A 115343-nucleotide genomic window follows, 5' to 3' on the forward strand; every position below is an offset into this window, starting at 1 on the left:
AACCAAACAAAACTCGTTAAAGTAACCGTAACGTACGGTGAAATAACAAACCTAAGACCAGAGATACAACGCTATGTATCTTAGATAAGTAGCCCGCACCCGCAGGTGAACATCGAATTGGTTAAGCTAATAAGAGCGCAGGGTGGATGCCTTGGCACTAAGAGCCGATGAAAGACGTGATAAGCTGCGAAAAGCTTCGGGGAGGAGCAAATATCCTTTGATCCGGAGATATCTGAATGGGGAAACCCAACTGAGCAAACCTCAGTTGTCGTATGGTGAATACATAGCCATACGTCGGGAACCCGGGGAACTGAAACATCTAAGTACCCGGAGGAAAAGAAAGAAAACTCGATTTCCAAAGTAGCGGCGAGCGAAATGGAAGGAGCCTAAACCAGTATGCGTGCATACTGGGGTTATGGACTGCAATAAGTGAGACGATTTGTTACCAGAACGGTCCTGGAAAGACCGGCCATAGAAAGTGAAAGCCTTGTATGGGAAAACAATAGTCAGCGAGCAGGATCCAAAGTACCACGAGACACGAGAAACCTTGTGGGAATTCGGGGGGACCACCCCCCAAGGCTAAATACTACTTAGTGACCGATAGCGCATAGTACTGTGAAGGAAAGGTGAAAAGGACCCCGGGAGGGGAGTGAAAGAGAACCTGAAACCCTGTGTTTACAAGCTGTGGAACCACGTTAAAGGTGGAACCGCGTACTTTTTGTAGAACGGTCCGGCGAGTTACCGTTACTGGCAAGGTTAAGCACTTAAGGTGTGGAGCCGAAGGGAAACCAAGTCTTAATAGGGCGTAGAGTCAGTAAAGGTAGACCCGAAACCGGGTGATCTACCCATGTCCAGGTTGAAGTTTCCGTAAAAGGAAATGGAGGACCGAACGCACATCCGTTGAAAAGGGTGGCGATGAGGTGTGGGTAGGGGAGAAATTCCAATCGAACCCGGAGATAGCTGGTTCTCCTCGAAATAGCTTTAGGGCTAGCCTCGTATTAGTCTGCCGGAGGTAGAGCACTGAATTTCCTAGGGGGCGTCAAAGCTTACCAAAGAATATCAAACTCCGAATGCCGGCCAGATGATGTACGGGAGTCAGACTGCACGAGATAAGTTGGGTAGTCAAAAGGGAAAGAGCCCAGACCACCAGCTAAGGTCCCAAAGTGCGTGTTAAGTGGAAAAGGATGTGGGATTTCACAGACAACTAGGATGTTGGCTTAGAAGCAGCCACACATTCAAAGAGTGCGTAATAGCTCACTAGTCGAGAGGTCCTGCGCCGAAAATGTCCGGGGCTAAAACACGACACCGAAGCTGTGGAATGTATATTTATATACATTGGTAGAGGAGCATTCTTAACGCACAGAAGCATTACCGTAAGGAGATGTGGAGTGTTAAGAAGAGAGAATGCCGGAATGAGTAGCGAGATGGAGGTGAGAATCCTCCAGGCCGAATATCTAAGGTTTCCAGAGTAAAGCTGATCTGCTCTGGGTAAGTCGGGGCCTAAGGCGAGGTCGAAAGACGTAGTCGATGGACAACAGGTTGAAATTCCTGTACCGCATATTATCAGAACTGTGGGGACACAGAACCGAAGAAGAACCCGGGAATGAAAAGACCGGGGCAAGCACTGGACTGGCTGGAATGGCAAATCCACCCAGCAACAGGAAGGTGTGACGCGTACCGAACACAAGTAGGGAAGTCTTCGTAGGGGCTGTCAAGAAAAGCCGCTATTGTGTAATATGTGCCCGTACCGTAAACCGACACAGGTGGATGAGGAGAGAATCCTAAGGCCGGCGGGAGAAGCATTGTTAAGGAACTCGGCAAAATGACCCCGTAACTTCGGGATAAGGGGTGCCTGGGAAACCAGGCCGCAGAGAATAGGCTCAAGCAACTGTTTAGCAAAAACACAGGTCTATGCAAAACCGAAAGGTGAGGTATATGGGCTGACGCCTGCCCGGTGCTGGAAGGTTACGAGGAGGGGTTAGCGGCAACGCGAAGCTCTGAATTTAAGCCCCAGTAAACGGCGGCCGTAACTATAACGGTCCTAAGGTAGCGAAATTCCTTGTCGGGTAAGTTCCGACCCGCACGAAAGGCGTAATGATTTGAGCGCTGTCTCAACAATGCACCCGGTGAAATTGAAGTACCAGTGAAGATGCTGGTTACCTGCGCCAGGACGGAAAGACCCCATGGAGCTTTACTCCAGCTTGATACTGGGATTCGGTACTGCATGTACAGGATAGGTGGGAGGCAGTGAAGATAGGACGCCAGTCTTATCAGAGCCGATGTTGGGATACCACCCTTGCGGTATTGGATTTCTAACCTGCAGCCATGACCTGGCTGGGGGACAATGTCAGGCGGGGAGTTTGACTGGGGCGGTCGCCTCCGAAAGGGTATCGGAGGCGCTCAAAGGTTCCCTCAGAATGGACGGAAACCATTCGAAGAGTGCAAAGGCATAAGGGAGCTTGACTGCGACACCGACGGGTGGAGCAGGTAGGAAACTAGGACTTAGTGATCCGGTGGTATAAAGTGGGATTGCCATCGCTCAACGGATAAAAGCTACCCTGGGGATAACAGGCTTATCACTCCCAAGAGTTCACATCGACGGAGTGGTTTGGCACCTCGATGTCGGCTCATCGCATCCTGGGGCTGTAGTAGGTCCCAAGGGTTGGGCTGTTCGCCCATTAAAGCGGTACGCGAGCTGGGTTCAGAACGTCGTGAGACAGTTCGGTCCCTATCCGGCGTGGGCGTAGGATATTTGAGAGGAGCTGTCCTTAGTACGAGAGGACCGGGATGGACTGACCTCTGGTGTATCTGTTGGCTATCAAAGCCATGGCAGAGTAGCCAAGTCGGGAAGGGATAAACGCTGAAGGCATCTAAGCGTGAAGCCCCCCTCAAGATGAGATATCCCATCGCAAGAGTAAGACCCCTTGAAGACGACGAGGTAGATAGGGCAGAGGTGGAAGCATGGCAACATGTGCAGCTGACTGTCACTAATAGGTCGAGGGCTTAACCAGGTTGGTTTAGGTAAGAGGAAAGAACGGATGAAAATAGATATGTAGCAATGTGTGGTTTTGAGGGTATATGTCTCAAGAAAAAGTTAATAAGAGATATGCGCGAGTGGCTCAGTTGGTGGAGTACGACCTTGCCAAGGTCGGGGTCGCGGGTTCGAGTCCCGTCTCGCGCTCTTTTTATTTGTAGCGGAAGTCTTTATTTTAAAGGACTTCCGCTATTTTTTTGTCTGGCAGCTTGTATACAGTTCCGCTTCTCTTTCCTTAAGTGGATTGTAGATATATCCAAGAGCAGTATTTAGATTGAAAATCCCTTGATATTCATGAAACTTTTTGTTACGCTGATATGTGCACGGTACGATATTATGGTATTAGAAATTGATAAATAAGAAATATAAACGAAAGAGGTATCATTATGAGATTACAGGATAAATGTTTACCATGTGTTGTTAACCAAGTTATTAAAGTAGCAAATATCACCGGAATTAATACAAAGGAAGAGTTATTAAGAGAAGTTTTTACTTATCTTAGCAAAATGAATTTTGATGAAACTACTCCAGAAATCATAGGTGAAATCTTTGAAATGATAAAAAGACATACGAATAATCCAGACCCATATAAAGAAACCAGAAATTACTACAATACTTTGTTTATGGAATTGTTACCTGAATTTGAGAGTAAGATTGAGCAGGCTGAAAATTCGTTTATGTCAGCAATTCGATATGCTATTGTTGGTAATATCATAGACTTCAATCCTATACACAATACGTTATTAGAGGATATTTATGATTGCTTTGAAAAAATGGAACAATTGGAATTAGCAATTGATGATTCACATGCACTAATGAAAGATATTTCAAATGCAGGAACTTTGTTATATTTAGGTGATAATTGTGGAGAAATCTGTATGGATAAGATTTTTTTAAAAAAAATTAAAGAACTAAATCCTAATGTAAAATTGCTATTTGGAGTACGAGGGAAACCTGTGGTAAATGATTCTATATCTGAAGACGCATATTCTGTAGGGATTGATGAATATGCAGAGGTTATAGATAATGGGGATGGTTCTCTTGGGACTGTCCTTAATCGAACGAGTCCTGCATTCAAAGAAGTTTATAAAAAGGCTGATGTAGTAATTGCCAAAGGGCAAGCAAACTATGAATGCTTGAGTGAAGAAAATAAAAATATCTATTTCCTATTGATGACCAAATGTGATGTAATTGCAAAAGATATTGGTGTTGAGGAAAAGAAAATGATTTGTATGAAAAACAAAGCTTGGAAAAACTAATAAACCGCCAGGAAAAGCGATATAAAATGGAAGTGGATAGAACCCATTTCTTTTAAGTATCTTATGGGTTGACTTATATGGAGCCATTGATGCTCGACATAATTTACAGTACATAAACAATCTGCCTTGATATTCCGGTTTTTATAACGGCATGGATATTTATTTGTGTGATAAAATGATTGTATTTTTTTAAGTGGAGCGTAATTATAGCTAGAATTTTTTCTTAAGGTGGTTAAAGATATGGCAAGAGGGATTATTATTTTTGGTTCAGCAGGTTCCGGGAAAACAACATTGGGAAAAATGGTCGCTAATAAGCTTGGTTTTCCATATTTTGATATAGACGATTATATATGGAGAAAAGATACTGATAAACCTTTCACAGTTATGTATACTCGTGATGAAAAGATTAATAGGTTAATGACAGATATATCGAAAGGAAATTACTTTGTGATGGCAGGTTCCATGGATAGCTTTAATGTACCATTTGTTCCATTGTTCGATTTGGCAGCACATATCACAGCATCTGTCGAAACAAGAATTGATCGGATTAATAAGAGAGAATATGAAATATTCGGAGAAAGAATCATGAAAGGTGGAGATATGTATGAGGGGCATTGCCGTTTTCTTGATAACTCAGCCAGATATGATTTGGATGGTTCTCCGTGTATGAAGACACATATGCAGTGGGCTAATTCTTTACCTTGTAAAGTGCTGCAGCTGAGCGGACATGAGGACTTAAACAAGAATGCCGTTATAATAGTTCAAGAATATTTAAAACTAAGTAAACAAAATGAGTGTTCATGAAATATATATATCTTTTAACCGGAGTGCTCTTTTTATTTGTAGCGGAAGCCTAGGTTATATCAGGGTTTTCGCTATTTTTGATATTTAAAAATGTCTTTTCGGAGATAGACAGGGGGTAGACATTAGACCGTGCCTTGCAGTTAATGGTATGGTCCGTCTTTTGTTGTCACATTACGCTTGCCGACTACCCAATCTGAGTGCTTCTTGGTACTTCTTTATTGAGTGCCAGCTAAGTCAGCCCCTTTGTTCTGGCGCCAACCTAGCAGCTTTTTAAAAGTTATTTTCGTGTCAAATTATCTTATCAGGAGGCGCGGAGGAATTCCGAACTTCTTTTGAAACGCCTCCGAGAAATGGCTTACGTTTGTATAACCCACAGCAAAGGCCGATTCACTCACGTTATGTTTCCCTTGCTCTAACAACGCAAACGCTTTTTCAAGCCGCTGTTCCCGAATAAACTCATAAACGGTTTTCCCAAAATATTGTTTAAAAGAACGTTTTAGCTTACAATCATTCATATGGATTATCCGGGATAATTCCAGCAATGTTGGGGGTGACTCCAGCCGATTCAGAAGAATCTCACGTGCATAAGCCAAACTATCCATATCTGCTCTGGATAGCTGGCTTTCATATTCCCTGCTGCTATCTATGCAAATCAACCTTTCTATATTAATGGATAACAGCTCTAAAACATAGCTTTCTAACAGAAGTCTGTTTATCTGATTCGCTTCTTTTATAAAACACATATCCAATTTATTTATAATGCTTTCTTCCCGGGCATCGCTTTTAAAGCCACAGCAGGAATATGTATCCTTTTGGAAAGAGTGGAACCCAATATTGCTTTTACCATAAACCGCTTCACAAGAGCCATCGAACGTGTATGGGCTAACCCATATAGAGTATAGCTGAACTTCTTCGCCACTGCTGTATTCTGATTGTGAGCAAGCCTCTCCTAAAAAACCCAGCGACGAATATCCGGGACGAAGCTCTACGGGCACACGATTAACCTCGCCGTATATGAAATTTTTTCGAGTATAGCTTAGTTCAAACACAGGAGCTGTGGTGCCAGATTGTCTCTTTGTATTATTAGAAAATATACCAGAGGATACCATGATATGTACATCTGGACGTATTGCAATTATTTCTTTCGGAAATATGTTTGATGATTCAAATTTCAACGGTAAATATGACATTCTATCAGTCCTTTGTAATGTCCGTCTTCGAACAAAGAAAATCTGCCGAGGGGCAGTAAACATTTTATTAATCTATTATATTATAGTTAGTTTGACCTAACTAGTCAATGGTTACTTTCTGAAACAAATGTCCAGTGCGTACTGCAAGAATACGACTGCCCCATACAATTCCGCTAAGGGGCAGAAAAGCTCCGCCTAAGGGCAGAAGGTAAGCCGGACTTTTTGTATACTTATCAGGGTTAGCTATGTCTAACTAAAATGACTATTTATACGAGGAGGTTAAAAGTGAAGAAACGACTTATGATTCCAATTTGTCTTATGCTGATGACGGCACTGGCCGCATGCTCGCCAGCGGTAGATCACTCACAAACATCAGAATCAACACCTTCCGCCCAGACTGCAGAAGCAGCAGGTCAAACTGGCGATACCATAACGGTTGAAGACATGAAAGGTCAAGTTGAAATACCCGCTAATCCGCAGCGTATTGTGGACGTTTCCGGTCTAGCAGATGAACTAATCATTTTGGACATGCCATTTATTGCATCAGCCAACACCAGTATGTATGATGGCATAACCGTTCCGGACTATCTACAGGAGTATTTCACCAATAACAAGATTGAAATCGTTGGCAACTATTCCGGAGCCGCCGCATCGGGTGATTTGAACCTTGAAAAAATTGCTGAGATAAAACCGGATCTTATTATTATGAATATCCGGCATGACAAGGTATATGAACAGCTTAAGGGTATCGCCCCCACGGTGATGATTAACGATGACATCAGCTATGTCAACTGGCGGGGACGCTTTCAGCAGTTAGGACAGTGGTTTGGGAAAGAGGACACTGTGACACAGTGGCTTGCTGATTATGACGCAAAGGCCGCTGAGCTTTCCGCAAAGGTTAAGGAAACGGTTGGCGAGGAAACCTTTGCTGTTGTGGAAGCCAATTCAGTGCATTTCGGTTCCTACTATGTTTATCGGACCGGAGGCCCGGGGGAACTGATATACGATGAATTGAAGCTGGCACCTTCCTCGGGAGTTCCGGAGGAGGTCTGGGGAGAAGTAGTTGATGCGGAGTACTTTTCAAAAATTGATGCGGATCACATCTTCTTTTTCAGTGATGACGGCCAGATTGGAGATACAGGAAACAGCCCTGTTTGGCAGAATCTAAAAGCAGTAAAGGCTGGAAATGTATATTTCGGTAAGAATGAGGCGCAATATAATATGGCATATACAGCAAACGGCAAACTGCTGTACATGGAAAAACTGGCAAACGCTATCCTCAACCGCAGCAATGTTGAATAATCCCAGGGCCCTGGCAAGCCCTGCGCCTATGCTTGTGCGATGGCTTCGGACCAAAACAGGCTTTGTTTTCGCTCTTGTTTTGATGGGGTGTGCGTTGTTGCTCTCTCTCCTGTTCTCAGCCAGCGTCGGTGTGGCAGGTGGGAATATTTGTATTTTAATAGATACGCTTTTTCATCCTGCAGCATCTTCCGACATAGGAAGAATTATGCTGGAGATGCGTATGCCCAGAGCATTGGCCGCCTGCTTTACCGGGGCGGGCTTTGCCCTTGCAGGCGGCGTGATGCAGGGTGTGACAAGGAATCCTTTGGCAGATGCCGGGCTTTTAGGAGTCAATGCGGGGGCTGGATTTTTCGTCGCTCTAACCGCAGTCCTTTTGCCGTCCTTGTCAAGCCTTGTTACGATGCTTTTCGCCTTTATAGGAGCGGCACTAGCCGTGTTGCTGGTATATGGGATAGGAATCGGCAAGCATAAATCCGGATCTATTCGGCTCATCTTGGCAGGAAGTGCTGTTTCCGCCCTGTTAACTGCATTGAGTCAGGGGATTTCCATCACCTTCGGACTTTCAAAATCACTGTCGTTTTGGACGGCTGGGAGCTTATCGGGCATTACATGGCAGAGCCTACTCCTGACCGCTCCGTGGATCGCGGGTGCAGGGCTTATCAGCCAGATTCTTTCTGGAAGGTTATCGGTGCTTGCCCTGGGAGAGGAAAGTGCAGCGGGACTCGGTGTAAACATATGGGCTGTTCGTCTGACCGGCATCGGAGTGGTGTTGATTTTGGCGGGGGCCAGCGTATCCTTGGTTGGCGGAATCTCATTCCTGGGGCTGATCGTGCCGCACATTGCACGATTCCTTGCCGGTGAGGATTATCGTAGGCTTTTGCCGGTATCCGCCCTGTTGGGAGCAATACTGCTTGTGCTGGCGGATATCGCTGCACGTTCCATTAACGCTCCTTTTGACACGCCGGTAGGTGCGCCGGTATCGGCCATTGGCGTTCCGTTCTTTCTGGTGCTGACGTACCGGAAGAAAGGAGCAGTTTTATGAAAAAGAAACACAGGCAAAAGTTAGTACCATTGGTTCTCCTGTTAGCGGTAATCGGGGCCATCCTGCTATCAATCAACTGCGGCTATACAAATATCCCTTATTCAAACGTAACTGCAAGCCTGCTCCATCCGGGCGCCCCGGATGCATCCGTAACTCTATTGAAAATTCGCCTACCCCGCATTATTCTTGCCGTCTTATGTGGAATGGGATTGGCACTGTCCGGCAGCACATTGCAGGCGGTGACAGAAAATCCACTGGCTGATCCGGGGGTATTGGGAATCAATGCGGGAGCTGGATTTACAGTAATGCTGTTTTTGACTTTTTTTCCCACCCTGCATATTAGCACCATGGTTTATCAGCCGCTTTTTGCCATGGCGGGTGGGTTATTGGCAGCGGGCATGCTATACGGATTTTCCAAAAGAAAGGGGAAGATCATTCCGTCTTATCTCTTGCTTGGCGGCATTGGTATTTCGGCCGGTTTTTCGTCCCTGATGCTGATTATGGCTGCCGACATGGAAAACAGCAGTTATCAGCTGGTTGCCAGATGGCTGGCAGGCAATATCTGGGGCACCAGCTGGTATCAGGTGAAGGCACTGCTTCCTTATTTGCTAATTCTGATTCCGCTGCTTCTTGCGAAAGCTGGTATTTTGGACTTACTGCTTTTGGGAGAAGAAGCATCCCTTGCATTGGGGGTTCGCGTGGAGAGGGAACGAAGAATCTTATTGATGGTGGCAGTGGCATTGGCAGCCAGCTGCATTTCCGTCAGCGGCGGAATCGGCTTTATCGGGTTGGTTGCCCCCCATATAGCAAGAAAATTTGTAGGCGGAAGGCACCATGTGCTCTTGCCTGTATCCATGTTGCTTGGGGGATTACTCCTGCTTTTTGCGGATACCATAGGGCGTTCTCTTTTTGGAGTCATTGAAATACCGGTTGGAATCGTGATTTCCGTTCTGGCCGCCCCCTATTTTCTCATTCTGCTTCGCAGGCAGGCATAAGGAGGTGAAAAAATCGTGCAATCATGTATTACAGCGGATAAATTGTCCGCCGGATATAACGGCATTTCGGTTTTCCGCGATATGGATATTGACATACCCGCTGGGAAGATAACAACGTTAATTGGCTCCAATGGCTCTGGTAAATCAACCATTTTGAAAACCATGTCCCGCCTTATCGTGCCGTCCGGCGGAGCAGTCTATCTGGAAGGTCAGCCCATTCACAGTATGCCAACCAAGCTGGTGGCACAAAAGCTGGCGCTCCTTCCCCAGGGCGCCCAGACGCCTGCCGGTATCACTGTGAGCGACTTAGTGGAATACGGGCGGTTTCCTCACCGCACCAAACTGTCAGGACTTACATCAAAAGATCAGGAAATCATCCGATGGGCGCTGTCCAGTACAAGCATGACAGAGCTTGCCGACCGGGAAATGGATCAGCTTTCTGGCGGACAACGGCAGCGGGGGTGGATTGCCATGGCATTAGCGCAAAAAACAGATCTCCTGTTTTTGGATGAGCCAACTACATATCTGGATATTTCGCACCAGTTGGAAATCCTACAGCTTTTGCGGAAATTAAATGAGGAACAGAGTGTTACTGTGGTTATGGTTCTCCATGACCTGAATCACGCCATTATGTTTTCCGATTATTTAGTGGCAATCAAGGCTGGAAAAAAGCATAGCGCCGGTTCGCCGGAGAATGTGATTACACCTCAGACGCTCCGGGAGGTTTTCGATGTGGAGGCGGCGGTGATTCGTCATCCTGTTCTGGCTGTTCCCGTATGTCTGCCTTACGGTGTGGGAGGACAGGTATTTCAAAAACAGAATCAGAAAAAGGGAAACGGAGGAAATGAACAATGAAAAAAATGACTTTAGCGATAGCTGCAGCATTGTGTATACTGGCACTTCTCGCCGGATGCGGCGGTTCCACGGATACCTATAAAGCCGGAACTTATACGGCTGCCGCCGAAGGCTATGCCGGTGATGTGGAGGTGGATGTGGAATTTGATCAGGATTCCATCCTTTCTGTAAAAGTAACCGATCACAATGAAACCGTTGGCTTTGGCGACAGAGCGATTGAAGAATTGCCCGCCAAAATTGTGGAGGAGCTAACCTGGGAGGTAGATGCGGTTGCCTCTGCTACGGTGACCAGTGATGCAATCAAGACTGCGGTAAAGGACTGCATAGAACAGGCTAAGAGTAAATAGTTGATAAGAGGTGAGTGAGGTTGAATTCATAAACTGCTGCAAAACATTCCACTGCAGGGGGAATCATGACCTTTGGACAAGAGAAAAAAGTGGCATATGCTGATTTGCTTGGTCTTTAAGCTGCATAAAGAAATAGCGTAGTAGTTAAAACTACTACGCTATAAAGTCTTACTTTAAGGGGGCACATCAGTTCGAGTTCAGTCTCACGCTTTTTTATTTGTAGCGAAAGCCTTAATTTAATAAGGTTATCGCTTTTTGTAATTTCAGTCTTTATACAGCTTAAAACAGGAAGTAGTTACAAAGATTTTAAAATAAAATTTTGTACTTGTAATATTTTAAAGAGTATGTATAATATAATAAAGAAAGGCAATCGCCACAGGGTGGTTGGCTAATTAGAAAAGCAAAGACTTTCCCGACCGGCCAAAGTACAGGGAAGGTCTTTTGCATTTAGCGACATGTCATAATGACGAATGTCAGCAGTGCTAGAAGGAACATACCAAAAGACATTAAGTCCTTAAAGTCAAAATTCTTCATGTGCAACACCTCCATTCTATGTAGAATCGAGGCCTACCACCCTATACACGATTGCCAGCAGTTTGTACCTGCCAGTATAATTATATGATCCAACTTGTAAATATACCAATAAAAAATGAAAATATCTGAAAAATCCCTCTCGGACAAAGTCATTGTCTGAGAGGGATTCTTAGTTTTATGAATAAAATTATTGGGAAATGATGCTGCAAGTTTTGATAGCTCTTTGATTTGCTTTATCCGGCTTCTTTAAAAAACCTCTGATTTGTGAATGCTATGGCAATAGTAAACCAGACAGAGGAGCGTAATATAGTGCCAGTCTGCCTTCATTTTTTAGAAAGGGTACTATAAAATCCATTGACAATTCAAAGAATCACGATATAATAGTTATGTGTGCAATTGTTGCAAGTGCAATAATTGCTACAACAACTAATACGGGAGCCTGATATGAAAAATTTAATTCTCTATGCAAAAAAGTACAAAAAAGAATTCATTCTTGCGATCATCTGTATTGAGGCGGAAACCATTTTTGAATTAGTTATTCCCATGATTATGGCTGACATCATTGATGTGGGAGTTGCAAACGGTGATAGAAATTACATATTTCTAAAAGGATTTCAAATGGTATTCTTTGCTGTTATTTCTCTTTTTCTGGGGCATGCATGCGCCCGGTATACCGCGATCTGCGGAAATGGTGTGGGAGCTCAGATCCGAATGGCAGAGTTTCAAAAAATGCAGACTTATTCTTTTGCTAACACGGACCGGTTCAGTACTCCTTCTCTTGTAACAAGGCTTACCAGCGATGTTACCACAATCCAAAATTCCATTACAAACGGAATGCGTCCTGGTTTTCGTTCTCCAGTGATGATGATGACTGCATTGATCGTTTCATTCCGGTTGAATGCCGAACTGGCTGTGGTATTTTTAATTGCAGCCCCCGTGCTGGCTGTCATTTTATTTACAATCATTAAAAACGTAAGACCCTTATACACAAAAATGCAGGGAGCCGTTGATCTTGTGAACCGGATCATTCAGGAGAATTTAATAGCCATCCGCGTGGTAAAGGCTTATGTCCGGGGCGATTATGAGATAAATAAGTTTAAAGAGGGAAGCATGAATTTACAGAATTCCTCCGAAAGGTCCTTTTCTCTGGCAGCCTTAAATATGCCTGCCTTACAGTTTGTTATGTACGGGACCATAATAAGTATCCTGTGGTTTGGCGGAAACCTGGTTATGATCGGTAACATGAAGGTAGGTGCCCTGACCAGCTTTCTTAGCTACGTATTGCAGGTGCTTAATTCTCTTATGATGTTTTCCAATGTTTTTCTTTTGTTTACCCGGTCCTTAACCTCATGGAAGAGGATTTCAGAAGTCTTAGAGGAAGAACCGACCATCAATGATGACCGCGCAAAGAATATCACCATCAAAGAAGGAAGGATCCGGTTTGAACATGTATACTTTAAATATAAGGAAGATGCAAAGGAATATGTGCTTTCCGACATTTCCTTTGAGATTGGGCCCGGTGAGACCGTAGGAATCATTGGCCAGACAGGTGCTGCCAAAAGTACTCTGGTGCAGCTGATTCCAAGGCTCTATGAGGTGACAGCCGGTAATATTATCATAGACGGCCATCCCATATACGAATTTACCCAGGACCACCTTAGGGATTCCATTGCAATGGTGTTACAGAAGAACACCCTTTTTTCCGGCTCGGTGAAGGAAAATCTTTACTGGGGAAAAGAGGATGCAACGGATGAAGAAATAGAAAGAGCATGCAGCATTGCCTGTGTTAACGAATTTATCGGCCGACTGGATCATGGATTTGATACGGAGCTGGGGCAGGGAGGTGTTAACGTCTCAGGCGGACAGAAACAGCGGCTGTGCATTGCGAGAGCGATATTAAAAGCGCCAAAGGTACTTATTCTGGACGATTCTACAAGCGCCCTTGACACCGAGACAGAAGCAAAGATTAAAGAGGGCCTGGAAAAATCTCTTCCCGGCATGACAAAGATCATTATCAGCCAGCGGATCTCCTCTATCATGGATGCCGATCAGATCATGATCCTTGATGACGGAAAAATAAATGCCATTGGAACTCATGATCAACTGCTGGCTGACAATGAAATATACCAGGATATTTATTTTTCCCAGCAGAAAGGAGGTGTCCAGTCCTAATGAAGAATACCGGACATGTAAGACCCCAAAACACAAAAAAAGCTATGGTAAAGCTTTTTAAATACATCGGCCATTATAAGCTTTCCATGCTGGCCATAGCGATCCTGGTCAGCATCAGTGCATTTTCCGGAATCATGGGAACCTATCTGCTGAAACCGGTCATAAACGAATACATTCTGCCGGGTAATATACCCGGTCTTGTGAGAATGATTGTTATCATGGGACTTATCTATCTGGCGGGAGCTATTTCCTGTCTGATTTATAGCCGGATGATGGTCCACGTTTCCCAGCAGGTGGTCAGTGAGATAAGGATAGACTTATTTCGCCATACCCAGAAGCTTCCTTTAGAATTTTTTGATACCCATACACACGGGGATTTAATGAGTCATTTTACAAATGATGTCGACACCATCTCGGAAGCGCTCAACAACAGCTTTACATTGCTGATCCAGAGCTTTATCACTTCTACAGGTACCATTATCATGTTAATTCTCCTGGACTGGAAGCTGTCATTAATCGTTGTATTTTTTCTCTTTATTATGTTAATATATATTCGTCACAATGGGACGCTGAGCAAAAGATATTTTGTAGAACAGCAGAAGAATCTGGGAAATATTAATGGTTACGTTGAGGAAATGGTGGAAGGGCAGAAAGTAGAAAAGATTTTCCGCCATGAAAAACAGGATTTAAAAAAGTTTTGTGAGCTGAATGAGAAATTGAGGATCTCTTCGACAATGGCCGCAACTTATACAGGCATTACCGTTCCTACGATAGTTTCCCTTTCTTACATTAATTATGCCATTTCTGCCTGTGTAGGCGGATTGTTCGCTCTGTCCGGGCTGATTAATATGGGAACTCTGGCCTCTTATCTGGTTTATGTCAGGCAGAGTGCCATGCCTATGAACCAGTTTACCATGCAGATCAATTTTCTCATGGTAGCGCTGGCCAGCGCAGAAAAGATCTTTAATATGATGGAGGAAGAGCCTGAAAATGATGAAGGAACCGTCACTTTAAAGAGGGTGGAGCAGGAGGCAGATGGGAGCCTTAAGGAAACGGATATTTATACCGGTTCGTTTGCCTGGAAAGTTCCTGACAGAGATCACGGATATCTTCTGGTCCCTTTAAAGGGAGATGTCCGGTTTCACGATGTGGTTTTCGGTTATACAGGCGGAAACACTATTTTAAACAGCATCAGCCTGTATGCCAAGCCTGGTCAGAAGATCGCATTCGTTGGTTCTACCGGCGCGGGAAAAACGACTATCATCAACCTTATTAACCGATTTTACGAATTAAATGGGGGCACCATAACCTACGATGGAATCGATATCCGAAATATAAAAAAAGATGATTTAAGGCGTTCCATCTCTCTGGTCATACAGGATACCCACTTATTTACCGGAAGCATTGCAGATAATATCCGGTATGGAAGACTGAATGCTTCCCGTGAAGACATACTGGCTGCCGCAAAAATCGCAAATGCGGATTCCTTTATAAGACGTCTTCCCAATGGATACGATACTATGTTAGAAAGTGACGGCAGCAATTTATCGCAGGGCCAGAGGCAGCTGATTGCCATTGCCAGGGCTGCCATATCACAGCCGCCTGTTCTTGTCATGGATGAAGCCACCAGCTCCATTGATACACGAACAGAAAAACTCATAGAAAAAGGGATGGATGCCCTTATGAAAGACCGGACGGTATTCGTCATTGCCCACAGGCTTTCCACCGTAAGAAACTCAGATGCCATCTTGGTTCTTGAAAAAGGAGAGATTATTGAGCGGGGCAGTCATGACGAATTGCTGCAGGAAAAAGGTAAGTATTATCAACTGCATACAGGGCAGTTTGAATTAGAATGATGAGATGAAAGCGTAGAAGGGCACAACCGTTTCATGACTTATTTGTGCCCTTTGCGAAGGGAAAGGAGTGATAAAATATATGAAGCAACATAGTGTAAGAGAACTATTGGTTCGTGAAGAAAAGGCCAGGAAGCAGATTATTTCACCGCTTCTGTCAAATATCGGATTGACGCCTGGACAGGGACAGGCAAGGATTTTATATAATCTTTTACAAAAAGACCATATCACCCAAAAAGAGCTGGCAGACCGATGCCATTTCGATACGGCCACCTTGTCAAGAAATATAGACAAACTGCAGGATATGGGGTTTCTTCTCAGGGAAAATAATCCGGACTGCAGACGTTCCGTTCTAATCAGTCTTACAGAAAAAGGGGTTGCTGAAGCAGAAGAGGTAAGAAAAGTTTTTCAGCAGTTTGAAGAACTTATCTGCGACCATATACCAGAAGACGAAATAGCTGTATTCTGTAAAGTATTAATGAAAATGTGCGACAATCTGGAAGCATATTAAATTCCGGTAAGTATGTAAATAAAGAGTGTTCAGCACAATATCATGAAATCAGCGGCCATTTCGCGCAGAGACTGCCTTTTGGGATACCTCCATAGCAGTCTATGCCCTTTGAATGATTGGCCGCTGTTACATGCAATTATTATGCGTTTAACTCCTTTTCTAGGAATGCTTTGATATAAGGGGTGGTTTCTTCACTTAATGCAGGCATGAATGCCATGTAGCGGCATTTTCGATGATGTTCCTCATCTAACAGGAAGTCATATCCCTTGGGACACTTAGAGTTGCATTCCTCCGGATTTATTAACCGCTTACACACAGACGCTTTTTTGATTTCTTTTTTCATTATTTCTGGCAAAGTATTTAAAAAGGTTTCATAAGCTTTTACATGCTCCGGATATATTCGCAATCTCATTCCTGCTTTCCGAGACACAAAAGTTGCTAAGACTTTTTTTGTAGTCTCTGGTTTATAAGAAGCGATAAATCCATTTTTAGCAGGCTTGATTTCACATTTACAATTATTTTGTGTAAGATAATCATTTATTTGTACAACGAAATCTTTATAACGATCATCTACTGCTTTAAGAAAAACATTAAAGTTTTCATTTGTCCTATCCAAGATGCCCTCCTGATTATTTTTTAATTACGGGAATCCACACTTCAAATCTTGCATTTTGAGGGTCAGGGTTTAAATAGACCTCAATATCCGGTCCATTATCATATTCGTATCCAGAAGTGGGAAGCCATTCGGTGACAATTCGCTTTTCTAGTTCTTGTATCGCCTGGGGGCAATGGCCTTCTCCGGAGAATATGGCCCAGGTGAAAGAGGGAACCGTATATTCTTCCAAAGTATCATCAATTTCTTTTGTACTGGCTGCGGCTATAAAGTACTGCCATTCTTCCAGGTCATTGCAGATGCTGACTCCTAATATTCCGCTAGGGCATCCATTTGCCATGGAGGCTAATTTAGGAATCGTTCCGTCCATGGCTGCCTTGTTCCACATTTGAGGTACAATTTCAAAATTCTTTTCAATTTCCCGGTACAGGGATTGTGCAGTGCCTACAATCCGAAATGGATCCTTCTTTTCAATTCGATAATTCAATTCATCCACTCCTTTTATAATAATTTTGAAGCTGATAGGTGGATATGATTTTACGGTTGCACCGCTTTCTCTTAAACGAGATGGCGCTACTCCATGGATGCTTTGAAATGCCCGGTTAAAGGCAGTGGGAGAGTGATATCCATATTTAAGAGCAACATCAATAATTTTATTATCCCCGTTCTTCAGATCCACCGCTGCCAAGGACATACGCCTGCGCCGGATATATTCAGATAAAGGTACATTTGCCATATATGCGAACATTCTCTGAAAATGATAAACAGAACAACATGCGATTTTCCCCAACTGCTCATAGTCTATATTTTCCGTTAAATGTTCCTCAATATAGTTTATTGATTTGTTTAATCCCTCAATCCATTCCATAAAATCAATCCTTTCTTTTGCATTATATTTGTTATCGGTTTGTTCGTCCTCTCTTTTTATGCACAAATAAGAGAGGAGAGAGGAGTGAATGCCATGATTCTATTATAGTTTTTTAGGGACATATTAACAATCACCTTTTATATTACACGCGTGTAAATAAAAAAAGAGCGGGAAATCAAATGATTTCCCGCTCTTTTTCGATGCATTCATGAGACACCGGGGACTCGAACCCCGGACAACTTGATTAAAAGTCAAGTGCTCTACCACCTGAGCTAGTATCCCATACTGGGCTAGTTGGATTCGAACCAACGACTGCAGGAGTCAAAGTCCTGTGCCTTACCGCTTGGCGATAGCCCATTAAAACTTGTGATAAAAAAAAATTCCCTAAAAGGGAAAGGTGAGTACAGGGATTCGAACCCTGGGCCTCCAGAGCCACAATCTGGCGCGATAACCACCTTCGCCATACCCACCATAAATTTTCACACCTTGGTTAGAGATGTGAAACGAGCCTGAAGGGATTCGAACCCCCGACCCACGGCTTAGAAGGCCGTTGCTCTATCCAACTGAGCTACAGACTCAAAAGCGGGTGATGGGAATCGAACCCACGTATCCAGCTTGGAAGGCTGGTGTTCTACCATTGAACTACACCCGCAAAAGGTAAGAGAAACTAAAACTACCATTGACGGTTTTTCTCTTGAATCGGGGTGACAGGATTCGAACCTGCGACCCCCTGGTCCCAAACCAGGTACTCTAGCCAAACTGAGCCACACCCCGATAGTGAAAGTATTTTCTATCTTTCGCTTGGTTGCTTTTCCGCAACGCAAGAGTTATTATATATGATGGATATCATTTTGTCAACATTATTTTAGAAAAAAATTCAAATTCGTAATTAAGCCTGTATTTATGCGGTTTTTTAGGAAAAATGGCCCTGAAATGGGAGGAACCGGCAGGTACATAAAATGTTCCTGCCGGTTGAGTATGAAAAATAAAAAGTCAATGTTAAAAGGGTGGGGTTCCTTTACAATATTTAGTATACGCGGAAAATATGACCGAAGTTTGACTAAGCCATAAACATTTCATAAAAAGACTAAAAGAATTATGAGAAATATTTGAAAAAACAGATAGCTTACTACTTTCGGCCTTGGAACAATGAATGAAAGAAGAGGTCGTCTCCTAGCTTTGCATATGATATAATGTAATTAGATGAAAACATGGTACCGTTCATAAGAGAAAGAAGGAATTTTATATGAAGTACTGGGAAGTTTATGAAAGTAAAATAGGACCTCTTACCATTCTATGTGATGATGAAGCGCTTCTAAGAATTGATTTTGGGCGGACGGAGCCTTTGAATGCCGTAAGGGAGCGGACAGAACTGATCCGGAGAGCAGAAGGCCAATTGGAGGAATATATGGCTGGAAAGAGAACAGTGTTTGATCTGCCTCTTAAGCCGGAGGGAACGGAATTTCAAAGAAAGGTTTGGAATGCTTTGTTGCTGATTCCATACGGAGAGACGAAAAGCTATAAGGATATTGCGGTCATGATTGATAATCCCAAAGGCTGCCGTGCGGTTGGCATGGCAAATAACCGCAATCCCATACCTGTCATCATTCCCTGCCACCGGGTGATAGGGGCCACCGGAAGCCTCATAGGATATGGCGGAGGCCTGGATATTAAAGTGAAGTTACTGGATCTGGAGCGCACAGAAGCTTCCTAATATAATTATTAAGAATTTTTGGTGATTCTTTCAGTTCCTTTAATCCCCTATACATTTGATGCAGATAATGTTATAATCCTCATCGTCACCAGGAATGAGTTTGATGATAATGAGGAGTGATTAAAATGAGAAAAAACAAAATGTTGGCAGTAATAGCCATCGCCATGGCAGTTATGATGGCGGCTACGGGCTGTGGATCAAAAGATAATGGGAAATCCTCGCAGGATAATCCTACAGAAGTAAGTGCTGCCGAGACGAAAGTAGCAGGTACAGATGAGACTACGTTAGGTGAGGATGAATCTGATAGTGAGGAAGACGGAACAAACGAAACCACCGAAACCACTGCTTCTGATGCAGGAAACTTAACTTCCGGCGTCTTTACATCGAAATCTGGAAAATATCAGATTACACCGCCCGAGGGCTGGACCATTGAAGACGATGGAGATGAAAGCTCAGTCGCATTCACCTCTCCCAATGGCAATGATCTGCTGGAAGTTGTCTATGTAGAAGGAGATGACGCCGACGGAGCCAGAGAAGTCTATCCGGCTACCATGGAAGAATACAAGGAATTTGTCAGCCGTGGTGAGGATATGGAATTTGTCCGCTATAATGTAGAAAACGGCAGCGACGGAAGCCAGACATTCCGCTATGCAATCCGGTATAAGACGAATCAGGATGGAGTCCGTTATTATGCAATTTCCGGTTCCTACAATGCTGCTACGAAGAAGTACATCAGTGCAGCAGGAACGATTGAATCACCGGACACTGCGGTAGAAGGTCAGATTGAAGCAGCACTGGATACTTTAAAACTGAAATAAAACTGAAAAGTAAGATAAGAATTAAACAGGGGCAAAAGCAGGAATATCTGCTTTTGCCCCTGTTTTTACAGTTTTATAAGGGTGCCGTTAAGGAGTGGCACATCCTCCTCCTGGTGGGTGCTTATGATGACAAGCTTGTCACGGGTCTTTTCTTTGATGTATTGAATTACGGTTCGTTTTGTGTTCTCATCAAGACCGGTAAAGGGTTCGTCCATTAAAATCATATCACAAGGGACTGACAAGGCTCTTACAATGGCAACCCGGCGCTTCATTCCCCCGCTTAAGGTAGACACGGGGCGGGACAAGGCCTCTTCCGGAAGAAGCCTTAAAAGCTCTTCTCTGGCCTGTTTTCTGCTTCGGGAGGAACGACCGGGGATTACCATGGTAATGTTGTCTACCGGGGTAAATGACTCACACAGACGGTTCTCCTGAAACACGGCGGAGGCTCTTGTGCCCTGAAGTCCTTCCATGGATCCGGAGTCGGCCTCTTCTAGTCCCAGAAGGATCCGGAAGAATGTGGTTTTTCCGGATCCTGAGGATCCCATGAGACAGTAGACCTGGCCGGAATGAAGGGATAGATTTACCTGCATAAATACTTTAAGAGTCCCAAAGGATTTGGACAGATGATTTACCTTTAATTCCATGGATCAGACCTCCTTTCTTTTATGGGATTTCCGGCCGGGACTTGCAAGGTTTAAAAGCCATAAAAAGAATTTTTCAAAAAGGGCGCTAATGACGATAATAACCAGGGTCCAGGCAAAAAGGTCCGCAGTACTTAAATAAATTTTTGCCATATAGAGTTTTTCGCCGATGGAATGGCTTGGGACGCCGATCACCTCGGCGGCAACCCCGGATTTCCAGCCCATGCCCAAAGCCACCCTGCAGCCGCTTATGAGGTAGGGAAGAAGGGCGGGGCGGTATATATAAAGGAGCTTCTTTTTGCCTTGCATACGGAACACCCGGGCCATTTCCAAAAGCTTTGGATCGGTACTCATAAATCCTGCTATGGTATTTATGTAAATGATGGGGAATACCACAAGAAAGGCGATAAAAACGGACAAATTTTCAGAACCTACCCAGATCAGGGCCAGTATGACAAAGGAAGCTACCGGAACCGATTTTATCAGGGACATAAGCGGTTCCAGCAAATCCCTTAAAAGGGGGAAACGCCATGCAGCTCCCCCGGCCAGGATTCCTGAGCCAAAGGCCATAAGGAATCCAAGGCTTATCTTTCCAAAGGAGAGGGCAATGGTTAGCCAGAAGCCGGACTTGGCCCCCTGGACCCATAAAGCCTGGATCACCTCCAAAGGGCCTACCAGTATGATGCTGTTGTGCACGGACAGGCTTACTGCCTGCCACGCAAGAAGCCAGAGAAAGATGATACCGGCCTTTTTAGCCGGGAGGGCTGTTGGTTTCATAATGGGATTCTCCTTATAAAGCTTTACCTTTATTATGGCATATAGTAGAAGTCATCGGCTGGCAGTGTTCCGCCTACGGAAGACGGCTCCATATCGAAAAGAACTTTTAAGTATCCGCTAAGCAGAGATTTCATCTGGTCTCCGTCTACATAGGTGATGCTGCAGTATGGGATGGCCTTTTCAGCAACCGGGGCTTTTTCAATGATTCCGGCAGCAGCCACCAGAGCTGCGGTTTCGGCTACATTGGCATTGGCAAATTCCGCAGATTCCTTATGTTCCGCCATAAAGGTGGCAATGGCATCCCCATGGTCTTTGATCACGTCATTCCGGCAGATGGTAACCCCGGTCACCAGACTGCCGCCGCTTTCACCGGCTGTGGCATCCCACTCCTTTGTTAAGTCAAGAACCATTTTAAGGGAGTCATTCTGAGCCATGGCAGCTGTTACAAAGGGTTGGGGAAGAAGACCTACTGCATCAGGCTTTTCCTTCAGGATAGAAACGACCTCAGCGGCTTCGGATTTATATTCCAGGGTTACGTCGTCAGCGGTTAAGCCGCTGGCTTTAAGCACATGCTGAAGGGCATAGTCCGGTGTGGTTCCCTTGCCGGTCAAGTAAACGGTCTTACCCTTTAAGTCTGCGGCTGTTTTAATGGAATCATCGGCGGATACCCCGTAGAGAACACCCAGGGTGTTAATATCCAGGACGGTCACCTCATGATTGGTTTTGTTATAAATAATAGAGGCCATATTGGCAGGTACAAGGGCGACATCCAATTCTTTGCTTACAATTTTTCCAAGGAGTTCGTCAGCAGCGGTTACCATGGTAAAATCATAGGAGCCTTCTGCATTGCCTTTTTCAGACTGGTCCATCAGCTTTACAAGGCCCATAGAGGTAGGCCCTTTTAAGGAACCGATCTTTAAGGTATAACGATCAGCAGGTTCTTGGGCTTTTGACGTTTCTTCTGCTGTCTCAGAGGTGGATTCCTTTTCAGAGACTGATGTTGCCTGGGGGTTTTCAGCGCCGCCCTTTGCACAGCCGGAGAGTACGGCAGCCGTTACGGCAAACGCCATCAATAGGGATAATGTTTTTTTCATAATGATCCTCACTTTCTGTCCGTACCTGTTATAGTTCTTTTTTCTTTACGTCCATCAAAAAATCCCACACCAAAAGGCATGGGATATCCGGTTTACGTATTCTCCTCGCCTTCGCCGTCAGGGATCCTTCCGGGTTAGTACGAACACCTTCAGTATATCATTATTCCCCCATATTTGTCAAAATATAGATACAGATATATTGGCAGATGTGGTATACTGTATATACCTATGACGATCAAGTCTGACGGTAACAATGAAAGGAGAAAATGGTATATGAATGAAGTATATGCAAAGCTTAAAAATTGTTTGGAAAGTGTGCGGGAGAAGACTGACTTTGTCCCGGAGATAGCTCTGATCCTGGGGTCCGGCCTTGGGGAATATGCAGAGGAGATAAAGGTTGAGACCTCCATTGATTATAAAGACATTGAAGGATTTCCGATTTCAACGGTGGCAGGCCATAAAGGAAGGTTTGTATTCGGATATGTAAATGATGTTCCGGTGGTTATCATGCAGGGACGGGTTCATTTTTATGAGGGATATCCAATGACGGATGTGGTGCTTCCGGCCAGGCTTATGGGACTTTTAGGAGCAAAGGTCCTGTTTTTAACCAATGCCTGCGGCGGTGTTAACAAAGAGTTTAAGGCGGGTGATTTCATGCTCATAAGGGATCATATCGCGAGCTTTGTTCCGTCTCCGTTAATTGGGGCAAATTTAGAAGAGCTGGGACCCAGATTCCCGGATATGAGTGATGTTTATAGCAGAGAGCTTCAGCAGACCATCAGAGAGGCTGCAGGAGGAGAAGAAATCGGCCTTAGAGAGGGTATTTACATGCAGCTTTCCGGTCCGGCGTATGAATCTCCGACAGAGGTACAGATGTGCCGCATTCTGGGAGCTGATGCGGTAGGAATGAGCACAGCCTGTGAAGCAGTTGCAGCAAACCACATGGGGATGAAGGTTTGCGGCATTTCCTGTATCACCAATATGGCCTGCGGCATTACGGATCAGCCTTTAAGCCATGGAGAGGTACAAGAGACGGCAGACCGGGTTGCACCTTTGTTTAAAAGATTGATTACGGCATCTATTACAAAGATCGCAGGTAAATAAAAGGAGGAGTTTCTTATGGATCGGTTGTTAGCTGAACGGGTTTTGGCAGCATCAGGGGCAAAAAAGGCGTCCCTGGTGCTAAAGAATGCCAGGGTGGTCAATGTTTTTACGGCTGAGCTGGAAAACGGAGATATTGCCATCGAGGAAGGTTACATAGTAGGAGTTGGAGAATATGAGGGACAGACAGAGATCGAGCTGGGGGGCGCGGTGGTTTGTCCAGGACTGATTGACGGCCATATTCACCTGGAAAGCTCCATGGTTGCACCGGGAGAATTTGAACGCTCTGTGGTGCCTCATGGGACTCAGGCGGTTATTACGGATCCTCACGAGATCGCCAATGTGGCGGGAGCGGAAGGGATCCGCTTTATGATGGAGCGGACGAAGGGACTTACCCTTGATGTGTATTTCATGCTCCCCTCCTGTGTACCGGCAACAGGACTGGATGAATCGGGTGCTGTCCTGGCGGCTGAGAATCTTTCCCCTCTCTATGAAGAGGAGCGGGTGCTGGGCCTTGCAGAGCTTATGAACTCCTACGGAACCGTAAGGGCAGACCGTGGAATCCTTGATAAGATAGAGGAGGCCAGGAACAGGAATCTCTTAATTGACGGTCATGCTCCCGGGCTTACCGGCAGGGAGCTTAATGCCTATGTGACTGCCGGAGTGCAGTCGGACCATGAATGCTCCGATTGGGAAGAGGCCGTGGAAAAGCTTAAGAGAGGCCAGTGGATCATGATCCGGGAGGGCACGGCAGCCAGGAATTTAAATGCCCTTATGCCCCTGTTTAAGGAGCCGTATTACCACCGCTGCATGCTGGTTACTGATGACAAGCATCCAGGGGATTTGATCCGGCTGGGGCATTTAGACTATATCATTAAGAAGGCCATTAGCCTGGGTGCTGATCCGGTTCATGCGGTCATGATGGCATCCCTTCATCCGGCTGGGTATTTCGGGCTTCGGGATGTAGGAGCCGTTGCACCGGGATATAAGGCAAACTTTATTGTTGTTTCCGATCTCAATGAATTTGAGGTAAAGCAGGTATATAAAAATGGAAAGCTGGTGGCGGAAAACGGAGCAATGAAGGAGGAAATCCTTGCAGCTGAAGAACGGAGCGTGGAAACGCCTGTCAGAGTGGGAGATTCCTTCCATTTAGACGAGATTCGTCCGGAAGATTTCCATATAAAGAAAAAAGGCAATACCATCCGGGTAATTTGTCTCACTCCCGGAGAGCTTACCACCAAATCCCTTTTGGCCCCATGGGTAGAAAAGGTGGGGGTCGCTCCCGGCGTCAACATTGAGCAGGACATCGTGAAAATGGCAGTGCTGGAACGCCATCATAATACCGGCCATATGGGACTCGGCTTTTTAGGGGGGTATGGCTTAAAACGGGGCGCAGTGGCCACCAGCATTGCCCACGATTCCCATAACCTGATTGTTGCAGGGACCAATGATGAAGATATGGCTCTTGCTGCCAACATTGTGAGGAAGAACCGGGGCGGCCTGGCGGTCGTGGCCGATGGAAAGCTTTTAGGTGAGCTGCCTCTTCCCATTGCAGGTCTTATGAGCGAGGAGCCGGCTGAATGGGTGGATGAAAAGCTGGAAGAACTAAAGGCCCAGACTAGAAGTCTTGGAATCGGTGACAGCATCGATCCTTTCATGACCCTTGCTTTTGCAAGCCTTCCGGTAATTCCCGAGCTGCGGCTGAATACATATGGCCTTATTGACGTAGAGAAACAGGAGATTTTAGAGACAATTATTTCCTGTATGTGAAAAAGAACAGGAAATCGGTAAAAAAATATTGATAGAAATATAACGATGTGCGATAATGTTCCAAAAGGGCAATTGAATGTAAGGTAATAAATTTGGAGGGAGAATATTCATGAGAGTAACAATATGTATAGGTAGCGCATGTCATTTAAAGGGTTCCAGAGATATCATCGCACAGCTGCAGACCCTTGTGAAGGAGAACCACCTGGAGGATAAGGTGGATCTAAACGGGTCTTTTTGCTGCGGCGATTGTGTAAATGGCGTCTGTGTGACCGTGGAAGGTCAGTTATACTCTTTAAAACCAGAAGAAACAAAGGAGTTTTTTGACAAAGAGATCATGGGGAGGCTGTAATCATGGGAATCATTGATTTCAAGGCTACTAAATGCAAACATTGCTATAAATGTATTCGTAATTGCGAAGTCAAGGCAGTCATGATTAAAGATGAGCGGGCTGAAATTATGCCGGATAAGTGCATTTTATGCGGAAAATGCATGCAGGTATGTCCTCAGTCAGCAAAAACTCTCATAAGTGATCTGGATCTGGTAAAGAGTTACATTGACGCAGGGATCCGGACGGTTATCTCCCTGGCACCATCTTATATGGGATTGTTAAACTATAAGACCATCGGCCAGGTTAACGGTGCGCTGCGGAAGCTGGGATTTTATGACGTAAGGGAGACTTCGGAAGGGGCGGCTGTTGTAACAGCGGAATATGCCAGGCTTTTAAGTGAAGGGAAGATGGAGAACATCATCACCACCTGCTGCCCCAGCGTCAATGATTTGATCGAGATTTATTACCCCCAGCTGATTCCACATATGGCTCCTGTGGTATCTCCTATGATTGCCCATGGAAAGATGTTAAAAGAAGAACTGGGAACTGAGGTAAAGGTGGTTTTCCTTGGACCGTGCATCGCAAAGAAAAAGGAAGCTGGAGACCCCCGTCATGATGGCTATATTGATGCTGTCCTGAATTTCAATGATATTTCCAGGTGGCTTTCTGAAGAGGAAATCACCATTGAAGACTGCGAGGATATCCCGTTTGTAAGGAACCCCAGAATCAACCGCCTTTATCCGGTTACCAATGGAGTGGTAAATTCTGTTCTGGCCACGGAAGAGGAACGGGATGGATACCGGAAATTTTATGTCCATGGCTGCCTCAACTGCATGGATTTGTGCGAAAGCATGCTGCGGGGAGGAATTAAGGGCTGCTTTATTGAGATGAATATGTGCTCTGGCGGCTGCATCAAGGGTCCCACCGTAGAGGACGAGAACGTATCCAGATTCAAGATCAAGCTGGATATGGAGGAATCCATTGAAAAGGATCCGGTACCAAGGGAGGAGCTGGCCCCTGTTATGGAACGACTCTCCTTTCGGAAGCTGTTCCTGGACCGTGCACCCAAAGATGCCATGCCAACTGAAGTCCAGATTCAGGAGATATTAAAAATGACCGGAAAGACCAGGCCGGAGGATGAATTAAACTGCGGCGCCTGCGGTTATTCCACCTGCCGGGAAAAGGCCATAGCGGTTTTCCAGAAAAAGGCAGAGCTTAATATGTGCATTCCATTTATGCATGAAAAATCAGAGTCATTATCCAATCTCGTGATGCAAACCTCTCCCAATATTGTTCTGATCGTGGATAAAGATATGAAAATTTTAGAGTATTCTGCAGTGGGAGAAAAGTATTTTGGAAAAACCAGGCAGGAAGCTTTGACCATGTATTTATATGAACTCATTGATCCTTCAGATTTCCAGTGGGTTTATAATACCCACCAGAAGATCCATGGAAAAAAGGTGACTTATGGGGAATACCATATTTCCACTCTTCAGAATATTCTTTACATTGAAAAAGAAGATGTGGTATTAGCCACCTTCATAGATATCACCAAAGAGGAAGAACAGGCAAAACAGGACTACGAACAGAAACTGGAAACCATTGCCCTGGCACAGAAGGTCATTCACAAGCAGATGATGGTGGCCCAGGAAATTGCTGGTCTCTTAGGGGAAACCACGGCGGAGACCAAGACTACCTTAACGAAGCTTTGCAGATCCTTACTGGATGAGGGAAATGAAGGTGAGGTTAAGTGATGGGGGTTACCGTAGATGTTGCATACACAAGCCTGAATAAATTCAAGGAAGTATTGTGCGGAGATAAGGTTGAACTTTTGCAGACCGAGGATTCCAATATTATGATACTCGCCGACGGTATGGGCAGCGGGGTAAAGGCCAACATTCTGGCCACCATGACCTCCAAGATTTTAGGAACCATGTTTCTAAACGGTGCGACCCTGGAAGAGTGTGTGGAAACCATTGTGGAGACCCTTCCGGTATGTCAGGTGCGCCAGGTAGCCTATTCCACCTTCAGCATCCTTCAGGTGTTTCATGACGGTGAAGCCTATCTGGTAGAATTTGATAATCCCGGCTGTATCTTCATCAGGGATGGGAGCCTGGTTTCCATACCGCGAAACACCAGGGTTATCAGGGATAAAAAAATCAATGAGTACCGTTTTAAGGTGAGAAAAGGGGACGCGTTGATCCTGATGAGTGACGGGACCATCCATGCAGGAGTGGGGAAGCTCCTGAATTTTGGCTGGCTGTGGGAGGATGTTGCTTCTTATGCGGTGAAGCAGTACCACCTGACCATATCTGCAGCTCGTCTGGCTACTGCGTTAACCAGTGCCTGTGATGAACTGTATCAGTACCGGCCTGGCGATGATACCACGGTTGCCGTTATGAGGATCATTGACCGTAAGCCGGTGCATTTGATGACAGGCCCGCCCAGGAAGACGGAGGACGACTTCGTGATGGTGAGTGATTTTCTGTCAGGAGATGATACCGCTAAGAAAGTCGTCTGCGGAGGAACCAGTGCTAATATTGTTTCCAGGGTAACTGAAAGGGAGCTGTCTGTTTCTCTGGATTACAATGATCCGGACATTCCGCCAATCGCTTATATTGACGGTATTGAGCTGGTTACGGAAGGTGTTTTGACATTAAATAAAGTTTTAAAGCTTTTAAGGCGTTATGTGATGAATGAATCCGTCACGGAGGATTTTTTTCTGGAGTTAGATAAGCCAAATGGAGCTTCCATGGTGGCGAAGATGATCATTGAGGATTATACGGAGCTTAAGTTATACGTGGGAATGGCAATTAACAGCGCTTATCAGAATCCTGGCCTGCCCTTTGATTTGGGGATCCGCCAGAATCTTGTGGAGCAGTTAAAGCACGTAGTGGAAGAAATGGGGAAAAGGGTTACGGTAACCTATTATTGAATTTGGATAGATATTCACAGAACCACGATACGTGGAAGTTACAAGGAGGAAGAATATGGCAACAAATGATGCGACATTACTTCGCATAAAGCATCAGGTTTTAAATGAAGTGGCGAAACTTGCATGGGAGGGAAAGCTGGAGGAGAAAAGAAATGAGATTCCCTATGATATCATTCCAGGTCCCAAGGCCCAGTTCCGCTGCTGCATTTACAGGGAACGGGAAATCATCAGAGAGAGAATCCGCCTGGCGGAAGGTCTCTGCCCCAGCGGAAGGGATACGAAGAACGTCGTTCAGGTAATCAGCTCTGCCTGTGAAGACTGTCCCATCGCCCGGTATGTGGTAACCGATAACTGCCAGCTGTGTATGGGTAAGGCGTGCCAGGGTTCCTGTAATTTTGGCGCCATCAGCATGGGACGTGATCGTGCTTATATTGATCCTGATAAATGCAAGGAATGCGGCAAGTGTTCCCAGGCATGTCCTTATAACGCCATAGCAGATCTGACCCGTCCCTGTAAGAAAAGCTGTCCGGTGGATGCCATCACCATGGACGAGAACGGCATTGTAGTCATTGACGAAAGCAAATGCATCCAGTGCGGAGCCTGCATTCATGGCTGCCCCTTTGGCGCCATTGATTCCAAGACATTCCTGGTGGATGTGATTAATCTTATTAACGCCGGGAAACGGGTGGTTGCCATGGTCGCTCCGGCGACAGAAGGCCAGTTCGGCCCGGAAATCACCATGGCAAGCTGGAGAACCGCTTTAAAGAAAATCGGTTTCCAGGATATGGTTGAGGTTGCCCTTGGCGGCGATCTGACCGCTGCAGCAGAAGCGGCGGAATGGGCAGAGGCTTTTAAGGAAGGCAAGAAGATGACGACCTCCTGCTGTCCGGCATTTGTGAACATGATTAAACAGCATTATCCTATGCTCCTTGAGAATATGTCCACCACCGTATCCCCTATGTGCGCTGTATCAAGAATGCTGAAGGAAAAGGACCCGGAGACGATCACCGTATTCATCGGGCCGTGTATTGCTAAGAAAAGCGAAACCCTGGATTTAAATATTAAAGACAACGCGGATTATGCCCTGACCCTGGGAGAAATTCAGGCAATGATGGCATCAAAGGGCGTAGAGCTTTTGCCGGAAGAAAACACCTACCAGGCAGGATCCGTATTCGGTAAGCGTTTTGGAAATGGAGGCGGTGTGACTGCGGCTGTTCTGGAATGCTTAAAGGAGACGGGAGAAAGTACGGATATCGAAGTCCTTAAATGCAATGGAGCGGCTGAGTGCAAGAAGGCTCTGATGCTTCTTAAGATTGGTAGGCTTCCAGGAGACTTCATAGAAGGAATGGCATGTGTGGGAGGCTGTGTAGGCGGTCCCAGCAGGCATAAGAGTGAGAATGAAGCAAAGAAAGCCCGTGATTTGCTGATCAAACAGGCGGATGGAAGAGAAGTTCACGAGAACTTACGAAACCAGGGCCTTGAAGAAGTAGCGATGCACAGACATTAACAAAAAGGCTATGGGTGTTCCCTTTTTTATCGGGAACACCCATAGCCTTTTTTATTTACATTCCTGCGTACTGGCTCTTAACTTTCGTAAGTTTCTGCTGTTCTGCCTGATCTGTGGTATACCATCCCTTTGCGGACATTTTCTTGTAGATATCGCCCTGCATGCACAGGCTGTCGCTTAATGCGGTGTCAAATGCCTGATGTACGTTCATGGTAGGGGATTCGATGGTTCCATGCAGGTATAAGTCACACACTCCTTTTGTGGTGTGGAGCAGGTTTTCCATAATACACTTGTCATCCATATGTGATTCCTCCTTACACTAAGTTATAGAAGCTGTCAAAAATCTGCTGGTGCTTCTGCATAAGCTGCTGCGCACAAGCTTTTAATTCAGGATCCTGAAGATTCTGCGTTGCTTGCTGGCATTGGGTTTTTAAAAATTGCTCATGGCCAAGAGCATCTTCAATATAATTTAATTCTTTTGGGCTCATATGATATTCCCTCCATTGTTATACTATCCTCCGGTGTGTTTTCCCGGAAGACAGTATTAATATGGACGTTTTATGGAAATCCATGCATAACAACGGAAATAATTCATTAACAGGGAGTAGAATCCTTGATATTTTTTATGATTCCTTATAATTGCCATAACTTGTATAAATTTCTTTCACAACCTCATAAGAAAGTTTGTGCCTTCTGTATTCGTCGACGATTCCCTTATTATTCATTGTCCTTGGGCGGTTAAGGAACCATTCTTCACTAATTCTGACATCGCAGAACTGCCAGATATACAGTCCCGACGAACCGGGGTGTTCCAATATGGCAGTAAGCTGTTCTCCCAGAGTGTCCGCCTGATACTCTTCCGACCACTTGACCTTTGCTTGGCTTCTGTAACCGTAAATGGCTCCTGCGCCCACTTCCGTAATAAGGAATGGTTTATCTTTTCCAGGTGTTTCTGTTTGTACCCATTGATACAGATCATCTAAATATTCCCGGACAGGTGTGTTATGGTACCATCTCGGATAAATGTTGTAGGAAACTACTTCCGGAAAGTCAAGGCAGATATCTGTTTTAAACTTACAGCTTGCACTGGAACGTGGGCGGGAAGAATCCAGCTGCCTGATGAGTTCATACTGCTTTTTATAACATTCCCTGCCGTAGGGAGTTTCACTGGCACATTCATTTAAGATACCCCAAATATAGATGCTCGGATGATTATAGTGATTCACGATCATTTCACGGATCACTTCTTCTGCCTGCCTTTCAAAATTAGGATTCCTCATATGTTCTTCGGAAAGCCCTCTTGCGTGGTTTTCTTCCCAGATCAAAATTCCCAGTTCGTCGCATAAATCCAGGAAAATTTCATCATTGGGATAATGCACGCATCTTATAGAATTCACACCCATATCTCTGATTGTCTGCAAATCTGAGGCAATCTGAGAAAATGGGATGGCGCAGCCGAATGCGGGATGGTCTTCGTGACGGCAGATTCCCTTTATAAGGAGAGCTTTGCCGTTTAAGAAGATAGAGCTGTTTTCTATTTTCACTTCCCGGAAGCCGATTCTCTCTTTTAAGTCGTCTATGGCTGTACCGTCTTTGAAGAGCGTGACTTCTACTGTGTATAAGTTTGGATGTTCCAAGCTCCATTCTTCTGCATCTGATACGGCCGCCTCTGTTTGTATCAAAGATTCCGTATTTGCTTTTATGGTAATGTCCTGGAGTTTTAAATCTGTTTTATTTATCGTTACCGTTGCATCTAAGGTGATATCTTCATCAGAAATATTGGAAATGCAAAGTGTGAGGCCAGCCTTCCAGGTTTCACCCTTTTTTTCAGGCGTGATATGGATCCATTTTATGTATGCACAGTTAAGCTGCTCTAAAACGACACCTCTGGTAATGCCGCCGTAACTCATATAATCGTTGGGTATATGCAGCGAGCTTTCTTCTGAAAACCGGTTATCCGCTATGACCTCAAGCAGATGTTCCCCTCCAGGCAATCCTTTTAAGAAAATCTCAAAAGGTGTGTAGGCGTTGTAATGGGTTCCTCTCATGGTCCCGTCTACGAAAACTTTTGCTGTGTGGCTCACGCCTTTTAACAGAAGCCGTACATTCCCCTCTGCCGTAAAAGTAGTGGAATATTTCCCTTCTCCCCTGTAAGCTTCATATCCTGGATAAGTCTCCCAGGCACTTGGGACAGGTACCGGGAACGTCTTATCTTTTCCGTCTAAGGGGGTGAAATCCCAAAGCTTACCGGAAAGTTCTGATATTTTTCTGATTGAATTTGTTTGAAATGTACGTATCATTTAATTTTCCTCCTGTTTCAGGGCACATCTCCCCATATCCGTAGGGGTGTGTCCTGTATATTTTTTAAAGACTCTTGAAAAATATTGCGGGTTGTCAAATCCCAGTTCTTCACTGATCTGATAAATCTTCAAGTTGCTTTTTGCAAGCAGCTCCTGCGCTTTTTTAACTTTCATTTTATTGATATATTCAGAAAAGCCAAGATCGGAATATTGTCTGAAAAGAGCGGATAAATAATTAGGGCTGACATTTATAAAAGAAGCGGTATCCGCTAAACTGATTTTCATAAAAATATGATTTTTGATATAATCTTTTGCCTGAATGACCAGATTGTATTTCGGATCGTTTAATTGGTTTTCCATTGCGCTTTTTACCGCGGTTTTAAATACATCCAGGTATCTGATGATTTCAGTTTTCTTATGATAGGTGTATAAAACCTTATAAGATTTTGCCTCATTTTTGTAGCTCTCCGAAAGTATAGTTTCTCCGTCATAGATACAGTTCATTACCAAATGTATCATAAAGGACACAATATTGATCAGTTCTTCAAATGCCAGGGTATCTATGGCGGCTTCAATCGCTCTGACTGTCTGGTCAAAAAGGGTAAGATTGAAATTTTCCAGGGATTCTATCAGTCTTTTGTTGAAAACATTCAGATCAAATGTTTTATTAAGGGATGGGGCTTCTTCTTTATTAAATTCAAAACACAGGTGGATCTCATTGAGGGAAGAGGTCGTTTTTCCCGGCTTTATAGTAACTCCGGTATTGAAAAAAATTTTAATAAGCTGTCGGATGTCTTCTGAGACCGTATTGGTCAGCGCATCGATTTCATCTGCTTTATGAAAGAGAAGAATACATGCAATCCTTTGATGGTTGTACGCGATCACCGTACTTTTTGTATAACGGCCGATGCACTCCTTTACGGTACTTAAAATATTTAAATAGGTAGAGTAAGCTCCAGTATTTAAGTTTTCCTTTTCAAAAAGAATATCTACGGTCAGGGGCTGATAAAACTTCGCTTTTAAATCCAGATCGTACATTTTTATGAAATCCAGAATTTCTTCTTCGGAAGTATAGCCGCCGCTAACCAGGTGGTAGAGAAAACGGTTCGTGAATAGATTGAACTCTTGCCCATACCTGCCGGTTTCTGTTTTTCTTTCAGCCAGTACTTTTTTAGCCTTGTTTAACGTTTTTTCAAGGGTTTCTTTGTTCAGCTCCATTTTTACAAGATAGTCAAAGGCATTTAGCTTCATGGCAGTCCGGGCATATTCAAATTCTTCAAAGCTGGATAAAAGGATACACAAAGGAGCGTTTTTATCCTCTGTATTTTGTATGTATGTTAAAATGTCAAATCCGTCCGCTGCAGGCATTTTTATGTCTGTTATGACCAGGTCAAAGGTCTCTTTTTTTAAGATTTCGATTGCTTCGTTGCCGTTTGCGGCAGTAGAGCCTATCTCAAAATCAGGGAAGTTCTCACAAACAAGGCCTGATAGCCCTATACGGGCTAAGGGTTCATCGTCAACAATCAGGATCTTATATTTCATATTTTCCCTCTTTCATAAACGAATCATATTCTTTTACTGTTTTTTATAGATCAGAGGCATTTTTACGGTAACTTTTGTAAATTCACCGAGAATGCTTTCTATGTTCAGTCCGTATTGGTCGCCGAACTCCATTTGTATTCTCTGGTGTATGTTTTGGATTCCTATTCCGGAAAGCCTGTCTGCCTTTGCTGTTTCCCTTACGATTTCATCCAAAGACCGGACGGTAAGACCGACTCCGTTGTCTTTTACCACGAAAATCAGATCTTCACGTTCCCTGTATACCCCTATCAGCAATTCACATTTCCTGCCTGCAGGTCCTATGCCGTGAAAAAGTGCATTCTCCACTAAGGGCTGCAAGGTAAATCTTAAAACAGAAGCGCTTAAAACTTCCGGATCTGGAATGTCAAATACCGGAGTAAACATATCTGCATAACGGTAAGATTGCAAATGGATGTATTCTTTTATAAAGTCCAGTTCTTCTTCCACGCGGAACCATTCGGAATTGTTCTTAAAAACGGCTCTCATCATATTGGAAAGAGAGGTTGTCATGTCCACGATGGGCGGAACAGAGTTCATCTGTCCCAGCCATCGGATGGAATTTAGAGTGTTGTAAATGAAATGAGGATGGATCTGGTTCTGCAGAAGACGGAATTTATAATTCCTTTTCAGTGTTTCTTCCTCCTTTAACTGATTCAGTGCCAATTGAAACGCTCCAGCCAGTTCGTTGATATGGGTGCTTATTTCTTCAAATTCCGAGATGCCCGTAAATGCAGGTGAGACCTCATAATCCGCTTTTATCATTCTTGACACCTGATTGTAAATAATCTTTACCGGTTTATTGACAAGTTTGTTTAATAAAAGATACCAGAAAAACACCTGAAGGAGAAGCAAAGAAAAAGCGGGGAAAATAAAATTAAAATCAGGTACGAATATATCCTCATGAAGAGCTTTTAAAGGGCTTATTAAAACGACGCCCGACTTGGACTTTGTAAGGAATACCGTTCCGTTATAAAGGTCTTTGTATTCCTTTGACACAATATGAGAGCTAGGAGCCAAAGCATCAAATTGCTTCACATCAAAATCCAGAGGTAAAAAATGAGTGTTTTCAATTTTATAAAGCTGATCGCCAAGAAGAATAAAGGATTCTTCCAGGCCTTTTAGGGGATCCGCAAGTATGGCGGTATCTAAGGCTATATAAAAATTTCCTATTTTTTGGTTTGTTGCATAGCTGCTTACGGGAAAACGTAGGGGAAGTATCTGTTCCGGCTTGTACTGACCGTAAAATTCCGGATTAAAGGGATTCACTGTTATGGGATAAGAAAAGGAGGGGCCGGCTAATTCTTCGGGGCATAATTTCTCAAAAGTCGCCTTGTCGGAAATCTGACCGTAAAAAAGGCCGATTTGTATATACCTCGGGTTCCGATCTGAAGTAAGGAGCATTTTAGGAACGTAACCAGAGATGGAAGTAGTGTTTAACAGCATTTTTGCTTCGGTAACGGCCGAGAGTGCATAAGACATATTGCGTATGCTGTCTTTTCCGTTATCGGATAGAAAAGCGGTGATTTTTGTATTAGCGGAAAGGACGGTATTTAAAGCAGAAACCTGGGCTAAGTTATTTTCTATGCCATAATTGGCATTCGTATGAAGCATAAGAGCGCTTTCCTCTGCATCCCTTTCGTATTTTTCTTTTGCGGAAGAATAAAATATCCAGGTAAAAACAGAAGTAAGAAGCAAGACAAAACAAAAACAATACAGCAGTAATTTAAATGTAAGGGTTTTATAAAATAAATTATTCTTTTTCATACATTAATTATATAATTGTAATAAAAAAAGTCAAGCATATCCAGGTTGCCCTGGTAAGATATTACACGAAATCGTAAGATATTTCCTTGTATGTATTGTGTAAAAATACTAATATATCATTAACGATCAGTGGAATAGCATACATAATGCAATGAAAATTAAAGGAGGAGTTATATGAAGTTGAGAAAGATTGCAGCATTGGGACTTGCAGGCATTACGGCAGCCAGTCTGGCAGCTTGCGGGGGCAGTTCAGGTTCTGCCGGTGCTACGGCAGCAGGAACTACAGCGGCGGGAACTACGGCAGCTGCAGCGCAGACGAATACGGCAGCAAGTACTGAACCGGTGACAATCAAAGTTTCGCTTTGGGATTATTCTAACACCGCGTATTATCCGATCATGGTGGAAGCGTTTGAAAAGTCACATCCGAATATCAAGGTTGACATTGTTGAATTTTCGGCCGCAGAATATTCGGATACGATCGTTGTCAAGATGGGCGCAAAAGAAAAGTATGATGTGGTCTTTATGAAGGGGCTGCCTGAAATGAGTGCTTTGATCGCAGGAGGGCATCTGCAGCCTTTAACAGACAGAATCACCGGTTTCGATATGAAGCCATACGGCGGTGCGGAAAAGTCCCTGAGTCTGAACGGCGTTGTCTACGGCCTTCCTTTCCGGACAGATAACAATATGATTTTCTACAATAAAGATTTATTTGATAAAGCAGGAGTCCAATATCCAAAAGATGGTATGACGATGGAGGAATACAGGGAACTTGCAAAGAAGATGACTTCGGGTGAAGGCGCGGAAAAAGTATATGGATCCCATGTGCACACATGGCCGTCAAACGTTTATCAGTATTCCAGAATCATAGACGAATTCAATTATCTGGATACATCTACCTATGAAAAACTAAAGCCTTATTATGAGACGATTCTCGGAATGCAGAATGAAGATAAGTCTGTTCAGGACTACGGTGAATTAAAGACAGGAAATATCCATTATTCAGGTGTTTTTTACAATGAGCAGGTTGCAATGCTTCAAATCGGATCCTGGTATATTGAAATGCTTACCGGCAATGTAACACCTCAAAGCGAACACTATTTTAAATGGGGCGCAGTGACCTTGCCTAATTCCAAGGGAAATACATACGAAAATATGGTAGGCGGGATTACCCCCTGTTCCATCGGAGCATATTCGGAACACCCGGAAGAGGCCTGGGAATTTTTGAGCTATGTTTGCGGGGAAGAAGGGGCAAAAGTAATTGCGGAGCGCGGAATCGTCCCCGGCTGGAAAGGCCAGTCCATATTAGATATATTCGACAAATTACCAGAGCAGTTCCCCAATGCACCGGAAGGGCTTTCAAAATTCCTGACACCTCCCAATTATATTGTGGAACAGCCTATGGATCCCAATGCAAAAGCGATCAATACGGTAATAGAAGAAATGCATTCTGATATCATGACCAATAGCGTCTCCATCGACGACGGTATTAAAACGGCGATTGAAAGGGCAAAAGAGGCTGGAGCGAAGTAAAGTTAGAAATCATGAAATGGCGGTCAAAACCTGACCGCCATTTTCAAAAATTGTTTCTTATGGTTTCAAATACGGACGGAGGTATCACTTATGCTCAAAAAGAGTTATAGACGTAAGAAAAGCCTGATCGCTTATTCTTTTATTCTGCCGAATTTCATAGGCTATTTTATTTTGACTTTTATCCCGATCATTCTGACTTTTGTCATGAGTTTATGTGAATGGAATTTTGGTCAGACTGTAAACTTTGTAGGTTTTAAGAATTTTATACAGATGTTCACGAAGGATTCCCAGTTTTCTTTGGTTCTTATAAATACCATTTATTATACAGTAGTTACAGTCCCTGTAACTATGCTGTTTTCTTTGCTTTTGGCCATGCTCATGAATTCGAATCTGAAAGGAAGGGTGTTTTTCCGCTCGGTCCTTTTCTTTCCATATGTGGCTTCCTTAGTGGCGATTGCTATTGTGTGGATGGCTCTGTTTTCCCCGCAGTCAGGTCCGGTAAACTCTGTGCTTCGCTCCATAGGAATCGTGAATCCTCCGCGCTGGGCGGCGGATAAACACTGGGCTATGCCCACGATCATCGGTCTTACGGTCTGGAAGGGCGTGGGATATTATATGATCGTTTACCTTGCGGCTTTGCAGGGCGTCCCCGGGGAACTTTACGAGGCGGCCAGGATTGATGGGGCTTCCAAATTCCAGCAGTTTACGAATATTACCTGGCCTACGGTTACTCCCACGACATTCTTTGTTGTTATGATGCTTACAATTTCCACTTTTAAATCATACGACATTATGTATATCACGACTCAGGGCGGTCCCGGTACGGCAACAAAGGTCTTGGCCTATCACATATACAACAAAGCGTTTAAAGATAACGCATTCGGATATGCTTCCGCACTTTCCATCGTTCTGTTTCTGATCGTGCTTGCCTTTACCCTGCTGCAATTTAAGGTAGAGAAAAAGTTCACCAACGACTTATAGGAGGCGGGATTATGAAAAAACACACAGGTACGATAAAACTGATCATAATTTATGGCCTTATGATATTCTGTGCCCTCATAATGCTTACGCCTTTTGCCTGGATGATTTCTGCTTCTTTAAAGCTGGAAAAAGACGTATTTGCTTACCCGATTAAATGGATACCGAGAAATCCCGTATGGTCAAACTACACCGTGATCTGGGAAAAATTCCCTCTTTCCATAGGCTTTATCAATTCCTTTAAACTTACGTTTGCAACTATGATCCTGCAGATCACCACATCTTCAGCTGCGGCTTATGCATTTGCAAAGCTTGATTTTAAGGGGCGCAACACACTCTTTATGGCTTATGTTACTACGATTGCGATTCCGTGGCAGGTCTATATGGTTCCGCAATACATCATGATGAGTAAATTTCACCTGGTAGACAGCCATATAGGTATTATATTGATGCATGCGTTTACGGCCATGGGCGTTTTCTTAATCCGGCAGTTTTATATGGGGATCCCCAATGAGCTTTTAGAGGCAGCCAGAATAGACGGACTCAGTGAATACGGGATTTTAGCCCGGATCATGCTGCCCCTTTCTAAACCTGCAATTGCTACCATGGCAATTACTTCTTTTGTTTTTGAATGGAATGACTTTATGGGACCGCTTATTTATTTAAGTACGACCGAGAAAAAGACGATACAACTTATGATAAGGCTCTTTAATACGATGTACTCCACTAATTACGCCTGGATGATGGCGGCAGCGGTGATTGCGCTTATTCCGGTGTTTATTATTTTTATTGCGCTGCAGAAGTATTTTGTGCAGGGGGTTGCTACCAGCGGGCTGAAGGGTTAGGAGAAAGGAGAGAAATATGAAATATTCTGTGTTTACCGTGGGCCTTCCTGAAATGACAATAGAGGAAGCTCTTAAAAAAATGAAAGAGTATGGTTATGACGGTGTGGATTTCAGGGTAACGGAAATAAAAGACGAGTTTGCCAAGGAACAACCGTCTTACTGGAGAAATAATTACTGCACCGTGGATATAAACACCGTGGAAGAAAAGGCGGAGGAGTTAAAGGCTTTGACGGATAAATATGGTTTAGAGGTCAATGCCCTTGCTTCTTATCTCACTTGTACCGATGATATTGATAAAATCACCTCTGTTATGAGGGCAGCAAAAAAGATGGGAGCCGGGAGGATCCGTGTGAACGCCCCTAAATATGATGCTGAAAAGGGCTATAAGCAGGTATTTGAAGAAGCCCTCTGCGGCTTTCAGAGAGTGGAAGAAAAAGCAAAGGAAACAGGAATAAAGGCGCATTTTGAAATGCACCACGGAACAATTACTCCTTCCGCGTCCGCGGCTTACGCACTTGCTAAAAACTTTGATCCAGAATATATCGGTGTTATCTATGATACAGGAAATATCATATACGAAGGCCTGGAAGAATACCAGATGGCTCTGGAAATCCTGGGGGAATACTTAGACCATGTTCATATTAAAAACGCCTGCTGGCTGAAGAAGGGAGAGAAATACGGAGCAGACTGGGCGTCCTTTTACGATGGATATGCGGATTTCCCAAAATTTTTTAATGCGTTAAAAGCCGTAGGCTATGATGGTTATGTGACGTTTGAGGATTTTTCAAGCAAAGAAAGCTCGGATGAAAAGCTTAAAAACAATCTTATTTTCATAAAAAAGATCATTGGCTGATGAAGAAAAAGAAGGATGAGGGTTTTTATGAAATTTGAAGTTGTAAATCCCAATTATGAACAAAGCCCTTTCAGCGGAATGGACCGGAGCCATTGGATAGAGGCGGGGAAGTTTCTGCTTGGGGGGCTGTTTTCCCATATAAAATCCTTAGACGATCCGGTGTCTCCCCCAAGAAACGAAGAAAAAATAAGTTATCCGTCTCCCGGCGATCAGAGGGGGCGCATAGGCGCGGCACGATTTGAAGGACTGGCAAGATCCTTGTGTATGGCGGTTCCTTTGATACTGGAAGACGAAAACCTGACCCTGAACGGAATCAATGTACGTGATTACTACGCATATCAAATCATTCGGGGAATGACTGCTGGTGCTGAAACAGGGTTTGGGACTTTGAACGAACTTATAGAAGAAAAGGCTGGCCCTGGCCCTTTTCAGCAAACCGTGGAATGCGGGATCATGGGGATCAACCTTCTTATTTCCAAACCTGTGATCTGGGACAGATTTACGCAGGAAGAAAAGGATGTTGTGGCAGGATTCTTATCCGAATATGGACATTATCAGACCCATGATTCCAATTGGCGATTTTTTAATTTACTGGCACTTACATTTTTGAAGCTAGAAGGCTATAAGGTGGATGAAGTGTTATATATAGACCATCTTGAGTATCTGCTTTCTTTGTATGCGGGCGAAGGCTGGTATAGGGACGGAAATCTCTTTGATTATTACAGTGCCTGGGAATTTATATTAGATGCCTCGCTTTGGTGTAAATATTACGGCTACAAATACGAAAAGGAAGCAGCAGCTGTATTTGAAAAGAATATCGGTTTATTTTTATCGTCTTATTGGAGAATGTTCAGTGAAAAGGGTGAAAGCATCCTTTGGGGGCGGAGCGGAATCTACCGTTTTTGTGCGTCGTCCGCCCTTTGTGCAGGCGGATTTCTAAAGAATTATGACACCTCTCCTGATTTCACATTTCCTTCTGCCCGCCGTCTTATGTCCGGAAATCTTCTGCAATTTATCACGAAAGAAGAAATGTTTGTAAATTCGGTTCCCTGTCTTGGCTTTTATGGTCCGTTTATGCCTATGGTGCAGTCTTATTCCTGTGTGAGCAGTCCTTTTTGGTGCAGCAAAGCCTTTTTGTGCCTGATCCTTGAAAAAGAACATCCCTTCTGGACTGAAAAAGAGGAGAATCCCTGGGTTCAGACAAAGGATTTTGTATGTACGCTGGGGGCACCGGGCATCCGGTTCGTAAATCACAAGGAAAGCGGCATTACAGAAATAAAAACGTCTAAATTTATGTTTGATGGGTCGTCAGATTACCTTCCCGCATATGCAAGAGTTGCATTTTCTTCTGCGCTTCCTTGGGAGAAGATGGCAAAAACCCCGGCGGAAGCGATGGCATATAAATTAAATGAAAAGGAAGTGCCCACATCCTTTGCTTTTTGTAAAGATGAGATGGGTATTTTGTACCGGACAGCTTTTTTTGATATAATGAAAAGCAGGGCAAAAAAAGTCGATATGGCGGATATAGAAGTTCCTTTCGGTACGCTTCGGGTGGACAGGGTAAGGGTAAATGACAGGCCTTTTACGTTGACTTTAGGGCATTTCGGTCTTCCCATAGAAGATGGGATTTTGGAAGTAAAGAAAGGTATCGTTGAATATGAAAAGCGAAGTCTTCCTTACATAATCGCAAAAGCGAAAAATCTTCAGACAGCAATCGTATTATATTCGGGTTGGCAGAAGCTTTCCTATTGTATCAGGGAGGATGTCAATGCAGTGTCTAAAAATTCCTGTCTAATATATGCTTCGTATACAAGAGAAAAATTCTATAATAAATCAGAACACTTAATCGCTTTATATCTGACGAAAGACGCGGATTCAGACTTTAGCCCGGAGGAATTATCTGCATTTGGCGGAAGAGAAAGAGTTGACTTTACAGGGATCGACGGGTTCGTATGTCTTTAGGTGAATAGGAGAATATGAGTATAGAAACTTAATATTTAAGGTATAAAAATGAGCTTTGATCATGGTTTTTGGACCAATCAAAGCTCATTTTTATACACTTATTTACAGCATTTCTTTTTATATCATAGTTTAAATTTCGTTTATTCTTCTCTTTACATAAGTTGTATGAAGCAGGTGATGAGCCTTTTCACTTCCCGGCTCTCCAAGATAAGTCTCATAAAGTTCCTTGATTGCAGGGTTCTCGTGAGACTTACGAATGGTCTTTGCTGCATCTACATCATAAAGGACCTTAGCACGCAGGCTGCGGATATCCGTTGTATTGTGTACAAAGCCAGGCTGCTGAGGCTGTCCGCCCCCGTTTACACATCCGCCGGGGCATCCCATGATCTCGATGAAGTGATAATTTGCCTCTCCGGATTTCACCCGGTTAAGTAGCTCTCTTGCATTGCCGAGACCGGAAGCGACTGCAACATTTACATCCATATCGCCTACACGGTAGGTAGCTTCCTTGATACCCTCTGTTCCACGAACATCGGTGAAGTCAGGTCTTTCAAGCTCTTCCCCGGTCAGGCTTTCTACAGCAGTTCTTAAGGCTGCTTCCATAACGCCGCCGGTAGCTCCAAAGATAACTGCTGCTCCGGTACCAAGACCTAAAGGTGTGTCAAAATCTTCGTCAGGAAGCTCTGTGAACCGGATTCCGGACTGTTTGATCATTCTGGCCAGCTCTCTGGTGGTCATGGAATAATCTACGTCAGGAGAGCCGTTGGCATCCTGGTCATCTCTTCCGATTTCAAATTTCTTAGCGGTACATGGCATTACGCTGACAGATACAATATCCTCTGGCTTCAGACCCATCTTTTCCGCATAGTAGGATTTGGCAATGGCGCCGAACATCTGCTGCGGGGATTTGCAGGAGGATAAATTCTCTGTCATATCCGGGAAGTAGTGCTCACAATATTTGATCCATCCTGGGGAGCAGGAGGTGATTAATGGAAGGACGCCACCGTTTTGTACGCGGTCAATGAATTCATGTGCTTCTTCCATAATGGTTAAATCGGCGCTGAAGTTGGTATCAAATACCTTGTCAAAGCCCAGTCTTCTTAAAGCGGCAACCATCTGGCCTTCCACATTGGTTCCGATGGAATAACCGAATTCTTCTCCCAGGGCTGCACGTACAGCCGGAGCGGTCTGGACGATCACGTGCTTTGACGGATCTGCAATGGCAGCAGCCACTTCGTCAATGCTGCTCTTCTCATAAAGAGCGCCGGTAGGACAGACAGCGATACACTGTCCGCAGGATACGCAGCTTGTTTCACCAAGTCCCTTGTCAAAGGCAGAGCCGATGACGGTAGCGAATCCACGATCATTCGGTCCAATTACGCCGATTCCCTGAACTTTTTCACAGACAGCAGAACAACGGCGGCAAAGGATACATTTGCTGTTATCCCGTACCATATGGGTTGCACTTTCATCTGGGGTAGAAGGTGTTTTTGCTCCATCGTAATAATCATCCACATCAACGCCCAGTTCCTTACATAAGGTCTGTAATTCGCAGTTTCCGCTGCGGACACAGGAGAGACAGGAGCGGTCGTGATTGGAAAGGATCAGCTGAAGCGTTTTCTTTCTATAGTCACGAAGTTTAGGTGTATTGGTCTTTACTTCCATGCCCGGATTAATGGGGTAAACGCAGGAAGCAGCCATTTTGCCGCCGTTAATTTCAACGGTACAGATACGGCATGCAGCGATTTCATTCATATCTTTTAAAAAGCATAAAGTCGGTATCTCAACATGGGCCAGTCTGGCAGCTTCCAGGATGGTGGAGCCTGCCGGAGCGCTTACGTCCATGCCATTGATTTTTATTGTGATATTCTCCATGATCCAATTTCCCTCCATTATTTCTTGTAAACAGCGTCAAACTTACATTTCTCCATACATACGCCGCACTTGATACACTTCTCAGGATCAATGACATGTGGGTTCTTAACGGAACCGGAGATAGCGTTAACCGGACAGTTTCTTGCACAAAGGGTACAGCCCTTACATTTCTCTGCATCAATATGATAGGAGAGCAGCGCTTTGCACACACCAGACGGACATGTCTTATCGACAATATGGGCATTGTATTCGTCGCGGAAGAACTTAAGAGTTGACAGAACCGGGTTTGGTGCTGTCTGTCCAAGGCCGCAGGCAGAGTTTTCTTTTACGTAGTAGCACAACTCTTCCAGACGGTCTAAATCTTCCAGCTTTGCCTGTCCCTTGGTGATCTTATCGAGGATCTCCAGCATACGCTTTGTTCCGATACGGCATGGCGTACATTTTCCGCAGGATTCTTCTACGGTGAATTCCAGGAAGAATTTTGCGATATCAACCATACAGTCGGTCTCATCCATAACGATCAGACCGCCGGAACCCATCATGGAGCCGATTGCAATCAGGTTGTCGTAATCAATAGGAATATCGTAATGTTCCACAGGGATACAGCCGCCGGATGGTCCGCCGGTCTGGGCAGCCTTGAACTTTTTGCCGTTTGGAATGCCGCCGCCGATTTCTTCGATGATCTCACGGAGAGTAGTTCCCATAGGAACTTCTACCAGTCCGGTGTTATGGATTTTTCCGCCTAAAGCGAATACTTTTGTTCCCTTGGATTTCTCAGTACCCATGGAAGCAAACCATTCGGATCCGTTTAAGATGATCTGCGGGATATTTGCATAAGTTTCAACATTATTTAAGATGGTTGGCTTGCCGAATAAACCTTTCTGTGCCGGGAACGGAGGACGAGGTCTTGGCTCTCCGCGGTTGCCTTCGATGGAAACCATAAGTGCGGTCTCTTCGCCGCATACGAATGCACCTGCACCCAAACGAAGTTCAATGTTAAAGGAGAAACCGGATCCAAAGATATCGTCGCCTAATAGCTCCATCTCTTTGGCCTGGTCAATGGCGATCTTTAAACGCTGTACGGCGATGGGATACTCAGCACGTACGTAGATGTAACCCTGGGAAGCACCGATGGCATAACCGGCAATGGTCATGGCCTCCAAAAGAGCATGAGGATCACCCTCTAATACGGAACGGTCCATGAATGCGCCTGGGTCGCCTTCGTCTGCGTTACAACAGACATACTTCTGATCTGCGTCGTTTTGCTTGGCCAGCTTCCATTTGAGGCCGGTTGGGAAACCAGCGCCGCCTCGTCCTCTTAATCCGCTGTCTAAGAGAGTCTGGATCACTTCGTCGGGAGTCATCTCAGTAAGAACCTTACCAAGAGCCTGATATCCGCCGGTACCAATGTATTCTTCAATTTCTTCCGGATTGATGACACCACAGTTGCGCAGAGCGATCCTGTGCTGTTTTTTATAGAAATCGGTATCACTTAAAGCCTTGATGCCTGCCGGAGTTACAGTCTCATCATAAAGTAGTCTTTCCACCGGACGTCCTTTTAATAAGTGCTCGGTTACAATTTCAGAAATATCATCTTCCTTTACCATTGCATAGAAGGTGGCATCCGGGTAAACGATCATGATCGGGCCTAAAGCACAAAGGCCGTGGCAGCCGGTCTGTACAACGGATACTTCCTGATCCAGACCCTGATTCTTTAATTCATCTCTTAATTTTACCATAATCTGCTGGCTTCCAGAGGAAGTACATCCTGTGCCGCCGCAAACTAATACATGTGAACGATACATCTTATTTCCTCCTTATTTGATGTCAGCAGAAGCTAACGTATAGTTTTGAACAACGTGGCCACTCAGTAAATGCTCTTTATAAACTTCTTCTGCTTTTTCCGGGGTCATATTGATATAAGTAACTTTTTCTTTACCGGGTTCCAGAATTTCAACGATTGGTTCATATTGACATAAACCGATGCATCCGGTCTGGGTAACAGAAAAACGATCTGTCATATTGTTTTCCTGAACCAGGTTTGATAATGTATTAAGTACAGGTCTTGCTCCGCTGGCTATTCCGCATGTAGCCATGCCGACCAGAATCCGGGTACGTCCGTGATCTTCGCCACGCATGCTGACTTGACCCTGCATCTTTTCCCGAATTGCTTTTAATTCTTCAAGAGTCTTCATGTTAATCCTCCAATTCAACTTTGATCCGACGGACCTAAATGGCCGCGCCTCCATCTGTTTCCAATTTGTTTTCACTGAGATATTCCTTAATATAAGCCGATACCTCCGGGGTATCAAAGGGGATATCCCCTAAAATTTCACGGAAAGCTCTGGTATCCAGCTCAAACGACGCTTGGTTGTAACGATAGATATAGAGAAAGTCTGTGTCCGGATGACAGGTGATAAGGGTTTCAATGGTACTGTTTATATCACCAAGGGGCATACGGTCGATATGGGATAGTCCGAAAACAGCGGTTATTACCGTACCGGTACCCAGCTCTGACTCAATGGAAAAACTTCCGCCTGTGCTTTCCGCCGCATATTTAAAAAACGGAACGCCAAGGCCCACTTTTCTGGTTCCTCTGGTGGTAAAAAAGGGATCAGTCACTTTAAGTGCCTGCTCCTTTGTCATGCCGCAGCCGTTGTCCTCAATGGTAACAACCAGTTTGTCTGCATCCGTTTCTACGGAAACAAGAATGGTAACCAGGGTAGCCCCTGCCCGCGTGGAGTTTTCCGCCACATCCAGGATATTTAAAGAAATCTCTGTCATCATAAGCGTGACTTTCTATTCGTACTTTGCAAGTATGTCATGAACATCATCAGTGGTCAGCCTACCGTAAACATCCCCGTTCACCATCATGACGGGAGCCAGGCCGCAGGCACCTACGCAGCGGCAGGAATCAAGGGAGAACTTTCCATCCGGTGTACACTCGCCGTTGGTAATCCCAAGGATTTCCTCAATCTTATGGAAGATGTCTCCGGAACCTTTTACATAACAAGCAGTTCCTAGACAGACAGATACCTGGTACTTGCCCTTAGGCTGAAGTGCGAACTGGGCATAAAAAGTTGCAACGCCATAAATCTTCTCAAGGGGTATACCCGTTTCATCAGAAATTATGGTCTGGACTTCGATTGGAAGATAGCCGTAAATCTCCTGTGCCTTTTGCATGATAGGCATGAGAGATCCTTTTGTGTCTTTGAGCAGGGCGATTGCTTCCTTTAAAGCAGATTCCTGCTCCTTGGTCCCGTTAAATTGGACGCCTTGTGTTTTACAAGCCATTTTATAACCTCCTTATATGTTGCTTATGCAATGTACATGATATTTTAACATGTTATGAATGAAAAATCTATAGTTTCGGCAACATTCGATAAAAAAATAACAATCCTTCCGTGGAATCTTTCTATACCTGGCGCCCTATTTATGTTATAATAGTTAATAATGATACGAATTGTGTGAATAGTGCGAATCAAGTTGCCCAAAAGCTGGAAGGAAGAAGGAAAGGGGAGCATCAATATGACAGTAAGAGATGTAAGAGATAAACTGGGTGCCAAGGTGCTTGCAGGAGAGGACCACCTGGATGAGGAGGTAAAAAGTGCCTGCGGTTCTGACATGATGAGCGATGTGCTGGCGTTTTCCAAGGATCATTCGGTTCTTCTTACGGGACTATGCAACCCTCAGGTAATCCGTACGGCGGAGATGCTTGACATTGTCTGTATTGTATTTGTCAGAGGCAAGAAGCCGGATGAGTCCATGCTTTTGATGGCAGAGGAGCGGGGAATCATTATCCTGTCTACCGGGCATCGTATGTTCTCGGCCTGCGGCCTGCTTTATGAGGCAGGGCTTCACGGAGGTGCGATCTGATGACGGATATGATAACGTTTCACTACAGGATTTCACCTGATGATTTTACAAGAGCAGGGGAAGCCAGCAGTGATGTGAAAAGCAAGCTGAAAAAGATGGGGGTCACCCCGGAAGCGGTGCGCAAGGTTGCAATTGCCATGTATGAAGGGGAGATCAATATGGTGATCCACGCGCAGGGGGGAGAGATAACCGTTAACATAACTACGGACAGGATCGAGATGATACTGGCTGATGTGGGTCCGGGAATACCAGATGTCGGACTGGCCATGCAGGCAGGATATTCCACTGCGCCGGATGCAGTGCGTTCCCTGGGCTTTGGAGCCGGAATGGGGCTTCCGAATATGAAAAAGTATTCGGATGAGATGGAGATCGATACGGTAATAGGAAAAGGAACGACCATTCGTATGATGGTGAATATATAGGAAGCTGGGCGATAATGTGGAAACACCCTTCAGGGGTATACCTTTATGCTCAGAAGACGTGGGCGAAACGCGGAAACATCTTTCGGTATACTTTTATGCCCAAAGGCTGTGGGCGATAAAGAGGAAATGAGGTAAAAAGGTGGATAAATTTTATCATTCAGTAAGACTTGATGAAGAGCTTTGCATGGGGTGTATCAATTGTATCAAACGGTGCCCTACTCAGGCCATCAGGGTGAGAAACGGCAAGGCACAGATCAACAGTAAATTCTGCATTGACTGCGGGGAGTGCATCCGGGTATGTCCTCACCATGCAAAACATGCTACATATGACAAGCTGGAGGCTCTTAAACAGTATGAATATACGGTGGCATTGCCGCCGCCATCCCTATACAGCCAGTTTAACAATCTGGATGATGTGAATATCGTCTTAAATGCTCTTCTTATGATGGGGTTTGATGATGTATTTGAAGTAAGTGCGGCGGCGGAGCTGGTAAGCGAGGCTACCAGGGAATATTTAAGTGAAAATCCGGACAAGCTTCCGGCCATCAGCACCGCCTGTCCTTCCGTGGTGCGGCTCATAAGAGTCAAGTTCCCAAACTTAATCCCAAACCTTCTGCCATTAAATCCTCCGGTGGAGGTGGCAGCCATCCTTGCAGCCCAAAAGGCAATGGAAAAAACCGGACTTGAGAGGGATAAGATCGGAATCATATTCATCTCCCCCTGTCCATCCAAGGTGACCTATGTGAAATCCCCTCTGGGAACGGAACGCAGTGAAGTGAATAAGGTGCTTGCCATAAAGGACTTATATCCCCAGCTTTTATCCTGTATGAAGGCGGTTGGAGATGATCCGCCTGAAATTGGGACTTCAGGTAAAATCGGAGTCAGCTGGGGGCGCAGCGGAGGAGAGGCAAGCGGCCTCTTTACCGAGGATTACCTGGCAGCAGATGGCATTGAGAATGTCATAAGGGTCCTGGAAGATATGGAGGATCAGAAATTCACGAACCTGAAATTTGTAGAGCTCAGTGCCTGCAACGGCGGCTGCGTGGGCGGCGTGCTCACGGTAGAAAATCCATATGTAGCGGAGGTAAAGCTCAAACGGCTTCGAAAGTACATGCCTGTGGCAAGGAGCCATATGCAGGCGGGAGCAGAGGAACTTGTAAAGTGGACCAAGGAGGTTCACTATGAGCCGGTGTTTAATTTAGGCGAAACCATGATGGAAAGCTTTGCAAGGCTTAATCAGGTGGAACGGCTTTTAAAGAAGCTTCCCGGCTTAGACTGCGGTTCCTGCGGTGCGCCTACCTGCAAAGCCCTGGCCGAGGACATTGTGCGTGGAGAAGCAGTGGAATCCGACTGCGTTTATTTCCTCCGGGACAATGTGCATAAGCTGGCGGAGGAAGTTTCCAGGCTGGCGGCCGATATTGTGGAAGGCGACAGAGACAGCTATGAGAAATTCAAGGTCATGACAAAATATATCGAGAGAATTTCTGATGAAATGACTCAGCTTGACAGAAAAGAAGGGAGGAAGCGCAATGACAGTAAGAGAACTGATTGACAGCAATTTATTTGATGTAATCAATGAAGGAGAAGAGCTTGACCGTGAGATTAAAAAGCCGTTTTGCTGTGATTTATTGAGTATTGCAATGGGAAGAGCGGCAGAGGGGTGCGCATGGGTAACGGTGATGGGAAATGTAAATACCCTTGCGGTAGCCTCACTTGCCGACGCTGCCTGCGTAGTCATGGCAGAGGGAACTGCTCTTGACGAAGCGGCTGTGAAAAAGGCGGCGGACCAGGAGATCACGGTTTTAAAAACAGAGCTGCCTATCTTTGACGCCGCCCTGCTGATCTATCAAAGGCTGCCCCATGATGAACTTAACCTATGACCTTCACATCCATTCCTGCTTATCACCGTGCGGGGATGATGATATGACGCCGGCAAATATTGTGGGGATGGCTGCCTTAAAGGGGCTTGACGTGATCGCGGTGACAGATCATAATTCCTGTAAAAATTGTCCGGCTGTGTTACATTTTGCAAGGGAATATGGGATTGTGGCTTTGCCGGGAATGGAAGTCTGTACATCGGAGGAGGTACATGCAGTATGCCTGTTTGACCATCTTGATAAGGCTATGGAGTTTGATGAGTACGTGTATGAACGGTTGATGGCATTTCCAAACAATGAGGAAATATTTGGAAAGCAGCAGATATATAATAAGGAAGATGTCCTATGGGGAACAGTGCCCAATCTTCTCATTAACAGTGTGGACATCTCTTTTGACCAGTTGTGGGGCCTGGTCCGGTCCTATGGAGGCGTCATGTTCCCGGCCCATATCGATAAGTCTGCCAACAGCCTGCTCTCAAATTTAGGCTTTGTGCCTCCTGACAGTCAGTTCGCAACGGCGGAGGTAAAGGACCTTACAAGGCTTCATGAGCTTAGGAAAAAGAACCCTTATCTGGAGGGCTGCCGGATCATCAGCAATTCCGATGCACATTATCTGGAGGACATTCATGAGCCAAGGTTAACGATCGAAGCGGAGGAAAAAAGCATGGAAGCAGTGGTCCGTGCGCTCCTGCACCACTAAGACTTTTTATTTAAGTTTGGAAATTTTCTTCCAATTTCCTCCTATTTCCTGTATAGTAGTGGTTAGTAACAGGAAAACACCCTGCAGGTAGTATACCTGTATGTCCGGAAAGCACGGGCAAAAAGAGGGGAAAGGAGAGATGTAACATGAAAAAACTATTACAATTGGGCTTCGGTCTGATGACCGTTGCACTTGTGACAGCGTTCGTACCAGCAACACCGTTTTCTTCCATGGCGGATGAAACAGCATCGGGCCAGGAGGCATCGGAAGTACGAAATGACTGGATAGATGAAAACCTGGGACCAGGTGTGGCCAGGTGGGTAGATGGGAATGGTAATATTTCAGAACAACCGGGAAAGCATACGGAAGAGGAAGCCGGTGGCGAGAGCCAGAGCAGCGCAGAGGGCCAGGATTTAAATGCCGGGTCTGCAGCAGAAGGGCAGCAGGAGGCCGATACACAGGAGAGCCAGGAACAGGCAGCAGGACGCCAGATAGACCCTAAAAGGCCGATGGTGGCTCTGACCTTTGATGACGGACCGTTTGCACCCGTAGGAAATCAGATTATGGATTGTCTGGCACAGTACGGCGGAAAAGCCACGTTTTTCGTGGTGGGAAACCGTGTTTCTTCTTATGGGGCAGAACTGCAGCGCATGGTTGCGGAAGGACATGAAATCGGCAATCACACATATGAGCATAAAAATCTGACCAAGTTAAGCGGAACCCAGATCCAGAGCCAGATAAACCAATGCAATGATGCGGTACAAGCTGCCTGCGGCGTCAGACCTTCCCTGGTAAGACCGCCGGGAGGAGCAAAAAACGGTACGGTCCTTGCAAATGTACAAGCTCCCGTGATTATGTGGAGTATTGATACAAGGGACTGGAAGACGCGAAATGCCGGTAAAACGGTAAATGCGGTAATGAGCCAGGTACGGGATGGGGACATCGTTCTGATGCATGAGCTTTATTCTCAGACCGGAGCAGCAGCTCTTGAAATGATCCCCAGACTTACAGAGGCAGGCTACCAGCTGGTTACGGTAAGTGAGATGGCCGCGCTCCGGGGAGGAGCTGCCCCGGGCGGAGTTTATTTTCACTTTTATCCATAAAGGATGAAGAAAGTGTACAGAATCTAATAAGGAACGGAAAGTGTTTGAGCCTCTCATTGCTGGGGGCTCAAACTTTTTTATTTGCGCTGACTGCTATCATCATGCCCAATATAACCTCATCATGTGGCAAAGCGGATAGCGAATATCCGATTGATCATTGTAAAATCCACCAGGTTATCAGTAAGATGAATAAAGGGAGTATGGGAGAATCAAGTTTTGGCAATAGTTTGAAAAACTATATTTTAAAAATACCTATTGACAAATAATCAGAATAATTGTATTCTTGTATTAAGGCATTAGTACAACAATACAATGGTACAATAATCCTTAACATTACAATACAATGATACAGCAATACAAAAGGAGGCAGTATTATGATCTGGAAACTGACCGATGACCGGCCGATCTGGATACAACTTGTCGAACAGCTCACTTTGCGCATCGTGTCCGGCTTATATGCACCTGGCTCGGCTGTGCCAACTGTACGCGCGCTGGCCAGTGAGGCGGGGGTCAACCCGAATACAATGCAGCGTGCACTGGCGGAGCTGGAAAGCAGGGGGTTAGTAGAAACCCGCCGCACAGCTGGACGGATCGTTACTGAGGATCTGTCACTCATCCACAACGTGCGGAAGGAGCTAGCCTATGCGCGGATGGATGAATTTCTTGCGTCCATGCGTGCCCTGGGCTACACCGATGAACAAATCCGCGAGCTGTTTGCCGCGTGGGATAAAAAGGAGGAACATGTATGAATCAGGAACTTATCACTGCGCGTGGTCTGACTAAGAATTATGGAACAAAGCCCGCGCTTGACCATATTGATTTAACGGTAGGCCGCGGCCGCATCGTAGGTCTTCTGGGCCCAAACGGCTCAGGCAAGACCACCTTTATTAAGCTTTTGTGCGGACTCTTACAGCCCACCTCCGGTACGCTGGAGGTAAACGGCAATGCGCCAGGCGTGGAAACCAAGTCAGTCATCTCTTACCTGCCGGACCGCATGTACTTTGCCGACTGGATGAGGGCCAGCGACTTAACAGACTTCTTCGCCGACTTTTATGTGGATTTTGACCGCCCAAAGGCAATGGAGATGTTCTCGGCTCTTGGCATTCAGCCGAATGACCGGCTTAAAACCATGTCAAAGGGTACCAAAGAAAAGGTGCAGCTTGCGCTTATTATGAGCCGTAAGGCGCAGCTTTATCTGCTTGACGAACCGATCGGCGGGGTTGACCCGGCAGCACGTGACTTTATCTTGAACACGATTCTGACCAACTATAACGAAAATGGCACGGTCATGTTGTCCACGCATCTTATTTCTGATATCGAGCGCGTGTTGGATGAGGCCATTTTCCTGCAAAACGGCAAGGTTGTCCGCCATGATACCGTGGATAACATCCGTGAGCAGGAAGGCAAGTCAGTCGATCAGCTGTTCCGCGAAATCTTCGCGTATAGCAGTTAGAATAAGGAGGAAATAAGATGTTTGGCAAACTTTGCAAATATGAATTTAAATCCATTGGGCGCACGCTTGTGCCTATTTACCTGGCGATTATCGCCATATCCATTCTCAATGCATTTATGGGCTTAGGCTCGCTGGCCAACGGTTATTATAACGGCCTGATGTCTGGTTTAAGCTTTGGCCGCGGCCTTCTCAGCCTGATCCAGACGCTCTCCATCATCGCCTATTTCGGCGTTCTGGTTGCAATGAGTGTCCTGACGCTGATCGTTGTTATTCAGCGGTTTTATAAGGGCCTTCTGTGCGATGAAGGTTACCTGATGTTTACCCTGCCGGTGAAGCCCTGGCAGCTGATCGCAGCAAAGGGCGTGGTGGCATTTGTGATGTCGCTGGCCAGCTCCCTGGTGGCTTTTGCATCTATTTTTATTCTGGTGCTGGGCACTGCAGGTACTGCCAAAGTTTTTACAGCAATTACCGATCCCCAGTTATGGAATGCCATCAGCCGCGCGATTGCTCATGTATCGTCCTGGCCGCTTCTGGTGTTTGAGGTGATTGTTCTGATCATCGTCAGTGGACTGGTCCAGCTTTACCACATATACTTTTCTATGGCACTTGGCCATCTGGCCAGCAAAAACCGCGTGATGATGTCCGTTATCGCCTTTATTGCAATATCTATGCTGTTTAGCTTTATCAACGGCCTTGCAATGATCATTCTGGGAAACGTACCGTCCTTTCAATCGTTCTTCCGCATGATTGAAACGATGCCTGATACACAAGGGATTTCCCTGGTCATGCACTTAACCTTCATTGGTTCGGTTATTTACAACGCAATTCAGCTTGCGATATTCTTTTTCGGCACTGAGCGTATCTTGTCCAAGCGTCTTAATCTGGAATAAAGTATAAAACAAGGCTTATAAACCAATCAAAAAATGATGCCTCGCAATTGATGATAGATTAATTAATTGCGAGGTATTTTTTAAAATTGGAATCCCAGACCATATCTTTACTTCTCTGTTTACAAGTGTTGTTATAACAGTTATAATAGGGCAAACGGAGGAAATAATGGAAGATTCTGCCACTAAAAAGCTGCTGTCCAGACCGGAGACTGGCAGTTAAAGACATAGGAGAAGGCGGATAAATTACGGGGCAAAAATTAAAAGATATATGTTCAGGAGGGAATAAGATGGAATACAGAGAGGTCGGAAAAACCGGCAAGCATGCAAGTATTATTGGCCTTGGCTGCGAACACCTTGACGGCAAGCCATACGAGCAGGTGAAGGAGACGATTGATGCCGCACTTGAGTATGGCGTTAATCTCATGGATGTTTTTATGCCAGGCACGGAAGTGCGTGAAAACATCGCAAAAGCACTGGGCAGTAAGCGGGATCAGGTGATGTTGCAGGGGCATATCGGATCCACGAATGTAAATATGCAGTACGATATCAGCCGGGATATGCCTGTGGTCAAGCAGTATTTTGAAGAACTGCTGCGGGTCTTCGGCTACATAGATTTTGGCATGATGTTTTTTATTGATTCGGAGCAGGACTATAAAAATGTTTTCGAGACAGATTTTGTTACATATGTGGAGCGTCTAAAACAACAAGGGGACATCCGGCACATTGGCTTTAGCTCCCATAACCCAGAAACTGCTATGAAGGTCATTGAGACAGGAGTGCCGGAGATGATGATGTTCAGCATTAATCCTGCATTTGATATGCTCTCATCGAAAGCGAGTATTTTCGATTGTCTTGATAATGGCTTCCAGGCAGGGGCTTATAACGGAATTGATCCCAAACGTGCGGAATTATACAAGCTGTGTACACAAAAACAAGTTGGTATTACTGTGATGAAAACCTTTGGCGGCGGCAAACTGCTTTCGCCGGAACATACGCCTTACAGCAGGCCGATGACTTCGCAGCAGTGCGTCCATTATGCACTCTCAAGGCCGTCGGTTGCCAGTGTCCTGACTGGCTGTAAAACCCGGGCTGAAATGAAGGATACCATGAGTTACCTTTCGGCATCTGACTCAGAAAAGGATTACACATGGATTTATAACGAAGTACATAGTGCTTTTGATGGAAACTGCGTGTACTGCGGACATTGCCAGCCATGTCCCTCTGAAATAGATATTGCCGCTGTCAACAAATATTTAGACATCGCACGGCTGGATAAAGAAGCAATCCCACCATCCATACGTTCCCATTATCAAAGCCTGTCTCATGGCGGAGATGAGTGCATTGCTTGTGGCAGCTGCGAAAGCCGTTGTCCGTTTGGGGTACCGATCATTAAAAATATGATAGAAGCTGATTCGCTGCTTGGCTGAAGGATGGAATGAATGAGCAGAAGAGGGTGCCCCAAATTACTTTTTGGGCACCCTCTTTTAACCTCATCAGGCAGGTCGCGGATTGGGAATATCCGATGACCATTAATTTTATTTTTCGTCGCAAACCTGAAAGATGTAAAATTTTAAGTAATAGGAGGTTTCATCTCCCGCCCACAAGATCGGATGATCTGCTGCTTGAGTCCGGTATTCTACCTGACGGAGGCGTTTGTGGACGTTTGCGGCCGCCTCCCGGATGGTCTTTGTGAAAAGCTCGGGGGTCATGAAATGGGAACAGGAGCAGGTGGCTAAATAGCCGCCGTCCTTTACCAGCTTCATGCCGCGGAGATTGATCTCACGGTAGCCTTTTACTGCGTTTTTCACGGAGTTCCTGGATTTTGTGAAGGCCGGAGGGTCCAGGATGACCACATCGAAGGTTTCCCCGCTTTTCTCCAGCTGGGGAAGGAGTTCAAAAACATCGGCGCACTGAAAGGTTACCCGGTCAGATAAGCCGTTTAATGCGGCGTTTTCTTTTGCCTGTGCGATGCCAAGCTCAGAGGCATCCACCCCAAGAACTTCTCTTGCTCCGGCAATACCGGCATTTAAGGCAAAGGAGCCGGTATGGGTAAAGCAGTCTAAGACCCGCTTGTCCTTACATAAGCGCTGAATGGCAAGGCGGTTGTATTTTTGGTCAAGGAAAAAGCCGGTTTTCTGCCCATCCTGGACATCCACCTGGTATTTAACCCCGTTTTCCGTGATTTCCACCTTGGTGTCAAAGGAAGGACCGATGAAGCCCTTATAGCGTTCCATGCCTTCCTGGAGGCGGACCTTTGCGTCGCTTCGTTCGTAAATGCCGCGGATTTTAATGCCGTCCTCTTCCAGAACCTTTTTTAACTTTTCCAGGATTACAGGCTTTAGCCGGTCAATGCCAAGGGCAAGGGATTCCACCACAAGGATATCCCCAAACTTGTCTACTACAATGCCGGGAAGGAAGTCTGCCTCTCCGAAGATGAGGCGGCAGCTGGAAGTGTCCACAGTGGCTTTGCGGTATTCCCAGGCGTTGCGGACCCGCATTTCCAGAAAGCTTTCGTTTACTTCATTGTTCTTTTTACTGGACATGATGCGGACGGTGAGCCTGGAATTGGTATTAATGAAGCCATGACCCAGGAAATAGCCGTCAAAGTCTTCCACAGAAACGATATCACCGTTGGTATAATCCCCGGTGATGGTATCGATTTCATTGTCATAGATCCAAGGACCGCCGGCTTTTAATGAGCGGCCTTCTCCTTTTTTTAATCTTACGGTTGCTGATTCCATAAGCATACACTCCTTTATTGATGAGATTGCCCCTGTTTTAATGAGGTGAGCAGCCGGTATAACGGCTGGAATAAAATGAGGGACAGTAAGAAATTGCCTGTTCCGTGGACGATATCATATGGGATTCCTGCCGCCCACCAGGTAAAAGCTGCGCCGGGGCCTCCGGAAATTAAGTAGAACCCCGAACAGAAGAATCCAAACAGCATTCCAAAGATTCCGGAAAGCAGGGATATGCCAAAGGGTCTTGGCGCATTGTTTTTGTAAATCAAAAATACGGCGGCCGGAAGTATGGGCCACACATAGAGATAGGAAAACCACCAGAGGCCGAAGCCGTAGACCAACCCTTGCAATATAACAAACACGTATAGGATGATCCATACGTGTTTGCGGAATACGAGGGTGTATAAAATTAGAAGCAGGGATACCAGTTCTACGTTGGGAAGCCAGGACAAGCTTACCTGGCTTACAAATAAAAGGGCTGAAAGCAGTGCGTCTAATACCAGCTCCCTGGTGGTAATCAGGGGATGATTTTTCATGATTATTTTATTCCTCAGAGGTCAATGTGTACTGAAAGGTATAGCGCTCTCCATCCTTGATGGCCTGCTGGCTCACTCCGTAGGTGCAAGTTTCCCCGTCGCAGAGAAGAGCCCAGTAAGCGCCGTCCTTTTGGTAGTCTGCCCGTTTTCCGTTAATTGTATTGACCATGAGGCCAAATTCTTCGGAAGTGGTTCCTTCAATTTGAAGATTCGGTATGGATTTAAGCGCTTCTAACAGAAACTGCGCTTCTGTAGTGATCTGATAGTGGTCCATTACTCCGTTTTCATATACCACATCAATGGAAATGCTTTTTGTCCCCGCCATGGGAACCGGTTTTGTCAGGGTATATACGACTAAAAGCAGTGCCAGGACCGCAATGGCGGCGCAGCCTCCCAAAAAGGGAGAAAGCCTCTTAAACTTATTCATGATCTGCTGACTTCCTTTTTCATTATTTGACTAAATGCATGGATTAGTATAGCATATATCCATGGTACGCCGCAAGAACAGAATTTCCTTCTTTTCTTAAAATCCCCTTTGATGTATAATAAATGGGTATTGTTTGAAAAAGAAGGTGGATAGATGACTGTGAATGAGCAGATTTTAGAAGAAATAGCAGCTTGTGAGAAGCTTTTGATCGGAATCGGAGAGGAATGGAAAGCAGAGGGAATTCCGGATATGGGAAACCTTTATGAGAAAATGAATGATCTCATAAAGGACAAGGATTTCTTCCTTGTAACTACAGTGACCGATGGAGAGATATTTAAATCTCCCCTGGATAAGAGCCAGATGGTAGCACCCTGCGGGAACGTGACATGGAGGCAGTGCTCCAAAACCTGTACAAAGGATATCTGGGAGCCGGGAGAAATCCCAAAGGATGTCTGTCCTCATTGCGGGGAACCTCTGACAGGCAATACCATAGAGGCAGAGAATTACATAGAAGAGGGCTACCTTCCCCAGTGGAAGGCTTATACCGCGTGGCTGGCAGGAACCCTTAATAAAAAACTGCTGGTATTGGAACTTGGGGTAGGTTTTAAGACTCCTACGGTCATCCGCTGGCCTTTTGAGAAGACAGTTTCCATAAATAAAAAGGCCCACATGTACCGGATTCATGAAACGCTGGCCCAACTGCCGGAAACGGTAAAGGGAAAGGCTGATGCTGTTTTAGAAAATTCTACGGAATTCTTTCGGAAATTATAGGCTTATTTTGCGTTGTACATTACACGTTACTGTGTTAAAATGTTGAAAAAAGACGTAAAGAGGTGACGGCCATGATTGCGATAATCGACTACGATGCTGGAAACTTAAAGAGTGTGGAGAAAGCTCTGACCGCATTAGGGGAAAATCCGGTGGTAAGCCGGGAAAAAGAGATCCTCCTTTCTGCGGACAAGGTGATTCTTCCGGGTGTTGGTTCTTTTGGCGATGCGATGGAAAAGCTTCATCAGTATGAGCTGGTGGATGTAATCCATCAGGTAGTTTCAAAAGGAACGCCTTTTCTCGGAATATGCCTTGGGCTTCAGCTTTTCTTTGAAAGCAGCGGAGAATGCGAAGGGGTCAGGGGACTTTCCCTGCTTCCTGGTAAGATCGTGAAATTTCCGGAGACACCTGGGCTTAAAGTCCCTCATATGGGCTGGAACCGCCTGGATATAAAGCCTGGTACAAGACTTTTTAAAGGAATTGATTCCGGGGCATATGTGTATTTTGTCCATTCATATTATTTAGAAGCGGGACGGGAATCTGATGTAGCTGCTTCTTCAACCTATGGAATAAAGTTTGGGGCATCGGTGGAACATGATAATCTTTTTGCCTGCCAGTTCCATCCGGAGAAGAGCGGTGATACTGGCCTTAATATTCTGAAAAATTTCATTGAATTGACTTAAGGAGGTACAGGATGCTTACGAAGAGGATCATTCCATGTTTGGATGTGAAGGACGGAAGAGTAGTAAAGGGTGTTAATTTCGTGAATTTACAGGATGCCGGTGACCCGGTGGAGATTGCAGCGGCTTATGACAGGGCCGGAGCCGATGAACTGGTGTTCCTTGATATCACCGCGTCCTCTGACAACCGGAATACGGTGGTGGATATGGTGCGCCGGGTGGCGGATAAGGTATTTATCCCCTTTACTGTCGGCGGCGGGATCCGCACGGTGGAGGATTTTAGAATGCTTTTAAGAGAAGGCGCGGATAAGATATCCATTAATTCCTCGGCCATCAATACTCCTCAGCTGATCTCCGACGCAGCAGGCAAATTCGGACGCCAATGTGTGGTGGTTGCCATTGATGCCAGAAGGCGGAAGGATGGAAGCGGCTGGAACGTATATAAGAACGGCGGCCGGATCGATACCGGACTGGATGCGGTGGAATGGGCCATGAAGGCAGACAGCCTAGGAGCAGGAGAGATCCTCCTTACCAGCATGGACTGCGACGGAACGAAGGCAGGATATGATGATGAGTTAAACCGCATCATAGCAGAGCATGTTTCCGTGCCTGTGATCGCTTCAGGAGGTGCAGGCACGATGGAGCATTTCCATCACGCACTGACGGAAGGAAAGGCAGATGCTGCATTAGCTGCCTCCCTGTTCCATTACAAGGAGCTGGAGATCATGGAATTAAAACGGTATTTGGAAGTCATGGGAGTACCGGTGAGGATTTAAGGTTTATTTTTATACAAATGGGGTTTTCCCGAAAAATGCAAAGGAGAAAGAATGGGAGCAATTGAGAACGACTGGCTGGAACCCTTAAGCGAAGAGTTTAAAAAGCCATATTACAGGGAACTTTATCAGAAAGTGAAGCATGAATATGAAAAGACCCAGGTCTTTCCTGACCCAAACGACATTTTTAACGCGTTTCAGTTCACGCCTCTTTCCAATGCAAAGGTAGTGATTTTAGGCCAGGATCCTTATCATAATAATGGGCAGGCCCACGGGCTTTGTTTTTCCGTAAAGCCAGATGTGGATATTCCTCCGTCCCTTGTAAATATTTATCAGGAGCTGCGGGAAGATCTTGGCTGTGAGGTTCCAAATAACGGATATTTAAAAAAGTGGGCAGATCAGGGGGTCATGCTCCTTAATACGGTGCTTACGGTGCGTGCCCATGCAGCCAACTCCCACCAGGGGATCGGCTGGGAGAACTTTACGGATGCAGCCATTAAGATTTTAAATAAACAGGACCGGCCCATGGTATTCCTTTTATGGGGACGCCCGGCCCAGAATAAGAAGGTCATGTTAACAAACCCAAGGCACCTCATTCTGGAGGCGCCTCATCCTAGCCCTCTTTCCGCTTACAGGGGATTTTTGGGCTGTAAACACTTTAGCAGAACCAATGCCTATTTAAAGGAAAATGGGTTGGAGCCTATTGACTGGCAGATTGAAAATATTTAAAAAGACAGGGGAAAAGGAATGAATATCATTGAGATTTTAAAAGTAATTGTTCTTGGAATTGTGGAGGGCTTTACGGAGTGGCTACCCATAAGCAGTACGGGCCACATGATCCTGGTAGATGAGATTATACACTTAAATCAGCCGAGTGCATTTAAAAACATGTTTTTGGTTGTCATTCAGCTGGGGGCGATTCTGGCGGTGCTGGTTTTGTATTTTGACAAGCTTAACCCCTTTTCCGTCAGGAAAAAACCGGCGCAGAAGCAGGCCACTCTGGTTCTATGGTCAAAGATCATCTTAGCCTGTATTCCCGCAGCAGTGATCGGGTTCCTGGTGGATGATATCCTTGATGAGTATCTGATGAACGGCTATGTAGTGGCGATGACCCTGATCCTCTATGGTGTGCTGTTTATCGTCATTGAGAACAGGAACCAGTACCGGAGCTTTGAAGTTCAGAAGGTGGGAGATATCTCTTACCAGACAGCTCTATGGATCGGACTGTTTCAGCTTCTGGCCCTGATTCCGGGTACCTCACGTTCCGGTGCCACCATTCTCGGTGCCATGATCCTGGGCTGTTCCCGGGCGGCTTCCGCAGAGTTTTCCTTTTTCCTGGGGATTCCGGTGATGTTTGGAGCCAGCCTTTTAAAGGTTGTGAAATATGGAATGAATTTTACCGGAACTCAGGTCTTCTATCTGATTTTAGGCATGGTGATTGCTTTTGTAGTTTCTGTTTATTCAATTAAGTTCTTAATGGGATATATCAGACAGCATGATTTTAAATTCTTCGGATATTACAGAATTGTATTGGGAGCAGTGGTGCTTTTATATTTTACCATTACGGCTTTCCTTGGTTAAGAAAATATAGAAAAGAGAGTTGATGATCAGCGTTATGCTAATATCAACTCTCTTTTTTATGATAGTTCATAAAGGTTCCTTTCTGACGGATCATGGTTGAAACAGCATCTCGATCCGTCCTTCGGCGGCCAGCTCATCAATGCCGTCGAAATTAAATTGTAAGTTCCGGTTCTGCGTGTTAAGCCCTTTTTTCATCTCGTCGTAGTTCTTGACATTCACCTTTGTTAAACCGTAGTCAATATAAATATCACAGTCAAAGGCATTAGCGGTGTTGATTAAAAGCGCGAGGGGAATGGGGGTGTAACGCAGCTGGATATCGACTTCAATGGTTCGCATACCCATACCTCCTTTTCCTGATAGCCGGATAAACCCGGCATGAGCGTGCCAACAACATAGAGGGGTATAGAGATATCAACAGGATGAAGAGTCATATGAATGACTTCAATTTTATTTTATCACCTCCTATTAGAAAAACAAGAGAAAATTGAAAAATAATTGAAAAACAGGTTAATTACTAATAACAAACGGAGAATACGGATAGTAATCAGTAAAAAGAAACATGCCGGAGACAGTAAAAATGCCTCTGGCATGACTTGAATTAAAATATTATATTATGCATTTTCAGCGATTTCATAGATCAGACGCTCGGAATCTTCCCAGCCCAGACAGGGATCGGTGATGGATTTTCCGTAAATGCCTTCTCCAACTTTCTGGCTGCCCGGCTCAATGTAGCTTTCAATCATCAGGCCTTTTATCAGGGAACGGATTTCCGGGGAATGCTTTCTGCTGTGCAGGACTTCCTTGGAAATACGGAACTGCTCCTTATATTTCTTGTTGGAATTGGAGTGGTTGGCGTCCACGATGCAGGCCGGGTTTTGGAGATTGCGGCGGCTGTACATCTCATGAAGAAGGAATAAATCTTCAAAATGGTAGTTGGGGATGCACTGGCCGTGCTTGTTGACCGCACCTCTTAGGATGGTGTGGGCCAATGGATTGCCCTTGCTCCTCACTTCCCAACCTCTGTAGGTGAAATCATGGGCCTGCTGTGCGGCCACTACGGAGTTAAGCATAACAGACATGTCTCCGCTGGTAGGATTTTTCATGCCTACGGCAACGTCACAGGCACTAGAAGTCAGACGGTGCTGCTGGTTTTCCACGGAACGGGCACCAATGGCAATGTAAGACATAATATCATCAAGATATCCCAGGTTTTCCGGATACAGCATCTCATCGGCTGTGGATAAACCGGTTTCAAGGAACACATTCATGTGCATCCTGCGGATGGCAATGAGACCTTCGTGCATGTCCGGCTTTTTTTCCGGATCAGGCTGGTGAAGCATTCCCTTGTATCCTTCTCCTGTGGTTCTGGGTTTATTGGTATAAATTCTTGGGATGAGGATCAGACGGTCTTTTGTCTTTTCCTGTACCTTCACAAGCCGGTTTACATAATCAGCAACAGACTCCTCATTGTCAGCGGAGCAAGGACCGATAATAACAAGGAATTTATCGCTTTTTCCTGTGAGTACATCGCTGATGGCTTGATCGCGTTCTATTTTAAGGGCTTTAAATTCTGCTGGAAGTGGAAAGCGTTCCTTAATTTCTTCCGGGCTTGGCAGATTGTTTACATATTGAAATCCCATGGCATCCTCCTGTGTATGTGATTAATCTGTGTTTTTTCTGTTGATTATATAACAGAACCCGTGAAAAATCCAGCATTCATTGAAAATTTAGCAATGTGCCACCCTAAAGTGTTTCTTTTTGAGGAAAAATGGTGTATGATTGCAGAGAATGATAAGAGGAAGGATGGATTTCAATGGAACGATACTGGAATTGGCAGGGAAACTATATCGGAGTAAGGCAGAGGGATTACCTGGCTGCTTGTGACGGAAGGATTCTTGGGAAATTCTATGGAAAAGAAATCTACGACCAGAATGGGAATTACATCGGAGAACTGGGCAGAGGCGGCCGGCTGATAAAAAATAAGAACAAGGAAGATTTTCGCCGCCAGGGGTTCAGCACCTATGTGAAGGGAACCATAACCGCGGCCTTAAAGGACTGCGCCCCTTATCCCATGATTCAGGGGTATGAAGATTTTTTATAATGGATGAGAGACGAGAATGGGAAGGAAGGATAGCAGGAATGGTGGATTTAAGCAAACTGACAGCGGGAAAGAACCTGACTGAGGTGGAGGACAGTGTTCTCCGTTATATCATTGAACACATGGATTCCATGCTTAAAATGGGGGTGAGGGGAGTTGCAAAGGAAAATTACACCTCTACCTCAACCATTATGCGCCTGACAAAAAAGCTGGGCTACAGCGGGTTTGTGGACATGTATTACAAGCTGTTGCCGCTTGTAAACCGGGCCAGGGACAATGAGGATGCCGGAATGCAGTTTATCAACAGCTTTTGCTCCAACTCTCTTTTAAAGTATAATTCCTATGAAGACATCCGGGAATTTGCCAGGCGGCTGGGCCATCTGGATGTAGGTTACGTATTTTTGTACGCAACCGGTTTTTCCGCCATTCCTGTGGAATATTTAACAAAAAAACTTCTTGTCCTTGGGATAAAATGCATTTATTCCAATGGAATGGATTCCATCGGTGTTTTTGAAAACAATCTGGAGAATATGAAAATGCTTATTGTAGTTTCCAGGTCAGGAGAAACGGACTGGGTAGCAGACCGGGTGAAAACTGCCAGAGAGAACGGCATTTTTACCGTGTCCTTTACCAATGAGGCGGAAAACCGGGTCAGTTCCATAACAGATATGCAGTTTCGCATAGAGGACAGCAATAAGCTGGATGACAGAAATATGATGGCAAACACATTTTTCCCCAATGTGTTCATGCTGATGGAGCTATTAATCTACGAATATCATAAGGTGCTTCAAAATATGGATAAAAAAGAAGAATAAAGGTTCCGGATGACGTTTAAAATAGCGGCATCCGGACTTTTTTTGAAACCTGTTACCACTTGGAATAACAGGTTCCTATTCTTTCCCAAAGTATATACAATGGGGGAGACGGCGGCTATAATACGGATATGAATTTCACGTGAAATGAAAAACAGCAAACCATTCATTGATAGTTGGAGGAAAAGAGAATGAAAGATAAAGTGATGGATCAGTTGCAGCGCTTTTCAAAAGCAATGTTCATCCCGGTTTTGATCCTGCCCATCGCAGGTATTTTAATCGCTGTGGGAAATTTATTTACCAATGCAAAATTGCTGGAGCTTCTGCCCTTTATGGATAATCCGGTGACAAAGGGCTTTGGCACCATTTTGTCCGGCTCCCTGGTTTCGATCTTAAACAACCTGGGGCTGATCTTCTGTGTGGGACTTGCAGCTGGCCTTGCCAATAAGAAGAAATATGAGGCTGGTTTTACCGGTCTTTTGGGATTTCTAGTATTCATTAACGCCATGAACAAGTTTATGACCCTGACGGGGATCCTATTTACAGGGGAATCTTTAAGGGGAACGGGTCAGGCCATGGTGCTTGGCGTACAGATCCTGGACATGGGCGTGTTCCTTGGAATTATTTTGGGAATCGTAACGGCCATGGTCCATAACCGGTTTTGTGAAACAGAATTCCAAAATGCGTTCCAGATTTACGGTGGTTCCAGGTTTGTATTCATCGTATTGATTCCTGTGACCGTTTTACTGGCTGTGCTCCTTACTTATGTATGGCCCTTTGTCCAGATGGGAATCACCAGCCTTGGTGGATTCATTAATCGTTCCGGAAACTTCGGGATTTTTATTTACGGTGCCCTGGAACGTCTTTTAATACCAACAGGCCTTCATCATCTGGTCTATACCCCGTTTTTATATACCTCTCTTGGAGGCATTGAAACCATAGGGGGACAGGTGTTTGAGGGTGCAAGAAACATTTATTATGCAGAAATCGCAGACCCTTCCATTCAGGTACTGTCCCGGTCAGTGATATGGGATGCAAGAGGAATTTCCAAGATGTTCGGTCTTATGGGTGCCTGTCTTGCCATGTATCATACGGCCAGACCGGAAAACCGCAATAAGATAAAAGCCATTCTGATTCCTGCTGCATTCACTTCTTTCATTGCAGGTGTTACAGAGCCCATTGAATTTTCCTTTATGTTCGTGGCTCCGGTCCTGTTTATTGTTCATGCCGGGTTAAGCGGACTCAGCATGGTAGTTCTTAATATATTGAATGTCCGTGCCATCGGTCCTAACGGCTTTCTGGATTTCCTGCTTTTCAACGTGCCTTTGGGAATTCATAAAACCGGATGGCCCATGTACATCATCACAGGCCTTATATTTTTTGTAGTCTATTATGCCATTTTCCGCCTTCTCATTACAAAACTGAATTTAAAGACTCTGGGACGGGAAACAGAAGGAATGGAAATGAAGCTTCACACCAAGGCGGAATATAAAGAAAAGGTTGCTTCTGAAAAAGAGGGAATAGACACCGATGATGTGGATGCCGGGCTGATTATAAAAGCCCTGGGCGGAGCAGGTAATATTGAAAAAGTGGATAACTGCTTCACCCGTCTTCGCCTGATCCTTACAGATCCGGACCTGGTACTGGAGGATGTGCTGAAAAACGGCACCGGAGCCAATGGTGTGGTGAAAAAGGGCAATAACGTTCAGGTAATTTATGGTTTAAAGGTTACTGCCGTAAGAAGGGCTGTCGATGAGGAGCTGGGAAACGGCGAGAGTAACTAAGTAATAAACCAGACAAAGCAAGGAGGTAAAATAAAGTGAAAAAATTCTCAATCGTAATCGCAGGAGGCGGGAGTACTTATACGCCAGGTATTGTAATGATGATGATGGATAACCTGCATCGTTTTCCCATACGTTCTTTAAAGCTTTACGACAATGACGGAGAGCGTCAGGAAACCCTGGCAAAGGCCATAGGCATCGTAATGAAGGAAATTGCACCGGAGGTGGAGTTTTCCTATACAACGGATCCTAAGGAAGCTTTTACTGATGTAGATTTCTGCATGGCTCATATCCGGGTGGGCAAATATGCCATGCGGGAGCTGGATGAAAAAATTCCAATGAAATACCATGTGGTGGGACAGGAGACCTGCGGTCCCGGTGGAATCGCATATGGGATGAGAAGCATTGGCGGTATGATGGAGTTAATTGATTTTATGGAAAAATATTCTCCGGACTGCTGGATGCTTAATTACTCCAATCCTGCTTCTATCGTAGCAGAGGCCTGCCGTGTGTTAAAGCCTAATTCCAAGGTATTAAATATCTGCGATATGCCGGTGGGAACCAAGAGACGTATGGGCTACATTGTAGGCAGGGATCCCAAGGACATGGATGTGAAGTATTTCGGACTGAACCATTTTGGCTGGTGGACCAGCGTAAAGGATAAGGATGGGACAGACTTGATGCCGCAGCTTTTGGATTATGTGTCTAAAAACGGGTATCTGACTGAAAAGGCTGTGGAGACTCAGCATATGGATGAAAGCTGGCAGCTGACCCATAAAAAGGCGGCAGATTTATTAAAGCTGGAACCAGATTTTCTTCCCAATACCTATTTAAAATACTACCTTTACCCGGATTATGTGGTGGAACACACCGATCCCAATCATACCAGAGCCAATGAGGTGATAGAGGGAAGAGAAAAAGAAGTGTTTAGCGCCGCAAGAGCCATCATTCAGGCAGGGACCGCAAAAGGCGGAGAGTTCTCCATAGACAATCACGCTTCCTTTATTGTGGATCTGGCCTGCGCGATTGGATTCAATACCCGTGAGCAGATGCTCTGCATCGTGGAAAATAAGGGAGCTATCTCTAATTTTGACCCTACCGCCATGGTAGAAGTTCCTTGTCTGGTAGGTAATGAAGGACCTGAGCCTTTGTGCCAGGGGAACATTCCAACCTTTGAAAAGGGCATGATGGAAGAGCAGCTTGCAGTGGAACGTCTGGTGGTAGAGGCCTGGATCGAGGGAAGCTATTTAAAGCTGTGGCAGGCCCTGACCTTATCAAAGACTGTGCCAAGCGCCTCTGTTGCAAAACAGATTTTAGATGATCTGATAGAGGCCAATAAAGAATATTGGCCGGAATTAAAGTAGGATTATTGCAATTAAATAAATAAAAAAGCTCTTAGCGAGACTTTTGCCTCGTCCTTTTGAAAGGACGGGGCTTTTTTTGTTTATATATTAACATTGCATTCCGTCAATACACTGCAATGAAATTGTATAAAGTAAAATGAAAACAAAGAAAGTAAAAATATATGAAAGTATATTATTGACAAATACAAAAATTATGATAATATAAAATTGAGATATGAAACCAAACAAAAATGAAGAGAAAGGAAATGAAAGAATGAAACTAAGTGAGTTAACGGAAGAAAAGCTGGCAAATCTGTTTGACCATACCTGCTTAAAAGCCGGTGCGGTAAAAGCTGATTTTGATCAGCTGTGCAGGGAGGCAAAAGAGAATGGTTTTAAGATGGTTGCGATCAACTCCTCACCGGTTGCCTATTGCAAATCCCTGTTAAAGGATACTCCGGTCCATGTGGGGGCTGCAATTGGATTTCCTTTGGGGCAGACAACCATCGAGACAAAGTGCTTCGAGACGCAGGATGCGATTTTGCATGGGGCGGATGAAATTGATTATGTAATCAATATCGGGGAACTGAAAAACGGTAATTATGATTACATAGAAGAAGAGATGATACAGATCTGCGATATCTGCCGGAAAGCAGGTGTTTTAAGTAAAGTTATCTTTGAAAACTGCTATCTCGAAAAAGATGAGATCCGTAAAGCCGCGGTGATTGCCAAAAAAGTAAAGCCGGATTTTGTTAAGACCTCTACCGGGTTTGGAACAAGCGGGGCAACTGCGGAAGATGTGAGGCTGATGAAAGAGGTCGTAGGAGAAGAGATCAAAGTGAAGGCAGCAGGAGGAATACGTGACTGGGAAACCTGCAGGCAGATGATTGAAGCAGGAGCTGAGCGCATCGGCACCAGCAGCAGCTTTAAGATACTGGAAGGCTACCGTGAAGCTTTGAAGTCCGGCTATTAAAAGATGAGGGTGGGGAACAAACATGCTAAAAATTTCAGCTTTAATCAATAAAGATTTAATGATTACAGATTTATCGGCAGGCCATAAGGAGAAATGTCTGACGGATATGATTGCCCTGCTAAAGGCAGAAGGCCGGATTGAAGACGAAGCGGTCTTTCTGGAGACAGTAATGGAGCGGGAGGCAATCGGACCTACAGGAATCGGCATGCAGGTGGCAATTCCTCATGGTAAGAGCCACACAGTGAAGAGTCCGGCCCTGGTTTTTGCGAAAAGCAAAGACGGTGTGAATTTCAATGCTCCAGATGGGAGCCTTGCCTCCCTGATCTTTCTGATTGCAGTTCCAGACACAACGGATGATCTGCATTTAAAGATATTGGCAAAGCTTGCAAGAAGCCTGATGCATGAAGAATTCAGAAGCCGTTTGCTGACATGTGAGGATAAAAGACAACTGTTCACTATTTTAGAAGAGGGGGTTTCTTTATGAAATTAGTAGCAATTACTTCCTGCTCCACAGGAATCGCACATACTTATATGGCTGCGGAGAAACTTATGATGGAAGCTAAGGCCATGGGGCACGAGATCAAGGTTGAGACACAGGGGTCCATTGGTGCGGAAAATGTACTTACAGCGGAAGACATTGCCGCAGCAGACGCAGTGCTTATCGCAGCCAATACCGGTGTCAACAAGGAACGGTTTCATGGAAAACGTCTGTATGAGACCAATGTGGAGGACGGCATCAACAAGGCCGGTGAGATCATTGAGAAGGCACTGGCAAGTACATATATTTACAAGAACGCTGAGGCAGGTATGGACACGAATGCAGCGCAAAATACGAAACAAAAGGTCAGTGTCTACAAACATCTGATGGCAGGTGTTTCCTATATGATTCCCTTTGTCGTGGCAGGAGGCATCTGTATTGCTCTTTCTTTTGCATTCGGCGGCATCCATTCGGAGGGACCGATTGCACAGGCCTTCAGCATGATTGGCGGCGGAGTCTGCATGGCTCTCATGTTCCCAATTCTGGGAGGATTTATCGGACACTCCATCTCAGACCGGCCCGGCCTTCTGCCCGGTATGGTAGGCGGTATGCTTGCCAGCACATTGAATGCGGGATTTTTAGGAGCGCTGATCGGTGGATTTTTAGGCGGATACGCGGCATTATTCTTAAAAAAGGTGATCAAAATGCCAAAGGGTCTGGAAGGCCTGATGCCTGTTTTGATCGTACCGTTTTTATCATCTGTGATTGTAGGGCTTACCATGATTTTTATCATCGGTACTCCTTTTAAGGCGCTGAATGTTTGGATCACAGAGTTTTTAAACAGCTTATCCGGTGTGAATTCCGCCCTTCTGGGATTGATTCTTGGGGCAATGATGGCGGTCGATTTAGCTGGACCCATCGGAAAGGCAGCTTATTTCTTTGGAGTTGCGTCTTTAACGACTTTGTCTCCGGGAGAGACGGCACCGGTTATGGCGGCGGTTATGGCTTCGGGTATGGTTCCTCCGTTAGCAATGGCACTTTCCACCATCATTGCGAAGGATCGTTATACCACAGACCAAATTGAGTCGGGAAAGACGGCTTGGATCCTGGGAGCTTCTTTTATCAGCGAGGGGGCAATCCCCTTTGCGGCAGCCGATCCGGTCCGTGTACTACCTTCTGTTACCATAGGAGCAGCGGTTACCGGAGCGTTATCCATGATCTTTAACTGCGGGCTGGCGGTTCCTCATGGCGGGGCCTTTGTATTTGTTATTCCGGGGGCAGTTTCCAATCTGCCGCTCTACCTTGTGGCAATTATCGTGGGAACGATCATATCCGGAGTTTTGGTAAGCTTTTTAAAGAAACGCTGATTGAACAGCGGTGAGGGGAAATAAGGATGAGAGACATAATAAATATTTGTTTGATAGGCGCAGGGCGTGCAGGAATGATTCATGCAAGAAATTTCGTATCCCGTGTACCGTATGCGAAAATGGCGGCAGTCTGTGATCCTTCGGAAGCTGCGTGTCAGGCGGCGGTGAAGGAACTGGAGATTTCACTGTATTACACAGATTATAAGGAAGCGCTGAAAAATGAAGAGATCGATGCCGTAGTCGTTGTCACGCCCACTGTGTTTCACCGTGAGATTGTAATCGCGGCCGCAAATGCAAAGAAACACATTCTCTGCGAAAAGCCAATGGCAATGAATGAGAAAGAGTGCGAGGAGATGATCGGTGCCGCAAAGGCAAACGGTGTCAAGCTTCAAATCGGGTTCATGCGGAGATTTGATGACAGCTTCGTCTATGGAAAGAAGCTTGTGGAGGAAGGGGAGATCGGTGATGTGGTGCTTGTTAAATCCCTCACAAGGGGCCCCAGCATACCCAAGCCATGGATGTATGATATTAAAAAGAGCAATGGCCCCCTCGCAGAAGTAAACAGCCATGACATCGACACGCTCCGCTGGTTTACAAAGGGAGAATTTCAAACCGTATACGCTGTGGCGGGTAATTACCGGTGCATGGAGGCGAAAGAGGAGTTTCCTGATTTCTATGATAACGTTATAATGAATGCAAAGTTTGACAATGGCATTCTGGGAAGCATTGACGGTGCCCAGGGAGTGGGCTATGGATACGATGCGCGCGTGGAAATACTGGGAACCAGAGGACTGATTACATTAGGGGAGCTAAAGGATAAGTCCACAGTCATATATACCAAAAATAACGGCGGCAGAATGGATGTTGTGAACAGCTGGACCCACCTGTTCCGGGAGGCTTATATCAATGAAGACATCAGCTTTATCCAGGCGATATTATATGACCGGGAACCGGAAGTGACAGGAAAGGACGGCTTGATGGCTGTAAAGGTGGTCAATGCCGGAAATGAATCCATTGTCACCGGAGAGATTGTGAAACTGTAAGGTGCATGCTGCAGGAATTGTACCCCAGGGAACGTACTGCAGAAGCAGAGAGTGTAGAAATATAAGGGAGTATTTATGAAAGCGATAAGATTATATGGAAAAGAGGATCTGCGTCTGGAGGACGTAAATGTACCTGAAATATCCGGGGATGAAGTTCTGATAAAGACAAAGAGTGCAGCGCTTTGCGGAACCGATATCCGGATGTACAAAAACGGTGCATCAGGAATCGATAAGGATCATCCGCTGATCATCGGACATGAGATCAGCGGGATCATTGAACAGGTTGGCAAGCATGTACGGGGCTATCGTCCCGGCATGAGGGTTGCTGTAGCCCCTAATATGGGCTGCGGAACCTGTGACAGATGTGTGTCCGGCAATACCCATCTGTGCGCGGATTATCAGGCGCTTGGAATCAACTTAGACGGGGGATTTGCCGAATATGTCAGGATTCCGAAGGCTGCAGTTATCCAGGGAAATATAAAAATACTGGATGACCACATGGGCTTTGACGAAGCGGCTGTGGCAGAACCGCTTTCCTGTGTGTACAACGGACAGGAGCAGGCAGGAATTCATCCAGGGGATAAAGTACTGGTTATCGGAGCAGGGCCGATCGGTCTGATGCATGGAATGCTGGCAAAGATGCAGGGCGCAGGCATGGTCATGATGAATGACCTGTCCGCAGAACGCCTGGCTTACTGCAAGTCTCTGTATCCGTATATGCATACCATAGAGGCAGATTCCCTGCGTGAGACGGTGATGCATCTGACGAAAAACCGGGGGGCGGACGTGATCATTGTTGCATGTCCTTCGGGAGAAATGCAGTCCATGGCCATCGAGCTGGCTGGCTTATTCGGCAGAGTTTTATTCTTCGGAGGCCTGCCAAAAGACCGGGAGATGGTTTCAATCAATTCAAACTTGATCCACTATAAGCAGATCAGTATCCATGGAAGCACCAGAGCCAGCTTAAGCCAGTACCGCAAAGTCCTGGATTTTGCGGCAGACGGTGTCATCGACTTAAAGCAGCTGGTTACCCATGTTTATGAGATAGGAGACTATCAGAAGGCGTTTACTGAAACAATAAAATCCAGCGGACTCAAGCATGTGATACAATTTTAGCGAATATCCGATTGACAATTGGCCTTCTCCTGACTTTATTTTTTCGGTGATTTATAGTATATTAGATATAGTAAAAACAGGGGTGAAGCCAAATGAATGAAAAAGAAACCGTATTTATGGAAGAACGAAAGCAGATGATTTTGAATTTACTACAGGAGACCGAGAAGGTGACGGTAGCCTATTTAAGTGAACTGTTCAATGTATCAGGTGCAACAATCCGAAGCGACTTAAGAGATCTGGAGAACGAAAAGCTTCTGCTCAGGACCCATGGCGGGGCAATGCGGATATCCAAGTCGGCATTTGAGATAGAGCCGCAAAAGCGGGGAGAAGCCACCGAATGCAAGGAGGCGATAGCCAGGGCGGCGGTAACGTTCATTGACGACGGGGATACGATTGCAGTGGATACGGGCAGTACCTGTTATGCATTTGCAAAGCATCTGGGTACGAAAAAAGATCTTCGTGTCGTGACCAACGACTTAAGCATTGCCGCTCTGCTTGACCAGTTTGAGGATGTTACGGTTTATTTCATCGGAGGTGTCATCCGCAAACATTATAATTGTACCATAGGCAGCTTTGGTACCGCACCGTTTCAGGATCTGGTTGTGGATAAGGCAATAATGGGTACAAACAGTTTTACTCTGGCAAAAGGAGCGACAACCCCGGACGTGGGACAGGCGGAGATGAAAAAGCTGCTTGTGTCTATATCGGATAAGGTTTTCATCCTGGGAAGCAGTGATAAAATCGGCCGGAATTCGTTTGTGACCTTTGCGGAAAGCAATCAGATTGATGTGATCATTACGGATGGGGCGATCAGTAAGGCATACAAAGAAAGCATAGAAGATAGTGGTATTGAATTGGTGATTGCTGAATAAAAGGGATTGTGGCAAAGGAAATTTACACTTTTATCACAACCATTTATTTCTAAAAAAGCTAGGCTACAGTGATGATATATAATAAAAACTGTAGCCCAGCAAAGCTATTTATGCATGTCTTTTTCGCACGATATTGTAAGTGCAGAAAATATCTATGCTCCCGTATTAACACCCAAATTTAATTATCTCAAAATTTCACATCAAAACCATTTTGGTTTCGGATAGCACATAACAGCTTTTTTTGTGTATTTGACGAAGTTTATTTGGGGAATAACTGCCCCTTCCTTCATTTATATCTTCTATCATATCTTGTCCCCTTTCTCCATTCTTCTTTCTTTTCGAATCCCACATAGCCACTTAAACAATAAGCCGCAGACATGTATTAAAGTTAACATGAATTGTCCTTCATATTGGCGTTCTGAGAAAGTTTACTTTCATTTTACTGCAGTTTGATAGATAAATTTACATAGTGCAATTATACTGGAAGTGACACAATAAGGCTGCATGATTAAGAAGTATCTGCAGTGCAAAGGAGGTGGCTTTATGCAGCTGCATTTTCCGGTTTTGCCGGAAGAACTGACCAGCGCAGACCAAAAAATTATAGAATATATCAGCAGCCATACCGACGTATTTTTGTTTATGACCATCGGGCAGCTGTCAGCCTCTTTAGGACTGTCGGATGCAACGGTTTCCCGTTTTGCACGGCATGTGGGCTGCAAGGATTTTAAGGAGCTTAAGCATGTAGTAATACAGCAGAGTACGGAACATAGGCCGGTACAAAAAATAGCTGCACCGCTTTTGCAGGAGACGGAATTTACACTGCAAAATTGGCTCCTGCGGCAGCAGCATTGCTTACAAAAGACCCTGGAGCAGCTGGATACATCGGAGTTTGAGTGTGCTATTAGGTCGATTCAGGAGGCAAAGTGCATCTTTATTTATGCTAAAAATGCCTCATTCTCTCTGGGACAGCTTTTGTTTTTCCGCCTGCGCCGCCTTGGGCTTTCCGTGGTGCTTCTCCCATCCGGTGGAGCAGAGGTGCTTGAAGGTCTGGCACAGGCAGGAGCAGGAGACCTTGTCATCATGTTTAATATTTCCAGAGTTTCCCGGGAGGGGAATATGATTCTTAAGTATCAGAAAATAGCTGCTTACCATACGCTGGCCTTTACCAGCAGGCTATATGTACCGGATAAGCAAAAAGCTGATATACAGCTGTATGTTTACCAGGGTGAGGAAAAGGAATACCATTCCATGTCTGCCCCCATTGCTGTAGTAGATGGGCTGGTTGTGGCATTGTCGAATAGAATGGGATATGAATCTGCCCAATGGTTCGATAGACTCAGAAATAGGTACGCTGATATCAACTGATTCCTGTAATACAGTGATTATTGTATATAGCCTGTCACTCAAAGTGATAAATAAAACATATGTAGAAATAGGAGTATAATGCCAAAAAATTATTGTAGCCCGGATCAAGGCACAGATGATGGGAATTCCTGCGGAGCACTTTACTACCGATCAGGTTCCTAACCATGGGCCCCATGAATCCCGCTAAAGGATGTAATACGGATAAGAAACTGCTCATAAAATTCCTGACTGGTATTTCTGAATAAACATAAACTGGTACTTTCAATAGGTCCAGTTTTGGGGCATAATAGCTATATTAACTTAGACCCCAAAATACAAGGAGGAATTATCATGACAGAGCAATATGAACTCAATAAAAATCTGGCTCAAATGCTTAAGGGCGGCGTAATCATGGACGTCAGCACCCCGGAACAGGCGCAAATAGCTGAAAAAGCGGGGGCATGTGCGGTGATGGCATTGGAGCGGATTCCCGCCGACATCCGGGCGGCAGGCGGCGTTTCCAGAATGAGCGACCCTAAAATGATTAGAGGGATTCAAGCGGCGGTATCCATTCCTGTAATGGCAAAAGTGCGCATTGGGCATTTTGTGGAAGCGCAAATTCTGGAGGCCATCGAAATCGACTACATAGACGAAAGCGAAGTGCTTTCTCCGGCGGATGACATCTATCACATTGACAAAACCAAATTCCGCGCACCCTTTGTCTGCGGTGCGAAGGACCTTGGAGAAGCATTGCGCCGCATTGCCGAGGGCGCGTCGATGATTCGCACCAAGGGCGAGCCAGGGACTGGCGATGTGGTTCAGGCCGTGCGGCATATGCGGAAAATTCAAAGCGAAATCCGGCTGCTCACTGCATTGCGGTCGGATGAATTATTTGAAGCCGCTAAGCAACTGGCTTCCCCATTGGATCTGGTGAAATGGGTGGCACAAAACGGCAAACTTCCTGTTGTGAACTTTGCCGCCGGAGGCGTGGCGACTCCTGCTGATGCCGCACTGATGATGCAGTTGGGAGCGGAAGGTGTGTTTGTGGGTTCTGGTATCTTTAAGTCGGGCAATCCGGAAAAACGTGCCGCCGCCATTGTAAAAGCGGTTACCAATCTTAATGATGCAAAGCTGATCGCAGAACTTAGCGAAGACTTGGGCGAGCGATGGTAGGTATCAATGAGCAGGAAATCGCCCTCTTGATGGCGGAACGCGGAAAGTAGAGTGAGCACCATGAGAATTGGTATACTTGCCTTGCAGGGCGCGTTTATAGAGCATGAAAAGATGCTGGCCAAATTGGGGGCAGACAGCTTTGAAATCCGGCAACGGGCAGATTTTACGGAAGAGATGGACGGCTTAATTTTGCCCGGCGGCGAAAGTACGGTGATGGAAAAGTTGATGCGGGAATCAGAATTAAAGGAGCCAATCCTTCAAGTGATTCAAAGAGGACTTCCTGTGATGGGTACTTGCGCCGGTATGATCCTGCTTGCGAAAACAGTTATCGGAGGAGAAAGCCATCTTGCCTGTATGGATATTACCGTGGAGCGCAACGCATACGGGAGGCAATTGGCCAGCTTCAAAACTGAATCGGAATTTGGCGGCATTGGAATCATTCCGATGGTGTTTATCCGTGCGCCATATGTTGCTAATGTTGGTCAGGGTGTGGAGGTTTTGGCAAAGGTTGACGGGAAAATCGTAGCTGTCCGGGAAAAGAATATGCTGGCTTGTGCTTTCCATCCAGAGTTGACGGAAGATACGACCGTTCATTCTCACTTTTTGCACTTGTGTAGATAAATGAATTGTTGAGAGAAGATTTTGTTGAGTAACAACAAAAAGAACTAAATAAAGTATGCCACATGATATGGGCCTGCATTGAGGGAGCGCGCAAAAGGGACAGGGCAAGCAGGGTAAGAAAAAATGGATATAATGTTTTATATTCACTTGTTATCTCGTATAATAAAATATAATATTTGAATCTTTATAATGGAGACCATTACTTATGTATCAAAAATACGAACTTGAAATACGACAAAGAGAATCAGAACACGAAGAATACGATAAATTAGCTAATATAGTAGGAAGATTCAAATTGATTTGGATCGTTATGTTAGGGTATACCATTTATAATGCATGGACAAACCATTTCCCATTAAAATTTATTGTATTGTTGTTAGTAGAAGCGGTCATTTTTATTATTGCTTGCATCTATCATAGAAAACTATTTCAACGTATCGCATATGAGGCGGGTCTTATTGCTATTGCAAAAAAGAACTTGTGCCGCATGTCAGGAGAATGGAGAACGTTCGATGACATTGGGGAAGAGTTTATTGATTACAACCATAGCTATGCAATGGATTTAGATATTGTTGGCAGGTATTCCTTGTTTCAGCTTTTGAACAGTACAAATACTTATTATGGAAGATTAAGGTTTGCTCAAGACTTGTTGGATCCTAATTATTCACAAAAAGATATACAAATGAGGCAAGAGTCTATTTCAGAATTGAGCAATGATTATCCTTGGAGTAGTCACTTAGAATATTACTTTTCAAAAATCGGTATAGATAGGTCATTTCCCACGCTTATTTCAGAATTGCAGTGTAAAAACACTTTCATCAAAAGTAAGCTTTTACAACGCTTGTTGGATATTTTCCGTGTACTCACTTGTGGGTCAATCATTTTTTCTATATTAACAAAGAACAGATACGGTATACTTGTTGCAAGCTCTCTGATTTTGTTTCAACTTATACTTTGGGGTATTGGCTTTCTTAAAGCTAATAGATATGTAGGAATAATGAGGAAAATCCCTTATAAAATATTAAAATATGATGATGTTATTCAGGAAATTGTGGAAAAGGAATTTTGTTCTTCTCGGTTAAATAAGATCAAATCAATTTTGCACTCGGCCAAAGAGGCAATACAAGATTTATCAAAGATATCAAGTAACATCAGTCAACGACAAAATGGAATTGCTTGTTTCTTTTTGAATGCTGTATGGCTATGGGATTATAAAAATGCCGTGGATTTAGATATCTGGAAACGTAAGCATGGTGATTCAGTGGCTATGTGGTTTTCCGCTATGGGAGAATTGGAAAGCTTGTTGAGTTTGGCAAATCTACCCCGTAACTGCACGGTTACTGGCCTTCCTATAATTTCCACACAGCCCAATACCATTAGAGCTAAAAATTTAGGACACCCCCTTTTAAACAATAATAATAGGGTTAGTAACGATTTGGAACTAGACAATAATATTCTAATTATTTCCGGCTCCAATATGTCTGGAAAAACCACATTTATGAGAACTGTGGGAATTAATATGATTTTAGCGAGTACAGGAAGTTATGTATGTGCAGATCATATGACATTTTCCATGATGAAAGTAATGACTTCTATGCGTATAGCGGATGCGTTAACAGAAGAAATTTCCACATTCTATGCGGAACTAAAGCGAATTAAAGAAATTATAGATGCAGCGCAGGTGAATGAGAATCTACTATTCCTGATTGATGAAATATTTCGAGGCACAAACTCTGTTGACAGGTTGAAAGGAGCCGAAGGTGTTCTACAAAAACTTCATATACTTGGAATATGCGGTATCATTACGACACATGATTTAGAGGTTTGTAAATTAGAAAGTGCATACCGGCGTATTAAAAATTATTGTTTTAATGAACAATATTCTAATAACGATATTATCTTTGATTATAAAATGAAAAAAGGAGTGTCGAAAACAACCAACGCACAATATCTTCTTAAAAAAGTTGGTATTATTTAAACAAACAATATTAATCAGATTGGGAATCAGTAATAGTTCAAAATAGATATGCCGGAAGATCAGACTGCCTATCCAACCTGTCAAAGGCTGAGTAGTATTTTGTTCACGCAAAATCTTAGTGACGATACAATCAGGGGATTGGAGCTATAATCGGTTATTTTATTTTAGACTTTTCCCATTAAAAAACTATCAATAATCATATTGGTAGTTTTTTTATATTAGACATTTAAGCAGATAAAGATTCAAGTGAGTATTTCAAGTGATCTGCTGGATCTGTTTGATTATATAAAATTCGGCAGATTGCTATACATATGTGATAGAAATTAAGCAATAACGTAGAAGGGAAATATTAGTGGGGGAAAAAGCCCGAGTAACGAAAAGGAAAGTTACTCAGGCTTGTACGCGAGATGTGAATTCTTAATTAACAGTCATAGCCATGTCGCTAATGATGTCGCTGAGTGTAGCATTACCGAAGTATGTACATGAAATGTCTGTTCTTAAATAGGATATCATGCTTTGCTGCTGTCATACATCCAGATACGCAAAATCAATCACATCACACTCATTAAATTTAGCGAACCGTTTCATACAGCCATTAACGGCTGCCTGAAGCTTTTTTGTTTGCCTGATTCCATCCTCATACCAGATATTTTTGACAACCAGGGTACTCTTCTTTATGTCAGCGACTGCTTCCACACGTCCGATAAAACTGTTGCCATAAAGCATCGGTAAAACATAAAAGCCATATTTACGTTTGTCAGCCGGAGTATAGATTTCCCAGGTGTATTCAAAGCCAAACAATGCACGGATCAGCTTTCTGTCCCACATCATACAGTCAAGCGGTGCAATCAGTTCACAGCGGGGTTTATAAGTATCGGTTTGTAATACAGTTTCTATAAGAGATAAATCCTCTGCCTGGCAGAAAAGTATATCCTTTATACCGTCTACACTGACTTGCAGAATTTTCCCTTCGTCAAGCAATTCTTTGAACATTTCAGTTCTTTGAGGAGTTTTAAGCCCCCAAATATTTAACCAAGCATCGGAAGGACGATTCCATAGAAGCCCTACTGCGCCTATCCGCCGAAGAATACGCCATTTTTGATGCTCAAATTCATCCGGCAGAGGGTCAGGAATGTCGAGGAGTTCGGCAGGCAAATACTTATGGGTGAGGTCGTAATACTTTCTTGAGCCTTTCTTATGATGAATGATCAGCTCACCGGTAGAATATAACTGCTCCAGCACCGCCCGTGACGCATTGGTATCGCCGCTCCAATTACCGCTCCAATGAATGGAAGAGTGCCAGAGTATGCTGCCCTTTATGGGCAAGCTGTCAGAGCCGACCGCTCCGTTTGCCTGGATGTAATCCTTCGTGTTTGCTTCCAGTTCCCCCAGTTCTTTGAAACGCCGTCCTCCTTCTCGTGCAGCATTCCGATAACGTTCAAAATACGGCCAGTCTTCTGTGGGAATGATGGAAAGATTTTTATCAGGATAATCCACAAGCATTCGGTCGTTATACAACAGCTCGTAAAGCGTTTGCTTTGTAAAGCCTTTGACACGGGACTGCAGGGTAAGCTCCGCATTCTTTCCACAGGAATCAACCGGATCAAATTGAATACAGCCTGTCTGGCGCACAAAATCAAAGGCGCCCTGCTTACCGTTAAATTTGTGATCGCCCAGCAGCCCGTGTTTGAGAAGCATAAAATGCCTTGCCTGTTTGTTAGTTAAAGTGATCATAGGTTTCCCTCCAGTAAATTACCAGTTTCATAATGATACTCTTTTTTGATATAGTAATGTTCAAACTTCCTTTTTTTACGGAGCAGTGTGTTATTGCTGCAGGGCATGAAGTTTTTTCAGCAATTTATTGATACGAGTTTGCTGAGGCGGTGTTAAGCCGGATTTCCGTTCTTCTAAAACTTTAATAAAATCACTTGCATTTTCACTATTAAAGCAGATTGCCGCTCTTTCAGCATGTTGGGGTACTTCTCTGGGTTTGCATTTTTGAAAATGGTTTATGATTATTGGGAAGACTGTTTCCGCATAGCTGCCGTTAGCTTTGCACAATTTTGCAAATACGCTTATGCTGTTGTCAACTGTGATAACGCTTCCTTCTTCATAATACGATTTTATCTCTGACAATTTTTCAAAAATAGGTTGAGAAGCATATACCGTTATCTTAGCTAATGCCATCATACTTCCCCATACCAATCTATTGTTTTTTGAGCACAGACAGGAAATAAATTCATTTGCGTAATCAGAAATCAATTTTGGGTTTCTTTCACCTATTTCATACAATACCTTAATACAGTCATTTGCAACTGCTCTATCTGTACCTTTCAATCCGTCAACTATTTCCCTAATTCCGGCAGAATCATTGTGTTGACACAGATATTCAGCCAATTCAATATTTGGTATTTCATCATTGCTTCCCAGCTTGCAGGCCAATTTTTCTATCATATAAAGACCTTCGAAAACAATATTATCCATATCTTGATATTATTCATACCTCATAAAATGATTATACCATAATTGTGAAGGTAATGAGAAGCCTCGTCTTTTAGTCTTTTTTATATATTTGACATCGTGGTGGATTTAGACGAGGCGGTCGCAGAAAATCGGAACGGTCATCCTTAAAATAAAAAAATGTCGAATATACCTTGTCAGACGGCCCCAACGGAAGGACCATTATTGAAAATTGTGTGGCATACAATAATGGGAACAATGGATTCAAGCTTGGAGGAGAAGGCCGGGAGGTCAGTAACATCTTAAGAAACAGTGTGGCATACCACAATAATCTGGATGGAATTACAGATAATTTTAATCCGGGAGAACTGACAATCGAAAATAATACCTCCTTTGATAACCGGCGTTTTAACATCATTATGCGCCCCAGTCCTTATAAGACAGATTCAGACGGAAATCTGATAGCCGACGGCACTGTGGTAAATAATGTATCATATCGTACTGCATCCTACAGTGCCTCCCTTGATAAAGTATACGATGATAAAATTGCGGCCAAAGAAATAAGCAATAATTATTTTTATAAAAACGGAATGAATGCCATAACATCCGATAACTTCTTTTCCCTGAATCCGGGGGAGTGCTTTAGCAGAGTTAATGGAAGAATCGTATTCGGCGATTTCCTGCGTCTGGCAAAGGACAGTGTCATAAGGAGTGCAGGTGCAGGTGCGGATCTGCCGGGAATCAACGATCCTGAACCGGAACCTAAGCCGGAACCAGAGCCAAAACCGGAGCCAAAACCGGAGCCTGAGCCAAAACCAGAGCCAGAGCCTGAGCCAAAACCAGAGCCGGGAAAGAATACCGGCGGCGGTTCTAATTCAGACAGAGATTATGGCATAAAAAACCAGTCCGACGAAACAAAGGGAAGCTGGAAAAAGGATGGAGTAGGCTGGCGCTACCAAAGGCAGGATGGATCGTATCTGAAGGAAGAGTGGGTAAAGGTAAACGGAACATGGTACTATTTTGGACTGGCCTGCTACATGGTCACCGGCTGGAATGAAGTCGGCGGAATCTGGTATTTTATGGACCAGAACGGTGCAATGAAAACAGACTGGGTGATGTGGAACGGAACATGGTATTATATGAACCTTGACGGATCTATGGCGGTGGGCTGGATCAAAGTCCATGACAAATGGTATTATCTGAATCAGTCAGGAGAATGCCTGATGAATACGATTACGCTAGACGGATACCGGGTTGATGAGAATGGAGCCTGGGTAAAATAAGATCATGTCCGGACAGATAAAAAATAAAAAAACCACTCTTGACAAATAAAACAAAACAACATATACTAGTCAATAACTTCATAAACAAGTAAAAGCGTTGATAAGAACAAGTAGCAGTACGATGGACCACACAGAAAGCAGCCGGCAGATGAGAGGCGCGTGGAATACGGATTGCGAATACATCTTTGAGCTTCGCACCAAACGGCTAAGATGCCAAGTAGGCTGCGACGGATTCCCGCACCCGTTATTGTGCTAGAGTATCGCATCAGGTACTCAAAGAGGTAAACAGCGTGAGCTGTTTATAAACTTAAGGTGGTACACGAGACTTCAGCCTCGTCCTTTTGATAGGACGGGGCTTATTTTTATGAAAAAGGAGAATAATGATGAAAATTTATGACGAATTGAAAGCCCGCGGCCTGATCGCCCAGGTGACGAATGAAGAAGAAATCAGCAAAATGGTAAATGAAGGAAAAGCCGTATTCTACATCGGATTTGATCCCACGGCCGACAGCCTTCACGTAGGTCATTTTATGGCCCTGTGCTTAATGAAGCGCCTTCAGGAGGCAGGCAATAAACCCATCGCCCTGATCGGAGGTGGAACCGGTATGGTTGGAGATCCTTCCGGAAGAAGCGACCTTCGGCAGGTGATGACAGTGGAAACGATCCAGCATAACTGTGACTGCTTTAAAAAGCAGATGAGCCGTTTTATCGACTTTTCCGAAGGAAAGGCTCTTATGGTTAATAATGCAGACTGGCTTCTTAACTTAAATTACATTGATTTCCTCAGAGAGGTTGGCCCTCATTTTTCCGTCAACCGTATGCTGACCGCGGAATGCTATAAGCAGCGTATGGAAAAAGGCTTAAGCTTCCTGGAATTCAACTACATGATCATGCAGAGCTTTGACTTCTATGAGCTGTTCAACCGTTACGGCTGCAACATGCAGTTTGGAGGAGATGACCAGTGGAGCAATATGCTTGGCGGCACAGAGCTGATCCGCCGGAAGCTGGGAAAAGATGCTCATGCAATGACCATCACCCTGCTACTAAATTCCGAGGGAAATAAGATGGGTAAAACCCAGTCCGGTGCTGTATGGCTTGATCCGGAAAAGACGACTCCTTTTGACTTTTTCCAGTACTGGAGAAACATTGCCGATGCAGATGTGTTAAAATGCCTGCGTATGCTTACCTTCCTTCCCATTGAGCAGATTAACGAGATGGACAGCTGGGAAGGCAGCCAGTTAAATGAAGCAAAAGAAATCCTTGCCTATGAGCTGACGAATCTGGTTCATGGGGAAGAGGAAGCGGAAAGAGCAAGAGAGAGTGCCAGAGCGCTGTTTACCGGCGGCAATGCGGCAGATATGCCGACCTGTGAGCTGGAAGAGGCAGATTTTACGGACGGAAGCATTGACATCCTGGCCATTCTTCAGAAATCCGGTCTGGCTCCTACCCGTTCCGAAGCAAGGCGCAATGTGGAACAGGGAGGAGTAACCGTAGAAGGCGAAACTGTTTCCGATGTGAAAGCCGTTTTTGCAAAAGAACAGTTTTCCGGAGATGGGATGATCGTAAAACGCGGTAAGAAAAAGTTTGTAAGAATAGTTGTAAAGTAATAAAAAAGTGGCTGTTGAAATATCAATGTCATTCAGTTAAGACTTCAATACCTTTTCTAGATGGAACAGGGCATGCACAAATGCATGCCCTGCTTTTTTGTGCTGAAAAATTGCAAGAATTGCAAAAGTTTTGCGACAACTTGACAAACATTGCGTAGTCACCCGCCAATGAATTAACGTATAATGAGGAAAAATGATTGAACTATAAAAGGGAGGGATAGGTAGATGGTGCTTGCAGCAGAACGAAATGGACGGATAAATATATGGATTGAGGAATTGAAAAACCACTTGTTTCATAAGCTTGATGATGTGACATTTACCGGCTTTACGACGAAACAGCATTTTACTTATGAGGAAGCAATAAAGCAGGAGTTTTATCCTATGCCACAGGGCACTTCCTGGGGAGCCAAATGGGAATACGGCTGGTTTCGGACAGAGATTGTATTGCCCAGAGAGGCGGAGGGAAAACGGATTTTTCTTCATCCTGAAGTAGGTGGGGAGATGTTGATCTGGGTGAATGGAAAAACAGCAGGTTCAAAAGATTTAAAACATGATGGAATTACACTGACCCGCTGTGGGAATGCAGGTGAGCGTTTTTTTGTGGTAGTAGAAAGCTATGCAGGGCATGGGCCAAGACTGGAAAAAGGCGGACCATGCCCTCCTTGGCGTATAGCAGTTCCTGAACCTCCGCCGTATCAGGTAATGATAGGCGTTTCGGATTTCGGTATCTGGAATGAAGATGCATTTCAGCTTCTTATGGATGTACATACCCTTTACAAGCTTTCCAAAGGACTTGATCCCAAGTCTTTAAGAGCGATGAAAGTAAACCAGGGACTTTTGGAATTTACCTTTCTGGCAGATTTTGAGCTGGAACGGGAAGCACGGGATGAATCCTTTCGTAATGCAAGAAAGGAACTGGCGCCGCTGCTTTCCTGTGTCAATGGGTCAACTGCACCGGAGTTTACCATATTTGGACAATCCCATCTGGATCTTGCCTGGCTCTGGCCCTGGGAGGAAACGAAGCGAAAATGTGCCAGAACCCTGTCTACACAAATTGCTTTGTCTGATGAATATGAAGATTACAAATTTCTTTTATGTGAACCCCCCATTATGGAAAATGTAAAAGAAAATTATCCGGAGCTGTACGGACGTCTTCTCCAGAAGGTTGAGGATGGATCCTTTATACCGGAAGGCGGGATGTATGTGGAGTCGGATACCAATCTGGTATCTGGAGAGAGCCTGATCCGTCAGTGCCTATACGGAAGAAAGTGGTTTTTGGAAGAGCTGGGAAAAGAAAGTGTCATGGTTTGGCTTCCGGACTGCTTTGGTTTTAACGGACAGCTGCCTCAGATCATGAAAGGATGTGGAATCCGCTACTTTACTACTCAGAAGATAGCCAGGGCATTAAAAGGCTGTGATGTATTTCCTTATAATAATTTCTGGTGGGAAGGAATTGACGGTTCCAGAATTCTGACTCATTTTTATAAAGAGAATAATTCCAGGCTGGATCCTCTTGATTTAATCACGAGATGGAGGGAGGATCGTATTCAGCAGGAGAATATTGATTCTTTTCTCTATCCTTTCGGATTCGGTGACGGCGGGGGTGGTGCCACCAGAGAAATGATAGAAGCAGCAGGGCGTGTAAAGGATTTAGAAGGAGCACCCCGCACCCACATGGAAAGCCCTGTTAAATTTTTTCAAAGGCTGGAGGAGGAAGGCTCGGTAACGGAGGTTTACAGAGGGGAACTCTACCTGCCCTGGCATAGGGGAACCTACACATCCCAGGCGTGGATCAAGAAAGAAAACCGGCTGACAGAACGAAGGCTACGAGAAGCAGAACTTTTAAATTCCATCGCATGCTTTGCAGAAAACGGAGAAAACCGGAGGGAAGAGCTGGAATCTTTATGGAAAGTACTGCTCTTTCATCAGTTCCATGACATCATTCCCGGAACCTCCATAACCAGGGTATATGAGGATGCCAGGGAAGCGCTAAAATCTATCGGAGAAAAAGCCCTTGATTTTTATGGAGAAGCAAGAAAGCAGATTACAGGATCAGAGGATGACGGTGTCTTACTATTCAATTCTTTATCCTGGGAGCGGGAGGAATTGGCGGAGATTCCGGCAAAAGATGGAGAGCGTCTGGTTCTGAGCGGAAGATTCCCTGTGACCCAGAAAATCGGAGATAGGATGCTGATCCCTGTGAAGGTTCCTTCCTGTGGCTATACCGATCTTGGCGGACAGAACCAAAACCAAATTGCCTGTGGCTATACCGGAATTTCAGAAGAAGAGGTATGCCGGATCTATGAAAAAGATGGTTCGTTTGTTCTGGAAAACGGTCTGGTCAAGGCTATTGTCGACGGTCTTGGTCAGGTGAGGAGTGTTTTCGATCAGGAAACAAAAACCGACTATGTCGATGGGATTGCAAACCAGTTTTTCCTGTATCAGGATATTAATGTGGATTATGATGCTTGGGAAATAAGTTCCTTCTATAAGAATGTTCCGGTAGAGTTGGGGAATACGGCAGAGCTTACCATTGTGGAGAGAGGACCGCTTAAGGTGGTGCTTCTGGTAAAGCGTATGATTCACCAATCCTCTCTGACGCAGAGAATTACATTATCCTATAACAGCAGGCGGATTGATTTTGTTACGGTCATTGACTGGCAGGAAACTCATAAGCTGCTGAAGGCAGCTTTCCCGGTTAATATCCGAACGGAAGAAGCCCTGGAAGAAATCCAGTTTGGGTATGTTAAACGCCCAACCCATCAAAACCGTCGTTATGATGCAGACCGTTATGAGGTGTGCAATCACCGGTATACTGCTATGACGGAACCGGGAAGGACCGCAGCAGTACTCAATGATTCCAAATATGGAGTCAGCACCAATGGCAATTCCATAGAACTGACTCTGTTAAAATCTCCGGTATGGCCGGATGTGCATGCAGATAAGGGAATACAGGAATTTACTTATTCTTTCTATATAGAAAGCAGGAATTTTACAGAAAGCGGAGTTGTACGGGAAGGGATGCAGTTAAATTGCCCCCTGGCATTTTGGGGGAAGGGTACCGGAGAAAAAGAATTTTTCCGGATCTCAGCAGGAAATGTGATTTTGGAGACGGTGAAGATGGCAGAAGACGGCCAAAATCATATGGTTATAAGATGTTATGAAGCCTTCGGAAAACATACCTCCTGTTTGGTGACAGCTGGCTTTAAAGTCAGCAAAGCGTGGGGAACTACCATGGAGGAGAATCTGGAAGGCGGAAAAGCGGTTCCGGTTCATCTGTTTGAAAATAGCAGTGAGATGCTCTTACATTTTGCTCCTTTTGAGATTAAAACCCTTCGGCTGATTCCATAAACGCAAAAAATGCGAATAAGGCAGTTTCGATAAAAACAAATTACGCATAGCAACAATGTGACCAAAATATTATAATAATTTCATCAACTTCAATAAGAAAATACCAAAACATGATACGGAGTTAACAAAAAATGCCCAAAAAACTAATCATTTTTACAGACAGTGGAGATACAATTATTGACGAAAGCACCGAAATTCACAATGAAGATGGTATTGTAGTTCATGCAGAACTAATACCCGGTGCAGGGGAGACTCTAAAAGCCCTTTACGAAGCAGGTTATGTCATTGCAATGGTGGCAGATGGAGAAGAACAGTCCTTTACCAATGTTTATGAAAAAAACGGCCTTGGTTATTGTTTCCATACCAGGACAATTTCCGAGATAGTCGGGATCCAGAAGCCATCTGGGCGGATGTTTCAGGATGCCATGGAGAAGAATCACCTGACAGAAGAGGACAAAAAGAGGGTGGTTATGATCGGAAACAATGTAAAAAAGGATGTTGCAGGAGCCAACCGCTTTGGAATTACTTCTATTCTCATTGACTGGTCTCCCCGCTATGATATGATTCCGGCTGATGAATGGGAAACGCCGGACTATACCGTCCATGAACCAAAAGAACTTCTGGCTCTGATAGAAAGACTGGAGGCAGAAATTAATAAAGACGGGAACGAATAGAAAGAGGGTGTGGATATTATGAAAGAAAAAGCAGCAAAGGGAAAAGAGCGCAAGATCCCGTTTAAAGTATATCTGCGCAACACCTGGCAGCTTTACTTAATGCTTCTGATCCCGGTAATTTATATGCTTCTGTTCCGTTATAAGCCAATGATCGGAGGCATCATTGCATTTAAGAAATTCAATGTATTTGCCGGCATCTGGAACAGTCCGTGGGTTGGACTTGCGAACTTTAGGGAGGCCTTCGGTTCAAAGGATTTCTGGAATGCATTGAAAAATACCCTGATATTAAACGCAGGTGATTTAATAATTGGATTTCCGATTCCGGTATTTATTGCTGTATTCCTGTTTGAAATCAGAAACACGCATATCAGGAAAGCTACGCAGACAATTTTGTATCTTCCCAACTTTCTTTCCTGGGTTATTATTTCAGGTATTATTACACAGCTCTTTTCCGTAAGTGGTCTTGTCAATGATCTGATCCGTAGAACAGGATTTGCAGAAGTGAACTTCTTAAGTTCTCCGTTTGTCTGGCGATTTGTGTATTGGTTTTCAGGTGTCTGGCAGTCAGCGGGTTATTCCTTGATCATTTATCTGGCAGCACTGACAGCGACGGATCCGTCTTTGGGTGAAGCAGCGTATATAGACGGCGCAACAAGGCTTCAGAGAATTGCCCATGTTACGATACCTCAGATCAGGCCAACGATTTCTATCATGCTCATCATGCAGCTTGGAAAAATTGTATCAATTGATTTCGACCGTCCATATATGATGGGAAATACTTTAGTAAAGAGTGCTTCAGATGTTATTAGTACCTATGTTTATAACGTTGGCCTTCAGTCAGGACGTTTTGATTTTGCCACTGCAGTTGGATTGTTCCAGTCAGTGGTGGGAATTATCCTGATTCTATCGGTGAATAAAGTTTCCAAAAAAATGGGAGAGGAGGGAATTATGTAATGGGGGAATTAAAGAGCAAGACAGAACGCAGGTTTCAGGTTTTCTGGAATACTTTTTTTGTAGTAATCAGTATTATTGCGATGATACCGATCCTCCGTGTGATATCCATGTCCCTCAGTTCCAAGGATGCGATTCTGAGTGGAAAGGTTTTTTTGTATCCGGTACAGTTTACAACGGAAGCTTACATCAGGGCATTTCGAAGCGGGAGCTTCGTCTCATCCTTTATTTATTCCGTTTTTCTGATGCTGGGATCTACGGCTGTGTGCATCATCATGACAATCATGGCGGCATACCCGCTTTCGAAGAAGAATTTAAAAGGCGGAACAATCATTATGACCCTGTTTGTATTGACGATGTATCTGGATCCGGGAATCATCCCCAAATATTTGAATGTGAAGGATTTTAAGTTGATTGATACCGTATGGGCTCTGATCATCCCGGAGGCACTCAGCGCGTATAATATGATTATTATGTGTACCGCTTTCAAAGGATTAGACTCCTCACTTTATGAAGCGGCAAAGATTGATGGCTGCAATGAGATTCAGACCTTATTCAGAGTTGCGATTCCTTTGGTTTACCCCACATTGGCTACACTCGCTCTGTTTTATGCAGTAGGCAGATGGAACCGGTTGAGTGACGTTCTTTACTATGTAAACACTTCTAAGCTTTACACAGTTCAGATGGTATTAAAACAGCTGATTGAATCGGTTAAGATATCCCAGGAAGAAGGAATTGCATCACAGCTGGTTGCTGATAACATTAAATCGGCAAGCATCGTGATTTCTATGACACCAATGATTATTGCATATCCGTTTATACAGAAATATTTTACAAAGGGCATTATGCTTGGTGCAGTAAAAGGCTGATTATTATTTAACCTCATCAAGCAGGGTCGCGGATTACGAATATCCGATTGACTAATAAATATGGGTATAGAAGAAAGGGAGGTTTTTTCATGAGAAAAGTAAGATTATTGAAAATCTGTATGGCAGTTTTTGCAGCAGCAGCTCTGGCAACCGGATGCGGTTCCAATTCTGGCAAGGACGCAGCGAAAGCAGCAGGTGCTGCAGAAACAAAGGCTGGGGCAACGGCAGCGGGAGAGAATGGAGAGGAAGTAACCATCAAAGTTATGGTTTGGGACAGAGGTGATGCAGCTCCTGGTACGACTGTAGAAAACAACACCCAGACGGAATGGATCAAACAGCAGATGAAGGAAAAGTATAACATCAATGTGGAATATGTTTCCGTTCCAAGATCATCTTCTGATGATAAGCTGAACATCATGATGTCAGGCGGAAGCGCTCCTGATATCGTATTTACATACAATCAGAGCATTTACTATAACTTTGCACAGAATGGCGGTCTGGCTGACTTGACACAGGCGTATGAAACTTATGGCTCAGATATTAAGAAGTTTGTTTCTGATGCTCAGAATATGGGACAGATTGACGGAAAACAGTTTGCAATTATGAAGCAAAGAGGTGTGGAAGCTCCCCGCCATACTGCGTATATCCGTCAGGACTGGCTGGATAAGCTGGGAATGGAAATGCCGAAGACAAAAGAGGAATTGACTGCTTACTTACAGTCAGTAAAGGATAAGAATCCAGGCGGTGTTGATAATGTAGTTCCGTGGGCAATGAGCGGTCGCAATGATACGGAGAAGGGTTATTTAAATTTCATAGGCTCTTATGCAAACCTTGAAAGCGACAAGGATGCTTATGTTTACAGCGAGTCTTATATGACAGTTGCTCCAGGCGCTATAACAGGCCTAAAGAAATTAAATGAACTGTACAACAAGGGACTTATCGCAAAGGATTTTGCTACTGATACGGCTGAAGATATCTACAAAGCCCAGGTAACTGCAGGCAATGCAGGATTCTTCTTAGATGACACAGAGCGTCCATGGGATTACATCACGATCTTAAACCAGAGTACAGGTGGAAGAACGTTTGTACCGGTACAGTGTTTTGAATTGGCCGACGGTTCCTACCGAACTCCGTTTGAACCGAGATACGGTATGTTTGTAATGGTTCCAAAGTCAAGTGAGAAAAAGGTTGATGCCTGCATGAAGTATCTAAACTGGCAGGCAGATCCGGAAGTTGCCGAGAATATTGTATACACGATAGAGCATAAGAGAGACGAAAACGGAGTACCGATTAAATTATCCAGCGAAGAACTTTCCAGTAAAAGATATCCGGGAACCTGTGATGACTTAAATATTGTAAATCTTGCTATGGAATGGACGAAGAGTAAAGATGCTATCGTATCCAAATGGGCAAAAGATCAGTCCGTTGATTGGGAAACTGCGGATTGGTTCTCCAATTTCTACGATGTACGCTCTGAAGGCAAATTCCGCTTCCCGGTATACTCTAATATTTCACAGGCAGAGGCGGATTACGGACAGAATGTAGTAAACATGATGATTGAATATGTTTACAAACTGATAAGCTGCTCACCGGATCAGTTCGACAGTATGCAGCAGACAGAATACAACAACCTTGTAAATGCAGGGCTGCAGAAGATTCTTGACGCAAGAGCAGAATATTATGACAGCATAAAGTAATTCCTTTTACGGGGCGGAAGGCTATAAGAAGCTCGTTACAGCTCTTTTTCATCGGAATAATGATGATGCCGGGAAGCTGTAACGGGTTTTTTCTGTCCATATGGTATTTTAAAGAATGGTTGGAAGGCTGTTTCCGCCCCCAGCTTTTCGAAATTCAGATGGAGACTGGCTGCAATATTTTTGAAAGATACGGTTAAATTGAGAGAAGCTTGTAAAACCGCACTCTTCCGCCAGTTCAGAAATCTTCTTTTTGGTGTTTAACAGCAGGTATTGTACATTACGGATCCGTGTCATCTGTATGTACTGGGTGAGGGTGTACCCTGTCACATCTTTAAACTGATGGGACAAATAGTAAGGACTGATATAAAACTCCCTGGAAAGTGAATCCAGAGTCAATTCTTCCGAATAATGATTATGAATGTAGTTGGCAATGGTATATATTTTTTTTGAGGCTTCATTCATCAATGGTTCATTGATGTAGATGTTAGAAGGTGCCAGCTGCCTGATCGTATAGAGAAACTCTATAAACATTCCGTGTAGAATTAGGGATTTTAATTCCGGTTCCTCATCCTGAAAGGAGTAGCGGTAAATTCGGTTTAGTTTTTTGTTGATCAGCTGCTGTTGTTTGGAAGGGAAGCGGTATATGGGAAGAGGAGAATAAAATGGTTCGAAAAGCTTTTGATAAGTTTCCGGCATACCCCAGAGCTCGGGAGGGTACAAAAATCCGATGATAAGCCGTTTGCTGGGAGCTCCTTTCAGATATTCCGTCTGGTGAAGAACCGATGGGCGCAGAAGAACCAGGTCACCTGCACGGATAGAATAAGGGAGACCCTCTACCAGATGGCATGCCTGAGGACTGATTAATATCATGATTTCATAAAAGGAATGAAAATGTTGGAATGGCATGTTGATATCGAAGGAACGTTCATCATAATCAAAGTAATAATAAAGGGAATGCTGGATATCGTTGATGGTAATATTATGTTTTTTCTTATAAAGCAGTGTATCACCTTGATTTGTCATAGGAACCGCCTTTATTCTTTCTAGGAAGTGGTCATGTTTCGGATATGTATTATAACAGAGAGGTCACAAGATATGCAATACATTAGCTAAAAAAAAGGAAAAATATTGTAGAGATTGCAAAGTGCACCGACCGATAAGTTGGCTGGCAGCAGAAAGGGATTGACAAAGGAATGGAAAAATTAACAGAAAAAATAGATTTACTGGTTTCAAGCTTTGAAAAGATTCTTTATGATGAAGATGATATCTTCTTAAAAAATATGGAAAAAAATAACTTATCCGGAGATAATACAGAGCTCTACCGATATTGGGAATGGACGCAGGGAGTAGGACTGTATGGTTTATGGAAAATATATGAAGAAACCGGTGAGAAAGAGCTTTTAGAGAAACTGGAAAAGTATTATAAAAGACAGCTTTCCATTGGTTTACCTTCACGCAACATTAATACAACAGCTCCTCTTCTGGCCTTATCCTATCTGGCAGAAAAAAGTGGAAATGAGACCTATATGGAAATTTGCAGGGACTGGGCGCAGTGGCTTGTGGAAGAGCTGCCCATGACAGAGGAAGGCGGATTCCAACATCTGACCTCCGATACTTTAAACGAGCAGGAGCTGTGGGATGACACGTTGTTTATGGCTGTTTTATTTCTGGCCCGTATGGGAGTTCTGCTTGATAATAAAAAATGGATTAATGAAGCGGAATACCAGTTCCTCCTTCATGCGAAATATCTGGCTGACAGAAAAAGTGGTCTCTGGTATCATGGCTGGACATTTCATGGCCGCCATAATTTCTCAAGTGCATTCTGGGGAAGAGGAAACAGCTGGATCACTATGGCTATTCCGGAGCTATTCGGCATCATTCCATGCAGCGGAGCTGTGAAGCATTATTTGACAGAAGCGCTGAAAAATCAGATTGAGGCGCTGGTTTCCTACCAGAATGAAAGCGGTATGTGGCATACGGTAATCAATGACAGTACCTCTTACGTGGAGGCAAGTGCAACTTGCGGGTTTGCTTATGGAATATTGAAAGCGGTCCATCTGGGACTTATTGATCCGTCATATGAAGCAAATGCCAGAAAGGCTCTTTTGCCGGTTCTTCAATGCATTGATGCAGAAGGCGTTGTGCATCAGGTATCTTATGGAACGCCCATGGGTAGAGAAAGTGTACAGTTTTATAAGGATGTTGAACTTCGCCCAATGCCATATGGACAGGCAATGGCAATCCTATTCCTGTTAGAAGCGTCAAAATAACAACAAGTAAATCAGTAAAGCAAAATATGACGGAGGAAGACTATGAAGCGATATATAGCACATCTGCTAAAGGGTGCAGAATATAGGACGAGGCAGTTTATAAACGGGCAGGTAAAAGATCCGGAAAACCTGCAGTACGGAGGAATCCGGGGAGATATCTGGGAGGCGAAGCCATCAATTTATGCGTTGACAACGGCAGTGGCTGTATATCTAAACGAAAATAGCAGCTTTTACTGTCATGAGGCTCTTTATGATTCCATTGATTTGGCACTGGATTTTACGGAAAGAACCCAGAGAGAGGATGGGAGCTTTGACTATCCATCCTGTAATTTCAAATCCGCTACAGATACCTCTTTCTGTTTCAAGCGGCTGATCGCAGCCTACCGGCTGCTGGTAAAATATGATATGGAGAGGGATTTGAAGCTCCTAAGCCTTCGGATAAAGTATCTGACCATCATGCGCCGTGCACTGGAGGCGATCCTGACAGGAGGCTTCCATACCCCAAACCACCGCTGGGCCATAGTGGCAGCCTTGCTTCAGGGAGCCAATCTGTTTGCTGAAGAGAAGGAATTCTCCGGGAAGCTTAAGGCCCGGGCCCAGCAGTATCTGTCTGAGGGGATTGATGGGGATGAAGACGGTGAATATGCAGAACGTTCCACTGGTAATTACAATGCGGTGGTGAATAGCGCAATGATGGCTATGTATGAGGAGAGCAAAGATGAGAACTTCTTAGGCTATATGGAGCGGAATCTGGCCATGATGTTGACTTATATAGATCCGGACGATACCATATTTACCCAGAATTCCACCAGACAGGACAAGGGAAAGCTTGAATATTTGGATAAATATTTTTACCAGTACTTGTTTCTGTGTAGTTATGCCGAGAATCCTGTGTTTGACGGAGCGGCCCATAAAATCATCCGAGACAATATGGAGCGGGGAAACCTGGCTCCGGACTGTCTGCATGTTGTCATGAACCATGATGAAATGCTTGAGCATTGCTTTAAAGGATTCGGCTTTTTAGAGGAGTACAGGAAGTTTTTCCGTCATGCCGGAGTACTTCGCGTAAAGAAAAAGGCCTACACCTATACGGTGCTGAACGGAAAGAGTGCATTTTTGTATTTTAAATGCGGAAGTACTATGGTTTATGTAAAGATTGGAGAGAGCTATTGCGACATTCGTAACTTTATTCCTCAGAAAATAGAGGAGCGGGAGAACGGATGTAAGGTAGAGGCCGTGGCAAATGGCTGGTATTACCTGCCGTTTAAAGAAAAGCAGGACACCTCCGACTGGTGGAAAATGGATCATACAAAAAGGGAAAAACAGATAAGCAGCCAGCTGAAAACTACGGTTGAGATCCGTGAGTTGGAACAGGGCCTGGAGCTTTCCGTTAAGACGGATGGGCTGGACCGTCTTCCTATGCGGCTGGAGGTTTGCATCCCCGCAGGAACTACCCTGGAGCATCCGGCCTTCAGTCTTAAGGCGGGAGTGGGCGAAGGTCTGATTTTGAGAGATGGCTTTCTGACGGTACGTGATGAACAAAAGGAACTGGTACTTGGTCCGGGTTTTGGTGAGCATGAATTCCAGGGGCATTATTCAGGCGAGGAGATAAACTGTGATGGGTATACGGTCTATGCCAATGGGTATACGCCGTTGGAAAGAACTTTTCAGATTACAGTAAATGGTTGAAAGAGAAGAAAAAGACTATGTATCAAATAGAAACCGGCCCAGTGGAAGGATAAAGATTGCAGAAGAAGTTAGCTTCAAGCTTAAAATATTATGCTTGAAGCTATTTTTTATCCTCCCCCTGGATTTGTCTATAATTTTAATCCGTCTGGAACCAGCCGATATGCTTCAAGGCCAGGACGGCATAAGCTCCGGATCTCTTAAGGTAAGAGCAAAGTGAAGCTTTTCATCGTAAGATTCAAGTTGAGGCAGAGTTTCATATTCTTTTCTCAGCTTTTCATAAATGCTTAATATGGGCTGACACCGGATGGAGGTGGTATCAAGGATATCATAAAGATGTTCCGCTGCCAGATCAACAATGGATTCATCCAGGAGGCCGTCATTTTTCATCCGGGTGAGGATGGACAGGATGTCGTCTGTTGGAAAAGAAGCCTTATAGCTTCTGGCACCGGTTAAGGCGCTGATGATATCGGCAATGGCCACCAGGCGTTCTTCCGTAGTTAAATCCTCGGCTTTCAGCTTTTTCGGATAACCGGTTCCATTCAGTTTTTCATGATGACGCAGTGCGATGCGCTCAATGGTTTTATCAATGCTGCCGCCGAATATTTTCTCCGTGAAGTTTACATGGGTCCGCATGATTCCCATGGCCTTTTGGCTTAATTTTCCTGGATACTCAAGAATTTCAACAGGAATAGCGATTTTACCCAGATCGTGCAGCAGCGATCCGCAGAGTACCAGGTTTAATTGATTCTCATTTAAGGACAGGAGTTTTCCAAGCTCATAGCTGATGCTGGTGGTGGTTATGGTATGAGTTACGGTGTAATGGCTTCTGAAATCAATGATAAAGACCAGCATTTTCAAATATTCCGTAGTCTCTTCTTCGGAAAGTGGAATGCTGGTTAAAAAATCGAAGTATTCTGAATCTTTTCTCCATTCATTTTCAATGGAATCTTTAAAGTTAAGCTTGGCAGCAAGACCTACGATGTGAGGAGCAAATACGTTATTCGTTCCCTGGGTGATCAGCTGAAGGGTTTCCTCCCAGGAACGCTTTTCCAGTGACATGGAGACATCAATGCGGTCTGCAACGTGAAGGATTTGTGATAGATCTTTTAATTTCGTGCTGGGTTCATCTCCCTGCTCCAGGAAATTCCAGGTGATGTGGTGTAAGAGTACTGCAGGAGCTAATTCCTTAAGGGGAGAAAAATATCGTATGAAAAGATATCCGTAGAAAGAGTGATCCCAAATATCGTCGGTTTCAAATTGAAGCATCCTGGAGATTTCTTCTGTCTTGTATGCTCCGATATCATGAAGCTGGGCCAGAAAGCAGATATCCCGAAGCTCCTGCTTGGAATACTGCCCGGTATCCTGCAGCATACGGGAAATGATGTACGCCACGTGGGAACCGTGTTCCGTCAGCCGTGGATCAATATAATTACAGAAGCGCCGGATAATGCCTAAGACGCCTTTGTTATTTAATTTTTTTGTATATTGTATTTGCATACTTGAGTCCTCCTGTGTAGTCGTTGCTCTCAAATCAGTTTACCATATCAATCCATATATGGAAAGAAAAGAAAGAGGGCTATTACATAATTAATTCTACTTAATATAGGAAAAGGTGTATGTGAAAAAAATAAATTGATGTATGCTCATTATTTTGTATGAATTCGAAATATTTGACTAAGGTATACGTATATGTTAAAATAAAGACTGATATGTAAATCAATGGAAAAGACAGGTAAAGTGAGGATATTGGCCTATGGAAAGTAAATACAGGCGTCTTTATAAGGAGCTGCTAGAAAAAATAGAAAAGCGGGAATACCGTCCGGGAGACAAGCTTCCGGCGGAAGGAGAGCTGATGGAGATATACGGTGCATCCCGTGATACTGTCCGCAAAGCCCTGGGGCTTTTGGAGGAAGATGGCTGCATCCGCAAAGCCAGGGGAAAGGCCGCTGAGGTGTTGGATAAGAGCAAGTTTAATTTCCCGGTATCGGAGATAGCAAGCTTTAAGGAAATCTACCGTTATTCAGATTCCAGGCCCAAAACCTTTGTGGAGAATTTAGAAATTGTAAAGAATGATAAAAAGCTGATGGAAGCCCTTCAGATCGGCCCGGAGGATGAGGCCTTTGTATTGGAACGGGTCCGGGAAATCGATGGGGAAAAGATCATTATTGATAAGGATTATTTTTCGAGGAAAGTCGTGGAAAATCTGCCTTTGCGCGCTGCTCAGGATTCTGTTTATGAATATCTGGAGAATGAACAGGGGCTTAAAATCGGCTTTGCAATGAAGGAGATCACGGTCCATACGGCAACGGATGAGGATTACCGGCTCCTTGATATGGGACGTTATGATATGGTGGTGGTGGTGAAGAGTTATACGTATCTGGAGGACTCAACTTTGTTCCAGTACACGGAATCGCGCCACAGGCCGGACAAGTTTAAGTTCGTGGATTTTGCCCGCCGGAAGTTGTAATAATAAGAAGAGAAGAACGCGCTTCTCACATACTCCAGACGTAACGGTTTAACTCTATCTTATCAGGTCCGTACAAATACCGCATGCGGCGTCGCTTATCTGCAGACGAACAAGTTAAATTATCTTTTCTGCATATTGACAAAGATATACGTATATGTTATAGTGTAATCACAAAATAAACGTATAAGTTTGGGAGCGCCAAAAACATGTATGAAGGGAGTATGAATATGGGTAAGTATGAGAGCGATGCCAGGAAACTATTAGAGTATGTGGGGGGAAAGGGAAATATAGGGGCAGTGACCCACTGTATGACGAGAATGCGTTTTGCCCTGGTTGATCCGGCAAAAGCGGATACCAAGCAGATTGAAGCGCTTTCAAGTGTCAAAGGTACCTTTACACAGGCCGGACAGTTTCAGGTAATCATTGGAAATGATGTACAGTCCTTTTACAATGACTTTGTATCCGTATCCGGTGTGGAAGGAGTATCCAAGGACGAAGTCAAGAAAGAGGCTAAAGGGAATTTAAACCTTTTGCAGCGTGCGGTGGCAGATATCGCGGAGATTTTTGCTCCATTGATTCCGGCGATCATCGTAGGCGGTCTGATTCTTGGATTCCGTAACATAATAGGAGAGATCAACCTCATGAATGGGGGAACCCAGACTCTCATTTCTGTGTCACAGTTCTGGGCAGGTGTTCATAGCTTTCTTTGGCTCCTCGGCGAGGCGATCTTCCATTTCCTGCCGGTAGGAATCACCTGGTCTGTTACAAGAAAAATGGGAACCACCCAGATCCTTGGAATTGTTCTGGGGCTTACCCTTGTATCTCCCCAGCTTTTAAATGCCTATGCCATGGCATCAGGCGCTGAGGTACCGGTCTGGGACTTTGGTTTTGTAAAAATGGAGATGATCGGATACCAGGCTCAGGTCATTCCGGCCATTTTAGCTGGCTTTGTATTAGTCTATCTGGAGAGGTTCTTTAAGAAAATTACGCCTCAGACAATCTCTATGATCGTGGTTCCATTCTGTTCCCTGCTTCTGGCGGTAATCGCTGCTCACGCAGTGGTAGGCCCGATTGGCTGGGCGATTGGATCCTGGATTTCAAAAGTCGTTTATGCCGGGCTCACTTCCAGCTTCCGCTGGCTGTTTGCAACCTTATTTGGCTTTATATATGCTCCGCTTGTTATTACCGGCCTTCATCATATGACCAATGCCATTGACTTACAGCTTATGGCAGAGTTTGGAGGAACGATGCTGTGGCCTATGATTGCTTTATCCAATATTGCCCAGGGTTCAGCAGTTCTTGGCATGATGTACCTCCAGAAAAAGGATGAGGAAGCAAAGCAGATCTCCATTCCTGCCTGTATTTCCTGCTATCTGGGAGTTACGGAGCCGGCAATGTTTGGTGTGAATTTAAAGAGGGGCTTTCCGTTCCTTTCTGCCATGATCGGTTCCGCCATAGCCGCTACGGTTTCTGTGGGAATGAATGTTATGGCAAATTCCATCGGCGTGGGCGGTATTCCAGGTATCCTGTCTATCCAGCCTCAGTATATGGGAATCTTTGGCTTGTGCATGCTCATTGCCATTGCAGTACCCTTTGCACTGACAGTTATGGTTGGAAAAAAGAAAGGAATTGTATAAATGGAGAGCTTTAAGAAATCATGTGTTTATCAGATCTATCCCAAATCCTTCCGGGACAGCAATGGTGACGGGATCGGAGATTTAAAGGGAGTGATGGAAAAACTGGATTACTTAAAAACGCTGGGAGTGGATTACCTCTGGCTGACCCCGTTTTTCCTGTCTCCTCAGAATGACAATGGGTATGATATCCAGGATTACTGCCGGATCGATCCTCTGTTTGGGACCATGGAGGATTTGGATCGGCTGACCGCAAAGGCCGGAGAGCTGGGTATGGGGCTGATGTTTGATATGGTTTTTAACCATACCTCCACAAGTCATGAATGGTTTCAAAAGGCTCTTAACGGCGATAAGAAATTTCAGAACTACTATTTCTTTAAGGAAGGAACTCCGGGTAATCCGCCGACTAACTGGCAGTCAAAGTTTGGCGGCAGTGCATGGGAATACTCGGAGGAAGTGGGGAAATATTACCTTCATTTATTTGACAAGACCCAGGCAGACCTAAACTGGGAAAATCCCATGGTGCGGGAAGAGATAAAAAAGGTAATCCGGTTCTGGAAGGAAAAAGGGATCAAGGGATTCCGGTTTGATGTGATTAATCTGGTTTCAAAGCCTTCCGCCTGGGAGGATGATGAGGAGGGAGACGGCCGCCGGTTTTACACGGACGGCCCCCGGATTCATGAGTATCTGAGGGAAATTGTGGTAGATACGGGGTTAGATGCCGATGATATCATTACGGTGGGAGAGATGTCCTCAACCACCATTGATCACTGCATCCGATATACCAATCCCGATGAAAAGCAGTTTAAGATGTGTTTTAATTTTCATCATTTAAAGGTGGATTATAAGGACGGAGATAAATGGTCTTTAATGCCCTTTGATTTTAAAAAACTGAAAAAGATTTTCCACACATGGCAGACTTCCATGGCAGAAGAGAACGGTTGGAATGCGGTGTTCTGGTGCAATCATGACCAGCCAAGGGCCGTGTCCAGGTTTGGCGATGATGGAATATACAGAAAGCGTACCGCAAAGATGCTGGCTACTGTCATACACGGGATGCGGGGCACGCCCTACATTTACCAGGGAGAGGAAATCGGCATGACCAATGCGAATTTCACCCATATTTCCCAGTACCGTGATGTAGAAAGCCTTCATTACTTTGAAATTTTGAAAGAACAGGGAAGAAAAGAAGAAGAAATTTACCGGGTATTAAGAGAGCGGTCCAGAGATAACAGCAGGACTCCCATGCAGTGGGAAGCAGGAGAGCAGGCCGGATTTACCACAGGCACCCCGTGGATCGGTGTCAATGAAAATTGTGAGGAGATCAATGTGAGGGAAAGTCTTGCTGATCCTGATTCGGTCTTTAGTTACTATCAGAAGCTGATTGAACTGAGGAAACGCTGCAACGTGATCAGTGAAGGAAGCTATGAGCCTGTTCCACTTAAGCAGGAAGGAATTTTTGCCTATCAGAGAAGCTGGCAGAAAGAAAAGCTGCTGGTCTTTGCAAATTTTACCGGAAAGCACCAGGAGATAGAAGGAAGGGAGGCCTTGGACAACTGGGAGATCCTGTTATCCAATGACAGCGCTCCAAAGATCAATGGGAAAAAGTTAGTACTGGCCCCCTTTGGCGCAGTCATGCTGCATTCCTGTGAGAAGGCTTAAACCTCCATCAGATGCTGCACCAGAATTTTGAATCCCATCAGGATCAGGATCAGTCCGCCGGCAAATTCTGCTTTTGATTTATAGCGGGTTCCAAAGACATTTCCTACTTTAACTCCCAGGACAGACAGGGTAAAGGTGGTAGCTCCGATAAAGGAAACAGCCGGAACGATCTGTACCTGCAGGAATGCAAAGGTAACCCCCACTGCCAGAGCATCTATGCTGGTTGCTATCGCCAGAGGGATCATGTTTTGGGGAGACATGGGGGAAACCTCACATTCTTCCATTTCATTGCTAAAGGATTCCTTTATCATGCTGATGCCAATGGCTCCAAGCAAAATAAAAGCGATCCAGTGGTCAATGGAAGTGATGGCTTCCTTAAACTGCGATCCCAGAAGGTAGCCCAAAAGCGGCATCCCGGATTGGAATCCACCGAAATACAGGCCTGCGATGACTGCATTGTTCCAGTTCATCTTTGGCATGCATAATCCTTTGCAGATGGAGACGGCAAAGGCATCCATGGATAAGGCTACCGCGATGATGAACAATTCTAGTAATGACATGTGATATTCCTCCTAAGTATAGGCTTAATAAATATATGCCCCGGAAAAAAAGGATAGAATTAATCCTTTTTATTCAACCGTATTTTTTCCAGATATTCAAACAGCTCAGGGTCTACGTTATCGAAGAGGCGGTTTTTCTTTGAGGGAATTCTCTCCAGATGTTCCTTTTTAATCTCAGTATTTGTCTCTTCGATTTCTTTTTTTAAATCCCTGGCGGAGAGGCGTGTGCTGCCTGTTCCTAGGATGATGATCTGCTCTAACTTGTCCGAGGTGGCTACCCGCACCTGATACTGCCTGCCGATCTGTTGGGAGACCTTTTCGATGTACTGGTCTGCGGTTTCCGCTTCCTTAGTAAAGATCACATGAATGTTGTGGTATTTTATGACTGTGCCTGGGTTTCCCTTGACCTTGTAGCCGTCAAAAACCAGAATGACATTGCATTTTTTATAACCCTGGTAATTGCATAGAATATCCTGAAGTTTCGTTCTGGCGGAGTCCATATTGGTCTCCGCCAGTTCCTTTAGATCAGGCCAGGCAAATATGATGTTGTAGCCGTCTATTAAAAGATATTCGGAGCTCATTGTTTGCCTCCTAATGGAGCAAGCGGAATGCTTGCATATTCAGTTGCGTGGGAACCCTATAGTTTCTTGATGCAGTTTTCATAAATTCGTTTAAACAGTATGGTGGTTAAAACCAGAGACATGATTTCAGCCAGAGGGAAGGCAAACCAGATTGCATGAAGTCCAAAGACTTTCGCGAATATATATGCAATTGGCAAAATACAAACAAGCTGCCTGGCGACGGATACGATCAGGCTGTAGATGCCGTTTCCAAGAGCCTGGAAAACAGAACCGATAATGATGCTGTAGCCGGCAAAGAGGAACCCTAAGCTGATGATGCGAAGAGCGGGTACCCCAATGGAAATCATGTACTCGGAGGCATCAAACAGGAGTAAAAGCTGCTTCGGGAACACCTGGAAGATGATAACTCCCAGGAACATAATGGAGACAGATCCTATGACGCTGGAGCGTATGGTTTTCATGATACGGTCCCTGTTTTTTGCACCCCAGTTATAAGCGACAATGGGCACCATACCGTTATTAAGTCCGAACACTGGCATAAAGATGAAGCTTTGCAGCTTAAAGAAAATGCCGAATACGGAGACTGCGGTTTCGGAGAACAAAAGGAGGATCTTATTGACACCAAAGGTCATGACAGAACCGATGGACTGCATGATAATGGAGGGAAGTCCTACCTTATAAATATCAATGATCGTTTCTTTATGCGGGCGAAAACTCCGCATGTTTAAATTTACATCAGGATTCCTGGTTAAATTAAAATACAGCAGGAGCATCATGGCAATGATCTGGCCGATAATAGTTGCAATAGCGGCTCCGGCAATGCCAAGGCGTGGAAATCCAAAGAGCCCGAATATGAGGATTGGGTCCAGAATGATATTGATGATGGCTCCCAGTCCCTGGGTGATCATATTATAGATGGTGCGGCCGGTGGACTGCATGATCCGTTCAAAAGCAATTTGCAGATAAACGCCAAAGGAAAAGATGGTGCAGATGGAAAGATAGATGGTTCCCTGGTTGATGATTTCTTCATTGCCTGTCTGCACCGTAAAATAAAACCGGGAAAAGAAGATTCCAAACAGGGCGGAGACAAGATAGCTGAGAATAAAAACAAATATTCCATTGACTGCGGCCAGATTTGCCTTTTCCGGATTCTTTTCCCCTAAGGAGCGGGAAAGGAGAGCATTGACTCCCACACCGGTTCCTACGGCGATGGCGATGATTAAATTTTGAATGGGAAATGCCAGGGAGACAGCAGTAAGAGCTGTTTCGCTGATCTGTGCCACGAAAATACTGTCGACTACGTTATAAAGTGCCTGTATCAACATGGAAATAACCATGGGAAGAGACATGGTCAGTAAAAGCTTGTTCACCGGCATGGTTCCCATCTTATTCTCTTCAGGTCTTATAGCATCCAATGTTTTAGACATAAAAAAAGGCCCTCCTGATTCTTTAGTAAGCGTGTTCATAATTGTAACTGTTACGACTGGAAAAGTCAATATTGTATGATTTATTAGGTTCTATTTCCCAATGTTGGTGATAATTTGTGAAAAATAAGTATTGCAGGTTAAAATGGATTATGATATTATAAGTGAAATTCATTGTAGTTAAGTGATGAACTGTTATAAAACAGGCCTGTGCAGGGAATCATGAATCAACAGGAGTTTAAATACATTCGGTGAGCCAAAGGCGAACCGGACTTCCGTTATATCGAAAAAGGCAGAGAAGGAGACTCTGGCCTATGGACCTCAACAGGAAGAGGGCGTCACCGACTGAGAGCGCCGTCACGTGGGACTTGGCTAAGGGAACACTCCGGAGCCGATATGCCGAAGCGGCAGTCAATTCTTAAAAGTGATTGACTGTGACATGAGTAGGCGTATCCGTACACATGCGTTAAATGTTTGAGTGGGGACATTTGCTTATCCGGCTGTCATATCTGCGGCCGGAGGAAGAAGCAGCTGTCTCAATGCGGGTGGTACCGCGGGAACTTATAGCCATATAAATCCCGTCCCGGAATATGTAACTGTATTCCGGGGCGGGATATTTTTATGCTTAGCACGGCTAAACGATCAAATACCCTTTACCGGAATCAAAACAATTACATTCAGGTAAGGAGAATGCAGATATGGAATTTATCAGTGGTGTTAAAGAAAAGGAGACGGTCCCTGTGGACCGCATCAAATCCGGCGGTTATGAAGGCCGGACCGTAAAAATGGAAGGAAGCGTCCATACCATAAGGGATATGGGAGAGGTTGCTTTTGTGATCCTTCGGAAAGCAGAAGGACTGGTACAGTGTGTGTACGAGGAAGGGAAAACGGATTTTGACTTAAGTCTTTTAAAAGAAGAGTCGGCGGTCCGGGTCACTGGAATCGTATCAAAGGAAGAGAGGGCTCCCCATGGGTTTGAAATCCGCCTTTTGGAGATTGAACGTTTATCCCAGCCGGCAGAGGCCCTTCCTGTGGCAATCAGCAAGTGGAAATTAAACACTTCCCTTGAGACAAAGCTGACGCTGCGCCCCATTACCCTTCGCAATCCCATGGAGAGGGCAAAGTTCCGTATTCAGGAAGGCATTGTAAGAGGCTTCAGGGACTTCCTTCACAGCCAGGGTTTTACGGAGATCCGTACACCAAAGATCGTAGCCCGCGGAGCAGAAGGCGGCTCCAACGTATTTAAACTGGATTATTTTAATAAAAAAGCAGAACTGGGTCAAAGTCCCCAGTTTTATAAGCAGACCATGGTAGGCGTATACGACCGGGTATTTGAGGTCGCTCCCGTCTTCCGTGCAGAAAAGCATAATACAACAAGACATTTAAATGAATATACCAGTATGGACTTTGAAATGGGATACATTGACAGCTTTGAGGAGATCATGGAAATGGAGACAGCCATGCTCCAGTATACCTTTGGACTTCTATGCGAGGAATATGAAACAGAGCTTAAAATGCTTAAGGTCACACTCCCCGATGTAACTAGTATCCCAACAGTCCGTTTCGCAGAAGCAAAGGAACTGGTTTCGGGGAAATACAACCGCAAGATCAGAAACCCCTATGATCTGGAACCGGAGGAGGAAGTGCTTATCGGCCGGTACTTTAAGGAAGAGTATGGCAGTGATTTTGTATTTGTTACCCATTATCCGTCAAAGAAGCGTCCTTTCTATGCCATGGACGATCCGGCAGACCCTAAGTTTACCTTAAGCTTTGATTTATTGTTCAAGGGGCTGGAAGTGACTACCGGAGGCCAGAGGATTCATGATTATGCAGCGATCCTCAAGAAAATGGAGGCCAGAGGCATGAATCCGGAGGATATTTCTTCCTATTTAATGATATTCCAATATGGTATGCCGCCTCACGGAGGCCTTGGAATCGGTCTGGAGCGCCTTACCATGCGTCTTCTTGATGAAGGAAATATTAGGGAGACCACCCTTTTTCCAAGAGATGTAACGAGACTGGAACCATAATAAAGAGGAACCACCCTGCGGGTATACCTTTACGCCCGGTAAAATGGGTGGGTCCTGCCCAGAAAACGTGGGCTGGAAATATGAAAGGAGGAAGAAAAAGATGGCACACATGATCGATGATGCTACAATCGAATATGTAGGAATCCTGGCACAGCTTGAACTTGACCAGACAGAAAGGGAAGCGGCAAAGAATGATATGGGCCGTATGCTGGATTATATTGATAAATTAAACGAACTGAATACCGACGGCGTGGAACCCATGTCCCATGTATTCCCGGTACACAACGTTTTCCGTGAGGATGTGGTGGAAAACGGTGACGACAGAGAGAACATCTTAAAAAATGCTCCGGAAAGTAAGGATGGAGCCTTTAAGGTGCCAAAAACAGTGGAATAGGGGGGAGACTCGTATGACAGCGAAAGAAATATTATCCCTTACGGCGGTACAGTTGGGGAAAAAAATAAAAGACGGAGAGGTTACTTCCGTAGAAGCAGTAAAAGCAGTCCTGGGTCAGATAAAGGCCATGGAGCCGGTGCTTAACAGCTTTGTGACCATAGAAGAAGAAAAAGCACTGAAACAGGCGGAGGAGGTGCAGAGGCAGATCGCAGCCGGTGAACTGACCGGTCCTCTGGCAGGTGTACCGGTAGCGGTAAAGGATAACATCTGCATCGATGGAATGAAGACCACCTGCAGCTCCAAAATCCTTTGGGACTTCGTTCCTGCTTATACGGCCACAGCAGTGGAGAATTTAAAAAAAGCCGGAGCAGTGATTCTTGGAAAAACCAATATGGATGAGTTTGCTATGGGAAGCACCACGGAAACTTCGGCATACGGAGTTACAAGAAACCCATGGAACCCGGACCACGTTCCCGGCGGTTCCTCCGGCGGTTCCTGTGCGGCGGTAGCGGCGGCGGAATGCTTTTATGCCTTGGGGTCGGATACAGGAGGTTCCATAAGACAGCCAGCCTCTTTCTGCGGAGTTACCGGATTAAAGCCTACTTACGGAACCATTTCCAGGTACGGGCTGATTGCCTACGGGTCTTCCTTAGATCAGATCGGGCCTGTTGCAAAGGACGTGTCGGACTGCGCCGCGGTTCTTGAGGTTCTGGCTTCCCATGATGAGAAGGACAGCACATCCGTAGAGCGGAAAGACTGTGACTTTACTGAGGCTTTAAGAGATGATGTGAAGGGAATGCGGATCGGCATACCGGCGGATTATCTGGGGGAAGGCCTTGATCCAGAGGTAAAGGAGGCGGTTTTAAAAGCCGCAAGGGTTCTGGAGGAAAAGGGAGCTATTCTGGAGACTTTTGATCTGGGTATGGTGGAATATGCGATTCCGGCATATTATGTGATCGCTTCCGCAGAGGCCAGCTCCAACTTATCCAGGTTTGACGGTGTGAAATATGGCTATCGTGCAAAAGAATACAACGGACTTCACGGCATGTATAAAATGAGCCGTTCTCAGGGATTTGGCCCGGAGGTAAAACGACGCATCATGCTTGGTTCCTTTGTATTAAGCTCCGGTTATTATGACGCCTATTATCTGAAGGCATTAAAGACAAAGGCTTTGATCAAGAAAGCATTTGACGAGGCATTTTCAAAATACGATGTGATTTTAGGGCCTGCTTCCCCGTCTACAGCACCAAAGCTTGGAGAGAGCTTAAGCGACCCCTTAAAGATGTACCTGGGCGATATCTATACCATTTCCGTAAACCTAGCCGGTCTTCCAGGTCTTACGGTTCCCTGTGGCAAGGATTCTAAAGGACTGCCCATTGGAGTTCAGTTTATTGGGGATTGTTTTAAGGAGAAGAACATCATCCGGGCAGGCTTTGCTTTTGAGCAGAGCAGAAGCTATGAGATGGCTCCTATGGCAGCAGATGCTGTTTTAAGACCCGCGGGAAGGGAGGAGAGGTAAATGAGCAAACAGTATGAGACAGTTATAGGACTGGAAGTCCATGTGGAACTTGCCACAAACACGAAAATCTTCTGCGCCTGCTCTACGGAATTCGGCGGAGCACCCAATACCCACACCTGCCCGGTATGCACTGGTATGCCCGGTTCCCTTCCGGTCCTTAATAAGCAGGTAGTGGAATATGCCCTTGCAGTAGGCCTTGCGGTAAACTGTCAGATCAACCAGTACTGCAAGTTTGACCGGAAGAATTACTTTTATCCCGATAATCCGCAGAACTATCAGATATCCCAGCTTTATCTCCCCATCTGCCACGATGGCTGCGTAGAGATTGATACACCGGCAGGAAAGAAAAAAATCGGGATCCATGAGATCCATATGGAAGAAGATGCGGGAAAGCTTATCCATGACGAATGGGAGGATTGTTCCCTGGTGGACTTTAACCGGAGCGGGGTTCCCCTCATTGAAATCGTTTCAGAACCTGATATGAGAAGCGGGGATGAGGTGATCACCTACCTGGAAAAGCTGAGACTCATCATTCAGTATCTGGGTGCTTCTGACTGTAAGCTTCAGGAAGGCTCCATGAGAGCCGATGTGAATTTATCTGTCCGTGAGGCCGGTTCCTCAGAACTTGGAACCAGAACGGAGATGAAAAATTTAAACTCCTTTAAGGCCATTGCCCGTGCCATTGAAGGAGAACGGAAGCGCCAGATCGAATTGCTTGAAGAAGGGAAGCCGGTGGTTCAGGAAACAAGGCGGTGGGATGACAACAAGGAATCCTCCTATGCCATGCGCTCCAAAGAGGATGCCAGGGATTACCGTTATTTCCCGGACCCGGATCTGCCTCCAGTGGTCATAAGTGATGAATGGATCAGGAGCATAAGGGCCAGACAGCCGGAGCTTCGGACGGAGAAGATGGCCCGCTATCAGGAGGAGTTTAAGCTATCTGAATATGATGCGGATATCATCACCGGCTCTAAGCATATGGCAGATATTTTTGAAGCGGTCACCACAATCTGCGGTAAGCCGAAAGAGGCTGCAAACTGGCTGATGGTAGAGGCCATGCGGCTTTTAAAAGAGCGTGACACGGATCCTGAAAAAATGACATTTTCCGCGGAAAACCTTGCAAAATTAATTCTTTTAGTAGATAATGGTACCATTAACCGTACCGTGGGCAAGGAAGTCTTTGAAAAGATCTTCGCAGAAAACATTGATCCGGAACAGTATGTGGAAGAAAAAGGATTAAGGGTAGTAAATGACGAAGAGGAGCTGCACAGGGTAATTGAGGGAATCGTTTCCGCTAATCCACAGTCCGTGGAGGATTATCATAGTGGAAAAGAGAAAGCTTTTGGATTTTTGGTAGGCCAGACCATGCGGTCCATGAAGGGAAAAGCCGATCCGGGAGCGGTCAACAGGATTCTTAAGGAACTATTAGGTTAAAGGAGTCTATATGAGGAGGAAAAAGAAATCTATGAAGCCATATGTTGAGATGACAAAGGAAGAGTTACAGGAACTGAGAAAACAGCTTCACGTGCAGTATAAGGAGTTTCAGGGCAAGGACTTAAGGCTTGATATGTCGAGAGGAAAGCCCAGCACAGAACAGCTGGATATATCCATGGGAATGATGGATGTATTGAGCAGCAACGACGATTTGACCTGTGATGACGGTACCGACTGCCGTAACTATGGGGTGCTTGACGGAATCAAGGAGGCAAAGGAGCTTCTTGCCGATATGATGGAGGTTGCGCCTGACCATATCATTATTTACGGAAATTCCAGTTTAAATGTCATGTATGATACGGTTTCACGCTCCATGACTCACGGCGTTATGGGAAGTACTCCCTGGAGCAAGCTGGATAAAGTGAAATTCTTATGCCCTGTTCCTGGATACGACAGACATTTCTCCATAACCGAATACTTTGGGATCGAGATGGTAAATGTTCCCATGACCCCAACCGGTCCGGACATGGATATGGTGGAAGAGCTGGTGGCAAACGATGATTCCATTAAAGGAATCTGGTGCGTTCCGAAGTACTCCAATCCTCAGGGAATTTCCTATTCCGATGATACAGTACGCCGCTTTGCCCGGTTAAAACCGGCTGCAAAAGACTTCCGTATCTACTGGGACAATGCGTATACCATTCATCATTTATACGACAGGGACCAGGATCATCTCATTGAAATCCTTGCAGAGTGCAAGAGAGCCGGTAATCCGGATATGGTTTATAAATTCGCCTCCACTTCAAAAGTCAGCTTCCCAGGTTCCGGTATCGCAACCATCGCGGCCAGCCAAAACAACTTAGTTGACATAATGAAGCAGTTAAAGATTCAGACCATCGGCCATGATAAGGTAAACCAACTGCGCCATGTACGCTTCTTTGGAGATATTCACGGCATGGTAGAGCATATGAGAAAGCATGCAGATATCATGAGACCGAAATTCGAAGCAGTGAACCAGATCCTGGAAAGAGAGCTTGGCGGACTTGGAATCGGAGAATGGACCAGTCCCAAAGGCGGCTATTTCATTTCCTTTGATTCTCTTGACGGATGTGCAAAAGCCATTGTGGCAAGGTGCAAGAAATCCGGTCTCGTCATGACCGGAGCAGGAGCCACTTACCCATATGGAAAGGATCCAAGGGATAATAATATCCGCATTGCGCCTTCTTATCCTCCTTTATCTGATCTGATCCTTGCGATGGAATTATTCGCTCTTTGTGTGAAGATCGTAAGCATTGACAAGATTTTAAAAGAATCATAAAACTAAAAGCGCCGGAAAATGACAGCAGTTTCATCATTTTCCGGCGCTTTCTTTTTATTTTTCTGGATCAGGCTCCTCTCTTTTTGGTAAAGCCCATCAGGTCCATTTGCATGGTAAATATATCCCTTGCCTTAAGGCTTTGTAAGGCTCCTTCCATAAAAAAGGTTTCTCCCGCCTTTTCTGTCTTATCCCGTCTTACATCCCAACCCCAGATAATGGTGGGGACGCCGTCTCCTGTATGGTCTCTTGCTTCACAGGGGGTGGAATGGTCTGCTGTGAAAGCGATGTAACATTGTTCTCCGTTAATGTGATCCATGATATAGCCTGCCATGCTGTCGATCTCTTCTATGATCCGGACCTTTTCCAGAGGCTGGTTGTCATGACCTGCCAGATCGGTGCCCTTTATATGGACGATGACCCAGTCGTAGCCTTCCTTTATCGATTCCACAGCCTTCCTGGCTTTTCCCATGATGTCTGTGTTAAATCCGCCGGTAAAGGAATCCTGTACGTAATAATCGAAACCAACCAGCCGGGCGATCCCTCCTACGGTGATATCGCCTGCAATGCAGAGGGCGCGGATGCCCAGCTGCCGGGCCGTACTCGGTATGGTGCTTAGCTGCCCCGGTCCCCTGGTTATGATTACGTTAGCCGGCAGCAGGCCCTTCCTGATCCGTTCCTGGTTGACCGGATGGTTTTTTAGGATCTCCATAGCATTCCTGGTGAATTCCCACAGGTTTTCAGCAGTTTTCGCAGCCTCTTTACAGGCCGGATCCTCTGGACAGGGGATTACCAGCTTTGCTCCTTCGTTTGCAGTCCCTACATCTGTGGGTACAATAGCCGCAGACAGTCCCTTCCCTCGAAGTACCACTGCGACCCTGTGCTGGGTCAGCTCCTTTACAAGAACGGTGGTGCCGTCTTTAAGCTTCATTCCGGATAAGGCTTCGGCAAGTTCCCTGGTCCCATCCTGAATCCGTCCGGCTCTCCGGTCGATCACGGTATATTCCTCGTCAATGGTTCCGAAATTCCCTCGAAAGGCAACATCTCCTTCCATGATTTCGATTCCTCCGCTTAAAGCTTCCAGAGGGCCCCTGCCGGGGTAGTACTTATCGGAATCGCAGCCAAAGATCTCCATATGGCCCACATCGGTGCCAACGGGTATCCCTGGGGCGATGGGATAAACGTTCCCTGTGCAGCCTTCCCTTGCCAGGCGGTCCAGGTTTGGCGTGTTTGCATATTCTAACGGGGTTAAACCGCCCAGCGCTTTTATTGGCCGGTCTCCCAGCCCATCAGAAATAATCAGTATTCCCTGTCTTTTCCTCATATGATCACTCATCCTTTTTTCGATTTATTCATTGACCGGCTTTTTAAGCAGGTCTAAGTTGCGGTACATGAATCCGGCTGACAGCAGGATAATGATGATCCATAGGAAAACAGAGGAACCGCTCTTCTTGTCAAACACGTTAATGGCAAGCTTTGATTCTTTTCCCGGGGAAACCTTTCCGAAATCAAATCCTCCGAACGTATATCCGTCTTCGCTGGTGATGGTGAAAGGTTTTTTATCGGAATAATCCACGATATTAAGAAGTTCTTTTCCCTTTGGGACGGCAATTTTCATCTGGTAAGAACCGATGGATGTTGGGGTGGTGTTTTTGGCCTTAAATGAGAGTTCCTTTGCATTGCCGGGATAGGTATCACCCAAATCCGCAGCTTCTCCTTCGTAAAATCCTTTCCCCCGTAAAACCACCTGAAAGGAAACCTCTTTTTCTTTTTCAGCAAACACTGCCAGATAATAAGACTGGTCTCCATCTATTTTTTCTGTGACTTCATCTGCTGTCAGAGTACCGGAGATAGCTTTCATGGATTCTATGGCAGCATCCTTCCAAATGGGAAAGATGACTTCCCCGGATTCATTGGTTTTGGCATTTATGGTCTGGGTAATGATTCCATCTTGCCCATCAGGCGTTATCCGGTCTTCCATGGATACTACTTTACCGGCATCGTCTGCGTAGGAGGTCTGTACCGCCGCCAATGAGACAAACAGGCAGAGACATGAGATATATGATATTTTTTTTAATCTGTTCATATAATTTTTTCCTTTCTGTTATACCAGTCCAATGAATCGGAACCAGGTCAGGGAGGCGATGATCATTAAGCCCCATTTGGCAAGCAGCACCAGTGTGCCGTAAAGCATTTGTTCAAGGACATTGAAAAAGCCGGTATTGTAATAGATTAAATTGACTTTGCTGTGAGGCGGCAAAGTAATGGTATCGGAAATACAAAATGCAGCCGGAAGGGCCAGGGCAACAGGATTGATCCCGGTTGCATTGGCGATGCCGATGATTGTGGGAATAAGAATAATGGTCCGCACTGTCTTGGAGGTGAAGATAAAGTGACTGAAGCTGGCAATCAGCATGATGACAGCAAATATTACAGTAAAGCTCATATTCTCAATACCTAAATGGGCAAACAGAGCGTTAAGCCCCCATGCGGCCACACCGGTTTCATCCAAAGCCACTCCTGCGGCATAAGCCCCGCAGGCGAAAATCAGAAGATTCCAGGAAATTTTGGCCTCTTTCCATTTCAGTATGCCGAGATAGGGCATGAAGAATAATGCCGCTGATAAAATAGCTACCATTACAAGGCTGAGCTGGAATCCGAATAAATGTATCTGCCTGGTATCAATGGCCCATAAGGCTATGGTGATGCCAAAGATGACCAATGCTTTCTTTTCTACCAGACTCATTTTACCAAGATTTTTGCGTTCCTCTTCCAGAAGGCTTAAGTTAATCTTTGCATTTGAAGCAGGAATTTTAAACAACAGTTTTCCTATGAAAAATGATGCCAGCAATGTGAGGATGGTGACCGGGGCGGATGCAATGAACCAGTAGGTCCATGAAATGTTCTGCCCGGTTAAATCCTTAATAAAGCCAATGGCCATGATCTGGGCGCTGGTTGCGGTTACGATGGCTCCTGTGGACAGGTTATTGGACTGAATTCCCTGTAAGGCCAGAAGTTTTCCCAGGTTATTCTTAGGGTCATTCATAGTAGTTCCGAATGCTTCGATTACCAGCAGGACAATGGGGAACATCATTGCCGCCCGGGCCGTGGTGGAGGGTACGACAAAAGCAATCAGGAAGTTGGTTGCCATCAAAAGAAGCAGAATGCTGTTTGCGCTTTTTCCGAACCTGGTTATGAGATTTAAGGCAAGACGTTTTGCAAGACCGCTTTTTTCCATGCCTGAGGCGATGATAAAGGCTGCAAAGGTCAGCCAGATAACCTCATAGCCCAACACGCCCATGGCTTTTTCTTCTTCCCAGACGCCAAGGATGGGAAGAGCCACAATGACAAGAAGGGAGACCGTGTAATTAGGAATGCTTTCCGAGACCCATAAAATAAGGGCAGTTAAGAATACCCCCAGAGCCATCTTTCCTGCATAGGACAGTCCTACAGGGACCGGGGTGGAATAGAATAGGCCGAATACGATCAGTGCGGCCGGAAGCCCGAAGAATTGCATTTTCAGTTCAAAAGGGCTTTTGACTTTTTTTACTTTGATTTCTGGTGCTGACAATGTTGCTTTTGCTTCATTCATGGCAGCATCTCCTTTCTTACAATATCTTATTGTAGCCTAAGTGTAAAATTTTTGTTGAGAAAAGTACAACGATAGATTTTTATATTTATTTCATTCTTAGGGGAGGATTCCATGACTTTATAAATTAATCTTATAGGGTTGGGAAAAATGTTTATTAAGAATAGAATATTTGACATGATTTTGTGAATTTGCTATAATCTCCATAAATATATTTTATGCAAAAGACTTTAAGGAGAACGATCATGAATCTGGAAACCTTGGAAACCTTTATAAAAGTTGCCGGGAACCATAGTTTTACCCAGACTGCTTCAGAGATGTTCTGCTCCCAGGCGGCAGTTTCCATACGCATGAAAAGCCTGGAAAAACATTTTGAGACTATATTATTTGAAAGGGATAATAACAGGATAGGATTGACAAAGGAAGGGAAGCTGCTTCTGCCTTATGTGGAAACGGTCATGGAAACCATGAGAGGGGCGGAAAAGGAGATATACGCCTCCCAGAATCTGAAAAACAGGGAAATACGCTTCGCATGTTCCGGTACGCCCGGAACTTATATCTTTCCGCCGATCATTCATGCCTTTTCCGCCAAATATCCGTCTGTGACCGTGGTAAACCACGTAGAGTACACTCAGAATGTTTTTGAAGATATTGAAGCCAAGGTTTTTCCTCTGGGTTTTGTGAGCCAGCCTTTCCCACCGCAAAGAGAGTCACTGCTGTATGAGGAGCTGATGGACGATCCACTGGTCTTTTTTGCATCCGTAGAAAATCCATTAAGCCGGAAAGATGAGGTTACGCTGGAAGATCTGGTAGGAGAAACCCTCATGACCACCAATCACCGCTCATCCATTGTGAAATACTTAGAGTCGGTTGGAAGCCTTAACTTCCCGAAGAGGAACATCCAGGCCATTGGAAACATCGAAGCGGTGAAAAAATGCGTGGTAGATAATAAGGGAATCGGCATATTATCGGTCCTTGCTATTGAGACAGAACGTAAATACGGAGTAATAAAAGAGTTAAAGCTTAAGGATCCCATAAATCTTACCAGAAAAATATATGCGCTGTATCATAAGGATCAGCCATTATCACTTCCTGATGAAGTGTTTCTGGATTTTGTGAAGAATTATATATGACGCTCCATAGAGGGATAAAATCCCCCCATGGAGCGCCTTCTATTCGAACAGCACCAGGTTGATAAATGCCTGGAATGCTTCTGTCTGAAATTTGTCTTTATGAAACACCACATGATTCATACAGCTGATATCCAAGTTTTTCACTTCTATTTCAGTGACTTCCCCTCTTTTT

General features: G+C 44.8%; 101 protein-coding genes, 7 tRNA genes, 1 rRNA gene, 1 pseudogene and 1 other annotated feature (1 of these 111 running past the window's edge). Of the genes and pseudogenes, 72 read left to right on the forward strand and 38 right to left on the reverse strand.

Annotated elements, in window-relative coordinates; translation table 11 throughout:
• The first annotated feature begins 119 nt into the window (after positions 1 to 119).
• The 4 genes from BMW45_RS11275 (at position 120) to BMW45_RS11290 (ending at position 5097) form a co-directional block, all read left to right on the forward strand.
• Positions 120 to 3011: ribosomal RNA gene (locus tag BMW45_RS11275) — 23S ribosomal RNA — on the forward strand.
• Positions 3012 to 3108: 97 nt separating this feature from the next.
• Positions 3109 to 3181: transfer RNA gene (locus tag BMW45_RS11280), tRNA-Gly, on the forward strand.
• Positions 3182 to 3420: 239 nt separating this feature from the next.
• Positions 3421 to 4293 (forward strand): damage-control phosphatase ARMT1 family protein, encoded by an 873-nt coding sequence (locus BMW45_RS11285; protein WP_092243471.1) that lies wholly within the window; start codon positions 3421 to 3423, stop codon positions 4291 to 4293.
• A 240-nt stretch (positions 4294 to 4533) separates the two neighbouring features.
• Complete coding sequence (locus BMW45_RS11290; protein ID WP_092243474.1) at positions 4534 to 5097, forward strand: AAA family ATPase; 564 nt, start codon at positions 4534 to 4536, stop codon at positions 5095 to 5097.
• Between the two features lie 293 nt (positions 5098 to 5390).
• Here BMW45_RS11290 and BMW45_RS11295 read toward each other — a convergent pair whose 3' ends face one another.
• Positions 5391 to 6287 carry a helix-turn-helix domain-containing protein gene (locus BMW45_RS11295; protein ID WP_092243477.1) on the reverse strand — a complete coding sequence of 299 codons (897 nt, stop codon included), beginning with the start codon at positions 6285 to 6287 and terminating at the stop codon, positions 5391 to 5393.
• A 285-nt stretch (positions 6288 to 6572) separates the two neighbouring features.
• On the opposite strand from BMW45_RS11295, the gene BMW45_RS11300 reads away from it, so the two are divergent.
• From BMW45_RS11300 to BMW45_RS11335, 8 genes are all read left to right on the forward strand, one after another.
• On the forward strand, positions 6573 to 7589 hold the full coding sequence (locus BMW45_RS11300) for an ABC transporter substrate-binding protein (protein ID WP_092243480.1): 1017 nt from the start codon (positions 6573 to 6575) through the stop codon (positions 7587 to 7589).
• 82 nt (positions 7590 to 7671) lie between these two features.
• Positions 7672 to 8631, forward strand: a complete 960-nt coding sequence (locus BMW45_RS11305; protein WP_242883116.1) for a FecCD family ABC transporter permease — start codon at positions 7672 to 7674, stop codon at positions 8629 to 8631.
• Entirely contained in the window at positions 8628 to 9626 is a 999-nt protein-coding gene (locus tag BMW45_RS11310) for a FecCD family ABC transporter permease (protein WP_092243482.1), read from the forward strand. The genes BMW45_RS11305 and BMW45_RS11310 overlap by 4 nt, the downstream gene beginning before the upstream one ends.
• Positions 9627 to 9641: 15 nt before the next feature.
• A complete protein-coding gene (locus tag BMW45_RS11315) occupies positions 9642 to 10481 on the forward strand; it encodes an ABC transporter ATP-binding protein (RefSeq protein WP_092243485.1) in 840 nt (279 codons plus the stop codon).
• Positions 10478 to 10828 carry an FMN-binding protein gene (locus BMW45_RS11320; protein WP_092243488.1) on the forward strand — a complete coding sequence of 117 codons (351 nt, stop codon included), beginning with the start codon at positions 10478 to 10480 and terminating at the stop codon, positions 10826 to 10828. Before BMW45_RS11315 ends, BMW45_RS11320 begins: the two co-directional genes overlap by 4 nt.
• Before the next feature lie 978 nt (positions 10829 to 11806).
• The gene (locus BMW45_RS11325) at positions 11807 to 13534 is read left to right on the forward strand and encodes an ABC transporter ATP-binding protein (protein ID WP_092243491.1); all 1728 of its coding nucleotides are present in this window, start codon (positions 11807 to 11809) and stop codon (positions 13532 to 13534) included.
• Positions 13534 to 15390 (forward strand): ABC transporter ATP-binding protein, encoded by a 1857-nt coding sequence (locus BMW45_RS11330; protein ID WP_092243493.1) that lies wholly within the window; start codon positions 13534 to 13536, stop codon positions 15388 to 15390. Before BMW45_RS11325 ends, BMW45_RS11330 begins: the two co-directional genes overlap by 1 nt.
• A 79-nt stretch (positions 15391 to 15469) precedes the next feature.
• Complete coding sequence (locus BMW45_RS11335) at positions 15470 to 15898, forward strand: MarR family winged helix-turn-helix transcriptional regulator (RefSeq protein ID WP_092243495.1); 429 nt, start codon at positions 15470 to 15472, stop codon at positions 15896 to 15898.
• A 139-nt stretch (positions 15899 to 16037) separates the two neighbouring features.
• Here BMW45_RS11335 and BMW45_RS11340 read toward each other — a convergent pair whose 3' ends face one another.
• The 8 genes from BMW45_RS11340 to BMW45_RS11375 form a co-directional block, all read right to left on the reverse strand.
• A complete protein-coding gene (locus tag BMW45_RS11340; RefSeq protein ID WP_092243498.1) occupies positions 16038 to 16514 on the reverse strand; it encodes a hypothetical protein in 477 nt (158 codons plus the stop codon).
• A 13-nt stretch (positions 16515 to 16527) separates the two neighbouring features.
• Positions 16528 to 17379 carry an AraC family transcriptional regulator gene (locus tag BMW45_RS11345; RefSeq protein WP_092243501.1) on the reverse strand — a complete coding sequence of 284 codons (852 nt, stop codon included), beginning with the start codon at positions 17377 to 17379 and terminating at the stop codon, positions 16528 to 16530.
• Positions 17380 to 17588: 209 nt separating this feature from the next.
• A tRNA-Lys gene (locus BMW45_RS11350) sits at positions 17589 to 17661 on the reverse strand.
• A gap of 3 nt (positions 17662 to 17664) precedes the next feature.
• Positions 17665 to 17736 (reverse strand) — tRNA-Gln (locus BMW45_RS11355).
• Positions 17737 to 17774: 38 nt separating this feature from the next.
• A tRNA-His gene (locus BMW45_RS11360) sits at positions 17775 to 17850 on the reverse strand.
• A gap of 33 nt (positions 17851 to 17883) precedes the next feature.
• A tRNA-Arg gene (locus tag BMW45_RS11365) sits at positions 17884 to 17957 on the reverse strand.
• Positions 17958 to 17960: 3 nt separating this feature from the next.
• Positions 17961 to 18031: transfer RNA gene (locus BMW45_RS11370), tRNA-Gly, on the reverse strand.
• A gap of 47 nt (positions 18032 to 18078) precedes the next feature.
• Positions 18079 to 18153, reverse strand: a tRNA-Pro gene (locus tag BMW45_RS11375).
• Between the two features lie 472 nt (positions 18154 to 18625).
• Here BMW45_RS11375 and BMW45_RS11380 point away from each other — a divergent pair.
• Together BMW45_RS11380 and BMW45_RS11385 are read left to right on the forward strand one after the other, a co-directional pair.
• On the forward strand, positions 18626 to 19093 hold the full coding sequence (locus BMW45_RS11380; protein ID WP_092243504.1) for a methylated-DNA--[protein]-cysteine S-methyltransferase: 468 nt from the start codon (positions 18626 to 18628) through the stop codon (positions 19091 to 19093).
• Positions 19094 to 19218: 125 nt separating this feature from the next.
• Positions 19219 to 19911: a hypothetical protein gene (locus BMW45_RS11385; protein ID WP_092243511.1), complete on the forward strand. Its 693-nt coding sequence runs from the start codon at positions 19219 to 19221 to the stop codon at positions 19909 to 19911.
• Positions 19912 to 19976: 65 nt separating this feature from the next.
• On the opposite strand, the gene BMW45_RS11390 is transcribed toward BMW45_RS11385, so the two are convergent.
• The 3 genes from BMW45_RS11390 to BMW45_RS11400 are packed head-to-tail and all read right to left on the reverse strand — an operon-like array spanning position 19977 to position 22423.
• A complete protein-coding gene (locus tag BMW45_RS11390) occupies positions 19977 to 20555 on the reverse strand; it encodes an ATP-binding cassette domain-containing protein (protein WP_092243514.1) in 579 nt (192 codons plus the stop codon).
• 3 nt (positions 20556 to 20558) lie between these two features.
• Entirely contained in the window at positions 20559 to 21329 is a 771-nt protein-coding gene (locus BMW45_RS11395; RefSeq protein WP_092243526.1) for an ABC transporter permease, read from the reverse strand.
• Between the two features lie 32 nt (positions 21330 to 21361).
• A complete protein-coding gene (locus BMW45_RS11400; protein ID WP_092243528.1) occupies positions 21362 to 22423 on the reverse strand; it encodes an MqnA/MqnD/SBP family protein in 1062 nt (353 codons plus the stop codon).
• A gap of 273 nt (positions 22424 to 22696) precedes the next feature.
• On the opposite strand from BMW45_RS11400, the gene BMW45_RS11405 reads away from it, so the two are divergent.
• The 6 genes from BMW45_RS11405 to BMW45_RS11430 all read left to right on the forward strand — a co-directional run bounded on the left by BMW45_RS11405 (position 22697) and on the right by BMW45_RS11430 (position 30064).
• Positions 22697 to 23527 carry a purine-nucleoside phosphorylase gene (locus tag BMW45_RS11405; RefSeq protein ID WP_092243531.1) on the forward strand — a complete coding sequence of 277 codons (831 nt, stop codon included), beginning with the start codon at positions 22697 to 22699 and terminating at the stop codon, positions 23525 to 23527.
• Positions 23528 to 23542: 15 nt separating this feature from the next.
• Positions 23543 to 25294: an adenine deaminase gene (gene ade, locus BMW45_RS11410; protein ID WP_092243534.1), complete on the forward strand. Its 1752-nt coding sequence runs from the start codon at positions 23543 to 23545 to the stop codon at positions 25292 to 25294.
• Between the two features lie 109 nt (positions 25295 to 25403).
• The gene (locus BMW45_RS11415) at positions 25404 to 25643 is read left to right on the forward strand and encodes a (2Fe-2S) ferredoxin domain-containing protein (protein ID WP_092243537.1); all 240 of its coding nucleotides are present in this window, start codon (positions 25404 to 25406) and stop codon (positions 25641 to 25643) included.
• Between the two features lie 2 nt (positions 25644 to 25645).
• Complete coding sequence (locus BMW45_RS11420) at positions 25646 to 27376, forward strand: [Fe-Fe] hydrogenase large subunit C-terminal domain-containing protein (RefSeq protein WP_092243540.1); 1731 nt, start codon at positions 25646 to 25648, stop codon at positions 27374 to 27376.
• Complete coding sequence (locus BMW45_RS11425; RefSeq protein WP_092243543.1) at positions 27376 to 28557, forward strand: SpoIIE family protein phosphatase; 1182 nt, start codon at positions 27376 to 27378, stop codon at positions 28555 to 28557. The genes BMW45_RS11420 and BMW45_RS11425 overlap by 1 nt, the downstream gene beginning before the upstream one ends.
• Before the next feature lie 55 nt (positions 28558 to 28612).
• Positions 28613 to 30064: a 4Fe-4S dicluster domain-containing protein gene (locus BMW45_RS11430; RefSeq protein ID WP_092243546.1), complete on the forward strand. Its 1452-nt coding sequence runs from the start codon at positions 28613 to 28615 to the stop codon at positions 30062 to 30064.
• 55 nt (positions 30065 to 30119) lie between these two features.
• Here BMW45_RS11430 and BMW45_RS11435 read toward each other — a convergent pair whose 3' ends face one another.
• The 5 genes from BMW45_RS11435 to BMW45_RS11450 form a co-directional block, all read right to left on the reverse strand.
• Positions 30120 to 30365, reverse strand: coding sequence for a spore coat protein (locus BMW45_RS11435; RefSeq protein WP_092243549.1), 246 nt, complete (start codon positions 30363 to 30365; stop codon positions 30120 to 30122).
• A 13-nt stretch (positions 30366 to 30378) separates the two neighbouring features.
• Positions 30379 to 30552 carry a hypothetical protein gene (locus BMW45_RS27810; protein ID WP_166433330.1) on the reverse strand — a complete coding sequence of 58 codons (174 nt, stop codon included), beginning with the start codon at positions 30550 to 30552 and terminating at the stop codon, positions 30379 to 30381.
• Between the two features lie 135 nt (positions 30553 to 30687).
• A complete protein-coding gene (locus BMW45_RS11440; RefSeq protein WP_092243552.1) occupies positions 30688 to 32364 on the reverse strand; it encodes a glycoside hydrolase family 2 protein in 1677 nt (558 codons plus the stop codon).
• Positions 32365 to 33906, reverse strand: a complete 1542-nt coding sequence (locus BMW45_RS11445; RefSeq protein ID WP_092243555.1) for a response regulator transcription factor — start codon at positions 33904 to 33906, stop codon at positions 32365 to 32367. It lies immediately after the preceding gene.
• A 33-nt stretch (positions 33907 to 33939) separates the two neighbouring features.
• On the reverse strand, positions 33940 to 35556 hold the full coding sequence (locus BMW45_RS11450) for a sensor histidine kinase (protein WP_166433331.1): 1617 nt from the start codon (positions 35554 to 35556) through the stop codon (positions 33940 to 33942).
• 327 nt (positions 35557 to 35883) lie between these two features.
• On the opposite strand from BMW45_RS11450, the gene BMW45_RS11455 reads away from it, so the two are divergent.
• The 5 genes from BMW45_RS11455 to BMW45_RS11475 all read left to right on the forward strand — a co-directional run bounded on the left by BMW45_RS11455 (position 35884) and on the right by BMW45_RS11475 (position 41877).
• Entirely contained in the window at positions 35884 to 37239 is a 1356-nt protein-coding gene (locus tag BMW45_RS11455; RefSeq protein ID WP_092243561.1) for an ABC transporter substrate-binding protein, read from the forward strand.
• A gap of 90 nt (positions 37240 to 37329) precedes the next feature.
• Positions 37330 to 38220, forward strand: coding sequence for a carbohydrate ABC transporter permease (locus BMW45_RS11460; RefSeq protein ID WP_092243564.1), 891 nt, complete (start codon positions 37330 to 37332; stop codon positions 38218 to 38220).
• A gap of 11 nt (positions 38221 to 38231) precedes the next feature.
• Complete coding sequence (locus tag BMW45_RS11465) at positions 38232 to 39062, forward strand: carbohydrate ABC transporter permease (protein ID WP_025234801.1); 831 nt, start codon at positions 38232 to 38234, stop codon at positions 39060 to 39062.
• Between the two features lie 16 nt (positions 39063 to 39078).
• Positions 39079 to 39915 (forward strand): sugar phosphate isomerase/epimerase family protein, encoded by an 837-nt coding sequence (locus BMW45_RS11470; protein WP_092243567.1) that lies wholly within the window; start codon positions 39079 to 39081, stop codon positions 39913 to 39915.
• A 27-nt stretch (positions 39916 to 39942) separates the two neighbouring features.
• Positions 39943 to 41877 (forward strand): DUF2264 domain-containing protein, encoded by a 1935-nt coding sequence (locus BMW45_RS11475; protein WP_166433332.1) that lies wholly within the window; start codon positions 39943 to 39945, stop codon positions 41875 to 41877.
• A gap of 129 nt (positions 41878 to 42006) precedes the next feature.
• On the opposite strand, the gene BMW45_RS11480 is transcribed toward BMW45_RS11475, so the two are convergent.
• Genes BMW45_RS11480 through BMW45_RS11500 form a run of 5 tightly spaced genes read right to left on the reverse strand, consistent with a single transcriptional unit; the run spans position 42007 to position 47046 of the window.
• Positions 42007 to 43752 (reverse strand): NADH-dependent [FeFe] hydrogenase, group A6, encoded by a 1746-nt coding sequence (locus tag BMW45_RS11480; RefSeq protein ID WP_092246391.1) that lies wholly within the window; start codon positions 43750 to 43752, stop codon positions 42007 to 42009.
• Between the two features lie 17 nt (positions 43753 to 43769).
• Complete coding sequence (gene nuoF, locus BMW45_RS11485; protein ID WP_092243572.1) at positions 43770 to 45557, reverse strand: NADH-quinone oxidoreductase subunit NuoF; 1788 nt, start codon at positions 45555 to 45557, stop codon at positions 43770 to 43772.
• Positions 45558 to 45569: 12 nt separating this feature from the next.
• On the reverse strand, positions 45570 to 45947 hold the full coding sequence (locus tag BMW45_RS11490; protein WP_025234797.1) for a (2Fe-2S) ferredoxin domain-containing protein: 378 nt from the start codon (positions 45945 to 45947) through the stop codon (positions 45570 to 45572).
• A 34-nt stretch (positions 45948 to 45981) separates the two neighbouring features.
• On the reverse strand, positions 45982 to 46539 hold the full coding sequence (locus tag BMW45_RS11495; protein WP_092243577.1) for an ATP-binding protein: 558 nt from the start codon (positions 46537 to 46539) through the stop codon (positions 45982 to 45984).
• Positions 46540 to 46551: 12 nt separating this feature from the next.
• Positions 46552 to 47046: an NADH-quinone oxidoreductase subunit NuoE family protein gene (locus BMW45_RS11500; protein WP_092243580.1), complete on the reverse strand. Its 495-nt coding sequence runs from the start codon at positions 47044 to 47046 to the stop codon at positions 46552 to 46554.
• Positions 47047 to 47280: 234 nt separating this feature from the next.
• Here BMW45_RS11500 and BMW45_RS11505 point away from each other — a divergent pair, with 234 nt between their 5' ends.
• From BMW45_RS11505 to BMW45_RS11550, 10 genes are all read left to right on the forward strand, one after another.
• Positions 47281 to 47628 (forward strand): DRTGG domain-containing protein, encoded by a 348-nt coding sequence (locus BMW45_RS11505; protein ID WP_025234794.1) that lies wholly within the window; start codon positions 47281 to 47283, stop codon positions 47626 to 47628.
• Positions 47628 to 48050, forward strand: a complete 423-nt coding sequence (locus tag BMW45_RS11510; protein WP_054791100.1) for an ATP-binding protein — start codon at positions 47628 to 47630, stop codon at positions 48048 to 48050. The genes BMW45_RS11505 and BMW45_RS11510 overlap by 1 nt, the downstream gene beginning before the upstream one ends.
• 139 nt (positions 48051 to 48189) lie before the next feature.
• On the forward strand, positions 48190 to 49602 hold the full coding sequence (locus tag BMW45_RS11515; RefSeq protein WP_025234792.1) for a [Fe-Fe] hydrogenase large subunit C-terminal domain-containing protein: 1413 nt from the start codon (positions 48190 to 48192) through the stop codon (positions 49600 to 49602).
• On the forward strand, positions 49580 to 49930 hold the full coding sequence (locus tag BMW45_RS11520) for a hypothetical protein (RefSeq protein WP_025234791.1): 351 nt from the start codon (positions 49580 to 49582) through the stop codon (positions 49928 to 49930). Before BMW45_RS11515 ends, BMW45_RS11520 begins: the two co-directional genes overlap by 23 nt.
• Positions 49911 to 50627 carry a PHP domain-containing protein gene (locus BMW45_RS11525; RefSeq protein WP_092243584.1) on the forward strand — a complete coding sequence of 239 codons (717 nt, stop codon included), beginning with the start codon at positions 49911 to 49913 and terminating at the stop codon, positions 50625 to 50627. The genes BMW45_RS11520 and BMW45_RS11525 overlap by 20 nt, the downstream gene beginning before the upstream one ends.
• A 146-nt stretch (positions 50628 to 50773) precedes the next feature.
• Complete coding sequence (locus BMW45_RS28465) at positions 50774 to 51730, forward strand: polysaccharide deacetylase family protein (RefSeq protein WP_092243587.1); 957 nt, start codon at positions 50774 to 50776, stop codon at positions 51728 to 51730.
• 374 nt (positions 51731 to 52104) lie between these two features.
• Positions 52105 to 52479: a GntR family transcriptional regulator gene (locus BMW45_RS11535; RefSeq protein WP_092243589.1), complete on the forward strand. Its 375-nt coding sequence runs from the start codon at positions 52105 to 52107 to the stop codon at positions 52477 to 52479.
• Positions 52476 to 53183: an ABC transporter ATP-binding protein gene (locus BMW45_RS11540; RefSeq protein WP_092243591.1), complete on the forward strand. Its 708-nt coding sequence runs from the start codon at positions 52476 to 52478 to the stop codon at positions 53181 to 53183. The genes BMW45_RS11535 and BMW45_RS11540 overlap by 4 nt, the downstream gene beginning before the upstream one ends.
• Before the next feature lie 17 nt (positions 53184 to 53200).
• Positions 53201 to 54073 carry a hypothetical protein gene (locus tag BMW45_RS11545; protein WP_092243594.1) on the forward strand — a complete coding sequence of 291 codons (873 nt, stop codon included), beginning with the start codon at positions 53201 to 53203 and terminating at the stop codon, positions 54071 to 54073.
• Positions 54074 to 54360: 287 nt separating this feature from the next.
• Entirely contained in the window at positions 54361 to 55500 is a 1140-nt protein-coding gene (locus BMW45_RS11550; protein WP_092243596.1) for an aldo/keto reductase, read from the forward strand.
• Positions 55501 to 55608: 108 nt separating this feature from the next.
• Here BMW45_RS11550 and BMW45_RS11555 read toward each other — a convergent pair whose 3' ends face one another.
• The 3 genes from BMW45_RS11555 to BMW45_RS11565 are packed head-to-tail and all read right to left on the reverse strand — an operon-like array spanning position 55609 to position 57777.
• Complete coding sequence (locus tag BMW45_RS11555; RefSeq protein ID WP_092243598.1) at positions 55609 to 56814, reverse strand: class I SAM-dependent rRNA methyltransferase; 1206 nt, start codon at positions 56812 to 56814, stop codon at positions 55609 to 55611.
• 14 nt (positions 56815 to 56828) lie between these two features.
• On the reverse strand, positions 56829 to 57350 hold the full coding sequence (locus BMW45_RS11560) for a hypothetical protein (protein WP_242882997.1): 522 nt from the start codon (positions 57348 to 57350) through the stop codon (positions 56829 to 56831).
• Positions 57351 to 57357: 7 nt separating this feature from the next.
• Positions 57358 to 57777: a DUF4430 domain-containing protein gene (locus tag BMW45_RS11565; RefSeq protein WP_025234782.1), complete on the reverse strand. Its 420-nt coding sequence runs from the start codon at positions 57775 to 57777 to the stop codon at positions 57358 to 57360.
• A 153-nt stretch (positions 57778 to 57930) separates the two neighbouring features.
• Between BMW45_RS11565 and BMW45_RS11570 the strand changes: the two genes are divergently transcribed.
• The 5 genes from BMW45_RS11570 to BMW45_RS11590 all read left to right on the forward strand — a co-directional run bounded on the left by BMW45_RS11570 (position 57931) and on the right by BMW45_RS11590 (position 61579).
• Positions 57931 to 58548, forward strand: a complete 618-nt coding sequence (locus BMW45_RS11570) for a hypothetical protein (RefSeq protein WP_092243601.1) — start codon at positions 57931 to 57933, stop codon at positions 58546 to 58548.
• Between the two features lie 71 nt (positions 58549 to 58619).
• Positions 58620 to 59228, forward strand: coding sequence for an imidazole glycerol phosphate synthase subunit HisH (gene hisH / locus BMW45_RS11575; RefSeq protein ID WP_092243604.1), 609 nt, complete (start codon positions 58620 to 58622; stop codon positions 59226 to 59228).
• 11 nt (positions 59229 to 59239) lie between these two features.
• Positions 59240 to 60001, forward strand: coding sequence for an imidazole glycerol phosphate synthase subunit HisF (gene hisF, locus BMW45_RS11580; protein ID WP_092243606.1), 762 nt, complete (start codon positions 59240 to 59242; stop codon positions 59999 to 60001).
• Between the two features lie 51 nt (positions 60002 to 60052).
• Entirely contained in the window at positions 60053 to 60727 is a 675-nt protein-coding gene (gene ung, locus BMW45_RS11585) for a uracil-DNA glycosylase (RefSeq protein ID WP_092243609.1), read from the forward strand.
• An 18-nt stretch (positions 60728 to 60745) separates the two neighbouring features.
• The gene (locus tag BMW45_RS11590) at positions 60746 to 61579 is read left to right on the forward strand and encodes an undecaprenyl-diphosphate phosphatase (protein ID WP_092243612.1); all 834 of its coding nucleotides are present in this window, start codon (positions 60746 to 60748) and stop codon (positions 61577 to 61579) included.
• Positions 61580 to 61669: 90 nt separating this feature from the next.
• On the opposite strand, the gene BMW45_RS11595 is transcribed toward BMW45_RS11590, so the two are convergent.
• Both BMW45_RS11595 and BMW45_RS11600 read right to left on the reverse strand, forming a co-directional pair.
• Positions 61670 to 61915, reverse strand: coding sequence for an HPr family phosphocarrier protein (locus tag BMW45_RS11595; RefSeq protein ID WP_025234776.1), 246 nt, complete (start codon positions 61913 to 61915; stop codon positions 61670 to 61672).
• Positions 61916 to 62190: 275 nt separating this feature from the next.
• Positions 62191 to 63219, reverse strand: a complete 1029-nt coding sequence (locus tag BMW45_RS11600; RefSeq protein WP_092243615.1) for a 3-deoxy-7-phosphoheptulonate synthase — start codon at positions 63217 to 63219, stop codon at positions 62191 to 62193.
• Positions 63220 to 63392: 173 nt separating this feature from the next.
• Here BMW45_RS11600 and BMW45_RS11605 point away from each other — a divergent pair, with 173 nt between their 5' ends.
• The 14 genes and pseudogenes from BMW45_RS11605 (at position 63393) to BMW45_RS11670 (ending at position 78578) form a co-directional block, all read left to right on the forward strand.
• Positions 63393 to 63680: a hypothetical protein gene (locus tag BMW45_RS11605; RefSeq protein ID WP_025234774.1), complete on the forward strand. Its 288-nt coding sequence runs from the start codon at positions 63393 to 63395 to the stop codon at positions 63678 to 63680.
• Positions 63680 to 64492, forward strand: a complete 813-nt coding sequence (locus tag BMW45_RS11610; RefSeq protein WP_330390742.1) for a MurR/RpiR family transcriptional regulator — start codon at positions 63680 to 63682, stop codon at positions 64490 to 64492. Before BMW45_RS11605 ends, BMW45_RS11610 begins: the two co-directional genes overlap by 1 nt.
• A 188-nt stretch (positions 64493 to 64680) precedes the next feature.
• On the forward strand, positions 64681 to 66273 hold the full coding sequence (locus tag BMW45_RS11615; protein WP_092243618.1) for a PTS transporter subunit EIIC: 1593 nt from the start codon (positions 64681 to 64683) through the stop codon (positions 66271 to 66273).
• Positions 66274 to 66308: 35 nt separating this feature from the next.
• On the forward strand, positions 66309 to 67634 hold the full coding sequence (locus BMW45_RS11620; RefSeq protein ID WP_092243620.1) for a 6-phospho-alpha-glucosidase: 1326 nt from the start codon (positions 66309 to 66311) through the stop codon (positions 67632 to 67634).
• Between the two features lie 253 nt (positions 67635 to 67887).
• Positions 67888 to 68586: a deoxyribose-phosphate aldolase gene (gene deoC, locus BMW45_RS11625; protein ID WP_092243623.1), complete on the forward strand. Its 699-nt coding sequence runs from the start codon at positions 67888 to 67890 to the stop codon at positions 68584 to 68586.
• 22 nt (positions 68587 to 68608) lie between these two features.
• The gene (locus BMW45_RS11630; protein ID WP_092243626.1) at positions 68609 to 69070 is read left to right on the forward strand and encodes a PTS sugar transporter subunit IIA; all 462 of its coding nucleotides are present in this window, start codon (positions 68609 to 68611) and stop codon (positions 69068 to 69070) included.
• Positions 69067 to 70431 carry a PTS fructose transporter subunit IIC gene (locus tag BMW45_RS11635; protein ID WP_025234768.1) on the forward strand — a complete coding sequence of 455 codons (1365 nt, stop codon included), beginning with the start codon at positions 69067 to 69069 and terminating at the stop codon, positions 70429 to 70431. Before BMW45_RS11630 ends, BMW45_RS11635 begins: the two co-directional genes overlap by 4 nt.
• 26 nt (positions 70432 to 70457) lie before the next feature.
• Positions 70458 to 71474, forward strand: coding sequence for a Gfo/Idh/MocA family oxidoreductase (locus BMW45_RS11640; protein ID WP_092243628.1), 1017 nt, complete (start codon positions 70458 to 70460; stop codon positions 71472 to 71474).
• Positions 71475 to 71549: 75 nt separating this feature from the next.
• A complete protein-coding gene (locus BMW45_RS11645; RefSeq protein WP_092243631.1) occupies positions 71550 to 72590 on the forward strand; it encodes an alcohol dehydrogenase catalytic domain-containing protein in 1041 nt (346 codons plus the stop codon).
• 92 nt (positions 72591 to 72682) lie between these two features.
• Positions 72683 to 73462, forward strand: a complete 780-nt coding sequence (locus BMW45_RS11650; protein WP_025234765.1) for a DeoR/GlpR family DNA-binding transcription regulator — start codon at positions 72683 to 72685, stop codon at positions 73460 to 73462.
• 543 nt (positions 73463 to 74005) lie between these two features.
• Positions 74006 to 74827, forward strand: coding sequence for a MurR/RpiR family transcriptional regulator (locus BMW45_RS11655; protein ID WP_092243634.1), 822 nt, complete (start codon positions 74006 to 74008; stop codon positions 74825 to 74827).
• 330 nt (positions 74828 to 75157) lie between these two features.
• Positions 75158 to 76029 (forward strand): annotated as a pseudogene (gene pdxS / locus BMW45_RS11660) (pyridoxal 5'-phosphate synthase lyase subunit PdxS).
• A 10-nt stretch (positions 76030 to 76039) separates the two neighbouring features.
• The gene (gene pdxT, locus BMW45_RS11665; RefSeq protein WP_092243637.1) at positions 76040 to 76600 is read left to right on the forward strand and encodes a pyridoxal 5'-phosphate synthase glutaminase subunit PdxT; all 561 of its coding nucleotides are present in this window, start codon (positions 76040 to 76042) and stop codon (positions 76598 to 76600) included.
• 205 nt (positions 76601 to 76805) lie between these two features.
• Positions 76806 to 78578: a MutS family DNA mismatch repair protein gene (locus BMW45_RS11670; protein ID WP_092243640.1), complete on the forward strand. Its 1773-nt coding sequence runs from the start codon at positions 76806 to 76808 to the stop codon at positions 78576 to 78578.
• Positions 78579 to 79103: 525 nt separating this feature from the next.
• On the opposite strand, the gene BMW45_RS11675 is transcribed toward BMW45_RS11670, so the two are convergent.
• Together BMW45_RS11675 and BMW45_RS11680 are read right to left on the reverse strand one after the other, a co-directional pair.
• Positions 79104 to 80312 carry a winged helix-turn-helix domain-containing protein gene (locus BMW45_RS11675; RefSeq protein WP_092243643.1) on the reverse strand — a complete coding sequence of 403 codons (1209 nt, stop codon included), beginning with the start codon at positions 80310 to 80312 and terminating at the stop codon, positions 79104 to 79106.
• Between the two features lie 90 nt (positions 80313 to 80402).
• Positions 80403 to 81032 (reverse strand): hypothetical protein, encoded by a 630-nt coding sequence (locus BMW45_RS11680; protein ID WP_092246400.1) that lies wholly within the window; start codon positions 81030 to 81032, stop codon positions 80403 to 80405.
• A gap of 242 nt (positions 81033 to 81274) precedes the next feature.
• Here BMW45_RS11680 and BMW45_RS11685 point away from each other — a divergent pair, with 242 nt between their 5' ends.
• From BMW45_RS11685 to BMW45_RS11715, 7 genes are all read left to right on the forward strand, one after another.
• Complete coding sequence (locus tag BMW45_RS11685) at positions 81275 to 82321, forward strand: N-acetylmuramoyl-L-alanine amidase family protein (protein WP_092243646.1); 1047 nt, start codon at positions 81275 to 81277, stop codon at positions 82319 to 82321.
• Positions 82322 to 82409: 88 nt separating this feature from the next.
• Positions 82410 to 82665, forward strand: a binding site (T-box leader).
• A 39-nt stretch (positions 82666 to 82704) separates the two neighbouring features.
• Positions 82705 to 83928 (forward strand): tyrosine--tRNA ligase, encoded by a 1224-nt coding sequence (tyrS, locus tag BMW45_RS11690; protein ID WP_025234756.1) that lies wholly within the window; start codon positions 82705 to 82707, stop codon positions 83926 to 83928.
• Positions 83929 to 84153: 225 nt separating this feature from the next.
• Positions 84154 to 87279 carry an alpha-mannosidase gene (locus BMW45_RS11695; RefSeq protein WP_092243649.1) on the forward strand — a complete coding sequence of 1042 codons (3126 nt, stop codon included), beginning with the start codon at positions 84154 to 84156 and terminating at the stop codon, positions 87277 to 87279.
• A gap of 131 nt (positions 87280 to 87410) precedes the next feature.
• On the forward strand, positions 87411 to 87953 hold the full coding sequence (locus tag BMW45_RS11700; protein WP_092243652.1) for an HAD family hydrolase: 543 nt from the start codon (positions 87411 to 87413) through the stop codon (positions 87951 to 87953).
• 18 nt (positions 87954 to 87971) lie between these two features.
• Positions 87972 to 88907, forward strand: a complete 936-nt coding sequence (locus BMW45_RS11705; protein ID WP_092243655.1) for an ABC transporter permease — start codon at positions 87972 to 87974, stop codon at positions 88905 to 88907.
• Entirely contained in the window at positions 88907 to 89773 is an 867-nt protein-coding gene (locus BMW45_RS11710) for a carbohydrate ABC transporter permease (RefSeq protein ID WP_092243658.1), read from the forward strand. The genes BMW45_RS11705 and BMW45_RS11710 overlap by 1 nt, the downstream gene beginning before the upstream one ends.
• An 89-nt stretch (positions 89774 to 89862) precedes the next feature.
• On the forward strand, positions 89863 to 91470 hold the full coding sequence (locus BMW45_RS11715; RefSeq protein ID WP_092243661.1) for an extracellular solute-binding protein: 1608 nt from the start codon (positions 89863 to 89865) through the stop codon (positions 91468 to 91470).
• Between the two features lie 108 nt (positions 91471 to 91578).
• On the opposite strand, the gene BMW45_RS11720 is transcribed toward BMW45_RS11715, so the two are convergent.
• Positions 91579 to 92493, reverse strand: coding sequence for an AraC family transcriptional regulator (locus tag BMW45_RS11720; RefSeq protein WP_092243664.1), 915 nt, complete (start codon positions 92491 to 92493; stop codon positions 91579 to 91581).
• Between the two features lie 170 nt (positions 92494 to 92663).
• On the opposite strand from BMW45_RS11720, the gene bglB reads away from it, so the two are divergent.
• Together bglB and BMW45_RS11730 are read left to right on the forward strand one after the other, a co-directional pair.
• The gene (gene bglB, locus BMW45_RS11725; RefSeq protein ID WP_092243667.1) at positions 92664 to 93740 is read left to right on the forward strand and encodes a beta-galactosidase BglB; all 1077 of its coding nucleotides are present in this window, start codon (positions 92664 to 92666) and stop codon (positions 93738 to 93740) included.
• A 42-nt stretch (positions 93741 to 93782) separates the two neighbouring features.
• Positions 93783 to 95429 carry a hypothetical protein gene (locus tag BMW45_RS11730; RefSeq protein WP_092243670.1) on the forward strand — a complete coding sequence of 549 codons (1647 nt, stop codon included), beginning with the start codon at positions 93783 to 93785 and terminating at the stop codon, positions 95427 to 95429.
• 165 nt (positions 95430 to 95594) lie between these two features.
• Here the strand turns inward: BMW45_RS11730 and BMW45_RS11740 are convergent, their stop codons facing one another.
• Complete coding sequence (locus BMW45_RS11740) at positions 95595 to 96926, reverse strand: HD-GYP domain-containing protein (RefSeq protein ID WP_207649067.1); 1332 nt, start codon at positions 96924 to 96926, stop codon at positions 95595 to 95597.
• Between the two features lie 256 nt (positions 96927 to 97182).
• Between BMW45_RS11740 and treR the strand changes: the two genes are divergently transcribed.
• From treR to treC, 3 genes are all read left to right on the forward strand, one after another.
• The gene (treR, locus tag BMW45_RS11745; protein WP_092243676.1) at positions 97183 to 97896 is read left to right on the forward strand and encodes a trehalose operon repressor; all 714 of its coding nucleotides are present in this window, start codon (positions 97183 to 97185) and stop codon (positions 97894 to 97896) included.
• Between the two features lie 227 nt (positions 97897 to 98123).
• On the forward strand, positions 98124 to 99533 hold the full coding sequence (gene treP, locus BMW45_RS11750; RefSeq protein ID WP_092246406.1) for a PTS system trehalose-specific EIIBC component: 1410 nt from the start codon (positions 98124 to 98126) through the stop codon (positions 99531 to 99533).
• The gene (gene treC, locus BMW45_RS11755) at positions 99534 to 101192 is read left to right on the forward strand and encodes an alpha,alpha-phosphotrehalase (protein WP_092243679.1); all 1659 of its coding nucleotides are present in this window, start codon (positions 99534 to 99536) and stop codon (positions 101190 to 101192) included.
• Here treC and BMW45_RS11760 read toward each other — a convergent pair.
• From BMW45_RS11760 to BMW45_RS11770, 3 genes are read right to left on the reverse strand one after another with little or no spacing between them, the layout of a single operon-like run.
• The gene (locus tag BMW45_RS11760; protein ID WP_092243681.1) at positions 101189 to 101752 is read right to left on the reverse strand and encodes a manganese efflux pump MntP; all 564 of its coding nucleotides are present in this window, start codon (positions 101750 to 101752) and stop codon (positions 101189 to 101191) included. The genes treC and BMW45_RS11760 overlap by 4 nt on opposite strands.
• 59 nt (positions 101753 to 101811) lie before the next feature.
• Positions 101812 to 102333, reverse strand: coding sequence for an NYN domain-containing protein (locus BMW45_RS11765; RefSeq protein WP_092243684.1), 522 nt, complete (start codon positions 102331 to 102333; stop codon positions 101812 to 101814).
• Between the two features lie 56 nt (positions 102334 to 102389).
• Entirely contained in the window at positions 102390 to 103760 is a 1371-nt protein-coding gene (locus tag BMW45_RS11770; protein WP_092243687.1) for an MATE family efflux transporter, read from the reverse strand.
• Positions 103761 to 104455: 695 nt separating this feature from the next.
• Here BMW45_RS11770 and aspS point away from each other — a divergent pair.
• The 5 genes from aspS to BMW45_RS11795 all read left to right on the forward strand — a co-directional run bounded on the left by aspS (position 104456) and on the right by BMW45_RS11795 (position 110452).
• Positions 104456 to 105787 carry an aspartate--tRNA(Asn) ligase gene (gene aspS, locus BMW45_RS11775; protein WP_092243690.1) on the forward strand — a complete coding sequence of 444 codons (1332 nt, stop codon included), beginning with the start codon at positions 104456 to 104458 and terminating at the stop codon, positions 105785 to 105787.
• Between the two features lie 100 nt (positions 105788 to 105887).
• Positions 105888 to 106181 (forward strand): Asp-tRNA(Asn)/Glu-tRNA(Gln) amidotransferase subunit GatC, encoded by a 294-nt coding sequence (gene gatC / locus BMW45_RS11780; protein WP_025234740.1) that lies wholly within the window; start codon positions 105888 to 105890, stop codon positions 106179 to 106181.
• 13 nt (positions 106182 to 106194) lie between these two features.
• Positions 106195 to 107700, forward strand: coding sequence for an Asp-tRNA(Asn)/Glu-tRNA(Gln) amidotransferase subunit GatA (gene gatA / locus BMW45_RS11785; RefSeq protein WP_092243693.1), 1506 nt, complete (start codon positions 106195 to 106197; stop codon positions 107698 to 107700).
• Positions 107701 to 109134, forward strand: coding sequence for an Asp-tRNA(Asn)/Glu-tRNA(Gln) amidotransferase subunit GatB (gene gatB, locus BMW45_RS11790; protein ID WP_092243696.1), 1434 nt, complete (start codon positions 107701 to 107703; stop codon positions 109132 to 109134).
• Between the two features lie 31 nt (positions 109135 to 109165).
• A complete protein-coding gene (locus BMW45_RS11795) occupies positions 109166 to 110452 on the forward strand; it encodes an aspartate aminotransferase type Ic (protein ID WP_025234737.1) in 1287 nt (428 codons plus the stop codon).
• 67 nt (positions 110453 to 110519) lie between these two features.
• Here the strand turns inward: BMW45_RS11795 and apgM are convergent, their stop codons facing one another.
• Genes apgM through BMW45_RS11810 form a run of 3 tightly spaced genes read right to left on the reverse strand, consistent with a single transcriptional unit; the run spans position 110520 to position 114041 of the window.
• Positions 110520 to 111773 carry a 2,3-bisphosphoglycerate-independent phosphoglycerate mutase gene (gene apgM, locus BMW45_RS11800; RefSeq protein ID WP_092243699.1) on the reverse strand — a complete coding sequence of 418 codons (1254 nt, stop codon included), beginning with the start codon at positions 111771 to 111773 and terminating at the stop codon, positions 110520 to 110522.
• Between the two features lie 24 nt (positions 111774 to 111797).
• Positions 111798 to 112535 carry a hypothetical protein gene (locus BMW45_RS11805; protein WP_092243702.1) on the reverse strand — a complete coding sequence of 246 codons (738 nt, stop codon included), beginning with the start codon at positions 112533 to 112535 and terminating at the stop codon, positions 111798 to 111800.
• An 18-nt stretch (positions 112536 to 112553) separates the two neighbouring features.
• A complete protein-coding gene (locus tag BMW45_RS11810) occupies positions 112554 to 114041 on the reverse strand; it encodes an SLC13 family permease (RefSeq protein ID WP_092243705.1) in 1488 nt (495 codons plus the stop codon).
• A 242-nt stretch (positions 114042 to 114283) separates the two neighbouring features.
• Here BMW45_RS11810 and BMW45_RS11815 point away from each other — a divergent pair, with 242 nt between their 5' ends.
• Positions 114284 to 115171, forward strand: coding sequence for a LysR family transcriptional regulator (locus BMW45_RS11815; protein WP_166433333.1), 888 nt, complete (start codon positions 114284 to 114286; stop codon positions 115169 to 115171).
• Between the two features lie 39 nt (positions 115172 to 115210).
• Here BMW45_RS11815 and BMW45_RS11820 read toward each other — a convergent pair whose 3' ends face one another.
• Positions 115211 to 115343: the 3' end of a LysR family transcriptional regulator gene (locus BMW45_RS11820; protein ID WP_092243711.1), read on the reverse strand. Its footprint extends 746 nt past the window's final position; 133 of the gene's 879 nt are visible here — the last part of the coding sequence; its start codon lies beyond the right edge, outside the window; the stop codon is at positions 115211 to 115213.

It is taken from the genome of Lacrimispora sphenoides (assembly GCF_900105215.1).
Classification (GTDB): domain Bacteria; phylum Bacillota; class Clostridia; order Lachnospirales; family Lachnospiraceae; genus Lacrimispora; species Lacrimispora sphenoides_A.

Bases quoted from the DNA above. Each gene is read 5' to 3' on its own strand.
- BMW45_RS11285 (WP_092243471.1), top strand. From the start codon at position 3,421: ATGAGATTACAGGATAAATGTTTACCATGTGTTGTTAACCAAGTTATT.
- BMW45_RS11290 (WP_092243474.1), top strand. From the start codon at position 4,534: ATGGCAAGAGGGATTATTATTTTTGGTTCAGCAGGTTCCGGGAAAACA.
- BMW45_RS11295 (WP_092243477.1), bottom strand. From the start codon at position 6,287: ATGTCATATTTACCGTTGAAATTTGAATCATCAAACATATTTCCGAAA.
- BMW45_RS11305 (WP_242883116.1), top strand. From the start codon at position 7,672: ATGGGGTGTGCGTTGTTGCTCTCTCTCCTGTTCTCAGCCAGCGTCGGT.
- BMW45_RS11310 (WP_092243482.1), top strand. From the start codon at position 8,628: ATGAAAAAGAAACACAGGCAAAAGTTAGTACCATTGGTTCTCCTGTTA.
- BMW45_RS11320 (WP_092243488.1), top strand. From the start codon at position 10,478: ATGAAAAAAATGACTTTAGCGATAGCTGCAGCATTGTGTATACTGGCA.
- BMW45_RS11325 (WP_092243491.1), top strand. From the start codon at position 11,807: ATGAAAAATTTAATTCTCTATGCAAAAAAGTACAAAAAAGAATTCATT.
- BMW45_RS11330 (WP_092243493.1), top strand. From the start codon at position 13,534: ATGAAGAATACCGGACATGTAAGACCCCAAAACACAAAAAAAGCTATG.
- BMW45_RS11335 (WP_092243495.1), top strand. From the start codon at position 15,470: ATGAAGCAACATAGTGTAAGAGAACTATTGGTTCGTGAAGAAAAGGCC.
- BMW45_RS11345 (WP_092243501.1), bottom strand. From the start codon at position 17,379: ATGGAATGGATTGAGGGATTAAACAAATCAATAAACTATATTGAGGAA.
- BMW45_RS11380 (WP_092243504.1), top strand. From the start codon at position 18,626: ATGAAGTACTGGGAAGTTTATGAAAGTAAAATAGGACCTCTTACCATT.
- BMW45_RS11385 (WP_092243511.1), top strand. From the start codon at position 19,219: ATGAGAAAAAACAAAATGTTGGCAGTAATAGCCATCGCCATGGCAGTT.
- BMW45_RS11390 (WP_092243514.1), bottom strand. From the start codon at position 20,555: ATGGAATTAAAGGTAAATCATCTGTCCAAATCCTTTGGGACTCTTAAA.
- BMW45_RS11395 (WP_092243526.1), bottom strand. From the start codon at position 21,329: ATGAAACCAACAGCCCTCCCGGCTAAAAAGGCCGGTATCATCTTTCTC.
- BMW45_RS11400 (WP_092243528.1), bottom strand. From the start codon at position 22,423: ATGAAAAAAACATTATCCCTATTGATGGCGTTTGCCGTAACGGCTGCC.
- BMW45_RS11405 (WP_092243531.1), top strand. From the start codon at position 22,697: ATGAATGAAGTATATGCAAAGCTTAAAAATTGTTTGGAAAGTGTGCGG.
- ade (WP_092243534.1), top strand. From the start codon at position 23,543: ATGGATCGGTTGTTAGCTGAACGGGTTTTGGCAGCATCAGGGGCAAAA.
- BMW45_RS11415 (WP_092243537.1), top strand. From the start codon at position 25,404: ATGAGAGTAACAATATGTATAGGTAGCGCATGTCATTTAAAGGGTTCC.
- BMW45_RS11420 (WP_092243540.1), top strand. From the start codon at position 25,646: ATGGGAATCATTGATTTCAAGGCTACTAAATGCAAACATTGCTATAAA.
- BMW45_RS11425 (WP_092243543.1), top strand. From the start codon at position 27,376: ATGGGGGTTACCGTAGATGTTGCATACACAAGCCTGAATAAATTCAAG.
- BMW45_RS11430 (WP_092243546.1), top strand. From the start codon at position 28,613: ATGGCAACAAATGATGCGACATTACTTCGCATAAAGCATCAGGTTTTA.
- BMW45_RS11435 (WP_092243549.1), bottom strand. From the start codon at position 30,365: ATGGATGACAAGTGTATTATGGAAAACCTGCTCCACACCACAAAAGGA.
- BMW45_RS27810 (WP_166433330.1), bottom strand. From the start codon at position 30,552: ATGAGCCCAAAAGAATTAAATTATATTGAAGATGCTCTTGGCCATGAG.
- BMW45_RS11440 (WP_092243552.1), bottom strand. From the start codon at position 32,364: ATGATACGTACATTTCAAACAAATTCAATCAGAAAAATATCAGAACTT.
- BMW45_RS11445 (WP_092243555.1), bottom strand. From the start codon at position 33,906: ATGAAATATAAGATCCTGATTGTTGACGATGAACCCTTAGCCCGTATA.
- BMW45_RS11450 (WP_166433331.1), bottom strand. From the start codon at position 35,556: ATGCTTCATACGAATGCCAATTATGGCATAGAAAATAACTTAGCCCAG.
- BMW45_RS11455 (WP_092243561.1), top strand. From the start codon at position 35,884: ATGAAGTTGAGAAAGATTGCAGCATTGGGACTTGCAGGCATTACGGCA.
- BMW45_RS11460 (WP_092243564.1), top strand. From the start codon at position 37,330: ATGCTCAAAAAGAGTTATAGACGTAAGAAAAGCCTGATCGCTTATTCT.
- BMW45_RS11465 (WP_025234801.1), top strand. From the start codon at position 38,232: ATGAAAAAACACACAGGTACGATAAAACTGATCATAATTTATGGCCTT.
- BMW45_RS11470 (WP_092243567.1), top strand. From the start codon at position 39,079: ATGAAATATTCTGTGTTTACCGTGGGCCTTCCTGAAATGACAATAGAG.
- BMW45_RS11475 (WP_166433332.1), top strand. From the start codon at position 39,943: ATGAAATTTGAAGTTGTAAATCCCAATTATGAACAAAGCCCTTTCAGC.
- BMW45_RS11480 (WP_092246391.1), bottom strand. From the start codon at position 43,752: ATGGAGAATATCACAATAAAAATCAATGGCATGGACGTAAGCGCTCCG.
- nuoF (WP_092243572.1), bottom strand. From the start codon at position 45,557: ATGTATCGTTCACATGTATTAGTTTGCGGCGGCACAGGATGTACTTCC.
- BMW45_RS11490 (WP_025234797.1), bottom strand. From the start codon at position 45,947: ATGAAGACTCTTGAAGAATTAAAAGCAATTCGGGAAAAGATGCAGGGT.
- BMW45_RS11495 (WP_092243577.1), bottom strand. From the start codon at position 46,539: ATGATGACAGAGATTTCTTTAAATATCCTGGATGTGGCGGAAAACTCC.
- BMW45_RS11500 (WP_092243580.1), bottom strand. From the start codon at position 47,046: ATGGCTTGTAAAACACAAGGCGTCCAATTTAACGGGACCAAGGAGCAG.
- BMW45_RS11505 (WP_025234794.1), top strand. From the start codon at position 47,281: ATGACAGTAAGAGATGTAAGAGATAAACTGGGTGCCAAGGTGCTTGCA.
- BMW45_RS11510 (WP_054791100.1), top strand. From the start codon at position 47,628: ATGACGGATATGATAACGTTTCACTACAGGATTTCACCTGATGATTTT.
- BMW45_RS11520 (WP_025234791.1), top strand. From the start codon at position 49,580: ATGACAGTAAGAGAACTGATTGACAGCAATTTATTTGATGTAATCAAT.
- BMW45_RS11525 (WP_092243584.1), top strand. From the start codon at position 49,911: ATGATGAACTTAACCTATGACCTTCACATCCATTCCTGCTTATCACCG.
- BMW45_RS28465 (WP_092243587.1), top strand. From the start codon at position 50,774: ATGAAAAAACTATTACAATTGGGCTTCGGTCTGATGACCGTTGCACTT.
- BMW45_RS11535 (WP_092243589.1), top strand. From the start codon at position 52,105: ATGATCTGGAAACTGACCGATGACCGGCCGATCTGGATACAACTTGTC.
- BMW45_RS11540 (WP_092243591.1), top strand. From the start codon at position 52,476: ATGAATCAGGAACTTATCACTGCGCGTGGTCTGACTAAGAATTATGGA.
- BMW45_RS11545 (WP_092243594.1), top strand. From the start codon at position 53,201: ATGTTTGGCAAACTTTGCAAATATGAATTTAAATCCATTGGGCGCACG.
- BMW45_RS11550 (WP_092243596.1), top strand. From the start codon at position 54,361: ATGGAATACAGAGAGGTCGGAAAAACCGGCAAGCATGCAAGTATTATT.
- BMW45_RS11555 (WP_092243598.1), bottom strand. From the start codon at position 56,814: ATGGAATCAGCAACCGTAAGATTAAAAAAAGGAGAAGGCCGCTCATTA.
- BMW45_RS11560 (WP_242882997.1), bottom strand. From the start codon at position 57,350: ATGAAAAATCATCCCCTGATTACCACCAGGGAGCTGGTATTAGACGCA.
- BMW45_RS11565 (WP_025234782.1), bottom strand. From the start codon at position 57,777: ATGAATAAGTTTAAGAGGCTTTCTCCCTTTTTGGGAGGCTGCGCCGCC.
- BMW45_RS11570 (WP_092243601.1), top strand. From the start codon at position 57,931: ATGACTGTGAATGAGCAGATTTTAGAAGAAATAGCAGCTTGTGAGAAG.
- hisH (WP_092243604.1), top strand. From the start codon at position 58,620: ATGATTGCGATAATCGACTACGATGCTGGAAACTTAAAGAGTGTGGAG.
- hisF (WP_092243606.1), top strand. From the start codon at position 59,240: ATGCTTACGAAGAGGATCATTCCATGTTTGGATGTGAAGGACGGAAGA.
- ung (WP_092243609.1), top strand. From the start codon at position 60,053: ATGGGAGCAATTGAGAACGACTGGCTGGAACCCTTAAGCGAAGAGTTT.
- BMW45_RS11590 (WP_092243612.1), top strand. From the start codon at position 60,746: ATGAATATCATTGAGATTTTAAAAGTAATTGTTCTTGGAATTGTGGAG.
- BMW45_RS11595 (WP_025234776.1), bottom strand. From the start codon at position 61,915: ATGCGAACCATTGAAGTCGATATCCAGCTGCGTTACACCCCCATTCCC.
- BMW45_RS11600 (WP_092243615.1), bottom strand. From the start codon at position 63,219: ATGGGATTTCAATATGTAAACAATCTGCCAAGCCCGGAAGAAATTAAG.
- BMW45_RS11605 (WP_025234774.1), top strand. From the start codon at position 63,393: ATGGAACGATACTGGAATTGGCAGGGAAACTATATCGGAGTAAGGCAG.
- BMW45_RS11610 (WP_330390742.1), top strand. From the start codon at position 63,680: ATGGATGAGAGACGAGAATGGGAAGGAAGGATAGCAGGAATGGTGGAT.
- BMW45_RS11615 (WP_092243618.1), top strand. From the start codon at position 64,681: ATGAAAGATAAAGTGATGGATCAGTTGCAGCGCTTTTCAAAAGCAATG.
- deoC (WP_092243623.1), top strand. From the start codon at position 67,888: ATGAAACTAAGTGAGTTAACGGAAGAAAAGCTGGCAAATCTGTTTGAC.
- BMW45_RS11630 (WP_092243626.1), top strand. From the start codon at position 68,609: ATGCTAAAAATTTCAGCTTTAATCAATAAAGATTTAATGATTACAGAT.
- BMW45_RS11635 (WP_025234768.1), top strand. From the start codon at position 69,067: ATGAAATTAGTAGCAATTACTTCCTGCTCCACAGGAATCGCACATACT.
- BMW45_RS11640 (WP_092243628.1), top strand. From the start codon at position 70,458: ATGAGAGACATAATAAATATTTGTTTGATAGGCGCAGGGCGTGCAGGA.
- BMW45_RS11645 (WP_092243631.1), top strand. From the start codon at position 71,550: ATGAAAGCGATAAGATTATATGGAAAAGAGGATCTGCGTCTGGAGGAC.
- BMW45_RS11650 (WP_025234765.1), top strand. From the start codon at position 72,683: ATGAATGAAAAAGAAACCGTATTTATGGAAGAACGAAAGCAGATGATT.
- BMW45_RS11655 (WP_092243634.1), top strand. From the start codon at position 74,006: ATGCAGCTGCATTTTCCGGTTTTGCCGGAAGAACTGACCAGCGCAGAC.
- pdxT (WP_092243637.1), top strand. From the start codon at position 76,040: ATGAGAATTGGTATACTTGCCTTGCAGGGCGCGTTTATAGAGCATGAA.
- BMW45_RS11670 (WP_092243640.1), top strand. From the start codon at position 76,806: ATGTATCAAAAATACGAACTTGAAATACGACAAAGAGAATCAGAACAC.
- BMW45_RS11675 (WP_092243643.1), bottom strand. From the start codon at position 80,312: ATGATCACTTTAACTAACAAACAGGCAAGGCATTTTATGCTTCTCAAA.
- BMW45_RS11680 (WP_092246400.1), bottom strand. From the start codon at position 81,032: ATGATAGAAAAATTGGCCTGCAAGCTGGGAAGCAATGATGAAATACCA.
- tyrS (WP_025234756.1), top strand. From the start codon at position 82,705: ATGAAAATTTATGACGAATTGAAAGCCCGCGGCCTGATCGCCCAGGTG.
- BMW45_RS11695 (WP_092243649.1), top strand. From the start codon at position 84,154: ATGGTGCTTGCAGCAGAACGAAATGGACGGATAAATATATGGATTGAG.
- BMW45_RS11700 (WP_092243652.1), top strand. From the start codon at position 87,411: ATGCCCAAAAAACTAATCATTTTTACAGACAGTGGAGATACAATTATT.
- BMW45_RS11705 (WP_092243655.1), top strand. From the start codon at position 87,972: ATGAAAGAAAAAGCAGCAAAGGGAAAAGAGCGCAAGATCCCGTTTAAA.
- BMW45_RS11710 (WP_092243658.1), top strand. From the start codon at position 88,907: ATGGGGGAATTAAAGAGCAAGACAGAACGCAGGTTTCAGGTTTTCTGG.
- BMW45_RS11715 (WP_092243661.1), top strand. From the start codon at position 89,863: ATGAGAAAAGTAAGATTATTGAAAATCTGTATGGCAGTTTTTGCAGCA.
- BMW45_RS11720 (WP_092243664.1), bottom strand. From the start codon at position 92,493: ATGACAAATCAAGGTGATACACTGCTTTATAAGAAAAAACATAATATT.
- bglB (WP_092243667.1), top strand. From the start codon at position 92,664: ATGGAAAAATTAACAGAAAAAATAGATTTACTGGTTTCAAGCTTTGAA.
- BMW45_RS11730 (WP_092243670.1), top strand. From the start codon at position 93,783: ATGAAGCGATATATAGCACATCTGCTAAAGGGTGCAGAATATAGGACG.
- BMW45_RS11740 (WP_207649067.1), bottom strand. From the start codon at position 96,926: ATGCAAATACAATATACAAAAAAATTAAATAACAAAGGCGTCTTAGGC.
- treR (WP_092243676.1), top strand. From the start codon at position 97,183: ATGGAAAGTAAATACAGGCGTCTTTATAAGGAGCTGCTAGAAAAAATA.
- treP (WP_092246406.1), top strand. From the start codon at position 98,124: ATGGGTAAGTATGAGAGCGATGCCAGGAAACTATTAGAGTATGTGGGG.
- treC (WP_092243679.1), top strand. From the start codon at position 99,534: ATGGAGAGCTTTAAGAAATCATGTGTTTATCAGATCTATCCCAAATCC.
- BMW45_RS11760 (WP_092243681.1), bottom strand. From the start codon at position 101,752: ATGTCATTACTAGAATTGTTCATCATCGCGGTAGCCTTATCCATGGAT.
- BMW45_RS11765 (WP_092243684.1), bottom strand. From the start codon at position 102,333: ATGAGCTCCGAATATCTTTTAATAGACGGCTACAACATCATATTTGCC.
- BMW45_RS11770 (WP_092243687.1), bottom strand. From the start codon at position 103,760: ATGTCTAAAACATTGGATGCTATAAGACCTGAAGAGAATAAGATGGGA.
- aspS (WP_092243690.1), top strand. From the start codon at position 104,456: ATGGAATTTATCAGTGGTGTTAAAGAAAAGGAGACGGTCCCTGTGGAC.
- gatC (WP_025234740.1), top strand. From the start codon at position 105,888: ATGGCACACATGATCGATGATGCTACAATCGAATATGTAGGAATCCTG.
- gatA (WP_092243693.1), top strand. From the start codon at position 106,195: ATGACAGCGAAAGAAATATTATCCCTTACGGCGGTACAGTTGGGGAAA.
- gatB (WP_092243696.1), top strand. From the start codon at position 107,701: ATGAGCAAACAGTATGAGACAGTTATAGGACTGGAAGTCCATGTGGAA.
- BMW45_RS11795 (WP_025234737.1), top strand. From the start codon at position 109,166: ATGAAGCCATATGTTGAGATGACAAAGGAAGAGTTACAGGAACTGAGA.
- apgM (WP_092243699.1), bottom strand. From the start codon at position 111,773: ATGAGGAAAAGACAGGGAATACTGATTATTTCTGATGGGCTGGGAGAC.
- BMW45_RS11805 (WP_092243702.1), bottom strand. From the start codon at position 112,535: ATGAACAGATTAAAAAAAATATCATATATCTCATGTCTCTGCCTGTTT.
- BMW45_RS11810 (WP_092243705.1), bottom strand. From the start codon at position 114,041: ATGAATGAAGCAAAAGCAACATTGTCAGCACCAGAAATCAAAGTAAAA.
- BMW45_RS11815 (WP_166433333.1), top strand. From the start codon at position 114,284: ATGAATCTGGAAACCTTGGAAACCTTTATAAAAGTTGCCGGGAACCAT.